The 114,842-nt window shown below is 44.0% G+C and carries 110 protein-coding genes; 41 read left to right on the forward strand and 69 right to left on the reverse strand.

Annotated elements, in window-relative coordinates; genetic code table 11:
* The first annotated feature begins 328 nt into the window (after window positions 1-328).
* The 4 genes from ACXAH2_RS13790 (at window position 329) to ACXAH2_RS13805 (ending at window position 5,799) form a co-directional block, all read left to right on the forward strand.
* Entirely contained in the window at window positions 329-2,548 is a 2,220-nt protein-coding gene (locus tag ACXAH2_RS13790; RefSeq protein WP_475079269.1) for an NADP-dependent isocitrate dehydrogenase, read from the forward strand.
* A 161-nt stretch (window positions 2,549-2,709) separates the two neighbouring features.
* Entirely contained in the window at window positions 2,710-4,083 is a 1,374-nt protein-coding gene (purB, locus tag ACXAH2_RS13795) for an adenylosuccinate lyase (protein WP_475079270.1), read from the forward strand.
* A 91-nt stretch (window positions 4,084-4,174) separates the two neighbouring features.
* Window positions 4,175-5,386, forward strand: a complete 1,212-nt coding sequence (locus ACXAH2_RS13800) for a JmjC domain-containing protein (RefSeq protein WP_475079272.1) — start codon at window positions 4,175-4,177, stop codon at window positions 5,384-5,386.
* Window positions 5,383-5,799 (forward strand): GNAT family N-acetyltransferase, encoded by a 417-nt coding sequence (locus tag ACXAH2_RS13805; RefSeq protein ID WP_475079274.1) that lies wholly within the window; start codon window positions 5,383-5,385, stop codon window positions 5,797-5,799. The genes ACXAH2_RS13800 and ACXAH2_RS13805 overlap by 4 nt, the downstream gene beginning before the upstream one ends.
* 74 nt (window positions 5,800-5,873) lie before the next feature.
* On the opposite strand, the gene ACXAH2_RS13810 is transcribed toward ACXAH2_RS13805, so the two are convergent.
* Window positions 5,874-6,494, reverse strand: coding sequence for an FKBP-type peptidyl-prolyl cis-trans isomerase (locus tag ACXAH2_RS13810; RefSeq protein ID WP_475079276.1), 621 nt, complete (start codon window positions 6,492-6,494; stop codon window positions 5,874-5,876).
* A gap of 183 nt (window positions 6,495-6,677) precedes the next feature.
* Here ACXAH2_RS13810 and ACXAH2_RS13815 point away from each other — a divergent pair, with 183 nt between their 5' ends.
* The 3 genes from ACXAH2_RS13815 to ACXAH2_RS13825 all read left to right on the forward strand — a co-directional run bounded on the left by ACXAH2_RS13815 (window position 6,678) and on the right by ACXAH2_RS13825 (window position 9,498).
* Window positions 6,678-6,818, forward strand: a complete 141-nt coding sequence (locus tag ACXAH2_RS13815) for a hypothetical protein (protein ID WP_475079278.1) — start codon at window positions 6,678-6,680, stop codon at window positions 6,816-6,818.
* Between the two features lie 133 nt (window positions 6,819-6,951).
* Window positions 6,952-7,434: a universal stress protein gene (locus tag ACXAH2_RS13820; RefSeq protein ID WP_475079279.1), complete on the forward strand. Its 483-nt coding sequence runs from the start codon at window positions 6,952-6,954 to the stop codon at window positions 7,432-7,434.
* Between the two features lie 66 nt (window positions 7,435-7,500).
* The gene (locus ACXAH2_RS13825) at window positions 7,501-9,498 is read left to right on the forward strand and encodes a DNA topoisomerase III (protein ID WP_475079281.1); all 1,998 of its coding nucleotides are present in this window, start codon (window positions 7,501-7,503) and stop codon (window positions 9,496-9,498) included.
* Here the strand turns inward: ACXAH2_RS13825 and ACXAH2_RS13830 are convergent.
* The 5 genes from ACXAH2_RS13830 to ACXAH2_RS13850 all read right to left on the reverse strand — a co-directional run bounded on the left by ACXAH2_RS13830 (window position 9,495) and on the right by ACXAH2_RS13850 (window position 15,194).
* Window positions 9,495-10,112, reverse strand: a complete 618-nt coding sequence (locus tag ACXAH2_RS13830; RefSeq protein WP_475079283.1) for a LysE family translocator — start codon at window positions 10,110-10,112, stop codon at window positions 9,495-9,497. The two genes, ACXAH2_RS13825 and ACXAH2_RS13830, sit on opposite strands and share 4 nt — an antisense overlap.
* A gap of 64 nt (window positions 10,113-10,176) precedes the next feature.
* Window positions 10,177-10,959: a hypothetical protein gene (locus tag ACXAH2_RS13835; protein ID WP_475079284.1), complete on the reverse strand. Its 783-nt coding sequence runs from the start codon at window positions 10,957-10,959 to the stop codon at window positions 10,177-10,179.
* 76 nt (window positions 10,960-11,035) lie between these two features.
* Complete coding sequence (locus ACXAH2_RS13840) at window positions 11,036-11,716, reverse strand: hypothetical protein (protein ID WP_475079286.1); 681 nt, start codon at window positions 11,714-11,716, stop codon at window positions 11,036-11,038.
* A 257-nt stretch (window positions 11,717-11,973) separates the two neighbouring features.
* Window positions 11,974-13,554, reverse strand: coding sequence for an inorganic phosphate transporter (locus ACXAH2_RS13845; protein WP_475079288.1), 1,581 nt, complete (start codon window positions 13,552-13,554; stop codon window positions 11,974-11,976).
* A gap of 257 nt (window positions 13,555-13,811) precedes the next feature.
* The gene (locus ACXAH2_RS13850; RefSeq protein WP_475079289.1) at window positions 13,812-15,194 is read right to left on the reverse strand and encodes an L-serine ammonia-lyase; all 1,383 of its coding nucleotides are present in this window, start codon (window positions 15,192-15,194) and stop codon (window positions 13,812-13,814) included.
* Between the two features lie 219 nt (window positions 15,195-15,413).
* Here ACXAH2_RS13850 and ACXAH2_RS13855 point away from each other — a divergent pair, with 219 nt between their 5' ends.
* Window positions 15,414-15,662: a helix-turn-helix transcriptional regulator gene (locus ACXAH2_RS13855; RefSeq protein ID WP_475079291.1), complete on the forward strand. Its 249-nt coding sequence runs from the start codon at window positions 15,414-15,416 to the stop codon at window positions 15,660-15,662.
* Between the two features lie 14 nt (window positions 15,663-15,676).
* Here ACXAH2_RS13855 and ACXAH2_RS13860 read toward each other — a convergent pair whose 3' ends face one another.
* Window positions 15,677-16,900, reverse strand: coding sequence for an MFS transporter (locus tag ACXAH2_RS13860; protein WP_475079292.1), 1,224 nt, complete (start codon window positions 16,898-16,900; stop codon window positions 15,677-15,679).
* A gap of 230 nt (window positions 16,901-17,130) precedes the next feature.
* Between ACXAH2_RS13860 and ACXAH2_RS13865 the strand changes: the two genes are divergently transcribed.
* Window positions 17,131-18,366 carry an MFS transporter gene (locus ACXAH2_RS13865; protein WP_475079294.1) on the forward strand — a complete coding sequence of 412 codons (1,236 nt, stop codon included), beginning with the start codon at window positions 17,131-17,133 and terminating at the stop codon, window positions 18,364-18,366.
* A 25-nt stretch (window positions 18,367-18,391) separates the two neighbouring features.
* On the opposite strand, the gene ACXAH2_RS13870 is transcribed toward ACXAH2_RS13865, so the two are convergent.
* From ACXAH2_RS13870 to folM, 4 genes are all read right to left on the reverse strand, one after another.
* Window positions 18,392-19,615, reverse strand: coding sequence for an MFS transporter (locus ACXAH2_RS13870; protein ID WP_475079296.1), 1,224 nt, complete (start codon window positions 19,613-19,615; stop codon window positions 18,392-18,394).
* Between the two features lie 92 nt (window positions 19,616-19,707).
* Window positions 19,708-19,980 (reverse strand): hypothetical protein, encoded by a 273-nt coding sequence (locus ACXAH2_RS13875; protein WP_475079298.1) that lies wholly within the window; start codon window positions 19,978-19,980, stop codon window positions 19,708-19,710.
* 113 nt (window positions 19,981-20,093) lie between these two features.
* A complete protein-coding gene (gene folE, locus ACXAH2_RS13880; RefSeq protein WP_475079300.1) occupies window positions 20,094-20,777 on the reverse strand; it encodes a GTP cyclohydrolase I FolE in 684 nt (227 codons plus the stop codon).
* A 68-nt stretch (window positions 20,778-20,845) separates the two neighbouring features.
* Window positions 20,846-21,568 carry a dihydromonapterin reductase gene (gene folM, locus ACXAH2_RS13885; RefSeq protein ID WP_475079301.1) on the reverse strand — a complete coding sequence of 241 codons (723 nt, stop codon included), beginning with the start codon at window positions 21,566-21,568 and terminating at the stop codon, window positions 20,846-20,848.
* A 385-nt stretch (window positions 21,569-21,953) separates the two neighbouring features.
* On the opposite strand from folM, the gene ACXAH2_RS13890 reads away from it, so the two are divergent.
* Window positions 21,954-22,871, forward strand: coding sequence for a dienelactone hydrolase family protein (locus ACXAH2_RS13890; protein WP_475079303.1), 918 nt, complete (start codon window positions 21,954-21,956; stop codon window positions 22,869-22,871).
* Window positions 22,872-22,921: 50 nt separating this feature from the next.
* Here ACXAH2_RS13890 and ACXAH2_RS13895 read toward each other — a convergent pair whose 3' ends face one another.
* The 9 genes from ACXAH2_RS13895 to ACXAH2_RS13935 form a co-directional block, all read right to left on the reverse strand.
* Window positions 22,922-24,022 (reverse strand): MJ1255/VC2487 family glycosyltransferase, encoded by a 1,101-nt coding sequence (locus ACXAH2_RS13895; protein WP_475079305.1) that lies wholly within the window; start codon window positions 24,020-24,022, stop codon window positions 22,922-22,924.
* Complete coding sequence (locus ACXAH2_RS13900; RefSeq protein ID WP_475079307.1) at window positions 24,019-24,534, reverse strand: phosphatase PAP2 family protein; 516 nt, start codon at window positions 24,532-24,534, stop codon at window positions 24,019-24,021. The genes ACXAH2_RS13895 and ACXAH2_RS13900 overlap by 4 nt, the downstream gene beginning before the upstream one ends.
* Window positions 24,535-24,710: 176 nt before the next feature.
* Window positions 24,711-25,277 (reverse strand): hypothetical protein, encoded by a 567-nt coding sequence (locus ACXAH2_RS13905; protein ID WP_475079309.1) that lies wholly within the window; start codon window positions 25,275-25,277, stop codon window positions 24,711-24,713.
* Window positions 25,278-25,382: 105 nt separating this feature from the next.
* Window positions 25,383-26,303 (reverse strand): phospholipase A, encoded by a 921-nt coding sequence (locus ACXAH2_RS13910; RefSeq protein ID WP_475079310.1) that lies wholly within the window; start codon window positions 26,301-26,303, stop codon window positions 25,383-25,385.
* A gap of 33 nt (window positions 26,304-26,336) precedes the next feature.
* Entirely contained in the window at window positions 26,337-26,687 is a 351-nt protein-coding gene (locus ACXAH2_RS13915; protein ID WP_475079312.1) for a 5-carboxymethyl-2-hydroxymuconate Delta-isomerase, read from the reverse strand.
* A 26-nt stretch (window positions 26,688-26,713) separates the two neighbouring features.
* On the reverse strand, window positions 26,714-27,649 hold the full coding sequence (locus ACXAH2_RS13920) for a 2-hydroxyacid dehydrogenase (RefSeq protein ID WP_475079313.1): 936 nt from the start codon (window positions 27,647-27,649) through the stop codon (window positions 26,714-26,716).
* Entirely contained in the window at window positions 27,646-28,059 is a 414-nt protein-coding gene (locus ACXAH2_RS13925; RefSeq protein ID WP_475079315.1) for a VOC family protein, read from the reverse strand. The genes ACXAH2_RS13920 and ACXAH2_RS13925 overlap by 4 nt, the downstream gene beginning before the upstream one ends.
* Window positions 28,060-28,145: 86 nt before the next feature.
* Window positions 28,146-29,699 (reverse strand): FMN-binding glutamate synthase family protein, encoded by a 1,554-nt coding sequence (locus ACXAH2_RS13930; RefSeq protein ID WP_475079316.1) that lies wholly within the window; start codon window positions 29,697-29,699, stop codon window positions 28,146-28,148.
* Between the two features lie 336 nt (window positions 29,700-30,035).
* Complete coding sequence (locus tag ACXAH2_RS13935; protein WP_475079318.1) at window positions 30,036-31,919, reverse strand: PhoX family protein; 1,884 nt, start codon at window positions 31,917-31,919, stop codon at window positions 30,036-30,038.
* 365 nt (window positions 31,920-32,284) lie between these two features.
* Here ACXAH2_RS13935 and ACXAH2_RS13940 point away from each other — a divergent pair, with 365 nt between their 5' ends.
* Window positions 32,285-33,922, forward strand: coding sequence for a methyl-accepting chemotaxis protein (locus ACXAH2_RS13940; RefSeq protein WP_475079320.1), 1,638 nt, complete (start codon window positions 32,285-32,287; stop codon window positions 33,920-33,922).
* A gap of 71 nt (window positions 33,923-33,993) precedes the next feature.
* Here ACXAH2_RS13940 and ACXAH2_RS13945 read toward each other — a convergent pair whose 3' ends face one another.
* Window positions 33,994-34,380 carry an MmcQ/YjbR family DNA-binding protein gene (locus tag ACXAH2_RS13945; RefSeq protein WP_475079322.1) on the reverse strand — a complete coding sequence of 129 codons (387 nt, stop codon included), beginning with the start codon at window positions 34,378-34,380 and terminating at the stop codon, window positions 33,994-33,996.
* Between the two features lie 106 nt (window positions 34,381-34,486).
* Between ACXAH2_RS13945 and ACXAH2_RS13950 the strand changes: the two genes are divergently transcribed.
* The gene (locus ACXAH2_RS13950) at window positions 34,487-34,903 is read left to right on the forward strand and encodes a DUF2721 domain-containing protein (protein ID WP_475079323.1); all 417 of its coding nucleotides are present in this window, start codon (window positions 34,487-34,489) and stop codon (window positions 34,901-34,903) included.
* Here the strand turns inward: ACXAH2_RS13950 and ACXAH2_RS13955 are convergent.
* A complete protein-coding gene (locus tag ACXAH2_RS13955) occupies window positions 34,898-35,812 on the reverse strand; it encodes an N-acetylmuramoyl-L-alanine amidase-like domain-containing protein (RefSeq protein WP_475079324.1) in 915 nt (304 codons plus the stop codon). The two genes, ACXAH2_RS13950 and ACXAH2_RS13955, sit on opposite strands and share 6 nt — an antisense overlap.
* Window positions 35,813-35,923: 111 nt before the next feature.
* Here ACXAH2_RS13955 and ACXAH2_RS13960 point away from each other — a divergent pair, with 111 nt between their 5' ends.
* Window positions 35,924-36,190, forward strand: coding sequence for a hypothetical protein (locus tag ACXAH2_RS13960; RefSeq protein WP_475079326.1), 267 nt, complete (start codon window positions 35,924-35,926; stop codon window positions 36,188-36,190).
* Here ACXAH2_RS13960 and ACXAH2_RS13965 read toward each other — a convergent pair.
* Window positions 36,180-36,527, reverse strand: coding sequence for a thioredoxin family protein (locus ACXAH2_RS13965; RefSeq protein WP_475079439.1), 348 nt, complete (start codon window positions 36,525-36,527; stop codon window positions 36,180-36,182). The two genes, ACXAH2_RS13960 and ACXAH2_RS13965, sit on opposite strands and share 11 nt — an antisense overlap.
* Window positions 36,528-37,099: 572 nt before the next feature.
* On the opposite strand from ACXAH2_RS13965, the gene ACXAH2_RS13970 reads away from it, so the two are divergent.
* Window positions 37,100-37,546: a helix-turn-helix domain-containing protein gene (locus tag ACXAH2_RS13970; protein ID WP_475079328.1), complete on the forward strand. Its 447-nt coding sequence runs from the start codon at window positions 37,100-37,102 to the stop codon at window positions 37,544-37,546.
* A gap of 8 nt (window positions 37,547-37,554) precedes the next feature.
* Here ACXAH2_RS13970 and ACXAH2_RS13975 read toward each other — a convergent pair whose 3' ends face one another.
* Entirely contained in the window at window positions 37,555-38,637 is a 1,083-nt protein-coding gene (locus ACXAH2_RS13975; protein ID WP_475079329.1) for an amidohydrolase family protein, read from the reverse strand.
* A gap of 440 nt (window positions 38,638-39,077) precedes the next feature.
* Entirely contained in the window at window positions 39,078-39,293 is a 216-nt protein-coding gene (locus ACXAH2_RS13980) for an agmatine deiminase family protein (RefSeq protein ID WP_475079330.1), read from the reverse strand.
* 60 nt (window positions 39,294-39,353) lie between these two features.
* Here ACXAH2_RS13980 and ACXAH2_RS13985 point away from each other — a divergent pair, with 60 nt between their 5' ends.
* The 3 genes from ACXAH2_RS13985 to ACXAH2_RS13995 all read left to right on the forward strand — a co-directional run bounded on the left by ACXAH2_RS13985 (window position 39,354) and on the right by ACXAH2_RS13995 (window position 41,840).
* Window positions 39,354-40,085 carry a glutamine amidotransferase-related protein gene (locus ACXAH2_RS13985; protein ID WP_475079332.1) on the forward strand — a complete coding sequence of 244 codons (732 nt, stop codon included), beginning with the start codon at window positions 39,354-39,356 and terminating at the stop codon, window positions 40,083-40,085.
* Between the two features lie 99 nt (window positions 40,086-40,184).
* Window positions 40,185-40,682 carry a hypothetical protein gene (locus ACXAH2_RS13990; protein ID WP_475079334.1) on the forward strand — a complete coding sequence of 166 codons (498 nt, stop codon included), beginning with the start codon at window positions 40,185-40,187 and terminating at the stop codon, window positions 40,680-40,682.
* A complete protein-coding gene (locus tag ACXAH2_RS13995; RefSeq protein ID WP_475079335.1) occupies window positions 40,683-41,840 on the forward strand; it encodes a GGDEF domain-containing protein in 1,158 nt (385 codons plus the stop codon).
* Between the two features lie 117 nt (window positions 41,841-41,957).
* Here ACXAH2_RS13995 and ACXAH2_RS14000 read toward each other — a convergent pair whose 3' ends face one another.
* The 3 genes from ACXAH2_RS14000 to ACXAH2_RS14010 form a co-directional block, all read right to left on the reverse strand.
* Window positions 41,958-42,737: an ATP-binding cassette domain-containing protein gene (locus tag ACXAH2_RS14000; RefSeq protein WP_475079337.1), complete on the reverse strand. Its 780-nt coding sequence runs from the start codon at window positions 42,735-42,737 to the stop codon at window positions 41,958-41,960.
* A gap of 1 nt (window position 42,738) precedes the next feature.
* Window positions 42,739-43,845, reverse strand: coding sequence for an ABC transporter permease (locus ACXAH2_RS14005; RefSeq protein ID WP_475079339.1), 1,107 nt, complete (start codon window positions 43,843-43,845; stop codon window positions 42,739-42,741).
* 93 nt (window positions 43,846-43,938) lie between these two features.
* Window positions 43,939-44,865 (reverse strand): sugar ABC transporter substrate-binding protein, encoded by a 927-nt coding sequence (locus tag ACXAH2_RS14010; RefSeq protein WP_475079341.1) that lies wholly within the window; start codon window positions 44,863-44,865, stop codon window positions 43,939-43,941.
* An 860-nt stretch (window positions 44,866-45,725) separates the two neighbouring features.
* On the opposite strand from ACXAH2_RS14010, the gene ACXAH2_RS14015 reads away from it, so the two are divergent.
* Entirely contained in the window at window positions 45,726-46,910 is a 1,185-nt protein-coding gene (locus ACXAH2_RS14015) for a helix-turn-helix domain-containing protein (protein ID WP_475079343.1), read from the forward strand.
* Window positions 46,911-47,036: 126 nt separating this feature from the next.
* Here ACXAH2_RS14015 and ACXAH2_RS14020 read toward each other — a convergent pair whose 3' ends face one another.
* The 3 genes from ACXAH2_RS14020 to ACXAH2_RS14030 form a co-directional block, all read right to left on the reverse strand.
* Window positions 47,037-48,008 carry a hypothetical protein gene (locus ACXAH2_RS14020; protein ID WP_475079345.1) on the reverse strand — a complete coding sequence of 324 codons (972 nt, stop codon included), beginning with the start codon at window positions 48,006-48,008 and terminating at the stop codon, window positions 47,037-47,039.
* Window positions 48,005-49,033 (reverse strand): hypothetical protein, encoded by a 1,029-nt coding sequence (locus tag ACXAH2_RS14025; RefSeq protein WP_475079347.1) that lies wholly within the window; start codon window positions 49,031-49,033, stop codon window positions 48,005-48,007. The genes ACXAH2_RS14020 and ACXAH2_RS14025 overlap by 4 nt, the downstream gene beginning before the upstream one ends.
* Before the next feature lie 99 nt (window positions 49,034-49,132).
* Window positions 49,133-49,909, reverse strand: a complete 777-nt coding sequence (locus tag ACXAH2_RS14030; RefSeq protein WP_475079348.1) for a hypothetical protein — start codon at window positions 49,907-49,909, stop codon at window positions 49,133-49,135.
* Window positions 49,910-50,198: 289 nt separating this feature from the next.
* Here ACXAH2_RS14030 and ACXAH2_RS14035 point away from each other — a divergent pair, with 289 nt between their 5' ends.
* The 10 genes from ACXAH2_RS14035 (at window position 50,199) to ACXAH2_RS14080 (ending at window position 57,807) form a co-directional block, all read left to right on the forward strand.
* On the forward strand, window positions 50,199-51,179 hold the full coding sequence (locus tag ACXAH2_RS14035) for a DUF1852 domain-containing protein (RefSeq protein WP_475079350.1): 981 nt from the start codon (window positions 50,199-50,201) through the stop codon (window positions 51,177-51,179).
* A gap of 27 nt (window positions 51,180-51,206) precedes the next feature.
* Entirely contained in the window at window positions 51,207-52,256 is a 1,050-nt protein-coding gene (locus tag ACXAH2_RS14040) for a methionine synthase (protein ID WP_475079351.1), read from the forward strand.
* A 334-nt stretch (window positions 52,257-52,590) separates the two neighbouring features.
* Complete coding sequence (gene rutA / locus ACXAH2_RS14045; protein ID WP_475079353.1) at window positions 52,591-53,673, forward strand: pyrimidine utilization protein A; 1,083 nt, start codon at window positions 52,591-52,593, stop codon at window positions 53,671-53,673.
* A 2-nt stretch (window positions 53,674-53,675) separates the two neighbouring features.
* Window positions 53,676-54,410, forward strand: a complete 735-nt coding sequence (gene rutB, locus ACXAH2_RS14050; RefSeq protein WP_475079355.1) for a pyrimidine utilization protein B — start codon at window positions 53,676-53,678, stop codon at window positions 54,408-54,410.
* A gap of 29 nt (window positions 54,411-54,439) precedes the next feature.
* Window positions 54,440-54,823 (forward strand): pyrimidine utilization protein C, encoded by a 384-nt coding sequence (gene rutC / locus ACXAH2_RS14055; protein ID WP_353669327.1) that lies wholly within the window; start codon window positions 54,440-54,442, stop codon window positions 54,821-54,823.
* 79 nt (window positions 54,824-54,902) lie between these two features.
* Window positions 54,903-55,682 carry a pyrimidine utilization protein D gene (gene rutD / locus ACXAH2_RS14060; protein WP_475079358.1) on the forward strand — a complete coding sequence of 260 codons (780 nt, stop codon included), beginning with the start codon at window positions 54,903-54,905 and terminating at the stop codon, window positions 55,680-55,682.
* Window positions 55,683-55,725: 43 nt separating this feature from the next.
* Window positions 55,726-56,244: a flavin reductase gene (locus ACXAH2_RS14065; RefSeq protein ID WP_475079360.1), complete on the forward strand. Its 519-nt coding sequence runs from the start codon at window positions 55,726-55,728 to the stop codon at window positions 56,242-56,244.
* Window positions 56,245-56,297: 53 nt separating this feature from the next.
* On the forward strand, window positions 56,298-56,495 hold the full coding sequence (locus tag ACXAH2_RS14070; RefSeq protein ID WP_475079362.1) for an FAD-dependent oxidoreductase: 198 nt from the start codon (window positions 56,298-56,300) through the stop codon (window positions 56,493-56,495).
* 206 nt (window positions 56,496-56,701) lie between these two features.
* The gene (locus ACXAH2_RS14075) at window positions 56,702-57,319 is read left to right on the forward strand and encodes a GNAT family N-acetyltransferase (RefSeq protein WP_475079364.1); all 618 of its coding nucleotides are present in this window, start codon (window positions 56,702-56,704) and stop codon (window positions 57,317-57,319) included.
* A 92-nt stretch (window positions 57,320-57,411) separates the two neighbouring features.
* Entirely contained in the window at window positions 57,412-57,807 is a 396-nt protein-coding gene (locus tag ACXAH2_RS14080) for a hypothetical protein (RefSeq protein ID WP_475079366.1), read from the forward strand.
* Between the two features lie 586 nt (window positions 57,808-58,393).
* On the opposite strand, the gene ACXAH2_RS14085 is transcribed toward ACXAH2_RS14080, so the two are convergent.
* The 5 genes from ACXAH2_RS14085 to ACXAH2_RS14105 all read right to left on the reverse strand — a co-directional run bounded on the left by ACXAH2_RS14085 (window position 58,394) and on the right by ACXAH2_RS14105 (window position 70,444).
* Window positions 58,394-58,804, reverse strand: coding sequence for a hypothetical protein (locus tag ACXAH2_RS14085; protein WP_475079368.1), 411 nt, complete (start codon window positions 58,802-58,804; stop codon window positions 58,394-58,396).
* Window positions 58,801-67,695, reverse strand: a complete 8,895-nt coding sequence (locus ACXAH2_RS14090; RefSeq protein ID WP_475079370.1) for a hemagglutinin repeat-containing protein — start codon at window positions 67,693-67,695, stop codon at window positions 58,801-58,803. Before ACXAH2_RS14090 ends, ACXAH2_RS14085 begins: the two co-directional genes overlap by 4 nt.
* 221 nt (window positions 67,696-67,916) lie before the next feature.
* The gene (locus ACXAH2_RS14095) at window positions 67,917-68,681 is read right to left on the reverse strand and encodes a cobalt-precorrin 5A hydrolase (protein ID WP_475079372.1); all 765 of its coding nucleotides are present in this window, start codon (window positions 68,679-68,681) and stop codon (window positions 67,917-67,919) included.
* On the reverse strand, window positions 68,681-69,430 hold the full coding sequence (gene cobI, locus ACXAH2_RS14100) for a precorrin-2 C(20)-methyltransferase (protein ID WP_475079373.1): 750 nt from the start codon (window positions 69,428-69,430) through the stop codon (window positions 68,681-68,683). The genes ACXAH2_RS14095 and cobI overlap by 1 nt, the downstream gene beginning before the upstream one ends.
* Window positions 69,431-69,508: 78 nt before the next feature.
* Complete coding sequence (locus tag ACXAH2_RS14105; RefSeq protein ID WP_475079375.1) at window positions 69,509-70,444, reverse strand: LysR substrate-binding domain-containing protein; 936 nt, start codon at window positions 70,442-70,444, stop codon at window positions 69,509-69,511.
* A 117-nt stretch (window positions 70,445-70,561) separates the two neighbouring features.
* Between ACXAH2_RS14105 and betC the strand changes: the two genes are divergently transcribed.
* A complete protein-coding gene (gene betC, locus ACXAH2_RS14110; RefSeq protein WP_475079376.1) occupies window positions 70,562-72,100 on the forward strand; it encodes a choline-sulfatase in 1,539 nt (512 codons plus the stop codon).
* Between the two features lie 103 nt (window positions 72,101-72,203).
* Here the strand turns inward: betC and cbiE are convergent, their stop codons facing one another.
* The 8 genes from cbiE to ACXAH2_RS14150 all read right to left on the reverse strand — a co-directional run bounded on the left by cbiE (window position 72,204) and on the right by ACXAH2_RS14150 (window position 83,903).
* The gene (gene cbiE / locus ACXAH2_RS14115) at window positions 72,204-73,466 is read right to left on the reverse strand and encodes a precorrin-6y C5,15-methyltransferase (decarboxylating) subunit CbiE (RefSeq protein ID WP_475079378.1); all 1,263 of its coding nucleotides are present in this window, start codon (window positions 73,464-73,466) and stop codon (window positions 72,204-72,206) included.
* Entirely contained in the window at window positions 73,466-74,134 is a 669-nt protein-coding gene (locus ACXAH2_RS14120; RefSeq protein ID WP_475079379.1) for a precorrin-8X methylmutase, read from the reverse strand. The genes cbiE and ACXAH2_RS14120 overlap by 1 nt, the downstream gene beginning before the upstream one ends.
* A 58-nt stretch (window positions 74,135-74,192) precedes the next feature.
* The gene (locus ACXAH2_RS14125; RefSeq protein ID WP_475079380.1) at window positions 74,193-74,957 is read right to left on the reverse strand and encodes a precorrin-6A/cobalt-precorrin-6A reductase; all 765 of its coding nucleotides are present in this window, start codon (window positions 74,955-74,957) and stop codon (window positions 74,193-74,195) included.
* Window positions 74,957-76,108, reverse strand: coding sequence for a cobalt-precorrin-5B (C(1))-methyltransferase (locus tag ACXAH2_RS14130; protein WP_475079382.1), 1,152 nt, complete (start codon window positions 76,106-76,108; stop codon window positions 74,957-74,959). The genes ACXAH2_RS14125 and ACXAH2_RS14130 overlap by 1 nt, the downstream gene beginning before the upstream one ends.
* A 1-nt stretch (window position 76,109) precedes the next feature.
* Window positions 76,110-77,459, reverse strand: a complete 1,350-nt coding sequence (locus tag ACXAH2_RS14135) for a cobyrinate a,c-diamide synthase (RefSeq protein WP_475079383.1) — start codon at window positions 77,457-77,459, stop codon at window positions 76,110-76,112.
* A complete protein-coding gene (locus tag ACXAH2_RS14140) occupies window positions 77,456-79,216 on the reverse strand; it encodes an ATP-binding protein (protein WP_475079385.1) in 1,761 nt (586 codons plus the stop codon). The genes ACXAH2_RS14135 and ACXAH2_RS14140 overlap by 4 nt, the downstream gene beginning before the upstream one ends.
* A gap of 107 nt (window positions 79,217-79,323) precedes the next feature.
* Entirely contained in the window at window positions 79,324-82,107 is a 2,784-nt protein-coding gene (locus tag ACXAH2_RS14145; protein ID WP_475079386.1) for a PAS domain-containing hybrid sensor histidine kinase/response regulator, read from the reverse strand.
* An 8-nt stretch (window positions 82,108-82,115) separates the two neighbouring features.
* Window positions 82,116-83,903, reverse strand: coding sequence for a two-component system response regulator (locus tag ACXAH2_RS14150; RefSeq protein WP_475079388.1), 1,788 nt, complete (start codon window positions 83,901-83,903; stop codon window positions 82,116-82,118).
* Between the two features lie 499 nt (window positions 83,904-84,402).
* Here ACXAH2_RS14150 and ACXAH2_RS14155 point away from each other — a divergent pair, with 499 nt between their 5' ends.
* Genes ACXAH2_RS14155 through gloA2 form a run of 3 tightly spaced genes read left to right on the forward strand, consistent with a single transcriptional unit; the run spans window position 84,403 to window position 86,693 of the window.
* Window positions 84,403-85,302 (forward strand): LysR substrate-binding domain-containing protein, encoded by a 900-nt coding sequence (locus tag ACXAH2_RS14155; RefSeq protein ID WP_475079390.1) that lies wholly within the window; start codon window positions 84,403-84,405, stop codon window positions 85,300-85,302.
* 27 nt (window positions 85,303-85,329) lie between these two features.
* Window positions 85,330-86,283: a LysR family transcriptional regulator gene (locus tag ACXAH2_RS14160; protein ID WP_475079392.1), complete on the forward strand. Its 954-nt coding sequence runs from the start codon at window positions 85,330-85,332 to the stop codon at window positions 86,281-86,283.
* 8 nt (window positions 86,284-86,291) lie between these two features.
* A complete protein-coding gene (gene gloA2, locus ACXAH2_RS14165; protein ID WP_475079394.1) occupies window positions 86,292-86,693 on the forward strand; it encodes an SMU1112c/YaeR family gloxylase I-like metalloprotein in 402 nt (133 codons plus the stop codon).
* A gap of 99 nt (window positions 86,694-86,792) precedes the next feature.
* Here gloA2 and ACXAH2_RS14170 read toward each other — a convergent pair whose 3' ends face one another.
* Window positions 86,793-87,416, reverse strand: a complete 624-nt coding sequence (locus tag ACXAH2_RS14170) for a peroxiredoxin (protein ID WP_475079396.1) — start codon at window positions 87,414-87,416, stop codon at window positions 86,793-86,795.
* 62 nt (window positions 87,417-87,478) lie between these two features.
* The gene (gene grxD, locus ACXAH2_RS14175) at window positions 87,479-87,808 is read right to left on the reverse strand and encodes a Grx4 family monothiol glutaredoxin (protein WP_353669379.1); all 330 of its coding nucleotides are present in this window, start codon (window positions 87,806-87,808) and stop codon (window positions 87,479-87,481) included.
* 297 nt (window positions 87,809-88,105) lie between these two features.
* Between grxD and argF the strand changes: the two genes are divergently transcribed.
* Entirely contained in the window at window positions 88,106-89,011 is a 906-nt protein-coding gene (gene argF, locus ACXAH2_RS14180; RefSeq protein WP_475079397.1) for an ornithine carbamoyltransferase, read from the forward strand.
* An 88-nt stretch (window positions 89,012-89,099) separates the two neighbouring features.
* Window positions 89,100-90,026: a LysR family transcriptional regulator gene (locus tag ACXAH2_RS14185; protein WP_475079399.1), complete on the forward strand. Its 927-nt coding sequence runs from the start codon at window positions 89,100-89,102 to the stop codon at window positions 90,024-90,026.
* Window positions 90,027-90,086: 60 nt separating this feature from the next.
* Here ACXAH2_RS14185 and ACXAH2_RS14190 read toward each other — a convergent pair whose 3' ends face one another.
* The 6 genes from ACXAH2_RS14190 to ACXAH2_RS14215 all read right to left on the reverse strand — a co-directional run bounded on the left by ACXAH2_RS14190 (window position 90,087) and on the right by ACXAH2_RS14215 (window position 95,451).
* Entirely contained in the window at window positions 90,087-91,604 is a 1,518-nt protein-coding gene (locus ACXAH2_RS14190; RefSeq protein ID WP_475079400.1) for an ATP-binding protein, read from the reverse strand.
* A gap of 6 nt (window positions 91,605-91,610) precedes the next feature.
* Window positions 91,611-92,330: a response regulator gene (locus tag ACXAH2_RS14195; RefSeq protein WP_475079401.1), complete on the reverse strand. Its 720-nt coding sequence runs from the start codon at window positions 92,328-92,330 to the stop codon at window positions 91,611-91,613.
* Window positions 92,331-92,391: 61 nt separating this feature from the next.
* Window positions 92,392-92,847: a DUF1499 domain-containing protein gene (locus ACXAH2_RS14200; RefSeq protein WP_475079403.1), complete on the reverse strand. Its 456-nt coding sequence runs from the start codon at window positions 92,845-92,847 to the stop codon at window positions 92,392-92,394.
* A 29-nt stretch (window positions 92,848-92,876) separates the two neighbouring features.
* Entirely contained in the window at window positions 92,877-93,776 is a 900-nt protein-coding gene (gene rluB, locus ACXAH2_RS14205; RefSeq protein ID WP_475079404.1) for a 23S rRNA pseudouridine(2605) synthase RluB, read from the reverse strand.
* Between the two features lie 112 nt (window positions 93,777-93,888).
* Window positions 93,889-94,509, reverse strand: a complete 621-nt coding sequence (locus ACXAH2_RS14210) for an L-threonylcarbamoyladenylate synthase (RefSeq protein WP_475079405.1) — start codon at window positions 94,507-94,509, stop codon at window positions 93,889-93,891.
* Window positions 94,510-94,602: 93 nt separating this feature from the next.
* Window positions 94,603-95,451 (reverse strand): PHP domain-containing protein, encoded by an 849-nt coding sequence (locus tag ACXAH2_RS14215; protein WP_475079407.1) that lies wholly within the window; start codon window positions 95,449-95,451, stop codon window positions 94,603-94,605.
* Window positions 95,452-95,516: 65 nt separating this feature from the next.
* Between ACXAH2_RS14215 and ACXAH2_RS14220 the strand changes: the two genes are divergently transcribed.
* Together ACXAH2_RS14220 and ACXAH2_RS14225 are read left to right on the forward strand one after the other, a co-directional pair.
* Window positions 95,517-96,053, forward strand: a complete 537-nt coding sequence (locus ACXAH2_RS14220; protein ID WP_475079408.1) for a septation protein A — start codon at window positions 95,517-95,519, stop codon at window positions 96,051-96,053.
* A gap of 12 nt (window positions 96,054-96,065) precedes the next feature.
* A complete protein-coding gene (locus ACXAH2_RS14225) occupies window positions 96,066-96,368 on the forward strand; it encodes a YciI family protein (RefSeq protein WP_475079410.1) in 303 nt (100 codons plus the stop codon).
* A 94-nt stretch (window positions 96,369-96,462) separates the two neighbouring features.
* Here the strand turns inward: ACXAH2_RS14225 and ACXAH2_RS14230 are convergent, their stop codons facing one another.
* Complete coding sequence (locus tag ACXAH2_RS14230; RefSeq protein ID WP_475079411.1) at window positions 96,463-96,756, reverse strand: Rdx family protein; 294 nt, start codon at window positions 96,754-96,756, stop codon at window positions 96,463-96,465.
* A gap of 85 nt (window positions 96,757-96,841) precedes the next feature.
* On the opposite strand from ACXAH2_RS14230, the gene ACXAH2_RS14235 reads away from it, so the two are divergent.
* The gene (locus ACXAH2_RS14235; RefSeq protein ID WP_475079413.1) at window positions 96,842-97,393 is read left to right on the forward strand and encodes a peptidylprolyl isomerase; all 552 of its coding nucleotides are present in this window, start codon (window positions 96,842-96,844) and stop codon (window positions 97,391-97,393) included.
* Window positions 97,383-99,389 carry a bifunctional tRNA (5-methylaminomethyl-2-thiouridine)(34)-methyltransferase MnmC2/FAD-dependent 5-carboxymethylaminomethyl-2-thiouridine(34) oxidoreductase MnmC1 gene (gene mnmC / locus ACXAH2_RS14240; RefSeq protein WP_475079414.1) on the forward strand — a complete coding sequence of 669 codons (2,007 nt, stop codon included), beginning with the start codon at window positions 97,383-97,385 and terminating at the stop codon, window positions 99,387-99,389. The genes ACXAH2_RS14235 and mnmC overlap by 11 nt, the downstream gene beginning before the upstream one ends.
* Before the next feature lie 101 nt (window positions 99,390-99,490).
* On the opposite strand, the gene ACXAH2_RS14245 is transcribed toward mnmC, so the two are convergent.
* Complete coding sequence (locus ACXAH2_RS14245; protein WP_475079416.1) at window positions 99,491-99,820, reverse strand: hypothetical protein; 330 nt, start codon at window positions 99,818-99,820, stop codon at window positions 99,491-99,493.
* A gap of 117 nt (window positions 99,821-99,937) precedes the next feature.
* Between ACXAH2_RS14245 and cysE the strand changes: the two genes are divergently transcribed.
* On the forward strand, window positions 99,938-100,753 hold the full coding sequence (gene cysE / locus ACXAH2_RS14250) for a serine O-acetyltransferase (protein ID WP_475079440.1): 816 nt from the start codon (window positions 99,938-99,940) through the stop codon (window positions 100,751-100,753).
* 53 nt (window positions 100,754-100,806) lie between these two features.
* Here the strand turns inward: cysE and ACXAH2_RS14255 are convergent, their stop codons facing one another.
* From ACXAH2_RS14255 to ccmA, 12 genes are all read right to left on the reverse strand, one after another.
* Window positions 100,807-101,043 (reverse strand): YheU family protein, encoded by a 237-nt coding sequence (locus tag ACXAH2_RS14255; RefSeq protein WP_475079417.1) that lies wholly within the window; start codon window positions 101,041-101,043, stop codon window positions 100,807-100,809.
* Complete coding sequence (ligA, locus tag ACXAH2_RS14260; protein WP_475079418.1) at window positions 101,044-103,083, reverse strand: NAD-dependent DNA ligase LigA; 2,040 nt, start codon at window positions 103,081-103,083, stop codon at window positions 101,044-101,046.
* Between the two features lie 65 nt (window positions 103,084-103,148).
* Complete coding sequence (zipA, locus tag ACXAH2_RS14265) at window positions 103,149-104,189, reverse strand: cell division protein ZipA (RefSeq protein ID WP_475079420.1); 1,041 nt, start codon at window positions 104,187-104,189, stop codon at window positions 103,149-103,151.
* A gap of 67 nt (window positions 104,190-104,256) precedes the next feature.
* A complete protein-coding gene (locus tag ACXAH2_RS14270) occupies window positions 104,257-105,429 on the reverse strand; it encodes a tetratricopeptide repeat protein (RefSeq protein ID WP_475079422.1) in 1,173 nt (390 codons plus the stop codon).
* Entirely contained in the window at window positions 105,426-105,830 is a 405-nt protein-coding gene (locus ACXAH2_RS14275) for a cytochrome c-type biogenesis protein (RefSeq protein ID WP_475079423.1), read from the reverse strand. The genes ACXAH2_RS14270 and ACXAH2_RS14275 overlap by 4 nt, the downstream gene beginning before the upstream one ends.
* Window positions 105,827-106,339, reverse strand: coding sequence for a DsbE family thiol:disulfide interchange protein (locus tag ACXAH2_RS14280; protein ID WP_475079425.1), 513 nt, complete (start codon window positions 106,337-106,339; stop codon window positions 105,827-105,829). Before ACXAH2_RS14280 ends, ACXAH2_RS14275 begins: the two co-directional genes overlap by 4 nt.
* Window positions 106,336-108,267 (reverse strand): heme lyase CcmF/NrfE family subunit, encoded by a 1,932-nt coding sequence (locus ACXAH2_RS14285; RefSeq protein WP_475079427.1) that lies wholly within the window; start codon window positions 108,265-108,267, stop codon window positions 106,336-106,338. The genes ACXAH2_RS14280 and ACXAH2_RS14285 overlap by 4 nt, the downstream gene beginning before the upstream one ends.
* Window positions 108,268-108,284: 17 nt before the next feature.
* Window positions 108,285-108,731 (reverse strand): cytochrome c maturation protein CcmE, encoded by a 447-nt coding sequence (ccmE, locus tag ACXAH2_RS14290; protein ID WP_475079428.1) that lies wholly within the window; start codon window positions 108,729-108,731, stop codon window positions 108,285-108,287.
* Entirely contained in the window at window positions 108,732-108,902 is a 171-nt protein-coding gene (gene ccmD, locus ACXAH2_RS14295; protein WP_475079429.1) for a heme exporter protein CcmD, read from the reverse strand.
* Window positions 108,892-109,638 carry a heme ABC transporter permease gene (locus ACXAH2_RS14300; RefSeq protein ID WP_475079430.1) on the reverse strand — a complete coding sequence of 249 codons (747 nt, stop codon included), beginning with the start codon at window positions 109,636-109,638 and terminating at the stop codon, window positions 108,892-108,894. The genes ccmD and ACXAH2_RS14300 overlap by 11 nt, the downstream gene beginning before the upstream one ends.
* Window positions 109,638-110,300 (reverse strand): heme exporter protein CcmB, encoded by a 663-nt coding sequence (gene ccmB / locus ACXAH2_RS14305; RefSeq protein ID WP_475079431.1) that lies wholly within the window; start codon window positions 110,298-110,300, stop codon window positions 109,638-109,640. The genes ACXAH2_RS14300 and ccmB overlap by 1 nt, the downstream gene beginning before the upstream one ends.
* Window positions 110,297-110,917, reverse strand: coding sequence for a cytochrome c biogenesis heme-transporting ATPase CcmA (ccmA, locus tag ACXAH2_RS14310; RefSeq protein WP_475079433.1), 621 nt, complete (start codon window positions 110,915-110,917; stop codon window positions 110,297-110,299). Before ccmA ends, ccmB begins: the two co-directional genes overlap by 4 nt.
* A 94-nt stretch (window positions 110,918-111,011) precedes the next feature.
* On the opposite strand from ccmA, the gene fliK reads away from it, so the two are divergent.
* Window positions 111,012-112,967: a flagellar hook-length control protein FliK gene (fliK, locus tag ACXAH2_RS14315; protein WP_475079435.1), complete on the forward strand. Its 1,956-nt coding sequence runs from the start codon at window positions 111,012-111,014 to the stop codon at window positions 112,965-112,967.
* Complete coding sequence (locus ACXAH2_RS14320; RefSeq protein ID WP_475079436.1) at window positions 112,967-113,215, forward strand: EscU/YscU/HrcU family type III secretion system export apparatus switch protein; 249 nt, start codon at window positions 112,967-112,969, stop codon at window positions 113,213-113,215. Before fliK ends, ACXAH2_RS14320 begins: the two co-directional genes overlap by 1 nt.
* Here the strand turns inward: ACXAH2_RS14320 and ACXAH2_RS14325 are convergent.
* The 3 genes from ACXAH2_RS14325 to ACXAH2_RS14335 all read right to left on the reverse strand — a co-directional run.
* Entirely contained in the window at window positions 113,206-113,610 is a 405-nt protein-coding gene (locus ACXAH2_RS14325) for a DUF2802 domain-containing protein (RefSeq protein WP_475079437.1), read from the reverse strand. The two genes, ACXAH2_RS14320 and ACXAH2_RS14325, sit on opposite strands and share 10 nt — an antisense overlap.
* A 31-nt stretch (window positions 113,611-113,641) precedes the next feature.
* The gene (locus tag ACXAH2_RS14330) at window positions 113,642-114,133 is read right to left on the reverse strand and encodes a chemotaxis protein CheW (protein WP_353669410.1); all 492 of its coding nucleotides are present in this window, start codon (window positions 114,131-114,133) and stop codon (window positions 113,642-113,644) included.
* Window positions 114,134-114,169: 36 nt separating this feature from the next.
* A partial coding sequence (locus tag ACXAH2_RS14335; RefSeq protein ID WP_475079438.1) for a chemotaxis protein CheW occupies window positions 114,170-114,842 on the reverse strand: 673 nt, incomplete at its 5' end.

A 114,842-nucleotide genomic window follows, 5' to 3' on the forward strand; every position in this document is an offset into this window, starting at 1 on the left:
GCAGAAACTAAAAGGCCTGAGTCCGATAGAGTATCGGAATCAGGCCTTGAAAGCCGCTTAGAACAGAGTCCAACTTTATGGGGTCAGTTCACATTAGACGCTCGAAATTAAACAGGAAAAGGCCGCTATGGCCTTTTTTTATGACATAAAATAAACAAGAATAAGTTGCATTAATTACGAGTATAGTTTGCAACCAATAGGACTTGAGACTTTTTTTCGTTAGTATACTTGCAAAATTTTACCCACTATCCACGGGTAGAATAGCAATGGCGGCGAAAAGTCATCTTAGATTCAATGGGCATAACGCCTGAAATGTTAGGGGAACTACATGTCAAAACAAACCATTTACTACACCTTGACCGATGAAGCACCAGCGTTGGCGACATCTTCTTTATTGCCAATCTTCAGTACTTTTGCAAAAGAGGCCGATATCGAGCTTGAGCTGACCGATATCTCCCTTGCTGGTCGTGTTATCTCAGCTTTTTCTGATGTGTTACCTGCTGACAAGCAAGCGGAAGATGGCCTTAAGTTTCTAGGGGAACTTACCCTTTCTCCAGAAGCCAACATCGTAAAATTGCCTAACATCAGTGCTTCTTTGCCTCAGCTCAATGCAGCAATCAAAGAGTTGAACGAACAAGGTTATAACCTTCCTGACTACCCAGAAAATCCAACCACAGACGCGGAAAAAGACGCGCAAGCGCGTTATGCCAAAGTACTGGGCAGTGCGGTAAACCCTGTATTACGTCAAGGTAACTCAGACCGTCGTGCCCCGGCTGCGGTAAAAAGCTTTGCTCGTAAATACCCTCACTCTATGGGTAAGTGGAAAAAAACCTCTACTTCACACGCTGACTACATGCGTGGCGGTGACTTCTTCTCTTCTGAGCAGTCTGTCACAATGGAAAAAGACCAGACCGTACGTATTGAATTTGTTGCTAAAGACGGTTCCGTTGAAGTAAAAAAATCTCTGCCTTTGATTGCTGGCGAAGTATTAGACAGCATGAACATGAGCAGCAAGAAATTACGCGCTTTCTTTGAAGACACACTACAAGATGCAAAAGACAATGACATCATGTGGTCTCTTCACGTAAAAGCCACCATGATGAAAGTGTCTCACCCAATCGTTTTCGGTCACGCGGTAACGGTTTTCTACAAAGACGTATTTGAAAAATACGGTGAGCTTTTCAAAGAAATCGGCGTGAATCCAAACAACGGCTTAGGCAGTGTTTACGATAAAATCAAAACACTTCCAGAAGCTCAGCAAGAAGAAATCAAACAAGCCATTCAAGACGTTTACAACACTCGTCCAGAATTGGCCATGGTAGATTCAGACAAAGGCATTACTAACCTACACGTACCAAGTGACGTAATCGTTGACGCCTCCATGCCGGCAATGATACGTAACTCAGGCAAAATGTGGGGCCGTGACGGTAAAGCACACGATGCCAAAGCCGTTATGCCAGAAAGTACTTACGCTCGCATTTACCAAGAAGTCATCAACTTCTGTAAAACCAATGGTGCATTCGACCCTGCTACTATGGGCACCGTACCAAACGTTGGTTTGATGGCTCAAAAAGCGGAAGAATACGGTTCTCACGACAAGACTTTCGAAATGGCTGCTGACGGCACCATGCGTATTGTGGATGAGCAAGGCAATGTGTTGATGCAACACGAAGTCGAAAAAGGCGATATCTGGCGCGCATGTCAAACCAAAGATGCACCGATTCGTGACTGGGTGAAATTGGGTGTAACGCGTGCTCGTCAATCGAACACACCAGCCGTATTTTGGTTGGAAGAAGAACGTGCTCACGATGCACAACTGCGTAAGAAAGTTGAGAAATACCTACAAGAACACGATCTTGAAGGTCTAGACATTCGCATCATGCCTTACAACGAAGCGATTCGATTCTCTATGGAACGCATCATTCGTGGCCTAGACACGATTTCCGTTTCCGGTAACGTGCTACGTGACTACCTAACTGACTTATTCCCAATCATGGAGCTAGGTACCTCTGCGAAAATGCTGTCTATCGTGCCTATGCTAAACGGCGGTGGCATGTACGAAACTGGTGCTGGCGGTTCGGCACCGAAACACGTTCAGCAACTTCTAGAAGAAAACCACCTTCGTTGGGACTCTCTAGGCGAATTCCTAGCGGTCGCCGTGTCTTTCGAAGAGCTTGGCATTAAGCAAAACAACGAGAAAGCAAAAGTTTTGGCAAGTTGCCTAGATAAAGCGACAGGCAAACTCTTGGATACCAACAAGTCACCTTCTCGTAAAACGGGCGAAATCGACAACCGTGGTAGCCACTTCTACTTAGCTATGTACTGGGCACAAGAATTGGCCGCACAATCTGACGATGCCGCTTTGGCTGCGAAATTCGCACCATTGGCGAAGCAACTCACTGACAACGAAGCGAAAATTGTGGCTGAGTTAACAGAAGTTCAAGGCAAAGCAGCGAACTTGGCGGGTTACTACCACATGAACTTGGAAGAAGTGGCTAAAATCATGCGCCCTAGCGCAACCTTCAACCAAGCCTTAGCGTCTCTATAAGCGATTTAGTAAACCACTAAATCAACTCCAAGCCCAGATAGCGAATCAAAACGTCTATCTGGGCTTTTTTATATCAAAGCCTTCTTCTTATCCCTGTATTACCCTGTCTGTTTTGCCTATAATAGCCGCTCCCTGAAAACCATGTTCGAGGCGTTATCTCAATGGAATTAACTAGCTTAAACGCGATTTCCCCTATCGACGGTCGTTACGGATCGAAAACCAACGTACTGCGTCGCTCTGTGAGCGAGTTCGGTTTACTACGTATGCGTGTCATCGTTGAAGTTCGCTGGCTACAAGCTCTTGCTAACCACCCACAAATTACTGAAGTTCCAGCCCTTAGCGAACAAGCCAATAGCTTGTTGAACCAACTGGCAGACAACTTCAGTGAAGCTGATGCTCAAGCCATCAAAGACATTGAGAAAACCACCAACCATGATGTTAAAGCGGTTGAGTATTTCATTAAGAACAAAATGGCGGATAACGCAGAACTGGCCGCTATCTCTGAGTTCGTTCACTTTGCTTGTACTTCAGAGGACATCAACAACTTATCTCACGCTCTGATGTTGCGTGAAGCACTGGCGGAAGGCATTACACCAGAGCTGAAAAAGGTCATCACGGCGATTGAAAATTTGGCCATTGAACACGCGGCACAACCTATGTTGTCTCGTACCCATGGACAAACCGCTTCCCCATCGACTGTTGGTAAAGAAATGGCCAACGTGGCAGCACGCCTACAACGCCAGCTAAAACAAATCGAACAAGTGGAATTTCTAGGCAAAATTAACGGTGCAGTCGGTAACTATAACGCTCACTTATCTGCCTACCCTGATGTCGATTGGCAAGCCCATGCCGAAGCATTTGTGACTTCGCTTGGTCTGACTTGGAATCCCTACACTACACAAATCGAACCACACGATTATATTGCAGAACTGTACGATGCCATCAGTCGTTTCAATACCATCTTGATCGACTTTGACCGGGATGTGTGGGGCTACATTTCTATGGGCTTCTTTAAGCAAAAAACCATTGCGGGTGAGATTGGTTCTTCTACCATGCCTCACAAGGTTAACCCAATCGATTTCGAAAACTCCGAAGGTAACTTGGGCATCGCCAACGCCATCATGAATCATCTAAGTGCCAAGCTGCCTATTTCTCGTTGGCAGCGCGACCTAACCGATTCCACAGTGTTGCGTAATCTTGGTGTGGGTTTAGCACACAGTTTAATCGCCTACCAAGCCACCCTAAAAGGCATCAGCAAATTGGAAATCAATGCCGTACGCTTAGAAGAAGATTTGAACGCAGCTTGGGAAGTATTGGCTGAACCCATTCAAACAGTGATGCGTCGCTATGGTATCGAGTCGCCTTATGAAAAACTCAAAGAGCTAACTCGTGGTCGTACTATTGATCAAGCAACGATTGAAGCTTTTGTCGATAACTTGGAACTACCAGAGCAAGCTAAGCAAGAGCTTAAAGCTTTAACGCCAAGCAGCTACATAGGTAATGCAGTGGCACAAGCAAACGCCATTAAAGGCTAAAACTGTAAACAATACGGATAAAAAAGAGCCGATTTATCGGCTCTTTTTTATCCACTCAACTTATTTCATTTTCTTTTTTATTGAGCACACTATGTTTGATATCCACACCCCTCTTTCCATTCTTGGCGGTATGACAGCAGACACTTTCCTAAACGAATATTGGCAGAAGAAACCTCTATTGATTCGAGCAGGATTAACGGACTTTGAAGTGCCATTGGATGCCAATGAATTGGCTGGCATAGCAATGGAAGAAGAAGTGGAATCTCGTATTGTGATAGAAAAAGGCAATACTCCTTGGCAATTGTTACAAGGGCCATTCAGTGAAGACACCTACGCGAATCTTCCCGCACAAGAATGGACGCTATTAGTACAAGCAGTGGACCATTGGATGCCGGAAGTTCAAGCCTTAAAAGAGCGTTTCCAATTCTTACCCAGCTGGCGACTAGACGATGTCATGATCAGCTATGCCACCACAGGCGGCAGCGTTGGGCCTCATTATGATCAATACGATGTGTTTCTAGTACAGGTTGCTGGCAAGCGCCGCTGGCAAGTATTAGCGCCGGAAGATTATCAAGACTCCGCCATTGCTGGAATCGATCTACATATATTGGACAATTTTAATGCTAAATCGGACATGGATTGGACTTTAGAAGAAGGCGACATTCTGTATTTACCGCCCAACTATGCCCACAATGGTCGTGCGGTAAACGACGATTGTATGACCTATTCTATTGGTTTCAGAGCACCAAGCTTACAAGCTGCCTTGACCGGTGTGCGTGACAAACTCTGTGAGCAGATCAATGAAAAACAGCGCTTTGCCGCTCCTGAAACGGAAAAAAGAGAACACAACGCCGAAATTCATGCTGACGACATTGCTTACTTGCAAAAGCAATTGAGTCAAATGCTGGAACAGCCTGACTTGTTAGCAGAGTGGCTGGGGCAAACCATGAGTGAAAGCAAATACCCTGAATACCTATCACCTCTCAATAAAGCTGAAGTGAATCATGCTTTCCAACAGGCCATTCGGGGCCATACTTTTATCCGCCCCGGGGATGCGCGTATTTGTTATTACCAGCAACACATTAACCCGGAGCAAATTACAGTATTCTGTAACGGAGAATACATTGTCGTCGAGAAAGAATTAATAAGCTTTGTGCAAGCCATTTGCGATCAAAGCGAATTTGACTTTTCTGGTTTAGACTTAAACTTACACTCCGACCTAACGCCGCTGATGCGTTTTTTCATTAGCCAGCAAGGTCTCATAGAAGTGACCGCCAATGAAACGGATGAGGACACAGAATGAATGTCTTAACGTCAGATTGGAATAGCAGTAGAGATCAGCTTAAATTCGTACGCACGCAAGTCTTTATCATAGAGCAAGGCATAGAAGCCCAAGATGAATGGGACACGGAAGATGAAAACGCGGTACACTTTTTGTCCTTTGGCACCACAGCCGTCCCCACTGGTACTTGTCGGTTAACAGAACAAGGGCAAATCGGTCGCCTGGCCGTTTTACCAGCCTATCGTCATCAAGGCTATGGTGAAAAACTCCTGCGCAAAGCCGTACAGGTGGCCAGAGAGATGGGGCACAGTGAGGTTTTCCTCAACGCCCAAGTAGACGTACAAAGCTTTTATGAAAAACAAGGTTTTCGCAGTGACGGTAAAGTCTTTCTTGAAGCCGGAAAGCTTCATGTACGAATGACGCGGGAGATTTAATGGCCAGCCATTGTTAAAATCTAGACACAAAAAAGCGAGCCTAGGCTCGCTTTTTTATTGCACTAACAGTCTTCTTAAACAATAGCGATCAATTCAACATCGAACTGAAGAACAGAATGAGGCTTAATCATAGCGCCAGCACCTTGCTCACCGTAGGCCAATTCAGCAGGAATGGTTAGACGGTATTTCGCGCCTTCTTTCATCAACTGCAGACCTTCTGTCCAACCGGCAATTACACCCGTTAGTGGGAACTCAATCGGCTCACCACGAGCAATTGAACTATCAAAAACTTGACCATCTGTTAAACGACCTTCGTAATGCACTCTTACTGTCGCGTCTGCACCCGGCATCTCACCTTTGCCTTCTTCTAGCACTTCATACTGCAAGCCAGAATCCGTCACTTGTACTCCATCTTTTGCCTTGTTTTCGGTAAGGAAAGCCTCACCAGCTTGGATGTTTTCAGCAGACGCTGCGCGACTTTTTTCTTCCATTTTTTGTTGCAGTTCAGCAAATGCCGCTTCCAACTCAGCACCAGGAACACGCATTTCAGCATTGTTCAACGCGTCTTCAATCGCAGCAAACAAATGAGTTAAAGACAACTCACCTAGATCACTACCGCGTAGCTGGTCACCAATTTGACGACCAATACCATATGCTATTTTTGCTTCATTTGAGTCGAACGACAGTTCTGACATAAATACACTCTCTATTTCAATTGCTTCAAAAATTCAGGCGCCATAATAACATAGCTAATAGATATGGGACATGTCGCAAACCAGAAAGGACACTGGTTAATTTTTATAATAGAAAAGATAGATTTTTTAAATGACATTGATTATCATTAACAAAATATTCACTCGATGCAAAAGGAAATCGTCATGAAGACAGGTGCTTTTGTTCCAGCCACCCAACCTAACAAATCAGACAAAAAAACCGCTGACTACTTGAGCATGCTCTTTATCAGCTTTGTGTTCATTGCCTCGATGAGCTGTTTTCTGTTTGCTAATCACGCCAATTAAACCTCGGCATCCAATACACGAAACGAAACTTTGCTTATCACTTCTCCATTAATTGATGCAGATCAGCACAGAAAAAGCGGACTGGACTAAGCTTAAAGCCTCTAAATAAGAAAAAGGATGTGGAGGCGCAGTTATGTTACCCAAACTCAATACCCTGCTTTATGCCTGTGATTTAGAAACTCAAACACAGTCCGCCATCGAACTGGTGTTCAGCCTAGCCCTGACGCATCAGGCTAAAATCATTTTTATGCATGTCATGGAGCCCTTGAATCCGCAAGCTGCCACCATGATACATAACTATATCAGTGATGAGGTATTGGAAAGCATGCGAAAAGAAGCGAAAGAGCAAGTCCAAGACCGTTTGGAAGATGCTCTACAAGGTTTTATTACGCAGCATCAAGATTCTGTAAAACAGCTGACGTATGCTCCTGAATCCCTCATTGTGAGTGGTTCACCCGCTGATTCCATTCAACAAATTGCCAAACAGCAACAAGCCGACCTCATCATTATGAACAGTCGAACACACAGTACCCTTGGTCAAATGCTATTAGGCTCCACCGCCAACAAGGTTATTCACTCAAGCGACATTCCTGTATTGGTTGTGCCCATCAAATAAATCAACTCTGGTGTTAATAAAAACACTTGGTTACACTTACTGTATATATAAACAGTAAGTGTGACCATGATTCTTTATATTGCCGAAAAACCCAGCTTAGCTCGCGCCATTGCAGCCGCCTTTCCTAGCCCTCAAAAAAAACAAGAAGGCTGTATCTGGTTAGCCAATGGCGATTGCATTAGCTGGTGTATCGGTCATTTGCTTGAACAAGCCGAACCTCATGTATACAACCCTGAGTTTAAATCTTGGCAATTGAATCACTTACCTATTATTCCTGTCGACTGGCAATGGCAAGAGAAAAGCAACACCAAAAAGCAGCTAAGCATTCTGAAAAAACTCATTAGACAAGCAGATCAATTGGTCCACGCGGGCGATCCAGACCGTGAAGGGCAATTATTGGTTGATGAAGTACTGCATTACTGCAAAGTGCCAGCGCACAAGCTACAAAGTACGCAACGCTTGCTGATCAGTGATCTTACGCCAAATGCGGTGAAAAAAGCACTCCAGCACCAGCGCGCCAATGGTGAGTTTTCGGCTTTGTCTCGCTCCGCATTAGCACGTGCCAGAGCCGATTGGCTATTTGGTCTTAACCTGACACGCGCTTATACCATTCGCGGTCGTCAGGCAGGTTATCAAGGGGTGTTATCCATAGGTCGAGTGCAAACACCAGTATTGGGGTTGGTTGCCAATCGTGACAAAGAAAGAGAAAACTTCATCCCCAAAGACTTTTACCAAGTATGGGCGCAACTAATTACACCAGAACAACAAGCTTTCCGTGCCAAATGGTTACCCAGTGACGCTTGTCGCCCATACATGGATGAAGAAGGCAGAGTATTAAATCGCGCCTTGGCAGAAAATGTGGCGACTCGCATTAGCAACCAACCCGCCATTGTCGATTCTGCAGATTACAAACAAAAGAAACAAGCAGCGCCATTGCCTTATAATTTATCCGCACTGCAAATTGACGCAGCAAAAATATATGGCATGTCAGCACAGCAGGTCTTAGACCTTTGTCAGACATTGTACGAAAGACATCAAATCATCACCTACCCAAGGTCTGATTGTCGATATCTGCCGAGCTCGCAGCACCAAGAAGCCAACAACATTATTCAAGCACTTTCTAGCGTCTCAGATGAATTAGCCAAAGGAGCCGCTGGTGCCAATTCAGCATTAAAAAGTAAAGCCTGGAATGATAAAAAGGTCACTGCTCACCATGCCATTATCCCAACCTCACAAGCTCACAAAGCCAGTACACTTAGTAAGGCTGAGGGACACATTTTCGGCTTGATTGCTCGTCAATATTTAATGCAGTTTTACCCTGAATACCAATACTTAGCGAGCCATATTCGTGTGCAAATTGCTGGAGGCATGTTCGAAGCCAAAGGCAGTACTCCTATTGCGGAGGGATGGCGCACGTTATTACCATGCAAAAAGAAAACAGATCAAGATGAAGAGCAAGATCAACTACCAAACTTGGCTAAGGGTGACGAACTTTGGTGCCAACAAGGCACTATTATTGATAAAGTCACCACACCGCCCGCCGCCTTTACCGACGCGACACTATTGGCTGCTATGACGGGCATCAATCGATTTGTCGCCAACAAAGACATTAAAGCCATTCTCAAAGACACGGATGGTCTCGGTACGGAAGCAACCAGAGCAGGCATTATAGAACTCTTATTCAAGCGCGGCTTTTTACAACGCCAAGGCAAGCAAATCCATGCCAGCGTGACAGGTCGAGCCTTTGCTGACGCCCTGCCTGAACAATTGATTACCCCTGACATGACGGCGAAATGGGAAGCAAAACTGAATGCCATGAGTGTAGGTGAGGCCAAATATCAGGACTTTATGACAGCGCTGACTGGCAATTTGTCTGAGCTGTTGACTCTGTCACAACAATTATCCAGCCAAGCACTGCAAAACCTACCTGCACCGAAAAAAAGCCCGTTTAAAAAACGCACTTACAAAACAAATTCAGGGAAGAGAAAAAGCGCCACAGGAGGGACAAAGGCCACATACTATAAAGGCAATAAAAACACCTCTAAAAGTCGCGCTAAGAGTTAGCTCATGGCCAACCAAACTCCTACTCCCATCATCAAACTGCCAGCAATACGATTCATGATTTGTACATTACCACTTTGCATGAGTAGGGATTTCAAGGTGCGCCCACCAGTAGCATAGATCAACAAGCAGCTAAACTCTAAGGTGAGAATAATACTGATAAGAATAACCAGTTGATGAGCTAGAGGTTGATTAGCGACTAAAAACGGCGGTAACAAGGCAACAAAAAACGCCCAGCCTTTTGGATTCGCAATGGCTGTGATATAGCCCTGAGAAATCAGCTCTTTACGCGATGCAGGGGCTCCAATATCTTCACTCTTGATCGCCATTTTGCCTTTGGATAGCCACATTTGAATGCCAATAAAGGCCAAGTAGGCACCACCAAGATATTTAAAAATGGTAAACACATCCGGGTAATTCAATAACAAGGCGGCCACACCAATTGCAGACAACACAGCAACGGTTCCCACGCCCACTAACTCACCCAGCATCATCCATAAAGCCCGTTTAACACCAACTGTCATGCCTAACGTCATGGCCAATGTCATGCACATACCTGGCGTAATAGAAACAAAGAAAAAAGTAGGAATAAAAGCCGACAAGAGAGCAAAATTCACAAAAACATCCTTTTAACAATTCATAAGGAAATATAATCGATTAGAACAAAATAAAAAGAAACCTTTAAAAGCGTTTTTTCTCCTGAAAAGTCGAACTTTCAATGAATTTATTCCATTCATCATCCAGTTCTTCTTCTTTTTCACTTTCCATACTTTTGATTAATTCTTCTTCCGCTTGCTGTAATTCAAGGTCTTGTTGAATTTCTTGTAGTAAATCCGTGTATTTTTGAATAATAGTCTGAGCTTCAATATCGTCCTGTATAGGATTTAATTGATTTATTGCTTCTTTGTAGAGGTCCATTGCACTTTCCATTTGACCACTCAAAAAAGCCCTTCTGGCTAAGTAAGCATGATAATCAGCGTTTACTTTATAATGATAGAAATCCATTAACTTACGATATCTGTGCACCACATCGGAATGGATTATTTTATCTTTTTGCGCCTGAATGAGAAAAGACTTGAAGGACTCAAACAAACGTTTAACTTCAATAATCTTCAGCTCATCGTTCATTGGTAACGCGCGACGTTTTTGCTTACTTTCTTGAAATTCCGTTAACTCTTCCGCAAGATGATTTCGACGTCGTTTTAAACTGGCGTCTGGCTGTAAAGAGATGAGTTGATCGTATATCGCCAACATTCTAGTAAATAACCAGATGCGCATGTCTTTGGATTGATATTGTGGCGGCATTTCATCAAGGTAACGACGTACTTGTCTTAACTGATTGTTTAACGACGCTACTTTGCGCAACTTCTCTAATCGCGCTTGCTCTTTTAATTGCAGCACAATAGCAAAAGTAATAAAGCCGCCAATTACTAACAACAGCACGGTAATGGTAACTGTACTCATATCAAACGTCGTTTGCTTAGTTAAATTTATATCAACCCTGACTAATTCTAGACGCAGGTTAACCAATTAAATAATTCTAATCGTTATTTTCACTCTTTTTTTTATCAAGTAACTCTTCTTCGACATCCAATATCATGTTCTGCAGTCGTGACGACTCTTTGCGTGCCAAACCAATAGCCCTGTGTCTATCCATAACAGACAGGGCCAAACGATATTTTTCCAGCGCTCGGCTACGCCTTTCATTTTCCAAATCTTGTTTGGCCTGACACACCAAAAAGTCTCGATATGCCAGTGAATGAGTGAAGCGCATCAAACCAATATGATGACGAACCATTACTCGGCCCATGCTATTCGATTCCAACAAGTTGCGTAATTCTTTCAGAATATACTGCAAGGCACCTTGCGTCTGATCAAACTCCACCTGGCTGCTTACTCTGCGTTTTTCCGAAACGTTTTTACCGGCTGCAATTTCTGAGTACAACTTGGTTAAGTTGTATTGTTGATAGGTAAATTCTGTATTTATTCCCGCCTGTTTCAACTGCTGGATTACAGACAATAAATACTCAATCAAAAACAGCTTGGTTTCTTTTAAAAAGTATCGCTCTGTTAACATGCTAAAAGCATGTAACAATTTTTCTCCGCGAGTTGATAATCGCTCCAACATGCGCTTTTTAAGTTCATTTTGCTTGTGCTTCCATTGGACAAAAAATACCACAGTACACAAGGCGATCATACTAAGAATGACGGATGCTACCAACAGACTTCTTCCCTTACCAAACACATTCCAAGAAAATTCAAAAATAAACTAAAATAAAACAATGCTTTATATACCACAGATACGGGTATTAAAACAGAAAAAGACCAGATTACTGGTCTTTACACTGCTATGTTAAAACAAACTTTTACCGCTTTCTTTTAAAACAAAATTACCAACAGCCTATAAGAATATTTCTCAACTAACCCAAATACTCCTCAAAGCCATTGATGAAAGCTCGAATAAGCTTGCTCTTATCTTCATTCAGCATTTGTGACGGAAAAACCCAATAACATGTAAAACAACAAGCCCGCTAGAATCGCTGACGCTGGTACTGTAATGACCCAGGCGGCGGCGATTTTCAACAAGGCTGAACGTTTAACAAGCTCCTTTTTCGTCGCTTTCTTCAGACCTTTACGCTCAGAAGAAGAAATTGGAGACATCGCTTTAGAAGCTTTCAGCTCTCTTAAAATCGCACGCTTTTCAGTCACATCCGCAGCATTAAAGCGTTCTACAAAAGCTTGTGTTTGTTCTGCATCATGGCCAGCGTCTTGCGAATGTTCGGTGATAGCAGAAAGTTTTTTATTATAAGACAGTTTTAAGTACTCACGCAAAAAACCCACACCGAAAATACCACCTACTGCAATATGTGTAGAACTCACAGGCAAACCAAGCTGTGAGGCAATAATGACAGTGATGGCTGCGGCCATTGCCACACAAAAGGCGCGCATTTTATCCAATTCTGTTATTTCAGAGCCAACAGTACGAATCAATTTAGGCCCAAACAATGCCAAACCAACTGCAATACCAACACCACCAATCAACATAACCCACAAAGGAATGGCCGCTTTACCAGAAACCGCTCCCGAAATAAGTGCATCGTTGATTGCCGCTAAAGGCCCAATTGCGTTTGCGACATCATTAGCGCCATGAGCAAAACTGAGCAATGCAGCGGAAACAATCAAAGGAATGGTAAATAAGCTGTTTACCGCATCCTTATTGTTTTTTAGACTTGCCGCCGCTTTATCCACCATTGGGCGAACTACGAAATAGACAGTTAGAGCAATGGCAAAGCCAATTAAACCCGCCGAAACGATATCCAGTTTCCAGATCTTTTTCAGACCTTTCAAAATCAAATAGGTCGAGAAAGCCCACACCATGATACCAACCAAAAGGGGTACCGCTTTCTTAGCCGCTTCGATCATGTCACTCTTGTAAGTCACAGTGCGCTTAATGTAGATAAGAAAAGTCGCTGCGATGACGCCCCCCAAAACAGGTGAGATCACCCAACTCGCCACGATGGCTATCATTTTGTCCCAATTGGCGATATCCCAACCACCAGCAGCAATACCAGCACCAAGTACACCACCAACAATAGAGTGCGTAGTGGAAACTGGCGCGCCTAGGTAAGTCGCCAAGTTCAACCAAATAGCACCGGCTAAGAGCGCGGCCATCATCACCCAAATGAAAGTTTCTGCATCGGCAATGGCGTTTGGATTAATAATACCTTTTTTGATAGTACCTACCACGGTACCACCGGCAATTAATGCCCCTGCTGCTTCAAATATCGCTGCAATTAAGATTGCACCTGTCATGGATAACGCCTTAGACCCTACCGCAGGACCTACATTGTTTGCCACATCATTGGCACCAATATTCACAGCCATGTAAGCACCGATCGCAGCAGCGATCGCCAGAATAGATAGATTAGAAGCTGCTACACCGTTCACAGAAGCGTAAAAACCACAACCTAGAATGAAAGCTAAAGCAACTAACACTCGAATAAAATCATTACCAACTAACGAATTGGATTCTTTCTTGGAATTGTATGTCAGATCCATAAGGCTCTACTTTGTAAAATTAATCTCTACCAAATTTTTGCTGTTATTTGGTGCTAAATCATTCAGTCACATTTCTGTAAGATTTAAAATGCGGCGCCATTCTACACTGGGACTTTTTAGATAAAAACCCTCTCCGTTAGAGAAAGTGGCGGCCAACATAATCAGCTGAAAAAAAAGCGCCCCGCAAGGCGCTTAAATTCAATACAATAGAATTTTATGACATTTTTATTACAAGCAATATTTTTGCAAAACTGTCATTAACACTCAATGACGTTGACAGCCAAACCTCCACGAGACGTTTCTTTGTATTTGTCATTCATATCACGTCCAGTATCTCTCATGGTGCGGATTACTTTATCCAAGGAGACATAATGAGAACCATCACCACGCAGTGCCATGGTGGCGGAATTGATGGCCTTCATTGACGCCATGGCATTGCGTTCAATACAAGGCACTTGAACCAACCCCCCAATCGGGTCACAAGTTAATCCCAAATTATGTTCCATTCCGATTTCCGCAGCATTTTCTATTTGTTCTGGCGTGCCACCTGTTGCTGCCGCCAATCCCGCTGCCGCCATGGCGCAAGCAGAGCCCACTTCCCCTTGGCAGCCTACTTCAGCACCTGAAATAGAGGCGTTTTCTTTGAACAACAAACCAATCGCAGCAGCAGTCAACATAAAGTCAATGACACCTTCTTCATTGGAACGTGGACAAAATTCCCAGTAGTAATGCAACACAGCAGGAATGATACCAGCAGCACCATTGGTGGGTGCTGTCACCACACGACCACCGGCTGCGTTTTCTTCATTCACAGCCAAAGCATAAAGGTTTACCCAATCCATGGCGCCAAGAGAAGGCGTAATCATGTCCATACGGGTTTTATTAAGTAAATCACGATGTAAACTGGCAGCTCGACGTTTTACCTTAAGACCTCCGGGTAAAATCCCCTCATTCTGAATACCCTGCTTAACGCATTCCTTCATCACGGACCAAATGTCTAGAATACCCTGTCGAATATCCGCCTCACTACGCCAAACTTGTTCGTTGGCCATCATGATCTCAGCAATGCTTTTGTTGTGCTTACGACACAATTCAAGCAGGGTATGAGCGTCGTGAAAGTCATAAGGTAACTCAGTTGTGTCCTCCACTAACTGCACATTACCTTGATCGTCTTCTTCAACAATAAAACCACCACCAACGGAATAATAGGTCGCCTTGTGTAAGCTTTTCTCATTTGCATCAAAGGCCTCTAATATCATGCCGTTAGCATGAAAATCCAATCGATCAACACGGTGATATATCAAATCCTCATTGACCAGCATGGTAATAGGATGCATTCCAAGCAACGCCATTTTTTGTTCGGCTTCGATTCGTTCTACTCGTTCAGTAACGCTATGTGTGTCAATACTTTCAGGGAGTTCTCCAGCCAACCCCATGAGTACAGCAACACCGGTGCCATGCCCTTTTCCTGTGGCGCCAAGAGAACCATATAAATCAATTTTTAAGCGCATCACATGTGACATAACAGCTTGTTTTTGCAGACGATATGCAAATTGATTGGCTGCCACCATAGGTCCAACGGTGTGTGAGCTAGAAGGACCTATGCCCACTTTAAAAAGGTCAAATAAACTGATTGCCATACATAAGCCTAGTAGAAAGACATCACTCAAAATTAACTTAGTGAAAATTATCACTTATGAAAGATAGTTTCCAATAGGAAACAAGAAAAGAATTCGATGAAAGGCAATAAAGTGGCGCAAACAGTCCTTTTGACATAAAAAAGCCCAGATACCAATGGCATCACTCAAGTTCTCTATTGGATAGAACATCACCTTGCGCAAACGCTAGACACCCAAAAATTGGCCAAAATGGCTTGTATGAGTCGCAGTCGTTTTTATCAGTGTTTTAAACAACAGCTTGGTTGTACACCACTTGAATATCAACACCAAAGACGTATGAGCCGGGCCTATCTGCTACTTCAACAACATCATTCTGTGACGCAAGTGAGTTATGATTTAGGCTATCAAAGTTTGAGTCAGTTCAGCCGCCGCTTCCATCAGCATTTCGGTATGCCACCGCGACAAGTGGCACAAGCCAAACTCAATTAAGACAAACACGCGGATCAAGAGTGAAATGCGGCTCCAAACTGAGTTCGGCAATAAACAAACACACTACATAAACTCACTAAGCCAACACTAAGCGCCAAGAAAGGTATGAACTGACCGAGTTGATAAAAAGACGCCATGATGACTGGCCCTAAAGCGGCTCCGAGCCCCTGCATTGAAGCATTCACACTGGCCAAGCGACTTTGTTGGTCGTCTTTCACCAACAGGGTTTGCGCTGTGATAATACCGGGAAAGAGAAAACCAAAACCAGCGCCAAATAAAGCCATGGCGACGAATACACCGAGTAACGATTGCCAGAACAAAAACACACATTGCGACAACAAACCAATCGCTACGCCAGAGAAAATCAAAGTCACCACGCCCAACCGAAAGCGTGGAACCAATATTATTTGAACAAAAATATTAAAACACGACATAACCATCATTAAAAAACCAAGTTGATGGGTCGTCTGCACCACGTCTAACTGAAACCTATCTTGAATCAAAAAGCCCATAATTTGTTGTATGCCAGTCACCGACAATAGCGCCAAAGTGGACATGCATAAAAATGGCATAACTGGTTGGGTGAGCCAGTTAATACGAGCAGGCTTTTCAAATTGACGTACATGTGTTCCATCTTTCACATACAAGGCGACCAGCAAAGATGAAGATCCAGCCAAAATAGCAATGATGTAAAAAGGCACAGTCAAACCTAGATTACTGAGTAATGATGCGAAAGCTGGTCCTAGAATCATACCTATGCCAAATGATGCACCTATCAAAGCAATAGTAGCACTACGATGTTTTATATCTGTGTGGGCAATCAAATAGGTTTGAATGGAAGGCAATATACCGGCAATTCCCAGTGAAAAAATAATACGTAAACTAAATACCATCAAATAGGTTTGCTGTGCAGAAAGATGTCCTTGCAAAGCATTTTGCAAAACAAACCCAGTAGCACTTATCGTCAAAGCGTAACTGCCCATACCAAAAATAACGGAACGGACGCGACCAATCCGGTTGATGATTCCCCCCCAAAAAAGCGCAGCCACAACAAATGTCGCCGCACCTGCGGTAATGAGTGTACTAATTCGCACATCCGACAAACCGATTTCACGGCCAATCGGCGGCAAAGAGGTGAACACAAAAGATTGCCCTATCCCAACAATGACAAGACACGTTAATAATAACCATCGGGAGATCGCTTCATATCGAGAAGAATACGCATCGGAATGTATCACAGAATGTCCTTTTCTATCATTAACTTAGATTACACAGACTTGCATCCAGGCAAGCAATGAAAATACGGCCCGATATTATTACTTAATCTGAGCAACTCGACCCCAAAATAAAACGCTACTAAACAAAATTCACAATTCTTAAACTTTTGAACCGGCAACAAGAGACACAACTTATCCATAAAGCAAGCTAAAATAGCGTCACACCAGCTAAAGCTAACAGAGATATAACGTTGAATTCTAACCTACCCGCACTCTTTCAAAATAAAAACTTTCGTCATTATTGGATAGCACAAATCGCTTCTTCCTTTGCTTTTCAAATGCTCAGTGTGGGCATTGGTTGGCAGATGTACGACCTTACGGACAGTCCTCTCGCGCTGGGCTTAGTTGGCTTATATCAATTTTTGCCACAGCTATTACTCACCCTGGTAGTCGGTCACGTGGCAGACCGCTATAACCGTCGATTAATTTGCGTATGTACTCGCTTAATCATGGCATTTACGGTTGGCGTCATGGCTTATGGCAACCTGACCAACAGTATCTCAGCCAACATGATTTACGGCTGCGCCATATTGTTAGGAACCGCCAGAGCGTTTGAACTACCAGCCAATCAAGCCATCTTACCCAACTTAGTGCCTAGCGACTTACTCTCTCGAGCGGTAAGCGCCATGGCCTCCGCTCGTGAAATTTCAGTTATTGCAGGCCCAGCCTTGGGTGGCGTGATTTATCTACTTGGCCCAACCACCTTATTCGCTACCAGCATGAGCTGTTTTTTACTCTCTTGCCTAATACTGTTGTTTTTACACTATAACTTCGTGGTAAAGCACAAAACACCAATCGATTTAGAACATTTATTTGGTGGATTACGCTTCATCAAAGGCAATAAAGTCATTTTAGGTTCCGTGTCTTTAGACATGTTTGCCGTGTTACTCGGTGGTGCAACAGCGCTGTTACCTATAGTTGCCAAAGACATTCTTCAAACCGGCCCTTGGGGACTAGGTTTATTGCGTTGTTCCCCTGCGATTGGCGCTTTACTTATGTCTATTTATTTGGCTCGCCGCCCCTTACAACACAGCGTTGGTAAAATTATGTTTGCCGCGGTCGCTGTGTTTGGTGTGGCGACGATTATGTTTGGCCTATCCAGCCATCTCTTTTTGTCTATGTTGGCATTAGTTTTGTTGGGCGCTTCCGATATGATCAGCGTGGTGATTCGTTCCACTCTAGTGCAACTGGAAACACCGGATGAAATGCGTGGTCGAGTCAGTGCCGCCAACTCCATCTTTATCGGCAGTTCAAATCAGCTAGGGGAATTCGAATCTGGTGTAACAGCCGCCTGGTTTGGAGTGGTGCCAGCCATTATTATTGGTGGCGTTGGCACCTTAGCGGTAGTCGGTATATGGATGTACTTATTCCCTGTTTTGTTACACAGAAATCGCTTAGAAAGCGATCCTGAAAACAAAACCCATTAGATTCTCAGAGTATGTTACTTGCTCTCTAGCGCGCATCTACAAAGTGCCTTAGTGCTGTCTCTGCTTTGTTAATAATGACCATGAACAATGTAAGTAACACTAAGGCATAAAAGAGTAAACTGATACTCAAAACGGTTAAACCAAACAACTCACCTAATAAGCCACTGAGAAAAGGTAAGCTCATCGCACCGCTCACTGCCGCACTCATCTGAAAACCAATGGCATGAGCGGCAAATGCTTTACCTACTCTTTGTGCGGTTTGCGAAATCATGCAAGGAAAAATAGGCGCAGCGCAGAAGCCCATTAACATGAGGCCTAAGTAACTATAATAAGCATGATATGGCAGGCTAAAACTAAAGGTACCTAACACCATACCAATCAAACACAAGGCTATTAAACGGTCTACCGCAAAACGAGCCACCAAAAAACCAAAAATGGCTCGACCAAAGGCCAACGCTCCCCAAAAAATTGCAACCCAAATGCCTGCGGTGCTGATGGCAATGCCTCGGGAATCCGTCATAACGGTAAATGCCCATTGACCTACTGCCACTTCTAGACCGGTGTAAACGAGAAAAAAGACAATTTGTAGTCGCACCAGAGGATGTCGCAATGCCTGCCACTGGCTCACGTTTGCTGGCACGGCCTGCGTTACTTCTGTCTTGATTGCATCCGGTTGCGACCCCGTTGATTGAGAGGCATTACGCCAAAGATGACGACTCAGCACAAAAATCATCGTCATAAAGAGCAAGATAGTAGCGATAAGCCCATAGGCTAAACGCCAATTTTGCGAAAAATGTACCAAAACACTGGTAACGATAATAGGGCCAGCGGTCGCGCCAATACCAAAGGCGGCATGTAACCAGTTCATATGTTGTGTGGAGAAATATTCCGCTGCGTAGGCATTTAAGCCAGCATCAATGGCACCAGAACCAAGACCAATGACGACGGCAAACAACATGAAGGTGACAAAATTAAGACTTAGACAAAAGCCGAATAAACCGATACTAACCAACAAACTGCTTAGAATAAGCAACCAACCAACCCCGAAACGGGCCAACAAGTTACCAACAGAAAAACTGGACACTAAATAGCCTACACCACCACTGGCAATAACCAGTCCCAGCCAACCAGTTGGCACATGGTAGTCTGCGCGCACAAAGGGCCAATTTATACCATGGGCCGCATCCGGTAACCCCAAACTGATAAAACCTAAATAAGCCACCAGTAAAACCATACCAGAAGTTCGCATGACCACATCCTTTTCATCAATGGCGGATGTTCAACAATACAAATATGAAAGGGAGAGTCTAGCCTATTTATAACAGATGAATATCTTTATCTTTACTTAAACCACTTACGCTTTTCTTTTTCGATGGGTCTCCACTTCCAGCTCGGCGCTTCACCTTTCACATAACAAACAATCAATAACATTGTGGTACTTATCGCTACCCAAGCAAACCATTCTAGTAAAGCTTGTTTAGGATCAATCAATACAGAGATGAAAAAAGTCACCGCAAGATAAGCAATCAACACACTCCAGCCTTGCCATGTATTGGGTTTGCCCCAACCAAAACCGTTTTCTTTTGCTGGAAACCAGTATTTTTTATCCGACATTACTTTTTCTACTCACGAATTTTAACCATTGGATAGTAACAATCTGTTTATTCTGACATAAAAAAAGAGCCTACATGAGACTCTTTTTTGAATGGTCTACAAACAGAGATCCATTATTGAGCAAGAAACTCTCCACGGGTTTTATCACTTCGCTTAAACAAACCACCCAGGGCGGTGGTTTGTGTCGATGAGCTGGAATCCATAACACCGCGCGCTTTCACACAATAATGCACCGCACTTATGCTGACAGCAACATTATCGGTTTCTAACAATGACTGTAATGTCACCAAAATCTGTTGGGTTAAGCGTTCTTGAACTTGTGGACGCTGCGCAAAAAATCGCACGATACGATTAATTTTCGACAAACCAATGATCTTATCTTTTGGCAGATAAGCGACCTTAGCCATTCCATCAATGGTGACAAAGTGATGCTCACAAGTGCTGGTGAAGCTGATGTCACTTACCTTAACCATCTCATCCACTTTCATTTTGTTATCGATGGCGGTGATCTTAGGAAACTGGGTGTAATCTAAGCCTGAAAATATCTCTTTAACGTACATTTTCGCTATGCGATGAGGCGTTTCGGCCAGACTGTCGTCAGTCAAATCCAAACCTAAGGTGCTGACCACATCTTCAAATGCTGTTTTAATACGTTGGTATTTCTCTTCCGTGGTCAGACCATTATCAATCATAGGCGTTTCTAACCCACTTTTGATCAGTGCATCACGAACTTGCTTAGCCTCCTCAGAAAGAAAGGCATGATTAACCATCGAGTTTTCCACTATGTTAGCTTTCATATCTTTGTCCTACGTTACTGTCTCCCGCCTATGACAAGGAGGCTTTGCTATAAGAAGTCCCCATTTGGTTATACCAAATGTCTGCCTCCATCCAGAGACAAGGTCCGACCTGTCAAGTAGCCGCTTTCTAATACATACTTAACAGCGAGTACGCCCTCCTGCTCTCCTGGCTCCTTTCGTAACAGTGACTTATTTAAGGCTTTCTGCCGATAGTCTTCGTCGTCACTGTGATTAAACATGAGTAATGAAGGGGCAATGGAATTCACCTTAACTTGAGGCGAATAACGTTTTGCAAAGGAGCAGGTTAAATTGGCTAACCCCGCTTTGCTAGCAGCGTACGCAATGTGCTTATCACTGCCTTTTTCTGCGACATAATCTGTCATGTGAATAATGTCAGCAATGCCATCTTCTTTAAAACCTGCACATAATAATGCTTCGAAGGCAAGATTAATACGGTATGGAGCAAATACATGCACTTGCCACATTTTTTCCATTAAAAGCGTCGTATCTGAGCAAGTGTCTTCCGCTTGCCATTCGGATGCGTTGTGTATGACACCACCTAGAGCTTGATATTCGTCTAAAATTCGATCAATAAAATCATCCACTCCCTCGGCACTTGAAAAGTCCGCTTGCATACAACGAATACCTAAGGATTCAATGTCTGCGATGTCTTCTCTCTGACGACGGTAGGTAATGATTACCTGGTAACCTTCTTGCTGTAGTGCTTTTGCACATGCCAACCCCAGGCGCTGACCCCCTCCTGTAATAATGATAGGCGATTTGCGCGTCATTAGTATTCTTTCCTTCAACCAACTTCAGTAAGAATGACAATATTTTTCACAACTAACAATAGCCTAGATGGCAAGTTCAAAGGCAATTTTTAACGAACTTGTTGATCAGCCGCTTGCGGCCGAAGCGATTGGTTAAGCCAATCAAACATCTTTTTTGTTATACGCATGTAAACCAATTTTAGATCATGTTACGTATACAAATTGTGAGTAAATTTTTGATATTTTTTGTATAAAAAATGAACTTAACAAACAAAATTCAATCTAAATTATGCGTTTTAGTCTTTAAACATGGTGTTACGAAAGCGGGTACGATGGGCTCAAGCTTTTGATGGGCATAAGTAAATTCTTATTCGTACCTTCCCTATGAAGAAAAGAAGGAATTGTGATGAATCAAACAGCAGAAATAACCGCCCCTCTGAAGACGACCGATATTCCCCAAGAAGCTTTTGACTGGTATGACGAATATGCCCACGGCGACATAGACAGACGTACATTTTTGTCGCGATTGGGTACGTTAGGAGTAACTGGCTTATCTTTATCCGTCATCGCGAAATCTCTAACCCCAAACTATGCACAAGCAGAACAAGTGTCTTTTAACGACCCAGACATTACAGCTTCTTATATCGACTTTGCAGCCCCAAATGGTCATGGCAAAGCCCGCGGCTATTTGGTCATTCCCAAAAACGTCAATGCAGAAAACCCTGCCCCTGCGGTGCTTGTCGCTCATGAAAACCGCGGTTTAAACCCTTACATTAAAGACGTCGCTAGACGTTTGGCAAAAGCTGGCTTTGTCGCGCTGGCTCCCGACGCTCTGTTTCCTCTAGGTGGTTACCCTGGCAATGATGACGAGGGACGTGCCATGCAAAGAACCCTGGACAGAGACAAAATCGAGGGAGACTTTATGGACGCCGCTCGAGTACTTAAAAACCACAAACTAACCACTGGAAAAGTCGGAATGGTAGGCTTTTGCTTTGGTGGCTACCTTACCAACACATTGGCGGCCTATATGCCGGATGTGATCAATGCAGGAGCGCCCTACTATGGAACCCCTGCAAAAGATAAAATTGATCAGATAAAAGCCCCTCTTCAAATACATTTTGCTGAAATGGACAAACGCGTAAACGATACATGGCCTGCTTATGAAGCAGCATTAAAGGCGAATAATGTGGATTACATGGCCTACACTTATGAAAAAACCAATCATGGTTTCCACAATGACTCCACTGCAAGATATGATGAAAAGAATGCAGAACTGGCCTGGCAACGTACCTTGGCCTTCTTTAATAAGAACTTAACATCCTAATCCCTTTATTCTTTTAGAGGACATTTATTAAAGGAGAGATGCGCGACTGTTTAAACAGTCGCGCGTTTCATTGCGTTTTGATTGGAGGTTTTTTGAATATTTGGGTAGTGAAAACTGAGTTGTTTAAGGCTCGGGACTTGTAACCACAAACTTTGACATAAATCCATAACACTGGAATCATCATTTTCTTGCAACCATTTCACCACAGCCTTAGCCACATTAGGATAATCTATCTGTACCACACGGCTGGTCTCCAACCATTCTTTGATACACTCGGTATTCAGGGTTTCTGTGGTCATACCTATGCCTAAATACTCTAATGCAATGGCATTGGAATGTTGTTCAATTTGACCTTGCATGGGCTTAGCCAAGATACGGCGGCCTAAGTGCAAGGCTTCAGAGTTCAACTCAAAACCGGCGTTGCAAAGTACAGATTCACATTCACTAAGGTTTTTTTGAAATTGGGTACGACTAAAAGGAAACACTTCCACATTGCCATACACACCTGGTTCTATGTCTTTGCAATGCAATCTAAATTGATAATCTGGAATGGCTTCTAACCAATCCAAAACCGCTTCACTGTTTTCAAATGGCAAATACACTAACACCTGATTGGATTGCGGTGTATTCTCCAGCTCAAGATGGTGAATAAGCGGCGGTAAAATGGCATGACCAAAATGATGCCAATGAGCTCCTAATTGTGTACCAGCGGGTGCGAAATTCGCCATGATCCATTGGGCCAGCGGATTTTTTTTGTAACGCGGAATATCATACTTAAACGCGTATTGATGACCAAACCCCAAACAAGGCACGCCTTGACGTTTAGCAGCCCAAGCAACGATAGGTTCATAATCCGTGATCACCAAATCATATCCACGCGTCTCTAACGCTTTAATGTCACGATACAAACGCAAAAAATTCGCCTGACGAAAGGTAGCATAGAGATCTAACTTACCATCCCGTGCTGCAAAACTTAATCCTTCAAAGGTTCGATATTCACCGAACAACTCCATATCAAAATAGTCATTTTTATCCCGACCAGAAAATACAAAATCCACCTCTATGCCAGCCGCTTTCATTTCCGTTGCCATGGCTCTGGCACGAGTAATATGACCATTGCCTGTGCCTTGCACACCATAAAGGATTTTCATACTAAGACTCCAATCATCAAGCCCGCGCACACACTTCCCAATAAGGCGCCTATTACCGTATCGGTTGGAAAATGCACGCCCAGAAATATTCTTGATAAACCCACATTCATAGCCCAAAAATACAACATCAAATTGAGTCCTGGAAACCACTCACTCAAACAATAGGCCATGAAAAAAGCACCAGAGGTGTGCCCAGAAGGGAAAGAGAACTGATCAGAAGGAATAATAAAACTGTTAAAATTATCCAATGCGTCAGCAGGCCTATTTCGTTTAAATCCACGTTTTAAAATCAGATACAAAACTCGCTCTAAAGCAAAACCTGCAGCGATAATAATGACCAAAGTATGGTAACCATTCAACCACAAGAACGCTGCTAACATGGCGTATAAAGGACCGTCTGCGGTAAAGGATACCGCTCTGCCCATATTGGTTAGTTTGGCTCTGTGTTTACGCGCCATACACCATGAGAAAGTTTGTACATCAAATGCATGAATATTCTGCAGTATGTTCATAAGGCCACCTCACTTTTTTCTTATCCTTCAACATAAACGAGAAAAATGTCAGTTGGGTGGCGATTTGGTGACAACTTGATGACAGGGTCATCAGCAGATAAGAATAAATAAAGGCCTGTATTTCAAAACAAAAATGCCCCGACGAACGGGGCATTTATCAATCTTTTTTGTATGATCTATTTCATATCATTCATTTGGTGGAACTTAGCAATCATAGCGTCTGGACGCACTTTCTTATTGCTGCTGTTTAAAGCATAAACAACGGTTTCACCTTGTGGGCCAGCACCGATTTCTGTGTAGCGTAATGGTACTTCACCCACGATACGAGCCGTGTTCATTTCTTCTAAAGAACCAAAAACAAAGATACGGCCTTCTACGCGCATTTCACCGTAAAAGTCTTCTGCACCAGCCAAGTCACCATCGTACATTTCGATTGAAGCAATACCAGAGGTTTTCTTTTTGTCTTCATTGGTCAAACCAAATACGATGGTTTCACCTTTAGGACCTTCACCGATTCGCACTTTTCTAAAAGACGTTTCCCCTACAGCAAGAAAATCTTCATAAACATCACGATCGTCAAAAATGTAAATACGACCTTCATGGTGTACTTCATACATATCATTGTTGTTCAAAGCGGACGCTTCTGCCATTTTCTCGTCAGAACCGGACTTCGTCATTTGACCGCCACAAGCAGTAAGAAGAGTCAATGTCATTAAGCTGGTTGCGATAGGAATAAGTTTCATTGTTGTGCTCCTAGGTTAAATTACCAACTAGCTTAAAATCAAAAAATGACATCTCCATGACAATAAGATGACGAAAAGGTGTCAATCGTCAAAAAATAAGGACAACTATAACCAATTACTCAACATAATACCGATTCCCAGCGACTGAGTTTGGTGATTGTAATCAAGCAGTGATTGGCCATAACCGTTGAAATACTGAATATAGCCGCGTGTTTTTCCCCATAAAGGGAAGTTGAAACCCACTTGAATGGCACCACGGTTGTTTGACATGTCCAAATTGTTGCGTAGCATGACGTCGATACTGTAATCGTCAATCACATGTATCAGGCTAAATTCGCCATAGCCATAGTACTTTTCAATATCAGGGTTATCGTCCATGTCGGAACTTTCTGGAAAGCGATACCAAGGCTTAACCGAAAAGGCCGTATCGTCTGTTTCAAATAAAAATTCGATATAAAAACGGTTCCAAGAGCGTGATAAATCACCAGATTGGCCATTTGATTGATGATTCAAACCATAAGATATGTAACTTGGCTTAATGCCGAATAACCCCTTTTTGGGTTTAACCACAATAAAATGATTAGTATCACGAAATGGCGCAGAAATATTGCTGTTATAAGCTTGCCAATAGGCTTGTTGAGTATAAGCAAACCATAAGCTGCTGTTACGCCCAACAAGATTATAAGCCACTGGGAATTTCACACTGAGCTGAAATTTAAATTCGACACTTTGCAAACTTTCCGAATCACTCTTATCGCCTAAAAAAGCGCGATCATTTGGGTTTGACGTGTAAGCAATAGGTAAAAAATAGTTAGGTCGATGGGGAGTGATCACGAAAGGATTATTGACGGTCGCTTGCTCTCGCATTTCCCGCTGTTGAAAGAGGCCCTTTGCTTCCTTAGCTCGCTGACTAATGGATTCTGGCACTTTGGGTTCTTCTGCCTGAAAATAAGGTTCCGAAGTCGTGGATTCCGCCGACAAGATCTGCGTCTCTTCCGCTAACAAAAGACTCGGTAAGAACAGCAAAAAACACCATAGCTTTCATTAACAACAGCCTCATTAAGACGAAAGCACCACTTTTTTCGAATACGTATCCCTATCCATATCGCACACCTCCACGGTGAAACTGACGTCTTTGAGAGCAAAGGCCATTATGGCATCCAACACCAATTGCGAAAGCTTTTGCTTTTGTTGCTGTGTACGACCAGCAAGAATGCGTAAGGTAACATGAATGAAAGCATCCTCTGTTCCCGCGGTCAAAAAGTCTTTATATGGCAAACCTCTGAGCTTAATGTCTTCCTGAGTAAACAGCTGTGAGGCCATAGTAGCATCACGCACTGCTTCCAGTATGTCCATTGGCGGTACTTCTTGCGCCAGATTTTGACTAAATTCAACAATACAATGAGGCATACTTAGTCTCCGTTTTATTAGATTTATTAGTAGCCACGATGTACATCAACCGCAGCGGGTATTATGTTGTATTCTTGATATAAGCGGATATTCTCTGCCACTACTTCACATGCACTGTCAATATGAGTAGGGGCGGAAATATGAGGTAATATCGTCACATTTTCCATACGCCAATAAGCATTTTCTGTTGGCAGTGGCTCTTGCTGAAAAACATCCAATACAGCATGACGAATATCACCTTGCCGCAATTTTTTCTGCAAGGCAATGTCATCAATAATGGCTCCACGGGCGAAGTTTATCAAGGCAGCATCAGTTGGCAAATAAGCTAACATATCCTCATTAAGTAAACCTAAGGTCATCGAAGTTAAAGGCAATAAACACACCAAAATATCGGTTTGTGACAAGAGCTGCGTTAAGCCATCCTCTCCATGAAAGCAGGTCACGTCAGCGAACTGTTTTTCACTTCGACTCCAGCCCAACACTTTAAAGCCATTGGCTTTGAGTCGTTTGGCACTTGCGGTACCCAGTTCACCTAATCCCAAGATGCCTACACGGCGATCTTTGGCTCGCACCATAGGCCTTGGTTGCCATTGAGCGTGCGTTTGCTGTTGCGCATAATGCGGCATGTCTCGATGCAAATATAAGGTCCAAGCTAATACCGCTTCAGCCATAGTTTCCGCTAAGTGAGGATCGATCAATCGAACAATTTTAAACTTGGCGTCGGGAAGCTGGTTAACCATGCCCTCAACGCCAGCCCATAAACTTTGTACCCATACCAGGTTCGGCAAACTGGCCAACGCGTTCGGATCAGGATTGGCAACAATGGCCAACTCGCACTCTTTCCGTTGCCGATCTGATAACTCAGCCAAAGGCAGGAAAACTTGATTGGGTATATGCTTAGCCAGCCGCTGCAACCATTGAGCCTCTTCTTGTGGACTCAGACTCGTTACCAGTGGAATCATTGCGCGTATACCTGTGCCATGTTTTTGAAGCCTTTCAGTTCAATGGCATTGCCACTTGGGTCTTTAAAGAAAAGTGTCCATTGCTCACCCGCTTGACCTTCAAAACGCACACTTGGAGCAAGATCAAAAGCTACTTTTTCCGCTGTTAAACGATCCGCTATCTCGCGCCATTCTTCATAGGGTAAGAGCAAACCAAAATGCGGCATAGGTACAAGATGACCCCCTACTTTACCGGTATTTGTCGTGGGGGAAGGCGTGCCAAGGTGCAATGATAATTGATGGCCATAAAAATCAAAATCAACCCAGGTGTCCGTGCTGCGACCTTCCTGACACCCTAAGACATTGACATAAAACTCGCGAGTTTCCGTCAATGAAGTCACATGATAAGCATAATGAAATAACGCGCTCACATTCGTCCCCTTAAATAAACTTGCTAGCAACATACCTCAGTGACCACAAAATGCCCAGAGAGAGCCATTATCAAGGAGATAAATGATTATTGTAGAGACGATTCTTGATCACTTGGCGAATCATGGAGACGAATGTACTCTGCTTTCACTTCAGGTAAAGGATTCACCTCTGAGAACAAGTGGGATCGACTTTGGTTTTCTATGATACGCACATGCGAGCGGTTCAATTCCCTAGGCTCTTTTACGCCACAAGAATGGGCAATTAAGTCAATCCCATGCAATAATTCTTGAGCGTAATTCGCAACGCGTTCTGACTTTTCGCTGGCAACAAGACCTTTTTGCAGTTCAGGATTATGAGTAGTAATACCGGTTGGACAAGTATTTTTATTGCACTGCAAGGCTTGTATACAGCCCAAAGAAAACAAAAAGCCACGAGCAGAAACCACAAAGTCGGCTCCTGCACTCAGCGCCCAAGCGGCTTTACCAGGCACAATTAACTTACCCGATGCAATCACCTTAATATAAGGACGCAAGCCATGTGAGGTAATGGCGTTCACGACCAAAGGCAAGCTTTCACGCAACTGCATACCAACATAGTCCATTAAGGGTTGTGGTGCAGCCCCTGTACCACCGTCAGCACTGTCTATCGTGATGAAATCTGGACAATAATCCATGTCTTTTTGATGAATCAACTGACACATTTGATCGAAGAAGTGAACGTCTCCAACCACCATTTTAAAACCCACTGGTTTACCCGTCAGCTGACGTACATGGCGCACCATGCTAAGCAAGTCGTCGATCGATCTGATGTCAGTATGACCATTTGGACTGATCGAGTCTTGCCCTACAGGTATGCCTCGCGTGTGAGCAATTTCTTCGGTCACTTTTGCGCCTGGTAGCATACCACCTTTACCAGGCTTAGCCCCTTGACTCATTTTGATCTCAAACATACGCACAGTGTCATGTTCGGCGATGGCTTTTAATTTGTCGTCGCTCAAATGTCCATGAGCATCTCGAACACCATATTTCGCTGTACCAATTTGAAATACCAAATCACAACCACCTTCTAGGTGGTAGGGAGACAAACCTCCTTCCCCTGTGTTCATCCAGATCCCCGCTTTGCGAGCACCACGCGATAAAGCTTGAACAGCAGGCTTAGACAAAGCGCCAAAACTCATACCGGAAATATTCACAACTGAACGAGTGCGATAAGGTTGTTTTGCTGTACGCTCACCAATGCAAATTTCTTTGGGCTGAACAGCCTCTTCTTCCAAGGTCGGAAAAGCACAATTGAGAAAATAAATATCGCCCGAGGTGTCAAGGGAACGAGTGGAACCAAATGCAATAGTCGCATCCACTTTTTTGGCAGCGCGATAAGCCCAAGAGCGTTCCGCTCGATCAAAGGGGCGCTCCTCTCTGTCCATAGCGAAAAAATACTGACGAAAAAACTCGCCTAGATGCTCAAACAGATAACGAAACCGTCCCACAATGGGATAATTACGACGAATGGTATGAGTAGTTTGATGAGTATCTACCCAATACATCACCACTAACGCCACCACCAACGCAAAACACAAACCAACGAAAATCAACGCCGCCCAATGAATACTGACGGTCGCTACTGACCATAGAAATTCCATAACTTGCCCTACATCTACCAAAACTGACTCAGATCTCCCAAAATCTATGATAAATCATAATTTCACCGATAGGGCAATTTGAATCATGAACAAATGCAGCAATAAGTCATTGATAGCGACGAAACGACCAAAATAGTCGTCACCTTGGTATAAACTTCAATAGATCAAGTGGCTAAGGCTTCCATCCCTTTTACAAAGACATTAATTTTCTCTGCAATTGCCACAATTACCTCAAAATAAGATAAATACTTTTGATTAAAAAAACGCCTTGTGCGAAAAATAAAAAAGCCAGCATACTCTCATATGCTGGCTTGTTTTCATTTCTCGTTACTATGCTTAAACGATAGCACGACCATCTTCACGAGTGATGGCAATCACGCTGGACAACGGTGTACCACCTGTCGGCCAAGTACCACCTGGGTGCTGAATGCTGACAAACATTGTCGAGTAGTCAGAACTCCACGCCGCACCAGTGACTTCACACTTGGTTGGACCGACCATGAAACGTTTGATTTCGCCCGTTTCCGTATCGCCCACCAACATCTGGTTGTTACCTTGACCAGCAAAGTCCCCTTCGTTCGAGTAGTTACCATCGGTTTGAATCCACAACAAACCGTTACGGTCAAACTTCAAGCCATCTGGAGAGTTAAACATGTTGTCTTTGTTAACGTTCGCAGAACCCGCATAAGCATCATCAAAGACCGCTGGGTTACCCGCCATCACAAACAAATCCCACTTGAAATCTTTTGCGGTATGATCTTCGTTCATCGGTTCCCAACGTACGATCTGACCGAATTTGTTCTTCACTCGTGGGTTCGGACCTTCTGCTGGCGTCTCATCACCACCTGCATTTGGTTTCACGCCACGGTTTTTGTTGTTGGTTAGACAGCAGTAAGCTTCTACTTTGTTTGGATTGGCAGCGACCCACTCAGGACGGTCCATGGTAGTTGCACCAACTTTAGATGCCGCTTGACGCGTGTGAATTGCAATTTCCGCTTCCGTCATACCAGTGGTTTCTGGCGTAAGTGCCAACCACTCACCACGATTATTGTCATGGAATTTAGCAACGTACAAAGTACCTTCTGCAAGTAAGTCTGAGTTGTCAGCACCTACTTGGTATTTGCCTTTAGAAACAAAACGGTAAAGGAATTCGCCACGCTCGTCATCGCCTAGGTAAACAACAACATGACCATTTGCAGCAATGGCTACTTCAGCATTTTCGTGTTTGAAACGACCTAGTGCTGTGCGTTTTTTAGGACGAGAATTTGGATTCATTGGATCAATTTCAACCACATAACCAAAACGATTCGGCTCATTTGGCTCTTTTACAAGATCGAAACGATCGTCTGCCATTTCCCACTTGTAGCGACCTTCAGAAGTGCTCACACCGTAACGCTTAAGCTCATCAGGAAGTTGGTAGCTGTCATCAGAGGCAGAGAAGTAGCTGTTGAAGTTCTCTTCACATGTCAAATAAGTGCCCCAAGGTGTTTGACCTTGACCACAGTTATTCCAAGTACCTTTCGCTAGCACACCACGAGGATCGGCCGAGGTTTTCAATAAATCGTGACCACGAGCTGGACCAGTGATTTCCATTTCAGTATCCGCAGTGATGCGACGGTTGAACTTAGAGTCTTTGATGATGCTCCACTTACCATCGTACTGTGCAACCTCCATGATTGAGACACCGTGTGCCGCTTTGTTCTTACGCACATCGTCTGCGGTCATTGTTTTGCCATCTTCACGATTCGCATTCAGGGTTTTTGGATTGACGTATTCATTGTTAACCGCTAATACGAAAACACCATTATGATTAAAGAAGGCAAGGCCATCATTGTTGTCACCAAAAGCCATTTCTTGAGAAGCACCCGTTCCCCCAGTCGTTGTATCCAATGGCACACCTTTTGACCACAATGGATCTCCCCAAGAAGCAAGCACTTGCCAAGTGTAACCTTTTGGCAAAGTAATAGTGTCTGCTGTAGTCGCTTTAACCATATCAAAAGCCAAACGAGAAGGTTGATGATGAGCAGCCATAGCTTGCGCAGCACCAAAAGTCGATCCCATCACCAATGCACTGGCACCGACGGCGGCACCACCACTTAGAAAGCCACGACGCGATACCATTTTGTTTGCGACTTCTTCAAAATCCACCACTTCCGGTGCTGGACGCACTAATTCATCTAACTCATCAAAACTCAGTTCTTGCTTTTGATTAATGGTCATAATACTTGCCCTATTACTTGTTACTGGTCATTGGATATTGATCATGCAAGTCGCACTTCTTTCTGCGCAACACGATCTAATATATTGAGGTACAAAGAAAAAATGATTCCCCACACTTTCTCTCAACCCCACTCCTGCTTCAAATGAGGTTGTCAAATACTCTAGAGATATAAAGTTACACATACATGACAATTAAATGGCATTATTAAAGTTGTTATGTAAAAAGGATAAAAATTGTAAACAAACAGCTCTTTTCTTAAACATTAACCACATAATAGGGATAGTGAAGGCGCAAATAAGTCCATATTTTTCTGCTCAAAAAACTTATTCGCACCTTCTATATATAAAACGATAAGGAAGTAACTATGTTAAATCTCTTAAGAAAAATTCCAATAAAGCATAGGCTAATTGGCCTGGTAACGTTGTTTTCTATTGGCCTAGTACTTGTCATGTTGCTTGCTTTAAGTGAATACAAGTCCTCCTTACTTAATCAAAAATACGCGCAAACTAAACATGTAGTTGAAACGGCTACAGGCGTACTGACCCATTTCTATTCACTTGAACAAAATGGCGAATTATCCAAAAGCCAAGCTCAAAAATATGCCATGGAAACCATCAAGGGCATTCGCTATGCAGGCTCAGAGTATTTTTGGCTCAATGACTACAATGCCGTTGTAGTCATGCATTCTGTCAAACCCGAGCTGGATGGCAAAGATCTCGCCAATCTGGAAGATCCTAACGGTAAGAAATTGTTTTCAGAATTTGTCAAAGTAGTAAAAGCACAAGACGCGGGTTTTGTCGATTACTTGTGGCCTAAGCCCGGCAATGACCTGCCCGTTGCAAAAATTTCCTATGTTAAAGGGTTTGAACCTTGGGGCTGGATTTTAGGCTCTGGTATCTACCTAGACGATGTGGATAGTCAATTTCAAGCTGGAATGATTAAACTGGGTACCATCAGTTGTGTTGTCATTCTGCTGGCTCTACTCTTATCTGTGTTAATTCTTCGCTCTATATTACTGCCAATTCGTCAAGTTCAAACGGCTTTAGAAAACATTTCACACGGTTCAGGGGATTTAACCGCCCGCTTACCCGTTTCCGGTAATGACCAGCTAACGACAATTGCCACTTCATATAACACCTTTGTAGAACGACTGACGGACACATTGAACAAAGCTGTTAGCTTGAATAAACAAGTCGAAACCAAGAGCAAAGAACTTAAGGAAGTCGCCTTTAAAACCAAAGCCATTACGCAAGAACGCGAAGGTATGTTTCATCAAATGACGGATGCCATTCGTGAAGTAGATGGCTTTAAAAACGAGGTCATTAGCAACACGCAAAGCACCTTAGAATCAGCACAAGGTACCGTTGAGAAAACCCGTACTGGACAATCTTCGATTCGACAAACAGTACAATCTCTGGACAAGCTCTCCAATGAATTGGAAGCTGGTTTAAATACCGTGGTACAACTGGCAGAACAATCTCAAACCATTGGTAAAGTATTAGATGTAATAAGCGAAATAGCGGAGCAAACCAACCTACTTGCACTGAACGCGGCGATTGAGGCGGCCCGGGCTGGTGAACAGGGCCGCGGCTTTGCCGTCGTTGCCGATGAAGTTCGTGGTTTGGCCAGTCGCACTCAAGCGTCAACAGACGAAATACAAGCCATGATCAGCAAACTTCAAGAAGGTGCCAAACAAGCAGAGCTACGTATTACGGAGAGCCATCAGCAATCGCAGAAAACCAATGAAGAAATCAATCTCACGGCAAAATATCTGGAAGAAATTGCTAGCTCAGCAGAAGGAATCAATCATGCTAGCCACGCGGTTATTAACAGCGTAACGTCACAAAGTGATTTGGTAAAAACATTGAGCGATTTAAACGAGAAAGTGGCAGAACTTTCCGCACAAGCAAGTTTACAAGTTCAACAGAACAATGAAACTAGTGAAATCTTGGCGCAAACCTCAGAAGAAACACATCGCGTGATGTCGACCTTTAAACTCTAATAAGCGATGTTTCCGTCAATACACAAGATATAAACTCCTGGCCAATAGCATTCTCTATTGGCCGCTTTTTCTCATAGGCCATGATAAATCACAGTTGCGCCATGGCGTACTTCCAAGCCCTGACGCTGCACTTTGGTCATTCCTTTTACGACTAACGCATAGGAGTGATCGACCATTCGCTGGATTTCGCCCTCTGGCAAACTGCCTTCCAAGAAGATGGAATTCCAATGTCTTTTATTCATATGGTAAGCAGGAATAACTTCCTCAAACACATCTCGCAATTCTATCGCATGATCGGGACGACACTTCACATTCATCAAGGCTTTACCTTGATGACGCGATAATAAAGCAAACATTTTATTCTGCACTTTGAAGACAGCCGTTTTGTCATCAAAAGGATAATCTTCTTGCGCTTCAGGTTTGGCTAACAAGTAGGCTTTTAAAGCTGATAACTCCATCCTTTTCTCCTCAATTTATAAGCGGCTAATGGGTCACCCATTTATTCGAAAAACTGCTAAACTAGTTTCCTTCATCCTCATCCAACACTTGTCTCCAAGGGCTATCATGATCATCACCTTAACCACACCCGCCATGCTATTTCCAGCGGTATCACTCTTATTATTGGCTTATACCAATCGTTTTGTTACCTTGGCGTCCATCATACGTACTTTTGATCCAAAACAAGAAGATGAAAATAGTACAGAGCAAATTGCCAATTTACGCAAACGCATTTATCTGATTCGACGTATGCAAGAAGCGGGTGTCATTAGCTTTTTCTTATGTGTGATGTCCATGCTGGCGATTTATGGGGAATACCAACAGATCGGCAGTTATATCTTTGCTGCTAGTCTGGTCTGTCTAATGTATTCCCTCTATCTATCGGTTCGTGAAATCACCATATCCTGCGATGCTTTAGATCTACATTTAAAGCATTTCAATACCAACTTTAAACATAAAAGGTCCAGCAAAAAATCATCATAAAAGTATCTTCTGAACATTGAAGCCCTTTAGAGAAGATGCTTTCGTATACTGGGAAAAATAGTCTAAAAAGTCTTCATCCATCACACGTTGATGAGTCACACTGGCATGACGTATAAACAAACGACCGTCTTGGCGATATAAAAAGCCTTGATGTGATACGTTCATATTGGTCCCAATGATGTCTTTTAATTGCCAGTTGGGTCTTACCATACTGAGGACACTGGGTGTAGGAATTCTGTCTAATAACGCTTGATTTAATTGGCCAGTATCTTCCTTATAAAGCGCAACGAGTGGCACATAAGGCAATGCGACTTGTTGCGCAGGAATACTTTTCGTTAACTCGCGAAGCACGTGTTGTACCTCGTCGCAATTGTCCTCACAAGTTAATGGCCCTTGTTTTAAGTGCTCAAACCAAGCGGCTTTATCTATACTGGCATTAGCATATCCTAATGCTTGTTGCGCAATTTCAGCACTCACATCTTGTAATCTCGCTTGATTGTTAGGCAGCCAATCCAAACTAGGGAAATGATTACGCGAAACAAAACTGACTTTGCCATCTTGATAGCGAATAGTTTTAAGAGCCGGGGCAAACTCCGCCCTAGAGGAGGCAAACAGTCCTGCTAATACAGTTTCTACATAGGTGGTACAATCAAATACATCAAACCGTATTAATGGATCCGTGTCGAAACGCCCCAATTGGCCTTCTCCTGAGCCACCAGCAAGATAAGGCAACCCCATTAAACTGCCACTTAATAATTCAAAGCGCTGCTGTAATGGGGCTTTTGAAGTTTGTTCTATTAGTTGATAAAAATCAGCTTGCTGCTGATTTTCAGGCAATTGACCTAAAGCCAAAGGCACTTGACTCATCATCGAGATAAAACAGACCATCTGAAAAAAAATTTTGTTCATAAAGCCTCGTGATATTTGCTTTGCAATTAAAAACAAAAGTGTACAAAAGCCATGTCAAAAAATCTCTTAGTTGTTGCTAAAATAAGCAAATAAATGTGTGAGGTACAAAAAATGAAAATTCAGCATCCCCCTTTTTTGTATGGTCAACAAGGACTGCAACAGACACAAAGAAATCTAGATCAGATCTCAAAAGAAGTTGCACAAATGTCTACTCAGACTTTGGATCGAGTGCAACCTAAAGAGTTAGATGGACAAAATGGCTCTCTTGCCGAAAGCCTTTCGGAAGCAAAACAGGCCAAGCTTAACACTCAATCAAATGCTCAAGTGTTGGATGACGCCAACCAAAACCTTGGTCGCCTTATCGATATCAGCGTGTAGTGAAATGTTTGCCAAGTAGAGAATCCAGTTCATTGAGTTCATTTTGTTCGGTTACTCTTACCCATCTATTTACTTCATGGCCATCGTTCAAAAGGATGAAGGTAGGCCATAAAGTGACCTTAAATTGGCGTCCAAGCTTTTTACCTTTACCGTCATACAGCTTAATATGTGGCAAATTAGGATATGCTGACAATAAGCTTTCAATAACAATACTAGCCGCCTGACAATGCCCGCACCAAGGCGCACCAAACTCAAGCAAAACCAAACCTGATTGCGCTTTCACTTCTTCAAGGCTAGGTGCTAATTCAGAATACTCTTGATTAAATCCCAACTGCATTGCCCGCAAAATAAGTACCTCGTATTTATTTATTACATTGAATTTTCTGTTATGCCAGATGCTGATAAAAAAGGAAACGCCATCACAGCCGCTTCCTTCTGTTTGATGCTTTAATCGTTAGTGGACTTGTTCTCACCTTCCTTCAATATGGCGTTCAACTCAGACAAAAGAAAATGACTATTCGTTTTATGATTTTCAATATTATCTAAAAAAATATCTTGAATCTTAGGTGACCAAAAGCAATTGATAGAAAATGTGATAATCTTTCTAAAACAATGAGTTAGCAGATTTTTTTGAGAAAAACGGTTACATGAAATGAGCGAGAAACATGCATCTAGTAAGAACAATACAGCAGCATCTTGATCTAATTCACGCCAATCATGCTTAATGTTCCAGAAATCTGTTTCCATAAGCTATTCCCTGCTATACGAATTGAAAACATTGATAGTGCAATACTCTTATTTGTCATACAGACAAAACCAAATACAAATATTGCCCTTAAGGCAACCAGTGTCGGGTAAATTGCCTCACAGGTTTTGTCGTTTCCGTCAGTCCAAAAGGATAATCTCGTCATGAAGATTGGACAGGTTATCAAAGTCTTACGCTTACAACGTAAAATGACTCAGGAACAAATTGCACTGGAAGCAGATATGGCCACCAGCAATGTGTCGCGCATTGAAAAAGGTTTGCGCCAACCATCACAAAAAGTTCTTTGCAAACTGGCAAAAGCACTCAATACGAAACCCTCTGTTATTTATGCGGCTTGCGAACAAGCTCATGGTGATATCGTAAACTTCCTACTCAATGCACAAAACAACGCACAAAACAACGCACAAAACACTCCAACCGAAAAAAACTCTTTGCCCAAACCTAATGAAAAAAAGTGTGGCGATATTATTATCAGTAAAGACGCCCAGGTCATTTTAAAACTCTACAGTGAACTCACACCTAATAATAAATCACTCTTATTGGAACAATTAAAAACCATTCATGAATGGCAAGACAAGTCAGTTTCATGATTCATAAGCTACTGACGGCATACTAAAGGGGCGACATACTGCAAATTCAGCAGATCAAAATAATTTTGCCCCAACGCAATGTTACGAAATGCCTCATCGCTTAAATATTGGTGAATACGCCCCGTTACCTCTAATTCTTGTTGGTAAATTTCGAAGCGGTTATTACGAAATGCAACAAAATCTGACCCAGGTAAAATACGATCAGAAAAACGATTTAAAAAGGCCACATACTGCGCCCTATTGCCTTTTTTACTAAAGTAATGATCTTCCAGAACTCGCCATGAAATATCCAGGTACAGATTTGGGAAGGTACTCAACAGACTCGATAAAATGTCTATATGCTGCTCAGCTGACACATTAAGTTGCTCATAGGAAATTCCCATGTGCGCCCAGATAATTTTATTATCAGGATACAAGGTTAATGCCTGTTCCATCAAAGGTAGGTAAAGGGTTGGATTTGATTGAGTTCCCAAATCCGCATGTATGGTAATAGGCATATCGCGCTGCGCCAATTCCACCATAAAATCCGCCCACAAATTGATATTTTCTGGTGTAGCGGCAAGATGGTGATTATTGAACTGCGCCTGTTTCACTAAATTCACTTCCCCCATCCAACGAAATAATCCAGGATATTCCCTGTCATAGAGACGCATAATGTCTAGGGTTGATTCAGGATTAGAAAGATCAGTAAAGGTCATGGAAAGCGTGAGATGCAAATCACTAGGTGTGTGTTCTATGAGATTAGCCGCATTCACCATATCATTTCTTGTGGTTGGTAAAACAGGTGTTCCGGGGCATTTTAGGTAGTCCTGACAAGTCGATAAGGCTGGTAACATCTGCCCTATGCCATATATATTCGCAAAACGCACACTGGTTTTACGCAGATAATCGTTCACTTGCTGGAATGGAATAGCACGCCCATCAAAAGGGCGATAATGCAAATGCGTGTCCACTACAGCCGTATAAGCTTCTGTTTCCCTGTTATAACAAGCGGCTCCCGTCTTAAAGGAATCTAACGACCTGAACTCAGCACCACTGTTATCGGCCATCAGTAGTAACAGCAAAGGCAAAAAACATGTCATTCGCTTCATGGTTAATCGCTTCCAATATAAAGATTTTCACCCTAGTCTACACAGTTTGCCGGATAACTTATCTCATTCTGTCAAAAACGGTTCTTGGTCATCATGCTGTGGGGTGTTTATAAGAGTGTTGCTCTGGTATTCCATTCAGCCGGCGCTGCTATGGGTCTAATGACAAGGCATTAACCTGATTTCCATTATGCCATTGTACGACTTGGTAGTGAGGTTGACGATAATTTAGATCAAACAGGAAGAAACGCATACCCCGGCGTTTAACTCTGACGACTACCCAGAAGTGAAAAACGACATTGATTAGTCTCTTTAGGAAGAAAAAACTGAGCAAAAATAACGATAGGTTATTAATAACAAGCTCTCAAATACTAAAGCCGTGCGACTGCATTTCTCACATGACTTTTTTTGTTTAAAATTGGAATCAAGTTACGAAAATTGTATTAACGAGGAATTTTTTGACTGATATAGTGTAGGTTACCGTCCCCTAATAAAATATCGCGAGCAGAAATGCCAATTAATTTATCGTCTGGAAATGTTTGAGCAAAAACCTGTGCTGCTACTTTGGAGAGATTGGGTGTCACCCCCGAGATTAATGCGTTAGCCAGTTTGATGATTTTGATTGTTAGCATGGCCGTTATTGCTGCTATCTTTATCATGCCTCACCAAAGTCGTTTACACCCACCATCTTAATATATGTTTTGAGGATGTTATAAAACATGAAAATTGGCATTTTAGCCGCTGGCAATACACCAGAAAGTTTACAAGATCGTTATCCTGCTTATGCGCAGATGTTTGCCGACCAAATTGGTCATATCGACCCTGAACTTGAATTTGAGATTTTTGATGTTCGTTTGAATGAGTTTCCAGCCAATAGCCAAGTTTGTGATGCTTGGCTGGTTACCGGTTCAAAATCTGATGCTTATGCTGATGAAGAGTGGATTCTCAATTTGTGTGATTTTATCCGCGACATCGACCAACAAGGTCAGGCGTTGGTCGGCATTTGTTTCGGTCATCAAGTGATTGCGCGCGCACTGGGTGGAAAGGTTGAGAAATATTCTGCTGGATGGGGTGTTGGGATACACCATTATCAGCTTTCAGAGCAGATTAGTCTTCCTCAATTTACGAAAACGCAAGAGATTGCGATTTGTGCCTTTCATCAAGATCAGGTAGTAGAAAAACCCCACAAAATGCAAACCTTTCTCAGTTCAGAGTTTTGTCAGCATGCTGGTCTGATTTTTCAGGACCAAATACTGACCTTCCAAGCACACCCTGAATTTTCCAAAGCATACGAAACCGAACTGGTGAAACTCTATGATGGGGTTACTCTTTCACCCGAAGTCGTCTCGAAAGCTCATCAGAGCATTGCAAGGAACACCCTACACAGCGAGCATCTAATGGCATGGATTACCGATTTTTTAAAGGCCAGAAAATCAAGCCGTAAAGAGTGAAAAACTCGTTTTTTGCTTATAAATGCGGTTTTTCAACATACTCAGGTTCATTATTGAATGAATCTGAGATAGGATAGTTTTTTATGAATAGAATGTGTCATGATGAAAACCGTATTTTATTTCCTACTCTGCATTTTCAGCGGTAGTGTATTCAGTACATCACTTTCTCTTTATCAACAAACATTACCTTTGCCCGATTCGCCTCAGGACTATGTAATAGACATTCAAGACAAGCGTTATCAATATGAAGACCTATTGAAGTTTCCCCTGTATCATGCCGAATTATCCACCATCTGGGGTGCCTCTGGAGATTTTATCGGACCGAAATTACAAGACCTTTTAGAGGATGCAGGTATTGCTGATTTTGAACAAATCTATCTAGAAGCGACAGACGATTATGCGGTCATTATGCATCGTCATGCTCCCGATCAGAATCATGCCATTTTGGCACTCGCGTTAAACGGTAAACCTTTAAGAATTAATGATAAAGGCCCATTTTGGTTGATATGGCCAAACCGAGAAGAAACCCTCAAGTTAAGCGCAAATGAAGGCGATCTTTGGGTCTGGAGCCTGACCCGAATTATACAGGTTAAATAAGTGATTTCGTTCAAGCCACAACCAATCAAACTCATTATCATTCCCTTTATATCCATTGCCTTGGTAATGTTGACGGTTTTTCTGTGGCGTTTTCAGCAGGACATTAAAGACATTCACCGACACATTGGTATCACGCCACATGAAATCCGCTATCAATTACAGCAGTGCAATTTGCAAGTCGCCCTCATTGAACAAGAAATCACGCTGACTCAGCAATACGATATAAAAAATTCGAAGTCAGCATTAATCAATCGTATCGAACAACTAAAATATCGTTTAGATAATATTCGAGAGGTTTGGAACACGCTGCAATCTGATCTGGATAAAACCTCATTACAAGAAGAACTCAATCGCTTTGAAGACAAAATTCATCAGCTCAAAGAAAAAATACAGACGACGAATTTGCATGATAAAGATCAGCTAAATCAATTAAATACTTTGATTATACAAGTCAAGATCAACAGTGCTGCCATGTACAGTCATGGTAGTGATTATATTCGCCTACATACTGACCGCTATGTTAATAAGCTGTCTCGGATTAACCAAGCAATCAATACACTCATTGTCATTTTTATCTTGCTATTAGCTGTCTTGTCTTATGCACTAACTCTCATTTTTAAACAAAAAACAAACCTTAATAAACTGTCGATTGAAGACCCGTTAACGGGTTTGTTTAATCGACGACAGTTTAATGATCATATGGAGTTAGCGGTTAATAATTACCATGCCCAACAGACTAACTTTGCTCTTATGGTATTCGATATTGATTACTTTAAACTGTTTAACGACCAGCTTGGCCACATTGCAGGAGACAAAGCGTTACAAGCCATTGCACAACATCTTACGGCGCTAAAAAAGCGCTTCCCTGAAGTGGAATTTTATCGAGTCGGTGGTGAGGAGTTTGCCTGTCTTTGTTATTTCCAAAATTGCCAATACGCTAAAGACTTCGCCGAAACCATTAGAGCATCCATTGAAGGCTTAAAAATTGCCCATTCGGCCAGTAAAGTATCTTCTTATATCACTGTTTCAATTGGTATTGCTTCCGCAGTGATGCAAGAAGAATTGACCCCTGACAGTCTTTATTCCGCAGCCGATCAAGCACTTTATCAAGCCAAAGATGATGGCCGCAACACCAGTCATTTTTATCAATCAAACTGAATCTCTTAGCGCGCCTATTGTTAGTAGCATAAAAAATAGTGGCATAAAAAAAGGGAGCCATGCTCCCTTTGGGTCTATCATCAGTCAACACCTAATATAAGAGGACTATTCCTAACCCTAAATGGTTCCGTCTAGAGAACCTTCCAGTTGCGCTAATTCCTGACCACCTGCCATCAAATCCTGCAACTCTTCCGAAGTGATTTCACCTCTTGCAGCCGTACCTAAAGTTTTACCTCGATTCAAGACGGTAAAACGATCGCCTACTGCCAATGCGTGTCGCACGTTATGACTAATAAACACCACACCTACGCCCTGCTTACGTACCTTGTCTATGGTTGCTAATACGTTAGAGGTTTGACGTACCCCTAATGCCGAAGTCGGTTCGTCTAGAATCAATACCTTAGCACCGAAATACACAGCACGGGCGATAGCAACTGTTTGGCGTTCACCACCAGATAAGGTGCCCACTGCCTGATCAGCACTGCGCAAGTTAATGCCCATCTTTTTCATTTCCTTCATGGTGATTTCATCAGCCAACTCAGTATCGTAGCGTTTCCACAAGAACTGACCTTTGGTTGGCTCACGCCCCATAAAGAAATTACGCGCTACCGACATAAGCGGAATCATCGCCAAATCTTGGTATACACAAGCAATACCCGCACCCATCGCATCTCGTGGGCTACCAAATTCTACAGGCTTACCTCCCATGAAGATTTGCCCTTGGCTTGGACGATACACACCTGACATGGTTTTAATAAAGGTCGATTTACCTGCACCGTTATCGCCTAGTAAACAATGACATTCACCAGGTCGTACATCAAAACTGACACCGTTTAACGCAATAACATTACCAAAATGCTTTTCAATGTTATCCATATGAAGAATTGATTCAGACATATTAGCGCTCCCCTGTCACACGTTTACGAATAGCGTTATTGAAAATAACCGCCAACAACAACATTGATCCTAGGAACACTTGGAACCAATCTTGGTCGATATTGGTGTAGGTCAAGCCAATAACCACCATACCGAAGATGATTGAGCCAAAGAAGGCACCAATTGCCGAACCATAACCACCAGTAAGCAAACAGCCACCAATTACCGCCGCGATGATGGCTTCAAACTCCTTCATAAAACCACGTCGCGCATCGGTACTACCTGCGTCCAACACTTGTGTAATAGCCAATAATGCGGCACAAGACGCCGTTAGCATAAACAAAGCAATTTTTACTTTGCGAACGGGTACACCAGAATTTGACGCGGCATTTTTATCCCCACCGGCCGCGAAGATCCAGTTACCTGCTGGCGTTTTCAGCAATACGTAAGTTGCCACACCCGCCAACACCAAGAACCAAATGATCTCTACTGGTACACCTGGGACTTTTGGTAAACCGCTGCGGAAAGTATCAATCCATCCCATAGAAGCCGCCCATTGGAAGAAACCTTGGAAGGCATCACCACTGAAGAAAGGCACTAATGGATCACCTGCTACCGCATCACGTACACCGCGAAGTTGAGTAGAGCCGCCGGTCGCCGCTTTTAAGCCAACAAGAGACAAGCCGCGTAAAATAAATAGAAATGCCAGTGTCACGATAAAAGATGGCAAGCCAGTTCTTAGAACGATTTGTCCATTTACCGCGCCAACACCAGCGCAGAAAACCAAGGTAATTGGAATCGCTAAGATCAAAGGAAGATCAAAGTTAACCACACAGAAACCAAATACCAATCCGGCAAATGCCACCATAGAGCCGATAGAAAGGTCAAACTCACCACCTATCATCAATAATGCTGCAGCAATTGCCAAAATACCCAATTGTGCTGCTGGCGATAGAATGTTCATGATCCCAGATAAGGTGAACATAGAGCCATCAGCGGTAAACATAAAAAAGATTGCAACAAGTAAGGCTCCCGCCACGGCGCCAAGCTCTGGTCGTTTCATTAGACGAGCTACGCGGCTTTCTTCCTTTAATCGTTCATCAACTGTCGAGTCATTCTCTAGTGACATAAATCCTCCGGAACGCATTCAGTAAAACTGAAACGGAATACATTAGGGTGTGAAATAGGAAGGCCATAAGGCCTTCCTGATTTTATAGAAGTATTAGCGAATACCTTTCGCTGATAAGTCGATTACTTGCGCTGCTTTTTCTGCCGTAATCAGGTTTGGACCAGAAGGTACGTTACCACCTGGAATCAAGCCATAAGCAGCGTTAAGCGCTAAGAAGTTAACAGACATGTAGCCTTGCAAGAATTGTTGCTGGTCGATAGCAAACGCTGCATCACCGTTAACAATGGCTTTCAAGAAATCCGCAGAAAGGTCGAATGTCGCGACTTTCACATCACCAGATAGGCCAAGAGATTTCACCGCGGCAACCGTTGGCTCACCAGCAGTAGAAGCGCCCAATGCCATGATAGTGTCTATGTCTGGGTTAGAATCCAATGCCGCACGAACTTTAGATTCAATTTCTGCAGGATCATTGGTTGTAGGTAGGATAGAAACGTTACCGCCAAAGCCTTCTGTGAAGCCAGCACAACGCTGGTCTAGGGATACGTTACCCACTTCTTGGTTAACACAAAGACCTTTTTTGCCGCCCATTGCTTTAAGCTTTTCGCCCGCTGCTTTACCCGCGTCGTATTCTTCTTGGCCTACGTGCAATAACGCACCAAGCGATTTAGACACGTCTGAACCTGCGTTGATGGAAATAACAGGGATACCTGCATTCACCGCACGACGGATAGAAGGTCCCAATGCATCTGCATCAGGAATAGATACCACCAAACCGTCTGGTTCTTGGTTCACTGCTGCATCAATTAACTGCGCCATAGCGACCATATCAAATGTCTCAGGGGCACGGTAACTAACGTCTGCACCAGTGTGCTCAGCGGCCAATTCCACACCATTTTTCACCACAGACCAGAACGGGTCGTTCGCTTGTCCGTGTGAAACCACGATGATGTTGGCTGATAAAGCGATACTGGAACATAACCCAGCTGAAGTAGCCAATAGACCTTTTATTATTTTTTTCATTCTCTAGCTCCTCTTAGGATAGTAGATGGACGGCAAATAGAATTCGCCGCTAACCTTGGTAGTCACACCAAAAGTTAATACCTAGTTTAGCCAACTAAGAAAAAAATGCCATAGCAAATAGAACAAAAGTTGCAAAAAAATTATAAAATAGAATAATTGGTTCAAAATGAACTTTTATATTTCATTTTTGACCTGCGACATCTACAACAAGATTTCATCTAAGTCATTTCACATCCATCAAGCTGACACAAATGGTCACCATGTCTTGTTAGCATATCGGCACAATAATGAGCGACAAAACATTGTTACGACTCTGTTATTTTTTTATTCTCAAACAAGGTTGTCTCGATAGATAGCACAAACATGGAAGCTATTGTCTCTCAAAACGACTTTATCGTTTCAATGGCACGAAATGGACTCGACGCAACTCTTGCAATCACGCAAACAAATCCTGGCTACACCATCGGTCCCGAGATGAAGATACTCCCATTCGTAAGCAATATAGGGGGTTAACGATATGTCAAAGGCATCCGCTTGTTGTAGGCCATTGTCTCCGCATTATGAAACCACCTAACAACCTACCTAGTTCTGCTCCGATGTTTTGAAGACTGGCTTGCGCTAAAGAAGCCCCCACCCCTAACTAAACCGCTATGCCATTCATTCTGTGCTTAAACATGTTTCTGTTCCTATAGTATCATTGCCCCCAAGTAGATGAGTAAACCAGCACACCAAGATCGTCTCATCTTGAGAGGTGCAGCGAATCCCCAAATTTTTTAGTATATTCAGTGTCTAAGCCGACATGGAAAGACAGACACATTGAGCTAATAGGCGACAATTTCGCCATCAGGATGCTACGGAATATGAACACAGTGAGTACGATTGAAGCCATTTTTGCTGCCGCGATATTAGGACAATGCTCATTAACCATCAGCCTCTTCGTGGTTAAAAAAGATCCTCTGCACATTTATACACCGCTAATCGTGTTCTTTTCAGCGATTTGTATTAATAGTCTTGGGACCACCTTAGATATCTTTTCGTTTGATTCAACCACCGTTATGGTGAAGTACGTTAGTTCTATTTTTGCTCATATATGTCTGCTTTTACTTTTTCCATTCCTTTGGTTTTATGTACGTAACATCACCAGCCCCACCCTTATCGAGTGGCGCAAACAAGACTTGTACCATTTGACGCCCTTTTTCATTGGCTTAGGGGTTGCGGCTTTTCTCCTGTCTCTTCCCGTCAACATGCTCGCCATGTTGTTTGAAGAAGGTACTGAGGTCATCATCACGCGATTATTAATCGTCTCGGCTTGGTCCCTATACTTATTAATGGTGTTATGGGCCATGCAATGTGTGTGTTACCTGATAGTGATTGTTCGCCATCTAATTCGCCATAAACAACAGCTCAAGCATTATTACTCCAGTACGGAAGACAGAGAACTAATGTGGATTTATTTGGTCAGTCTGCTCATGATCTGCACCCTATGCGTGGCATGGCTAGGCATGTTTACCAACTATATTGATGAGGTTGTTTATCTAGTCGATCTCTTAAACCTATGCCTTGTTTTTACTATGTCTCATTGGAGTTTACGACAAGGCAGCTTTATGCAAGAAACGGACTTTGTCCAGCTTGACTTAACTGAAGATGCAACAAAAACGCGCATTAAAAACCCAGCAAAATATGAAAAATCTGCTCTCACCGATGCTCATATTGATCGCATCGAACAAAATATTCATAACGTTATGCAAGAGCAGAAATTGTATTTGAATCCTAATCTTTCGTTAGCCGATCTTTCCAAAGCAGTAGCAGAACCTGCCAATTACGTTTCTCAAACCTTAAATGGCCGCCTTGGCGATACCTTTTTCGACTTTATCAATGCATTACGCATTAAAGAGGCTCTGAAACTGATCGGTCAAAAAGAGAAAACCGTATTAGACATTGCTTATGAAGTTGGGTTTAACTCACGATCCTCTTTTTACAAGGCCTTTAAAAGAGAAACAGGGTTAACCCCAACGGCCTATAAACAGACTACTCAGCCTTCTTAAGAATTTTAGAAAAGAAGGTAAGTTAAAAAACTATGGCATACAAGTGTATATCGTCATCACATGTTTGATCGTAATAATGCCTATGCGGAACACAAACCGCCTCACACATTTGGTATGAGGCTTTTTCTATCCAACGGTTTGTGACTCTGATGTGACAGTCATGTGATTAACCGAAGAAGGCGTCAATAACACCATGACCATCACCACAATGAAAAAGACAAGGCTGGAAATTTGCAGCAATAAGTACATGGACAAATACCAAAAATCAACGCCTAACACCCACTTACAAAGCATAATAATGCTAATGGAAATCAGCCAAAACAGCGCTCCCCTTTTCACCCATAATTGGGCAGATGACAGCAAATTCGCGTAGCGACGAGGTGCGAATCTCAGCATTGACAATAACAGCACAATAAAAAGTGAACAAGTTAAATACTGAATGCCTTGTACCGAATGCGCTTTCGTTAAAATGGTCGTCATACCAACAAGAAAATACATCAGAGTCACCAAGACAAATAGGCACAAAGTACTCATCACCGCTTTATTCAGATACCAATAAGCCGTCATTTGATGCGGATGTTCTACGTCATTATTGATTGATAACAAAGGATGCTCAGGCTGTTTATCTTTAAGTGTTGGTCTAGTCTTCCAGATGTACAAATTCAACAAGATACACACTACTAGACTAATCAAACTGATGGGATAAGTTTGATTTTTTTGCGTCAGCCCTTGTAACAACTCAACACCAACATAACTTATTTGAGAAAATGCGACTAAATTTAATGCAGTGACAGGTAAGGCGAGCCAAACGCCGAACATTCGTTTGACTAATAAAAAAGTCAATAAGGCCAAACCAAAGAAGGAGTTATATTCATTTGGTAAAACGTGAGCCACTGAGAAAAGCGTCTCAGTCCAAGCAGATTGCACGACATCATGCTCGCCGCTACCGATTAAGACAGTCGATAGCCAAAAGTTGTGAATATAAAATGTAACCAGTAAAAAGAGTCCAAGAAAATAACGATCGCGGTCAAAAGAATGGCTTGATGTTGAAGTAAACTGATCGCGATAGAAGACGTCTTTTAAGAGAACAAAGATCATAATGTCACTTCCTTTTGCGAGGACACTGTCTGCTTAGCTTGACCCGGCTTACATAACAATGCCAATTGAACAAGACAATACAATAAGAACATTAGCTTCCATAAAGGCGTTTTAATTTGATCCGTTCTGACAGTGCCTAATGATCCTGAAAAATAATAGTAAACCAAATCATCCATTAAAAAGATGAGCCAGAACACCACGATAAACGCCAGCAAACTTGACACCACAAACGGCCAGCGCCAGCCAATGTTGAGAATGCGCTTCACCAGCAGTATGAGAGCGTATATCCCCAAACCAACCAAGGCCAGCATAACCATAATGTACCACCCCCTAGCTTGGTAATAGTCATCACCACCTAGAAGATGTAATAACCCAAATAGCAATATTGGCACCGCTGAAGCAATCAAACCAAAGATCATCATTTTCCACATAAACTTAATCGCTGACAGCTGATGTTTTTCGGCGCGTCTTGGATTAAGCCTTAATAACGGATGATCCGGTTGCATTTTAGCTAGGCCTTCTCTTCTTAAAAAGAACAGATTCACAATCAACCAAGCTAAAATAAAAACACCCGTCAACAGGATAACAGCTTCGATAGTCAGTCCAAACTGACGTCCGATAACGTCGGCAGGTGAATAGCCCCATTGGTCCATTTGTGCTAATAAAATAGCTCGATAAATCACCATGCCAATAAAATTCATCAACCCCAAACTAATGGCTTTAATGCGCGACTGGGGAAACATGCGAAAACCAAGAAACAAAGTGGCAATCGACAAAATAAAATCAAATTGGAAGCCGACATAAAACATCAAAAGAGGTAATTGTCCCCAAAAAGGCGCGTTTTCAGTAAGAAAAAAAACTGGCATAGAATGAAAAGGATTAAAATTGCTTATGGTTATCAAAAAAAATTGCCCCCACAGCAACAAAATCAACGCCATAAAATAACGATCTCTGTCCAGCGGTTTCTTAAGGCTATTTTGTTTGAGGTACTGGTCTTGCCAGAATAAATCCAAAAAAAGGGTCATAATGATTCCTTGTTATCAGGCGCAAACCTCTGAACTAGTATGGTAAAGGTAGGCTAACCCGTTGACTGATTGCTCTCCTAACCAAAAGATAATGAAGGCTTAAATAGCCAATATCACACTGATGCCCATTTCTTTTGAATGATTGTTGGGTTCAATCATAGGGGTTCCATCCAAATCATAATCTATGGTGGAATCATCAATATTCCAATATTTGTAGAAGGCCTCTACTTTAATCACCAGGTCCCGTTCAACTTGCTTAGAAACGCCTAACTTTAGACGATTGCCATAGCCATTGTATTGCGAGAATGACAGATCTTGGTGGCCACTCAATCTGCCTGTATGGCTGGTATTTTTACCAAGAATTAAATAATCAAATTCGACACTGCCATACAGCCCCCAATCAGAAAAAAATTGCTTGTGTTCAAAATCAATCCCGATGGGTACGTAATAGTAAACTTGCTCACGTTCATAACCATGATGATCCGTACTGGACACTCTACCACTGGAATCGTCATTCAAATATCGATAACCCAAACCAATGTATGACATCACTTGCCACGCCGAATCAAGTCCCCATGGGCTGCCCGATAAACCACGCACTTCAAACAACTCATCAGGAATACCCTGGATTGTGCCAGAACCTTCATAGTCCATTTTACCGCTCGAAGTGGTCACCTCTAACGCTTTCACATTATGAGCTTGCTGGAAAATAAAACGTCCGTTAAAACCCAATAATGATCCCTTTTCTTGCATGACCGATGGCTCGGTATAAACAATGTTAGATGCCTGCAACCCTAGTTCTATTTGAGCCTTAGCGAATGTCATTGTGCTCATTCCGAACAAACATACAATCGACAACATACGAAATTGCATCATGACAAACTTTCTTCCTTATTCGATACCTTGATGTCCATGATAACGGAATTCTTATGAAAACCCGTCTCCCACATTAAAATTAGAAAAATTCACCTTAAAGTGAAAAAATACAATTTTATTCATAATTAAATTTAATCAACAATCGTATCAGCTCTTAGCGATACAACAAATACTTCTTTTTCTAACAACGAAAGCAAACAATGAAATGAAGTAAAGCGACGGTGAAAGCCCTAATCCATTAAGAGCATTATGACATTCATACACTCAAAGAATAGGATGACAGATCACCATGCACACAAAATTTAATTTCAGCATTAACACACTACGCTTTGATGAAGACTATCAGCCATCAACCAACACCCGTATCACAACGAACTTTGCCAACCTTGCGAGAGGGCGACACCGTCAGAGTAATTTACGTAATGTCTTAAAGATGATTAACAATCGATTTAATGCATTAGCGCATTGGGATAACTCTAACAGCGATCGTTATCAGATCGAATTGAATATCGTCTCCGTCAACATTGAGGTAGAAGCTAACCAACAAAGCTTCCCAAGCATCGAAATCTTGCAAACATGGATTCTCGACAGGGACACCCAACAACGTATTCCAGGTGTAGTGGGCAATAACTTTTCTTCTTATGTAAGAGATTATGATTTCAGCGTTTTATTACCGAACCATAATAAAAATAAAGAATCATTCAGTGTTCCAGAAGATTTTGGCGAACTGCATGGCAAGCTCTTCCAGCATTTTATTCGCTCCCCAAGTTACCAGCAGGCATTCAACAAACCGCCCATTATTTGTTTAAGCGTTTCGGACAACAAAACTTACCTGAGAACAGAAAACGAGCACCCGGTTTTAGGTTTTGAATATCTACCCAATGACTCGTCACTAACGGAGAAGTACTTTCACAAAATGGGCTTGAAGGTTCGCTACTTTATGCCGCCAAACAGCGTTGCCCCTTTGGCTTTTTATTACGTTGGTGACTTGCTGAATGATTACACCAATCTAGAACTGATCAGCACCATTAGCACCATGGAAAGCTTCCAGAAAATCTATCGACCCGAAATTTACAACGCCAACACCCTGGCCGGTGCTCATTACCAGCCAAATTTGCAAAACCCTGATCATTCTCTCACACACATTGTGTATGACAGAAAAGAACGCAGCCATCTTGCCGTGGAGCAAGGCAAGTTTGCAGAAGAAAACTTCATTAAACCTTATCAAGCGATATTGCAGCAGTGGTCAGCGAGTTATGCCGTTTCATAAGGTCAATCAATAAGAGAAGAGAATGTTATGAAAACACTATTACCTACCTCAAGCGCAGGCAGTTTGCCAAAACCCGCTTGGCTAGCACAACCAGAAGTACTTTGGTCACCCTGGAAATTACAGGGTGAGGAACTGCACTCAGGCCAGCAAGACGCACTCCGAATTGCCCTACAAGAACAAGAATACGCTGGTATCGACATCGTCAGTGATGGCGAGCAAACTCGTCAACATTTTGTCACCACCTTTATTGAACATCTTAACGGAGTGGATTTTGAAACACGCAAAACCGTTCGAATTCGCAATCGTTATGATGCCAGTGTCCCCACTGTGGTGGGACCGGTGTCACGCCAAAAACCCGTGTTTGTTGAGGATGCCAAATTTTTACGTCAACAGACAAAAAAGCCTATTAAATGGGCTCTTCCCGGCCCTATGACCATGATTGATACACTCTACGATGACCACTATAAAAGTCGTGAGAAGTTGGCTTGGGAATTCGCTAAAATTCTCAACCAAGAAGCCAAAGAATTAGCCGCCGCAGGTGTGGATATCATCCAATTTGATGAGCCTGCCTTTAATGTTTTTTTTTATGAGGTGAATGATTGGGGCATTGCTTGTTTAGAAAAAGCATGTGAAGGACTAACTTGCGAAACCGCAGTGCATATTTGCTACGGTTATGGCATCAAGGCCAATACTGACTGGAAAAAAACACTGGGCTCTGAATGGCGTCAGTACGAAGCCGTGTTTCCCAAACTGCAACAATCCACCATAGATATTATTTCACTGGAATGTCATAACTCACATGTACCAATCGAATTATTGGAATTGATTCGCGGCAAAAAAGTCATGGTCGGCGCCATTGATGTGGCCACTAATAAAATAGAAACGCCTGAAGAAGTCGCAAATACCCTGCGTAAAGCACTCAAGTATGTCGATGTTGATAAACTCTACCCTTGCACCAACTGTGGCATGGCACCTTTGTCACGCGAAGTGGCTAATGGCAAACTAAAAGCACTCAGTGACGGCGCGGCTATTGTTCGACAAGAAATGGCCTTGCAAAACCATTCCTCAGCCTCATGACTTAGCTTCCCTAGACAAGCTAGCGCTATTAACTAGGCTTAGCTTGTCTTTAGCAAGGGTTTGCGACAAATCCATCTTAATCATCGCCCTCCGTCTTTTTTCGCTACACAGTAACTGCACAAATAATGAGCAGAAAGTTTTTTTTCGATCCAATATCGACCACATGGTCAGCATTTAATCTTAAATTAAATCATAACCATTTGTAATTTATAAGAAAATTTTATTGGCACATTTAATGCTTTTAATATTGAGTAAATGGTCAGGAATGAATTCATTCTACCAAATCGCTGTTTTTTTTAATGATGAATAACTAGAGAAGACAAGAGAGGCAATTATGGACGTAGGCGTATTTATCCCCATTGGCAATAATGGTTGGCTGATTTCAAAAACCTCACCTCAGTACAAACCGAGTTTTGATCTCAATAAAGAAATTGTTATGAAGGCAGAAGAATATGGAATGGATTTCGCGCTTTCCATGATCAAGCTGCGTGGCTTCGGTGGTGAAACTGAGTTTTGGGACTATAATCTGGAATCTTTCACCCTAATGGCGGGCTTAGCCGCCGTTACCAGTAAAATCCAACTCTACGCGACAGCAGCAACGCTGGTGCTACCACCCGCTATTATGGCGCGTATGGCAACCACCATTGATTCCATCTCTAACGGACGCTTTGGCGTTAACCTAGTGACCGGTTGGCAGCGTCCAGAATATTCTCAAATGGGCATGTGGCCAGGCGATGAGTACTTCTCCAGTCGCTACAATTATCTTGAAGAATACATCAAAGTCGTCAAAGAATTATGGACAACAGGTAAGAGCGACTTCAAAGGTGAATTCTTTCAAATGGACGATTGCCGCATGCTGCCAAAACCGTCTCGTGACATTCCGATTATTTGTGCTGGACAAAGTGCATCTGGCATGGAATTCACCGCCAATCATGCCAACTACAATTTCTGTTTTGGTAAAGGCGTCAATACCCCTACTGCTTTTGCACCCACCGCAGCAAGATTACAAGAAGCCGCCGCCAAAGCAGAACGTGAAGTTGATTCAGCAGTGCTCATGATGGTCATTGCCGATGAAACGGATGAAAAGGCCATGGCGAAATGGGAGCTTTATAAAGAAGGTCAAGATTTTGATGCCACGGATTGGATGACGGAACAAGGTGCGGCGGATAAGAAATCGGGTAAGGATACCAATGTACGAGACATGACCAACCCAACGTCGGTGGTGAATTTTAATATGGGTACACTGGTCGGCTCTTATGAAAAAGTGGCCGCTATGCTGGATGAAATCGCGACCGTACCGGGTTGCGGTGGCGTGTTGTTAACCTTCGATGACTTTATCCAAGGCATGGACGATTATGGCAAAAAAATCCAACCGCTGATGAAATCCCGTCAGCACATTCAGGCAGCGGCGGTTTAAACATGAGCATTGAAGAACTCAAAGTATCAGGCTATTACGATGGCACCCAGACTAACGAAATCGTATTGCCAGCCAAACCTGAGCCATTAGCCATTAACCTAACAGAAACTGCCATTATCGTGGTCGATATGCAAAACGCATACGCCACTAAAAATGGTTACTTGGATCGTGCTGGGTTTGATATTTCAAGCACTGGACCTGTCATTCAGCAAACCGCCAAAGTATTGGAGGTAGCACGTAACGCAGGCATGCCCGTGGTCTACTTTCAAAATGGTTGGGATCCAGAATACACGGAAGCAGGCGGCCCTGGCTCACCTAACTGGTACAAATCCAACGCCTTAAAAACCATGCGCAAGCAACCAGAACTCATGGGGACCTTGTTAGCAAAAGGCACCTGGGATTATGAACTGGTTGAGGAACTGGCACCGCAACCGGGTGACATTGTCATTCCAAAAACGCGCTACAGTGGATTTTACAACACCAACTTGGACAGCATGCTGCGCAGTCGTGGAATCAAAACCCTCGTCTTTACCGGCATCGCCACCAACGTGTGTGTGGAATCGACCTTGCGAGACGGCTTTTTCTTGGAATATTTTGGCGTCGTCTTGGCCGACGCTACTCACCAAGCGGGTTCAGACGCCATTCAACAAGCCTCTTTGTACAACATAGAGACGTTTTTTGGCTGGGTTTCTGATGTAGAAACCTTTTGTGACCAAGTCACAAAGCAAACGGCATAACCAAACCATTATTAATCGAGGAAACATGTATGAGTAAAAAATCCATCATTCCAGCAGGCACAGGTAAACCACTTGCTCCATTCGTTCCTGGGTCAATGGCAGACAATGTGCTGTATGTGTCTGGAACCTTACCCTTTGATAAAGACAACAATGTGGTTCACGTTGGCGATGCGGCAGCGCAGACCCGTCACGTTCTTGAAATCATCAAGGGCGTGGTAGAAGAAGCCGGCGGCACCATGGACGACGTTACCTTTAATACTGTGTTAATCACCGACTGGGATAACTACGCGGCCGTAAATGAAGTCTATGCCGAATACTTCCCGGGAGAGAAACCCGCCCGTTACTGCATCAAATGTGGCTTAGTGAAACCGGATGCCTTGGTCGAAATTGCCAGCTTTGCACACATTGGCTAATCAAAAGCGGCTCGCAGCAGCCTAGCAAAACCGTCTAGGCTGCTGGTTTTTCTATTGATTCTGGTGATGAGGATCCAGTATGTATTATGAACTCCATGGGTTAGAACAAGCGGATGCACCCACCTTGGTGTTTAGCTCAGGTTTAGGCGGTTCTGCAAACTTCTGGCAAAGCCAGTTACCTGTATTAACAGAAAGTTTTCGTGTACTCATTTACGATCAAGCTGGAACAGGACGCAGCCCTGCCAAACTCGCGCCTGATTACAGTATCAAGAATATGGCGGACGAATTGCTGACCCTGCTGGCCGAGTTAGACATACAAAAATGTCATCTCATTGGTCACGCTCTTGGTGGTTTGGTGGCCTTACAAATTGCCGATCAAGCCCCTGAAAAACTGCAAAGTATGGTGCTTATTAATGCATGGAGCAGCCCGAACCCACACACCTTACGTTGTTTCAATATTCGCAAAGCCATCTTAGCCAATTGCGCGCAAGACATTTACTTACAAATGCAAGCTTTGCTCTTGTATCCACCAGATTGGATTGCCAGCAATATTGAAACATTGGAGGCGGAAGAAGCGCATTTACAGGCACATTTCCCAGACCAAGACAATTTACTCGCCCGCATTCGCGCCTTGAGTGAATTTAATATCGAAAGTCGCTTAGCAAGTATCACAACCAAAGCATTCATCGTTGCCAATAAAGACGATTTACTAGTGCCTTGGCAGCGCTCACAAGTGCTTTTCGATGCCCTACCCAATGCTCAGTTGAACATGATGGACTATGGTGGTCATGCCAGCACAATTACGGCGAAAGACCATTTTAATACCTTACTTATCGACTTTTTAGACACAACAAAATAGCGATGCTGAGTCAAAAAACGCACACATTACGAGAGAATAGGCTATGAGTGAAATGCAAATCGAAACCAAATTGGGAATTTCAGCACAAGCCTTTAAAGAAGGCATGGCAAACTTGGCTGGCGCGGTCAATATTGTCACCACAGTGGATCAAGGAGAAAAAATCGGTTTCACTGCAACCGCTGTGTGCAGTGTCAGTGACAGTCCTGCCACCTTATTGGTGTGCTTAAATCGCAATGCGTCTGTCTACGAACGCTTTAAAAACGCGTCAACACTGGCCATCAATACCTTAGCAAAAGGACAAGACGACTTATCTAATGTATTTGGTGGCAAAGCCCCTATGACGGAACGTTTTAGCAATGGCGAATGGCAAAGCTTGCAAACCGGCTCACCGATATTAGCGAATGCCGCAGTGAGTTTCGATTGTCAGATTATCCATCGTCAAAGCGTGGCCACTCACGATGTTTTCTTTTGCGAAGTATTAGCCATAAAACAGACTGATAACGCCGGCGCCCTGCTTTATTTTCAACGTGGATATCATCACTTAAACGCCAATGCCGTTTAAAGCCATCGGTTATTTCCAATCAAACCCTGAGTTTTCCTTCACTAGGCACCGATATGGAAACGGATATCGGTATTTTAGGTGAAGGATACGCAGGGCTTTTTGCGTTACTTCACCTTACTCAACAAGGCTATCCTATCACCTTAGTGAAAGCGCACCTTATTGGTTCTAGCGCTTCTGGGGGTCATGTCGGTCAAATTTGCCAAGGCCAAAATAACCAAATATCAAATCATCTCATAAAACCAGCGCTTTAAAGAAAGACTCACTTGCCACCTATTTAATGAAGCGGCATACAAACCTTACTGGACAAACGCCTATCACGGACCGGATTAGGTGACTCTTGATGATTCGATAGGCCTAACAAAGATCAAAACAACAATTTTATAGGGGGAAGCGTAGTGATTCGACGAAAAACACCTTATCCTACTGATATCTGAGTTTGAATAAACCGAATAAAACCATGCCTCTTACACCTCTATCACAAAACCCCATCCGTCTTAAAACCATCACAGGGCCAGATTTATTGCCTTACATTGAAGACATTGCCAGACTAAGAATTCAGGTATTCCGCGCGTTTCCATATTTATATGAAGGTTCTCTGGAATACGAGCAAAATTATTTACAGCGCTACCTTGATGCAACTCATGCAGCGGCCATACTGGCACTGGATGGTGAAAAGGTAGTAGGCGCTTCTACGTGTCTCCCTATGCATCAAGAAGAGGAAGCATTCCAACGGCCTTTTATCGAATCCGGTTACCCAATCGAGCACCTCTTTTATTTTGCTGAATCAGTATTGGACGTTCGATTTCGTGGACAAGGCATAGGGCAAGCCTTCTTTACCGAAAGAGAGCGTTTTATGCACAAGGTAGGACGCTTTCAATGGGCGACGTTTTGTGCCGTGGATCGCGGAATCAACCATCCTCTACAGCCCCAAAACTACCGACCATTAGATACCTTATGGCAAAAAAATGGCTTCGTTAAAACCCCCCTAACCACACAATATGCTTGGCAAGACATAGGAGAATCCCACGAAACCATCAAACCCATGACCTTCTGGCTGAAAGAATACCCAAAATGAAAAAAGAAATTATGGTAAGTGGCTTGCTAAATTATTAGATTGCTCAATCAATAGATTAGGTCTTTAAAGAAGTTAAAGGGTTTTCTAAATTATTGAAAATATTAAGAAATTACGGTGGGTGTCTTATTTGTCTTTACTCGATTGCCTATCAAAATGGTCGTAACATTTCCTTCAGCAATACTAACCGAGCGGAATACTTAGAAATCAAAAATACCATTTCTTATGACCCTGAAGACTCTAGTGATCAATTCAATGCCAGCAGTACCAGTATATCCAATAATAGTTGGCAAAATGGTATCTCTGTGTCATCAAGTGACTTTGAAGGTTTAAATATCAACGACTTACTACGACCTCGTAAGTCAGACGGTAGCTTGCCGGATGTGGACTTTTTCAAGTTAAAAAGTGGCAGTGACTTAATTGATGCTGGGACGAATGTGGGTGAAAGCTACAATGGCTCTGCACCAGACATAGGTGCATTTGAATATTAAGTCTCCCCATTAAAATGATGTAATAACGACACTAAGCCAGTCAGCTCACCCTGACTGGCTTTTCTACATTTAAGAACAAAAGGAATTTCAGAAAAATGACGGGGCACACTAAGAACTCAACGTCATCATACAAAACACGGTTACATTCTCCTTTCTTCAATGGAAAATCCAGCCACGGTGACAATGACAAGGCCGATGGTGGCCTTGGTGGTTTGGGCTATTTCAAGAGAAACAGAAAAGCTCAATCGTTGGATTGAGCCTTAGATGAAATTGAAGAATTTCTAACTTATTGAAAACATTAAGAACTTAAGGTGGGTGTCTTATTAAATTTGCATTGTCGACTTATTCGCATGTTCCTTAGGGTGGGTGTCTTGTTAAATTTTTACATTAGCGAATGAAGTCCGGAGCACGCCATAGAGAACATAACAAATTATGTTCGCTAAAAAGCGATCCGAACTTTATCGCACCATTGACACCGTCTGACTTATGGGTGACCCCAATTATTTTCTACTTTTCCAACGTGAAATATACTGGATAAAATTAAAGTATATTTTTAGCCAGTCAACTAAGTTATGCCTGTCCTGTATTATTGTTGCCATTTGCAAAAAAATTCTCGAGATATAGGTCCCATAAATTTCTTAGCATATTCTCCACTAGGCGTTTGGGATATATCTTCTAGGAAACATGATTTAAAAGAACTTGCTAAAACGGACTGCTTTTCCTCCATTAACAAGACCTCCTCAATAAATAAAAATAACTGTTTCAAATTTGTGTCATCTATTGTTTCTTGCCAATCTGGTTCAACTCGCTTTAGTTGCTTACCCTTGAACCGATCTTGATCAATAAAATAATGTGCAAACTCATTACACACGCCACAAAATGTAAAACTACCATCATCTTCAATATTGTAATTATCTGCTGACTCCCAACGAGAAGAAAATGCAGGAATCAAACTATAAAAATAATTTTTTAGGTCTTCAGGCGTTGTAATCTTCACTGGTTAAGTTCACCTTTAATAGCATTTCTCATATCTTTTAGCATTTCACCAGCAGCATGCCGATCTGAAGCTGATGCATTAGGATTATTCTTCAACCACTTTTCAAGGCGGATAATAACTTGTGGACCTTTATTATTCAAATGATCAGATCCATTCAATAGTTCACCGTTACGATATTCCCATCTTGCAGCATCTGCTGTACTCCCAGTACCTTCATAAGTAGAATGAAGGTCGCCTTTATATACATCATCAACAATGTTACTAAGTTTGTGATCATCTACTTGTGGACGCTTAAAACTCCCCTCATAATCCCCCGCTTCTTGATAACCATAATAATTACGACTATCTATAGTTCGATCAGATACACTATCAGGACTATAATCATCTTTATAAACTGTAGGGTTACCACCACTATATTGATAGCTATCAGCACTACCTACATCTGTCTCACCCCCATGACTCGATGCTTTTTTAATACCAAATAAACCAGCACCAATACCAAGCACTTCTAAAGCAAACTCCGCTCCTTGCTGTAACGAAGTAGAATGCCCAGACTCAGACCCAGCTCTACCCTCTGCTTCCATATACCATTGGTGGGTATCAATATCAACATCCTGTACGCCAGCAGCTGCGGCAGACGCGACGTTTTTTTGCAGGTCGTTAAGTGTTTCGCCTATCGCTTCACTCATCAAGGCGTCTTTGCCGACATCAATGACTGTTTTTATAACACCACCAGTCAATACACTCATTGCAAGCATAGCGGCATTAGCTTCTTCTGCTGGCAATGTAACAACAAAGTCGCGAACCTCATCCACACCTAGCAGAATTTGTTCTGCAGGATTGCTATGAAGACCTGATGTAATTACATAGCTACCTTCACTATTTATATTAGAGGAATTAGTTAATGGATCTGTTTTAATTTCTGGTGAATCTAACCCCTTCCCATCAAAAATAGCTTTTTCATTATTCAAAATATTACCAGCGGCTTGGTAAAGATTTGGATTCGTCATGATTGATTTGGCAATTTTTGGATCCACCCCTGCATCAATCAGCGCATCCAATGCCGCTTCTTCTCTTCCTTGTAATTGTTCAGCTACCTGAGGATCATTAATGTCATATAGGAATTTTGTGACACCCGTCATTCCAAGAGCATTGGCCCCATCTCCGGCTAACTCATTAGTCTTTTCAACATCATTGGCAATGTCCTCCCAACCTTTAATTGACAACATGCGGTTGTCCACTGTGAGGTTGGCGTCTAAGCCGCCACGTTCAAGGTCTTTGGTGATTTCTTGGCTGTTGGTAATGTCTCGGTTAAGGTCTGCGAATTGCGCTTGATCGTCTATATTGCTACCGCCAACGGTGACATTACCAAGACCTATGGTGGCTTTGGTGGTTTGCTGTTTGTCATGCCCATTAAAACTGGCGCTGTAGATAGACTGGCTTGGATCCATCGGGTCTTTAGTATCTGGATCGGTATTGTCAGGTGTCTCTCCCGTTGCTAAACCACTTACTGAGTAACCAAGGCCAATGTTTTGGTTGGTATCGGTATCCTTGATATCAGTAACGCGTAAGGTGTCGGTGGTGAGGGTCAGTTGGCCATTGTCTTCGCCTTGTGCATTGGTCGATGCCAATAGCGCGCCCGTTAAGCTGGTGTCCTTGGCGGTGATCTTGACTTGACCACCCGTGATGCCACTTTGTTGTGCCACCCAAGCTTTTTCTGAGTTGCCTTTGCTGGCGTTAACACCCCCTCCCGTGACGCCGGAACCCGCTGGCGATTTAGAGGGGTCGTCATTGTTACCTTCCCAACCTTCGTCACTGCCACCAAGGGAAGCGCTTACGCTAAATCCAGCACTGGTGCTGCTACCACTTGAGGTATTTTGAAGGCTTTCAACTGTCAGGCTGCCCGTTGTGATATTAACGTCATCGGCACTGACATTGCCGCCCTTAATGGTCAGGTCATCGCTGTTGCTAACAAGACTGCCCGCTCCGATTTGGCTATTAACGTAATCGGTCGCTTGATAATCGCTGCGGCTTTGGCTGGCATTGATGCTGCCACTGTAAGAGGTGGTGGTCGGCTGTATGCTGACGCTAATGCCACCGCCTTCACTGTGGCTTTCGGTATTTTCGGTATAGGTGTTTTTACCTGCGCTGATGTTGATATTGCTGGCATCAAGAGCAAGCTGCCCTGCGGTGTTGATGTTTGAGCCTTCAATATTGAGATTATTGTCACTGGTTAGGCGGGTATTGCCACCCACTTGTAGGTTGGACCCCTTCCATTGAGTTTGACTGGTGGTGGTTGAGGTGGTGTCGGTTTGCGTGGTCACGCCCGCTGTGGCGTAAAAACCCGTTCCGGCACTGGTGGAGGCCGCTGCTGCTGCCGCCGCACCAGAGGCATAAACGGCCGTGGTGGCGCTGGCCACGTTGGCAGTCGCCACAGCGAGGTTGGCTTTGTAAAAATCTAAGTCACTTTTCGGCAGCTTGCCTTCGTCCACTTTTTGCTTGGCCTCTTCGTAGGCCGCTTTGGCGTCTTTGACGGCATCTTTGGCTTGATCCAAGGCCCGCACGGCAAGGTAGGTATCCGCATAGGCATTTTTCACACCCACTGTTAAGGTCTTGGTTTTGGTGATGCTGTCATTGGTGGTGTCATAGGAGTCTTCGCGACCACCAATGAGTACATTCTCGCCTTCAATGCTCGCGTCATTTTGCACCGACACATCACTGGCGATGATGGCCACATTTTTGTCAGCCTTGATATTCAAGTTACCCGCTTGCAAGTTCGACCCAGCCCAAGTATTCGCCGTGGTGGTGGTACGCTCAGTACGGTCTGTTTCCGTGACACTTGCTAGGGTCAGCTCCCCTTTTTCAGAAGAGAAGCTGGCGCCCTCCCCTGAAACAGTCTGGTCAGTGTGTGAGGTGCTGGTCACGGTGCGTTCTTGCGCCGCGTCGATGGTGACATTTTGTGCCGTGAGGTTGGCGGTATCGCTCACCGCCACTTGCGCGCCAATGAGGGTCAGGTCTTGTTGTGCAGTGAGGTCAAGGTCGGCTGCCGCTAGGGTGGTGGTTTGTTGGGTCAGTGTATCGGTACGGGTGGCATCCGACTCACCCACCTTGATTTCCCCATGGATCAAACCGGATGTCGCTGCGGCGGCCACCGCGGCCACCCCTTTGACAAGGTCTTTAAACACGCCACGGAAGCTGGAGGAAGATTCACTCCATTCGCTGCTTTCTAATGCCTGAGTAGTAACAGTGACGTTGCCCGCCAATTCGCCTTTGTTGTTGACGTATTGGCCGCTGGCGTTTTGCGTCACCGCTTCGGCGCCGATGGATAAGGTGTCATTAGCCGCCAAGGTCGCGCCTTCTAGGGTGATGTTGCTGCCGCTGTCTAGGCTGATGTTGCCACCGCCAATAAGGTCACTGGTGACGGCGGTTTGTTTGATGAAGCCTTGGTCTTTGGCTTTGACCTTAAAGGTACCTTTTTTCTGTTTCTGGTAGCGTTGAGAGCTTTGGTCCACGGCGCTGAGCAGTTGGATGTCACCCGCCGCTTGCACGCTGATGTCGCCATCCGCAGACGCTTTGCTGCCTGCCAAGAGAATATCAACACCCGATGCAATAGTAAGGTCGCCGCCGGAACTCAGATTGGTGCCTTGATTGGTCAGGCTTTCCGAGGAGGTGGTTGTGGTGGAGCGTTTGGAACCGAACATACCCGACTTTTTCTTTTTCACCTGCTGATAAGACGAATTGTGCGCGGTTTCTGTGGTCAAGACCACATCGCCCCCCGCCGCTAAGGTCAGGTCTTCGCCACTGCTTAAAGTGGAGCCTTTGGAAAAGATGTCGTTCTGGCTCACCAGAGTCAAGGCACCGCCGGCGCTTAAGTCGGTGCCTGTTATGCTTTCGTTATGGCTGCGTTTTTCGGTGGAGTTGCCGCCACCGCCCACAAAGCTATAGGCGTCCTTGGTGTCTTTGACGGCCAAAAGGTCTATGTTGTTGGCGGCTAGGGTCAGGTCTTCCTGCGCTGCCAGCTGAGCGCCTTCACTGGTAAAGCGATTGCCCGCGCTGAGTTGAATATTGCTACCTGCTAAGCTGTTCACCTGATGGGTGACGGAAGAAGCGTTTCTTCTATAACCGCTGGATGATGTGGTATTTTTTACGCTACTCAGGGTTATATCGTTTCCTGCACTGAGACTGAGCTGATTTGCAGCTTTGATACTAGAAGCTTCGCTAGTAAGGTTATTGCCCGCACTGAGTTGAATAGTGCTACCTGCTAAACTGTTCACCTGATGGGTGACGGAAGAAGCGTTTCTTCCGCGACCACTTGATACAGCTGTATTTTTAACACTACTCAGGGTTATATCGTTTGCTGCACTGATACTAAGCTGATTTAACGCTCTGATTGAAGAGGCTTGGCTAATAAAATTATTGCCTGCTTGAGCTAAGATTTCCTCATCAGCACTCATCTCACTGCCAGTGAGGCTAATGTCATTGCCCGCCACTAAGTTGATAGTCCCGCCTTGTAATGATGCAGTGTCTCCCACCAAGGTTTGCGTGTTGGAAAAGATCCCAGACTGGGTGCTAATGGTTTGATTTTGGGTTTCACTGGTGATATTGCCACCGGCCACCAGACTGAGCGTACCATCGGCCGTCATACTGCCTGAATTATTAATGTCATTGGTGGCATTTAAATTGGTGTTGTTTCCAGCACTCAGGCTTCCGCTGTTAGTGAGGTTATCACCGCTCAAAGAAAGATCGGCTGTTGCAACAATAGCACCGGAATTGACCAGATCACCGTCCACTTGGATATCAATGCTGTTGGCGGCGATCAGAGCACCGTCTGGCCGCAACACCAGATCGTCGGTATTGGGCAAGTACACTTTTGGCACCAAAGCTTGCTGAGGGCCGGAATCGGTTTGCACTGTTTCAGTCACCATCCATACGATGGGCTGTTTCAACTGGGCCACTTGCTCATCACTGAGTTCCACCCCTACGGTTAATTGCAGCGCTTCATATTCGTCTAAAGCGTTGTCCATCAAGGTCGCGTAGGCGGATTCGATGTCCACCTGATCGGGCAAGGTTTGGAAGCCGGTATAGGATAAAATTTGCTCACGCACCAAGTTTTGTTCTAATAAGCCGTCGCCGAGACGCGATGCGGTTTTGCCCGTTCGACCTTGTTCATCGCCAAGCATTTTATTGAGCATGTAATCAGAGGAAATGAAGGTTTTATAATTAGTGAACAGGGGGTTACTTTGGATTAGGTAGCCAGAATCTGGATTGTCGGAAGCAGAATAAAGGGCACTCTGTACAAAAGAGCCCACATTAAGGTCATTAAAAATGGCATCACGGCGGGAATTAATTACTGACGTATTTGGATCAGTCACGGTCGAGTCTAGATCACCATTCATGGAAGTCGATGAGACCGAATCTGCAGAACCTATGTTAGAGACACTCTTGGCTTGGCCAGTAATATTGCCTCCAGCGGTAAAAGTTGCTGATGCTAAAACTACCTGTCCGGTTTTAATATCAGAATTAGCCCTATCAAAAGAATTCACATAACCTTTAACAAAATCAGCATTTTGATCATAGTCATAGTAATAAATTATTTCATCTATATCTTTATACTTATAATAATTAATAAGGTTAACAGTTAATTCGTTTATATTATCCGCCACATAACTAATATTATTTAGATAACCTAAATTATGTTCCAAATTTCCATTTGATATTATATTTGAATAGTAATTATCAACATTACTTTTTATATCAATATCTTCCCCAGAAATAATATAAGATTGACTACTGTCCTTTAATATATATTCATATATGAGAGTATTAACGATTTCAATGTTAACAATATTAATATCATTAACTTCAACACCTGAATAATCCTCTTCATATATTTCTACCTTACTATCATTTACTGATCTCACTTCAAAAAAATCTTTTTTATTAAGCAAATTTTCAGCCAAAATAGTTAAATCACCTGACGTTTCTATTCTTGCCGAGCTATTGGTTAAGGTATTTGCTGTTTCTAAATAGCCACTGCCTAAGCTGTATAGCACGGCACCTGATTCATTATTGATATTGCCAGTGGAGTACAGATCCAGATGTTCATTGGCAACGATTGCCCCACTGCTGCCTGTGTTTAACAGACTGTTGGTATTCAAATACACCTGATTGGCACCAATGGATCCATGGTTGATCAGGCTGCCTAAGGTTAAATCCAAGTTGCCATTAAGTGCCGTAATGTAGCCGCTACTTTGGTTGGTCAGGCTGCCTGAGCGAGGATTCTCAACAATATCCTCTCCCTCTGTACTTTGAGTGGCTTGCGTGGTTTGTATATTGTTTTGTGCTTCGATCTTGGCATTGTCATTGGTTAAGGCACCTTGCCAGTCCATAGTGATGCTGTCGTTAGCGCGAATCAAAGCTTCTGAGGTATTGTCTATGTTGCGGGCGGACAAACGCAGGTTTTGTGCGGATTCAATCTGACTGGCGGTATTGATCAGATCCGTCTCCGCCTCAATGGTCAACAAACCATTGGCACGAATGCTGGCACCGTTAGTGTTGCTCACCTCTCCCTGAGTGGCGGTTAAGGTCGCATCGCCTGTGGCACTGATCTGGCTGTCGCTGGTGTCATTGTGAATGGCCGTGGCCGTCAATGTCACCTTCTTGCCGGTCAAGGTTCCCTTATTGGTTAACGGCCCTGTGACAGTAATGGTATCGTCGTCTTCTTGTTTGCCAATCGCAATGCTGAGGGTGCCATTTTGCGCCAACAGGGTACTACTGACGTCATTTTCGAAGGCTTGACTCAACAGAGTAAGATCATTGACCGCTTCTATATGGCTGTCAGTATTGGTTAGCTTTCCGGTTACCCTTATGTCCCCCTCCGTATCGGCATGAATAATGGCACCATCTTTATTATCCATGTTGCCTTGTACGTTTAGAGTAGCCGAATCGGTGGAGTAAATTTGGCCGTTGGTCGTGCGATTGCGCAGCTCGGTGGCATTAATCGTGATGCCTTTTCCCGCCAAAAGACCTTGGTTGTCTACCTGCCCTGTCGTTATCGTCAAGGCGTTGTTTTGAACTAAAAACTGCCCTGTGTTGGTCAAGTTTTGGCTGTTGATGGTTGCGGCTGTTTTGCTCTCAATGACGCTGTTGGTGTTGATAAGATTGCCTTCCGCATCCAAGGTCAAATCCGCATTGGCATGCACCAAGGCGCCGTCTTCATTAGTGATATTGCCGTCAATATCAAGAACCATAGCATCCATTGAATAGATTTTTCCGTTAGCCGTGCTGTTGATCAGTTCAGTGGCGTTAATGGTGATGCCTTTGCCGGCGATGGTACCTTGGTTGTCCACCTGCCCTGTCGTTAGGGTTAACGCATCGTTTTGTGACTGTATTTTACCTGTGTTACTCAAACTACTCGCGGTTATGTCTAGCGTTGCTAAGGACTCAATGGCCCCGGTGAGGTTGTCTAATTGTCCTTGCGCTGTGATGGTGAGCGCCTTGTCCGACGCAATGGACGCCTGATCATCATTGCGTAGATCCCCCGTGGTGGTCAGCGTCAACTGCTCCGCGGCAAAGATCTGGCTGTTTTCCCCTGTGTTGTTGAGCGTGTCTGTGGTGACGGTGAGGGTGTAACCAGCAATAGTACCTTGGTTGGTCAGGCTGTCTGTGATGAGTGTCACCTCGCCATTTTGACTGAGCAGTTTGGCGTCTTCTTGATTCTTTAAGGTTTGCGCTTCTAACCGAATGGATTCAGTGGCTTGAATGGCGGCGTCTGCGCCACTAGAAACAAGGTCTTTTGTGGTCTTGATGTTAATGCGATTGGCCAGTACTTCACCGCTGTTTTCTAACGCATTGGCTTGAATTTGCATCTCGTCGGCGCTTAAGGGGGCACGGTGGACAATATTGCCTTGGGTGTCCAAAGTCATGTCTTCAACGGCTTTGACTTCGCCGCTGAGGTTGACTCCTAAACCCCGCTCGGTGCCGATCAAATGAATGCGATTGGCGTACATGCCGCCAATGGCCGCCACGTCCAAGGCGAATGTTTCCCGCTCATCATTGGAGCGCGCCGTCACCGACTTGTCTTGGTAGTTAATGCGATTGTCACCGGTGATAATAGTGGCTTGATCGGCCCAGAGTTTGGCGTTGAGCCGAACACTGCGCGCCAAAATGTCCAATTCACGGGTTTGTGTGTCGTTTAAACCGTCACCAGTAATAGCGATGTCACCCTGGGACACATCAAAGCCAGACAAGCCGCCCGCGCCATCGAACAAGGCTTGGCCTGTGGTCAAGGTGGCGCGGGTGGTGTTGATGAAACCACAACCATTACAAGTGATGCCATTTTGGTTGGCAATGATCATCTCTGCGGATTGCCCCGCGATTTCCATATAGCCATTTAACGCACTGCGGCTGTTGCCCGTGACTTCGTTCAAAATGATGCTGGCGCTCTTGCCCCCCAAGCGGGCGTTGCCATCAATGTAACCCGCCAGCTCAGTGTTGGTAATGTCTGTGGCGTTATTGAAAATCAGACCTTTCTTCTCCACATTAAGCTGATCGTATTCATTGCGCGACACGCCTTTCGCAGAAGGGGCATTAATATTGACAATCGGGATGCCACTGGCCGAAGTATCAAACGCAGGCGCATGAGCACTGTTTATCGCCGCCGTCGCCCCCTGAGCCAACAACACCCCCGGCGCGAACAAATAGGCCGACAACATAATCTGCGCTATGTATTTTTGATGGCGACGACAAGGGGCCAAAAGAGAAATGGGGGATGAGGAATGCGCCGGTTTGATTGGCTTTACGGGAAAGGCGAAAGTCGAATTCGTCGGCTTTCTATGCCATAGGGCAACAGCAGAAAAATAAGATTGGATGGATCGCAATAAGGTCAACATTCGACTCTTCCCTAAGTTTTCGTTTACTTCCATTAACTGAGGCCAACTTTGAACCTTAGATAACGACTCTAAAAACGTTGAATGGATTTTTTATGCTGCAAAAGAACGAAAATCCACTTTTGCACTTAAAAACCCATTACTATAACTTACGAAAGTTTACATAAAAGCAATAGAGAGAACAATTCTTATTATCAAAATAAAAAACAACAAATAAAATTCTTTTATTGTTTTGCATCTCTAAACCCACGTGCCAGTGCGCAAGTGGCTTTGGTGTTTTTTCGTTTGTTTACTACAAGCTCAGGGGAAGAGTCGGAGAGATTTTGAGCGGCAAGAAGAGCGGCGGATTCGGCCACGCCAAATACGCCGACAGTATTGAAAACGTATTCCGAGCGGGTGCTGAGCAAGGGTTCCATAGCCATTAGTACATCCGCAGAATAGGTGTGGAAAGGCCATTGGTATTTTTGTGCCAAGGCGATCAATTGGGTTTCATCGGCTTTGATGTCGATACTGTTTAAGGAAGCAATATCGTTGGGCGTCAGTCCTTTTTGTTGCAAGGTTTCCAGCATGATGTCTTCTAAATAAGACAAAGGACAATTCCGCTCGCAACCCATACCCAGAGTATAAATTGGATTAAGGTAGTCTTTGGCGGTGGTCATAACGAGTTGCGCTTGGATTTTTTGCGCGATTTGCGCAGCCCATTCGTTCGCGCCACCTTCGTGCCCCGACAACAAAGGGATCACAAATTGTCCTAGTTCATCCATTACCAATATCGGTGGGTCTTGGTATTTATCTTGTAGAACTGGCGCTAAAGTTCGCATCACAATGCCAGTAGCACAGATAAAAAGCATGGGTTCCTGTGCCATGAAAGCCGCTTGCACTTGCTCTGCAAAGGGCTTGGGCTTGTAGTCTAATTGCCCTTCTGGATAATACTGCAAAATCCGCTCAGCCAATGCTTTTCCAGCCGATGTCAATGCAATGATGCGCATCAGCGAGTACCTCGCTCCGTTTTGGTAACGACAAATAGGGAGAAATACGGACCGGCTTTGTCTTCTAACTGACTCACGTCTTCAATAATTCTCTCGTTATCACGACCTATGTATTCCAGATATTTCGCCTGATGTAATCGCTGAGTTTTGCGCAATGCAGTAAGGATTTTTGGTCGCGCACGACCCGCTTTCATAATGACAACCGTATCGTGCTCCGCCAAAGCGGTATCAATCTGCTTAGCAGTGTGACGACCACTGACCACGGCAAAAGATTCTTTTAATACGGTTAATGGATGACGAAGCGCAGAAGCTGCCGCATTAATGGAGGACACCCCTGGCACCACCTGACATTCAAATAAACCAGTAATACGCTCTAAAAGATAAGAAAACGAGCCAAAGAATAATGGATCACCTTCGCATAAAAACACCACATCCAGCCCTATTTCTAAGGCTTGGGTGATGCGCTTAGCGCCATCGTCATAAGCTTGATTGGCCAATTCTCTGTCGGTCGACATGGGCATCTTAATGGCAATTTCCTGTTGAGGATGCGACACCGCAGAAAAGGCCTCTCGGGCAATACTTTTGGCCTGTGAACCTCCTTCCTCATTGGCCAGAAAACTCACCACCTGCGCACTTTGAATCAGGCGTAATGCCTTCAAGGTTATTAGTTCTGGGTCTCCTGGACCCACCCCCACCCCGATAAAACGGCCTTTGTTTTTTGGCATTGAGGCGTGATTGGTGGTGCTCATTAACTCTTTCCTATCTGTAACAGTCTCACTTAAATTCATTGCTCAATAACATTTCAAGCCATGCAGATAAAAGTCAACTTATGGTGTAGTAGGACTGCTGTCGTTGGTTGACACAATCCAATGCAGAAAGGCGATGGCAGGATCTGACAAAGCTTGCTGATTTGATGTGACCATATAATACCCGCGTTCAGAAGCCACGGCAAAGTCCTCCAACGCCACCAAGATGCCACTTTTTATTAAATCGTCCAGCAGTGGCGACCACCCCAAGCCAACCCCTTGTCCAGAAATGACCGCCTGCACCAACAGAGTATAATTATCAAACTCCATGACGGGTTCTGGTGGTGCAATGCTAGAGTGATTCAATCGGAATACCTCAGCCCAATCCATCCATTGCTTTCCGGCTTCTAAGTTGAGTTTTAATAAAGGTAAGGAGGACAAAGCCTGCATAGAATCAACGGGGGCGTCAGCGAGTAATTTCGAACTGCACACTGGATAAACATGTTCGGTTAAGAGCCTTTCGCTACGGTAACCTTGATAATGACCATCGCCAAATAAAATCGCAATATCCGCTTGGGTAGAAGCCAAATCCACTTCCGATTGTGACGCTTGAATACGAATATCAATATTAGGGTATTGTTTGCGGAATTCAGGCAACCTTGGCATCAGCCTAAAAGCGGCAAAGGCGAAATCCGTTGCGACATTTATGCGCGGATGTCGATTTTTTTGCTTCACTTTTTGCAGTGCATAACGCAACTCTTTGAGATGCTTTTGCGTCGTTTTTAGCAAACTGTGACCTTCTTCCGTGAGCATCACACCGCGATAAATGCGCGCAAATAATTTCACTCCTAATGCCGTTTCTATACCGCGAATTTGCTGACTTACCGCAGGTTGCGTCATATTTAATTCTTTGGCTGCGGCGGTAAAGCTTAGTAAACGGGCAGCGGCTTCAAAAACAACAAGGGATTGCAAAGGCGGTAAATCATCACATTCTAACATAAGCAATACTAATCCCATCCATAACTTTATCCCCAGTTTACAGCCTTATTAGAGAGGTGTAATCCTATAAATATGCAAGAACACCTAAATTCACATTAAAAATACTTATTCTATTTTGTAGAGGAATTGCTCTATATGTCACAACAAAGTAAAGCATCATCGTCACCCAATATTCTTTTTATCATGGCAGACCAAATGGCGGCTTCTGCTTTAGCCGCGTACGGTCATAAGGTGACGAAAACGCCTAATCTAGACAAATTAGCCAAACAGGGAGTCGTGTTTGACTCTGCTTACTGCAACAGTCCATTATGTGCACCTTCTCGCTATGTACTGATGACAGGCCAGCTGCCGAGCAAAATTGGCGCCTTTGACAACGCTGCGGATTTTCCTGCAGACATTCCAACCTTCGCTCACTATTTACGTGCACAAAACTACAAAACCGCTCTGTCTGGAAAAATGCATTTTTGTGGGCCAGACCAACTTCATGGGTTTGAAGATCGTCTAACAACAGATATTTACCCAGCCGATTATGGCTGGTTCCCCAATTGGGATGACCCTGATACTCGCCCTACTTGGTACCACAATATGTCGTCTGTTACCCAAGCTGGGCCGTGTGTTCGCAGTAATCAACTCGACTTTGATGATGAGGTGGTATTCCATGCACAACGCTATTTATATGACTATGTTCGACGTGAGCAGGATCGACCTTTTTGTCTAACGGTTTCCATGACTCACCCTCATGACCCTTATGCCATCCCGCAAGAATATTGGGATAGATATCGAGACGAAGACATCGATCTACCGAAAGTAACCATACCTAAAGAAGAGCAAGACCCTCACTCAGCAAGGCTACAAGAGGTATACGCTTATTACGATCAAGAACTAAGTGAACAGCAGATTCGTAATGCTCGTCGAGCATATTATGGTGCCATCAGCTATGTAGACGATAAAATTGGCTTATTGCTCAAGGCGTTAGAAGAGACTGGTTTGGATAAGAATACCATTATCGTGTTTTCTGGTGATCACGGTGACATGCTAGGTGAACGTAATCTCTGGTACAAGATGTCCTTCTTCGAAGGCTCTACTCGAGTGCCTATGATAGTTCACGCACCCGATCTTTATCAGCCAAAGCGTGTTAAAGAATCGGTTTCCACCATGGACTTGCTGCCGACTTTCTTAGACATGGTCAATATCGATCACAACACAAATTTTGCAATGCCGATTCAAGGCAGAAGTTTGCTGCCCCATCTGACAGGTCAGAATGACGGCCATGACGAAGTGATTGGCGAATATTTTGGCGAAGGTACCTTGGCTCCTTTATTTATGATTCGTCGCCAGCAATACAAATACGTTTGCTGCTCTATCGACCCTGAACAATTATTTGACTTAGAAAAAGACCCATTAGAACTCAACAACTTAGCTGAAAAAGCAGAATATCAAGAGGTATTGATGGACTTCCGCAAGGAAGCGGCTAATCGTTGGGATTCAGATGCACTCAGCCAACAAGTATTAATCAGCCAACGCCGCAGACGCCTGATAGTAAAAGCATTAAACAAAGGCAAGAAAGTCGCTTGGGATCATCAACCCATATTCGATAGCAGTGAAATGTATATGAGAAATCATATTGATTTGGACGACCTAGAAAGTCGCTCTCGCTTCCCTAAAGTGAATTAGGGCAAACGTCATTACTGATGAAAGCAAACGTAAAATCACCCTAAGATAGAGTTCAATCTGGATACGAAAAACAGCACTAAAGGTTGTGAAAGACAGCATTGAATTATGAAGGTTTCACAAACTGCCATAAAGTGACTGGCAAATTAGGACGATAGAGAGTTTGCCCCGCCAAAGACTGCGCTTTAGACACAGCCATTTCTATGCTGGTTTGATGCGCGTCTTGGGCCTGCTCTCTTTGTTTTGCGAAGGCGCTGACTTGCCATTTGGTGTCTTCCGTCACCGCACTCACCACCAGCACACCGCCCGCTGGCAATAATGACCAAGCTTGATTCAAGAGTGCGTCCAATTCCCCATCACTGCCGCCAATAAACACCTTATTAGGCGTGGGTAACTTGGACAAAATCTCAGGCGCTCGTCCATTCACGAGATGCAGGTTTTGCATGACACCAAACTTTTGCTGATTGGCTTGCAAGCAAGCCCAACGCTCATGGTGATGTTCCACCGCATAAATATCAGCATCAGGATGCCAATAGGCCAACTCGACACTGACCCCACCGCAACCTGCACCAATGTCCCACACCACGTCTTTCGCCGCCAGCTGCATGTAAGACAAAATCATCAGACGCACTTCTCGCTTGGTGATCATGCCTTTGCCTTCTTCTTTGTCGGTCACGAACAAAGCATCGGCAATGCCAACCGAAGCAGGATAAAGGCTAGTTTGAGCAGAGGTTTCCAACACCACCACATTCAGCGGATCAAAATTTTGCTGAGATTGACTGAGTTCCTCCACAGCAAAAGAGGTGATTTTTTCGTGCGGGTAACCTAAGGCTTCACAGACGGTGATTCTGCTTTTGTCCAAGCCTGTCAGTACGCATTCTTGTGCAATGGCGGCTGGATGGCTCTGTCCATCAGTCAACAAAATCAGGATTTTATTAGCCTGCAAATGACGGCGTAATGATGGCAAAGGTCGACCATGCACACTCACCACCTGCGCCTGTTGCAGTGATACTCCCAAACGATGACACGCCACCTGCACACTGGACACATTGGGATAAAAAATCACCTTATGGGCACCAAAGTGTTTCACCAGCCAAGTGCCAATGCCATAAAACAAGGGATCACCGGATGCCAACACAATGACAGTATTGGTGCCTTGCGATTGCCATTGATCAAACTCAGCAGACAACTGCGACAGCTTTGGCAAGACTTTCCTTTGCCCTGACGTCACATATTCCGCGACGGTTTCTTGTTGCCTTGGAGATCCCAGTATCACATCTTGCTCGCCCAAGGAGTCAAAAACAGACTGCGCTTTAGCATCTAAATTCGCCTGTTCATTAACGCCTAAGCCTATTACATGAATTTGCATCAGTAATACTCACCTATATTACAACGCAATAAGGCATTACAACTGGCCGAGGTCACCGCACTGCCCCCCATGCGACCCAATAAAGTAATGCATTCAATGCCCAAATCTTGATGCGCTTGCCACAAAGCCTCTTTGGATTCTGCCGCGCCCACAAATCCCACTGGCATGCCAATGATTAAAGCGGGTTTTGGGGCACCTTGTGCAATCATCTCTAAGAGTCGAAATAATGCGGTGGGCGCATTACCAATCAAGACCACACTACCAGCAAGATGACCTTGCCAAAGAGACAAAGCCGCCATAGAACGTGTCTCACCTTTTTGCTTGGCCAATCCAGCCGTTTTTGGGTGATTTAAGAAACATAAGGGTTCCTGTTCAATCATGCGTTTGGTCACCCCTTGCTTAACCATTTCTACATCACAAAGAATGCTGGCATTTTTCGCTAAAGCCTCCCGCCCGGCTTGCGTGGCGTGTTTACTAAAACGCACCTGCTCAGCCACTTCAGGAAAGCCCAAACTGTGCACAATACGCATCACCACCTGTTGTTGATCCTGATCCCAAGCTGACAAGTCTGTTAGGGCGCGAATCTGACGAAAGCTGTCTTGTTCGATCGCTTTGGGATCGGGTTGGTAGTGAAAATTGTAATCCGAAGAAGGTGGTGTTTTTTGCATACTATAAGGGTCTTTATTCCAATATCTTGTTATGACGAATGGCAAAACCAACACGCCATCAATTTGCCCAAGCTTGTTGGCAAGCCTGTAAACAGGCTGCTAGGTCATCAAATTCTCTATCTGCTGACAGTAACTCCGGACGCGCCTGCACATACACAGGCAAATTCAGATTACGCGCGGCAACAAGCTTAGCATAGGTTGCTTTACCACCGCTGTTTTTGCTGACGATCACATCAATCTTATGCTCTGTTAATAACGCCAGCTCGTCTTCATAAGCAAAAGGGCCAATGGCTTTTAACCACACTACTTTGTCCGGTAAGGGAAACTTGGCAGGCACAGCGGTACGCCAAACAATATTGTCCATTTGAGATTGATTTGCTAGGGTCTGCAGCCATTCTTGTGTCATTTGCCCAGCACTTAACAATGGACGCTGGTAGTTGCTTAATACGGACAACAAATCTTCTTCATTTTGATAGAAATGCCAATCATCCCCCGTTTCCTGTTGCCATGCGAGGCGATGAAAACGCCAACAGGGTATGCCAACTTGCTGCGCCGCCAAAACAGCCTTGCTACTCATGGTTTGCGCGTAAGGGTGAGTCACATCGACAATGGCATCTATGGTTTGGTCTCGCTCTGCTTGGCTTTGTAAGTAGTTTACTAGACCGCCAAACTGGCTGAAGCCACCCACTAAAAGCTCACAATCCACTTGAGGAATACGCACCAATCCCGCCAAACTGTAAATCACCTGAATACCGGATTGGTGTAAAGCATCGGCCAAGCGTCGCGCATCGGCGGTGCCGCCTAATAACAAGATACGCTTCATTAAGGCTTATCCTTAGCATCGGCCTTAACATCGTCCTTAGCATCGTTCTTGGCAAAGCCCACAAACTGGCCTTTTCGATCAATGGCCCACACTTCCAATGCAATGTGCTGGGGAATATAACGACGAGCAAAGCTCACCGCTTGAGCACACACTGCATCGGCTAAAGGGAGCTTCTCTTGCTGGGCAAAACTCAAGGCTTCGACACTGGTGTTGGCCTCTCGCATGCGTTCTTGCAAGTCTTCGCTTGCCCCTAAAGTGGCCGCCAACGCCGCCAACGTGGGTAGATCAATACTGGACGCTCGACTGTTGAGATCCATATGCTGTTGCGCCAGTTTACTGATTTTGCCAAAACCGCCACATAAACTTAGCTTAGTCAATTGTGGCTGTTGTGGGCTTTCCACCTTACGAAGGTGTTTTAGCACGGCGCCAACAAAATCCCCCATCTCCAACAAAGCCATGTCGTCTAAGCCATAATGCTGTTTTATGGCGGTTTCACTGGCATTACCTGTGGTGGCGGCCAGATGGGTCAAGCCATTGGCGCGCGCCACATCGATGCCCTGATGAATAGATGCGATATAGGCCGCACAGGAAAAAGGTCGCACTATGCCAGTGGTGCCTAAAATGGACAATCCACCCTGAATGCCCAAACGCGGATTCATGGTTTTCAAGGCAATGGAGGCTCCGTTTTCAATGCCGACGGCTACCTTAAAGCCACCTTGATAATGATAAGTCTCAGCAAAGCCCAATAAATGCTCTGTCATCATTTGACGTGGCACGGGGTTAATCGCTGGCTCCCCAACCGCCAAGACCAATCCGGTTCGTGTCACTGTGCCGACACCCTCTGCCGCGTAAAAATGCACGCCAGGCTCCGCGCACAAAGTCAGCTCCACAAAAATTCTGGCTCCGTGGGTCACATCAGGGTCATCCCCTGCGTCTTTGATGGTGCTGGTGCGAACGCCATTGGCCATGGCCTGATAAGATTCAATCACCAATTCAACCGATTTACCTTTGGGTAGCAGGATACTGACCGTTTCATCTTGGCGCTGAGCAAATACGTATTGCGCCGCCGCCACGCAACAAGCGGTGGCACAACTGCCCGTTGTCAGGCCAGTGCGCAGTGGTGCTTTCTCTTCACCGCTTTCAGGCCACACTTTAGCCAGCCTCGTCCATGCTTGCCGAAGTGCCAAGGAAAACGTGCGCGATGGCTTCTGGATTGGATGGAAAGAACAAATGCAAATAGCTCGCCGTGAGTCCGCGCGTTTGGTAAATCGCCTCACCAGGGGCTGGGTGTCGTTGACGACGGCCGTGAGCCACAGGCGTTGGTGTATTGGCGCTACGAGATCTGTGGTGCGCATGGGCTCGCACCTCCCCTTGTGGCAACACAGCGGTTTGCATGCCTTGGCAACCTCGCTTGCCGCGCATGGCACCTTGGCCGCTTAAAATCCCCAACATGGGGTAAGTGTTCTCTTCTAAATCCGTCAGACTTTCCAAGCTATACAGCATACCGCCACATTCCGCTAAGATGCCTTTGCCCGATTGGAAAAAGGCTTGAATCGCCGCCAGCATACTTTGATTCTCTGCTAACGCTTGCGCATGAAGTTCTGGGTATCCGCCCGGTAACCAAAGAGCATCGGCAGCGGGTAAATCTTGATCATGCAGAGGCGAAAAGAACACATAATTAGCGCCTAATGAGGTTAGCGTCACCAAGTTGGCAGCGTAAATAAAGCTGAAGGCTTCGTCTTTCGCAATGGCAATGGTTTTGCCTTGTAAAGATTGCGTTAGTGAATGGGTCGAAAGTCTTTTTTCACTGGGCGAAAATGCCACGGCTTTGGGTAAAGACAGCAAGGCATTATCTTCTGAAGACTCAAGCCATGTCACGGCAGCGTTAAATTTTTCTTCCAGCTCATGTGAGACTTCATGGGCCTGTACCAAGCCCAAATGACGCTCAGGCAAGGTCACTTCTTCATCGCGTTTTAAACTGGCCAATAAGGCTAGATCACTGGGTAAGGCATCACGAATCAGTTGCGCGTGGCGTTCACTACCACAACGGTTGGCAATCAAACCGGCGACCGTTACATCTTGACGAAAATGTGCCAAGCCAGTTGCCAATGCGGCTGCGGTTTGCGCCATGCCTTTTACGTCCATGACGATGACCATAGGCAAGCCAAAGCGGGCGGCCAAATCCGCACTCGAAGGCTCGCCATCAAACATGCCCATCGCACCTTCCACTAAAATCAAATCCGCTTCTAAAGCCGCTTGATACAGTTTGTCTTGGCAATAGTCTTCCCCCGCCATCCAAATATCCAGCTGCTCGACAGGTTGCAGTGAGGCTTGCGCCAAGATTTGCGGATCCAAATAATCTGGCCCCGTTTTGAACACACGAACACGCTTACCTTGCTGAGTAAAATAACGCGCTAAGGCTGCGGTAATGGTGGTTTTGCCTTGATTTGACGCCGGTGCCGTCAAAAATAAAGCGGGGCAATGGGCCACAGGAGTTGTCATAGTTCGGTCTCAAACAAGGAATCTAAAGAAACATAATCGGCATTCAAGGCTTGGGCAATGTCGCCACCTCGGCCGCGTTTAATCGCAGAGGCTTCGATATCAATCAGGGCTAACGCTCCGGGTAAAACGACATCAGCTACGTCCGCTTGAGTGCGTCCATCGGTTAATAAATAGGTCTGGCTGTAAAGCTCAGGCTCTCTTCTATATTGTTGTTGTAAATAACTCTGCGCTTGCAGTAATGCATCTCGAAATGGCGTACCGCCACCAGCGGGCACCTCATCTAACCATTTAGCAATGTCTTTTGGTGCGCGGCCTCTGGCCATTAGTTCACTGACATCGTCTTGCCCAAAACCCAAAACGGTCAAATGTTCACGGGCCAAATAGGCTTGTTGCGCTATGTCCAAAATCACCGCTTTGGCCTTAGCTAAGGTATTCTCATGCAAGGTTGACGCTGAAGTATCCAATAGCACCAAATGCAGTACTGTTTGTCCGGTCTTCGCCGCTTTGAAACTCAAATTTTCAGGCGGCCACTGTTGAGGCTGACGAGATACACTGCGAAACCAATCCACACTTTGCGAGGTTTGCTGCGCATCATGACGATAACCGCCACGATGCGACCCTTTAGACTTTCCCGGCGTTACCTCGCGCAGGCTATGGCGACTAGGATTCGTGACCTGCTTTGAGGCGGACACAGGCACTCGAATGGCCTGATCCGCCGCCAGACTTTGTGGTGGCATACTGCCCCATTCTCCTTGGGATTGTTCTTGATTGTCATCTTGTTCAGGCGCTTTATTTTGCTGAGATGACGATTGGCCTTGGGAAGAATCAGACTGCGGTGGTTTACTGGCTTCAGGACGTCGTGAAGGTGGTGTCGGCGCACTGACATCCTGACGACGATGGGCCAAGACTAATTCGGCTACCGCTTGTACATCTTCTAAGGTGACACTTTGTCGATTGCGCCAAGCCGCATGAGTCATGGCGGCTCGCACCCAAACAATGTCACCACGAACCCCATCAATATTGGCTTGCTGACAAAGTTCAGCGATATTAAAGCGCATCTCATCAGCACAACGTACTTGCTGTAATTGTTCTCGCGCTTGCAAAATACTCTGTTTTAGATTGCGTTGTTTGTACTTAAAGGCCTCGCAAAACGCGCTCGGGTCTTGGTCAAACTCATCACGCAAACGCACAATTTGCACACGCTCTTCAATGCTGTATTGGTTGCTAAGATTGACCATAAAACCAAATCTGTCTTTTAGCTGCGGGCGCAATTCCCCTTCGTCAGGGTTCATGGTGCCAACCAACAGAAATTTGGCTTCATGCTGATGACTCAAACCGTCACGCTCTACTCGATTGACACCACTGGCCGATACATCCAGTAATTGATCCACCAAATGATCCGCCAGCAGATTCACTTCATCCACATACAAGACGCCACCATGAGCTTGGCTTAACAAGCCTGGCTGAAACGCCACTTGTTTGTCTTGTAATACTTGCTCCAAGTTCAAGGCGCCTAATAATCTGTCTTCGCTCGCCCCCAAAGGTAAGGTGGCAAAAGGCACATCACCCTCATCAATAATGGCTGGCATAACGCCTGCTAAACCACGTGCCAAGGTTGATTTGGCCGACCCCCTTGGACCACTGATTAACACACCACCGATCAAGGGATTTACTGCATTGAGAAGCAAGGCTAGTTTCAATTTTTCTTGCCCTGCTATGGCAGTAAAAGGAAAATCAAAAGAAAGGTTCGATGTCATGAATTTATCCGTGTTTGCGGGGATTAAGATAGCATTGCCTGACCTTATCCGCAGGAGCCAACGCTGTCAAACGCAAAGCATTCAGTCAGGGTTGAATTTAACACATTTTATGACTCAGCATCCTGTCGAAATTGCGCCACTAAGGTTTCCACCAAGCCAAAGTCAAAAGCTTCAATCGCCTTTAACAAAGCCGCTTTATGGCCATCAGTTAACTTGTCTTCCAGATATACGAACTCTTGTTCGATGGCCGCCACATCGCCATTTTGAGCCGCATTCAGTAAAGCTTGCCAATCCTCGTCCGTCATCTCTTTTGAATCAAGGTGTTGTTCGGCTTTTTGCAGCTCGATATGTTGAATTTGCCCTGCCTCAACCGACTCCTTCATGCCAACTGCTAATGTACCTAAATTGACACCAGCAGCATGGCGATCTTCCGTTAAACTAACAAACTTCACATCCAAATGGTTATTGATGGCGCGATAAATATCTTCCATTTGATAAGGCTTAGGGATCACTTGCCAAAATCCTTGTTCCATCAAGGCTCGCTGTTCATGTTCCAAAGTGGATGCAGTGACCGCCAGCACAGGGATATCTGCCTGTGGATTTATCCCTTGAATCGACTTCAACAGTTCTAAGCCTGTTTTGTTCGGCATACGAATGTCTGTCATTACCAGATCAGGCATATCTTGTTGAAACGCTTGCCATGCTTGCTCGCCATCTTGAGCTTCTATCACCTGACAACCCACCTTTTCCAACAGTGACACCAGAATGTCTCTTGACCATTCGTCGTCCTCTGCCACCAAAACTTTGATTGGCGTTTTGAGGCGCATATTTACAAAAAGCTCGCCGTCGTCTGTGCCATTAGTTGTAACATCAGATATTGGATTAAAAGGCAGATCCACTAAAATATGCGTTCCTTTACCAAACACACTCTCTACTTTAAGTTGCCCCTGCATCAAGTTAACCAAGGTCGAAGCCAACGCCAAACCTAAACCTGTACCACCAGATTGTTCTCCCGCTTGACCTTGTACAAAAGGCGTAAACAAATTTTCCATGAGTTCTTGTTCAATGCCCGGCCCCGTATCATCCACTCGCACATGAATGCGATCATGCAAGATATCCACACTCAGTTTAACTAAGCCTTGCTGAGTGAATTTGATCGCATTACCCACCAAGTTAGTTAGCACCTGATGGAACTTTATAATATCCATCCAGACAATTTGTCTTTCGCTAAAATCACACACGACCTCAAACTGCAAACCTTTGGCTTCTGCTTGCCCTTGCAGTAATTTGCCAATTTGTTGGACCTCCTTACACAGATCCATTTTCTGCTCTTGTAGCACCAAACGCCCTGACTCAATGCGTGCTATGTCCAAAACATCATTGATCAAGCTGAGTAGGCGCTCACCTGCACTGGCGATGGCCAAAAAGCGATTTTGAGCCACTCCCGTTAGATTACTCTCTTCACGAATCAGTTGGGCATAACCAATGATGGCATTTAATGGTGTACGGATTTCATGGCTAATGTTCGCCAAAAATTGACTTTTTGCACGGTTCGCTTGTTCGGCAGAATCTTTGGCCTGTTTTAGTTGTTGTGATACTTGTTTCTGTTCAGATATATCCGTCATGATATTTCCGACTGAGATAGATTTACCTTCCTCGTCTTTGATTAAGAAATACATCTCATAGGTAGGAAAAATCTCACCGTCCAATCGTTTTGCACGCAACTCTCCTTGCCACATGCCATGCTCCTTCATATAAGGGGCCACGATTTTTTCCAGATATTCATGAAGAGACTGTGGATAAAAATCTGAATAATGATATTGCGCTAATGCCTTATCACTAACCTCCTCACCAACACCTAATAAAGAACGAATGGACTTATTAAAGTAACTCACCTGCCCCGCCAAACTTCCCATGGCAAAACCTTGTGCTGAGTTATCTGCAAAACTTTTAAATAACTTGAGCTGGTTAATTAAATCATGACGCTCTGTAATATCATGGGCAATACTTAATGTGCCACGAAAGTTAATTGAGGCTTCAATGACCGGCACTCGGTGAATTTCAAACAACCTATCTTCTTGTAAGGCCTCGGAATACCCCCAAGATTGATCCTGTATAATTTGCCCAGTTGTTAGGGCGGATTGATCCCGTTGATGGTAAATTTCCCCAATACCATCAAGGTTTAACTCTCTATCGGTTTTCCCCTGAACCGCTTCTGCTGGCTTGCGATGGAAATCAAAAAAAGCCTGATTACAATTCAAATAGCGACCCGATTCGTCCTTATACCAGACGACATCAGGCAGATTGTTCAGTAAGGTTGATAAGGTCAGTTCGCGCTGTTGTGCTTTTTCTCGCGCTGCGATTAACTCATTTTCGGTATCAACCCAATAGCCAATGTCTTCTATGGTGCCTGCAATACTTTTTATCCCCTGACGTGCATCACGACGAGAAACACGGCCACGAATCTCAAGCCAGTAACGTTGCTGAATTGGGTTATGCAGTTGCAACCTAAGGGTAAACACCTTGTGATCATCTGAGCCATTTTCCAGCATATGCTTTTGCCAATCTTTAAACGCCTGCTGGTCATCCTCCAACAATAAAGCTAACCATTGTGATATTTGCTTTGGTGTTTGATTTTCTGCAAAGCCCAATTGCAAGAAGAACTCGGAAGACATATATAAACGATTGGTCGCCGGAAACCATTCCCATACACCGCCTTTGGTGGCTAAAACGGCTCGATAATAACGGCGCTGAAGATGTCTGAAACGCCATAATGCAATGAGTTGAAAAATGACCAAGCACAGCAAGGTTGTGACAAAGACCGCTACCAGCAGATAAAACAGCTCTGCAAATCCCATTAACTCTTGCTCCTTAGTAAAGACTTGATTCATTCAATCCATCACAATTTTTCGGGCTTATGGAAATGGTAGCCTTGCCCCCATTCCACACCCAGAGATTTCAGTAAATCGACAATGGTTTGATTTTCTACAAATTCTGCAACGACAGGCTTTTTCAGCATTTTGGCGAGTTTGACAATGGAATCGACCATACCAAAATGAATTTCATTTTGATGCATGTCTTTAATAAACATGCCGTCTATCTTAATCAAATCAAACGGCAAATCCATCAAGTAAGCGAACGAAGAAAAACCTGTCCCAAAGTCATCAAGTGCGATGGTACAACCTTGTTCATGCAATAAGGACATAAAGTTTCGAGTATCATTAAAGTTATTCAGAGCTTCCGTTTCAGTGATCTCAAAACAAAACTTTCGTCCATCCAGCTGATATTTTTCTAGCTGTTCAACAATGAAACCAGAAAAGTTCGCCTGACGAACCGACAAAGCAGAAATATTAATAGCGACTTGCTCTATGTCTTCCCATAACTGGGTTCGATGCGACAATTCTCGCATCGTATGCTGAATCACCCAGCGATCTATTTTCGATATGATGCCAAAGCGCTCTGCCGCACGAATGAAATCATTAGGGTAAATTAAACCGCCATTTACCTCATCTTTGAGACGCACTAAAATCTCGATTTTCTTCTTCGACCTGCTTTGGGTTAATGAACATACTTGTTGGAAATGCACTTCAAATAAGTCTTTCTCCAAGCCATCAATAATGCGCAATCCCCAATTCAAATTGCCTCTATATTCTTTAAATTCCATGTCATCGGCATCTTTTACTACCCGAGTTTTAACCCCTGATTTCTTACCGGCATAACAAACTTCATCCGCCAGCATGACCAACTGTTCAAAAGAAGAAATTTGCTGGGTGATGGGCAAGGCAACTTGCGTGACACTGATACGAAACTGTCGCTCGTCCCAAGCAAACGTAAAAGCTTCTAACGCCTGATGAAACAGACGGAAAAATGACGCAACAGCTTCCGCGCCACCGTTATCCAATACCACGACAAACTTATCCCCACTCATACGTGCACAAAAATCTCGCTTAGGATCAATTTGCTCAGCCAGCAGTTCAGCCAGTTGATGCAGCAGTTCATCACCAGCGATACAACCACAGGAGTCGTTAATTAATCTAAATTCGTTAATGTCCATTAAGGCAAAGTAAGATAATTGCGTATTAGCTGGCTGAGTCGGTAAATCGGAAATCAGGTGAGTGACGTGTTCATCGAGTGCATCACGGTTATATAACTGGGTAACAAAGTCATGTTGCGCCAGATATTTGAGCCTATCTTGCATATAACGTCGTTCATTGATTTCTTTACGCAAATTTCGATTCAGTAAATTTAAATCCGCCGTACGTTCATGAACTTTGTCTTCCAAGGTGATGGTCAATTCTCTTAGCTCTTGCAGTAGGCGATATTTCTCAAGCTGATGTTGTACTCGTACACGCACTTCGTCGACTCGAAATGGCTTACTGATAAAATCATTACCGCCCACCTCAAAACCAAGTGATATTTCGTCTGCCAAAGCCGTCACAAAAATAATAGGTAACTCTTTATACTGTTCTAATGAACGAATTCGACGGCAAGTTTCGAAGCCATCTATGCCCTTCATCATTACATCCAACAAAACCAAACAAGGTTGCGTTCTATTAAGTAATTCAATTGCACGTTCACCTGAGGTAGCCACGGACACCTGACAATCTAATGATGCTATTACGTCCTTCAAAATACGTAAGTTTTCCGGCACATCATCAACTATTAAAACCGTTGGTAGAGAATCCATTAAAGACGCCACCTTGCAAACTAATCAATTAAAATAAAAATCAATCTCTTTGGGATAAACCGCCACTAACCAAGGCACCAAAGGGCTAAGGTTAAGGAAACGAGGAACAAACTTACTGGCTAGCACAACGGCAACAGCGTTGCTCTGTTCCCCTACTCTGTAGACCCCTTTACGCCTTATTGCTCAACAATCAAATCGTACAATTTTTCAACACTTTCACAATACTACTCCGCCTTAAGAATGAATTTCTATAAAAGTTACCAATCGAAACAAGAAACTAAAAAGTACGCCGCTGACCACCTCCAACAATATCCAATGGCATTATTTTATTCGGTCATTTTTGCCGAAAGCTCCACATCAAGAATCATTTCGGTTTATGATTAGAGACAATGAGACAAAAGGAAGTGCATTTCCCTCTGCTTAGATGGCAAACAGCATGTTTGTTTGCAGCTTTCCTGAAACAGTTTATTCGCACTCATAACAAGGTAATGCATCGCGCATGAGAATCACACTTAGACAACTACAGATATTCGAAGCCGTTGTGCACACAGGTTCTGTGACCGCTGCCGCAGAGTTAGTTGCCATTAGTCAACCCGCAGCCAGTCAAGCCTTACGTGAACTGGAAGCCCTTCTTGGACGCCCCTTGTTTCGTCGTCATGGCAAACGCTTACAAATTACACCACAAGCCAGACACCTGCTGCCGCAAGCCCGCTCAGTACTCAGTCAAATAGAACAGATTGAAAGCATGGGCAACGACGATGAGTTAAGTGGTTCTTTACACCTAGCTGCCAGCGTCAGCGTGGGGAACTACTTACTACCCAAGCAAATGTCGACCTTTAAACAGCAGCATCCTAATATTCGTTTTAATCTTGATATTGGTAATACACAAAGTGTCATTCAGCAGCTTCTGACAGGGAAAGCAGAAGTCGGTTTTATCGAAGGCTATTGTCAACACGCTGAATTGATGACACAAGTTTGGCTACAAGATGAATTGGTTGTATTCGGTTCTACTAAAGAAGATCGTCCCGAGGTTCTTTCCTGGGAGGATTTAAAACAAGCCAATTGGGTAATGCGTGAATCTGGTTCGGGCACGCGCAATATTCTAGAACAAGCCACGGGAGCAGAAATACCGCAACTCAATGTGGTACTGTCTTTAGCCCATATGGAAGCGGTTAAGCAAGCAGTCATTCATAAAATGGGCTTAGGTTGTTTATCGCGCATGGCCATTTCTCAAGAATTAAATGCTGACTTAATTCGTCTTTATAAAACACCATTAAAGCTTAATCGTAATTTATTGATCGTGACGCCTCGCAATACCGCACTGACGAAAAATGCCCAACGTTTTATTGACCTATGTAAAACCATTCCGGCACTAAGTAATGTCATGTCTGACGAATAAAATAACGGATTAACATCATACAATTATATGAATATTAATAAGATCGACCTAAACCTACTCATTTATTTAGACGTGCTGTTACGTGAATGCAATGTCACACGCTCTGCAAACAAGCTTAATATTACCCAACCGGCAATGAGTAACGGTCTAAAGCGTTTACGAGACTTATTGAATGATCCTCTACTGGTACGCACCAGTGAAGGCATGAAACCCACGGAAAAAGCCTTACGCTTGCAACCCATCGTGCGTAAAGTGTTACTCGATCTTGAAGAAGCCTTACAACCTGAAGCCGACTTTAACGAAAGCACCAGTACTCGAGTGTTTCGTATTATGGCCAGTGATTATGCCGCATCCACTGTCATTCCTCGCTTACTCAATCGTCTGCGTGAATACGCTCCTGGCATCACCTTAGACATCATGACACCCAGTGACGTGACTTTTCATGATGTAGAGGCGGGAAAGATCGACATGGCCATCAATCGTTTTGAAGAATTACCACAATCCTTTCATCAAAAAAGTGTTTGGTTAGATACTTTTGTGTGCATGATGAGCGCCGACAACCCAATCAAAGACAATTTTAATTTGGAGGCCTACTTGCGAGCCCAGCATATTTGGGTCAGTAAAACTGGCTTCGGCATTGGTGTCGGCATGGATCCCACTGATGTACAAAAATTGGGATGGGTGGACGAAGCCCTACAAGCCATTGATAAAAAACGCAGCATTCGTGTATTTACCCGCAGCTATCACACTGCCATGCACCTGGCTCTGGAACAAGATTTGATCGCTACCTTACCGAAGAAAGTGGCTATGGTGAATAAAAAAAATCCAGATTTAGTGATTCTCGACCCCCCCTTTGAGATACCCAAAATCGAGCTGCAAATGATTTGGAGTCCATTACTTCATCATGATGCCAGCCATATCTGGTTTCGACGTCAAGTCATTGACGTTGCCAACGAATTAAAAGCACAATCTAGCCACTAGGGAGTCCTATGCTTGCGGTTTCCCATCTCCATCATGTCGCTATAATCTGCTCCGACTATGAAGTTTCAAAACACTTTTATCATCAGATTCTGGGCTTTAAAATCCTCTGTGAAACCTACCGAGCAGAGCGACAATCCTACAAGTTGGATCTGGCCGTCAACCATCATACACAACTAGAAGTGTTTTCTTTTCCTAATCCACCACCACGACCATCGCGTCCTGAAGCTCAAGGCTTACGTCACTTGGCATTTGCCGTTGCTGATCTTGATGACAGCGTGCGTTATTTGAACGAACAAGGCATAGTCACAGAAGCTATTCGTGTGGATGAGATAACCGGAAAACGTTTCACTTTTTTTGCCGATCCTGACGATTTACCACTTGAGTTATACGAAGAAGTACACCGTCAATAAAACACCATAAACCTGACTTTATTCAAGCCATAAAAAAACGCACACTCTTTCGAATGTGCGTTTTATTTCCTTCATTTGCTGTCAATTACAGCAAAGGAATTATAGCGATGTAGCGCTCTCAGCAAGGTAAGAAGCAACGCCTTCTGGAGACGTTTCCATACCCTTATCACCCTTGTTCCAACCCGCTGGGCAAACTTGGCCGTTTTCTTCGAAGAATTGTAGGGCATCAACGATACGTACTAATTCATCCATGTTACGACCGATCGGCTCATCGTTTACCACTTGTGAACGTACGATACCTTTTTGGTCAATCACGAAAGACGCTCGCATTGCTACGCCAGCTGGGTAGTAAGAATCACCCCCTTCTGATTCAATGCCGTAAGCTTTAGCAATTTCGTGATCCATGTCCGCAGCCAGTGTGTATTCAACTGCACCGATACCACCTTGATCTACAGGTGTATTACGCCAAGCATTGTGAGTGAAATGAGAGTCAATAGACACACCAATTACCTCAACCCCCATTTCGCGGAATTTTTCCATGCGGTGAGACATAGCGATGATTTCAGACGGACATACGAAAGTGAAGTCCAATGGATAAAAGAATACGATCGCATATTTACCTTTGATGGTTTCTGCTAAGTTGAAAGAATCAACAATTTGACCGTCAGCCAATACCGCTGGAACTGTAAAATCTGGTGCTTTTTTTCCGACTAAAATAGACATACAAGTGTCTCCTTTGATTTCCTTAGTTTAAAACCTGTTGTGCAGTAGAAAAATACTCAGACTTATTCTTCTGAACTGCCCGCCGCTTCTTTGATGAGTTCTTGCAATTCACCATTACTGGCCATTTCGACAATAATGTCACAGCCTCCCACCAACTCACCTTTTACCCACAACTGTGGGAAGGTTGGCCAGTTAGCGTACTTTGGTAATTCTGCGCGAATGTCAGGGTTATCCAAAATATTCACGAAAGCAAAACGTTCGCCACAAGACATTAAGGCTTGTACTGCTTGAGCAGAAAAACCACATTGTGGCGCACGAGGATTGCCCTTCATGTACAACAAAATATCGTTATTAGTAATCTGCTCTTTAATTGTTTCGATAGTATTACTCACGCTAAAAACCTCGCTATTGGTTATAGGAAGGTACGGGGAAGTCCACTGACTTCAGTCTGTAGACCCTACCTTCCTTATACTCACCGCCCCCCAAATAAACATGTTACACAAAAGCCTTTGGGTGTCAGTGCCGATTGTTCTGTAAAGTTGCACCAGTTTATGGGGTCTCTTAGGTCATTTACAACCCCACAACCTGCTTTCATTTGTACATTATCCCATTAAAGCCCCTTTACTCACATAGTCGAGTGTATTAAATTGCTCGATTCCCTTTTCAAAAGACAATTAAGGAGTCATCTCGTGTCGCCAAGACATTTTCTTACTCTGAAGGACTTATCTTCTGACGAGTTAAAAAAACTACTGCTTCGAGCTTCTGAGCTTAAGAAAATTTATCGAGAAGGCACTCAATTTCAACCCTTAAAAAATCGAGTATTGGCGATGATCTTTGAAAAATCGTCAACACGAACTCGTGTTTCATTTGAAGCCGGTATGGCACAGTTTGGCGGTCACGCATTGTTTTTATCTCCAAGAGACACCCAACTTGGTCGTGGTGAGCCCGTCGAGGACAGTGCGCGCGTTATCTCTAGCATGGTCGATGCGGTCATGATTCGTACTTTCGATCATAAGACAGTAGAAACCTTTGCAAAATATTCCTCTGTACCTGTGATCAATGCTTTAACAGACGATTACCATCCATGCCAATTGCTAGCAGACATGCAAACTTACCAAGAACACCGTGGTTCTATCGAAGGTAAAAAAGTGGTTTGGGTCGGTGATGGCAATAACATGTGTCATTCTTACATTAATGCTGCCGCCATGTTGGACTTTACTCTGGCAATCGCCTGTCCAAAAGGCTACGAACCAGACGCAAAATTGCTGGCGGAACATCAAGACAGGGTCACAGTCACTCACAATGCTCATGAGGCAGCCACCGATGCGGATTTGATTGTTACCGATGTCTTCGCCTCTATGGGTCAAGAAGAGGAACAAGAGCAACGCTTAAAAGACTTTGACGGTTTCCAAGTTAATGAAGCTCTGATGGCAAAAGCACATTCAGATGCTTTATTCATGCACTGCTTACCAGCGCACCGTGGCGAAGAAGTGAGCGCGGGGGTGTTGGATCACCCTGACTCAGTGGTGTGGGACGAAGCTGAGAACCGCCTACACGCACAAAAAGCGTTACTTGAATTTTTGCTTTGTCGCTAAGACAATAGACCAGCTCGTTTGAACTCTAGTTGAAACGAGCTTTTTTCTATCTAGAGCATTGAATAAAACTCATCTATAGTGAATTACCATGAGCATCATTGAAGTTCGACACTTAAAAACTCTTACCGCATTAAGAGAGACGGGAAGCCTAGTTGAAGCCGCTGAGCGCGTGCATTTGACTCAATCTGCATTGTCACACCAACTGAAAGATCTAGAAGAAAAATTAGGTTGCCCGCTCTTTATTCGAAAAACCAAACCAGTACGATTTACCAGTGCCGGACTCAGACTTTTACAACTGGCCGACGATGTATTAGTGTCATTTCGCTCTGCACAACGAGATATTCAACGTTTTGCGGAAGGCGAAAGTGGTCGCTTGCACATAGCGATTGAGTGTCACAGTTGCTATGAGTGGCTGATGCCGACCATAGATCATTTTCGAGAGCATTGGCCCGATGTAGAACTGGATTTATCAACCGCATTTGGCTTTATGCCATTACCAGCATTGGCCCGTGGCGATTTGGATTTGGTGGTTACCTCAGACCCACAAGACATTCCCAACATTGAATACATTCCACTGTTTCAATACGAATCTCAAGTGGCACTTTCACGTCATCACCCACTGGCGAAAAAAGACTTTTTGGTTGCTGAGGATTTTGCTAATGAAACCTTGATCAGTTATCCAGTTGAAGTAGAGCGCCTGGATATTTTCAAACACTTCCTCAACCCAGCAGGCATTGCGCCTGCTAAGATTCGTCACAGTGAATTAACCTTAATGATGATGCAATTAGTGGCCAGCGGTCGCGGCGTGTGTTGCTTACCAAATTGGGCCCTTACAGAATATACTAATCGCCAATATGTGATTACTAAATCACTTGGTGAAGAAGGCATTTGGTGCAAATTGTATCTGGCCATTCGTCGCGACCAAAGAGAAAACGCTTATATGGAAGATCTGATAAATACGGCGTCTAAAACCTGCTTTAAAAACCTCAAAGGCATTTTAGCGCCAGAGCTTTAAGGTCTATCGAAGATATAAAGAAATACTCTCATCACAAGCAAACGGGTCAGCATCAAACCACTATGACAAAGTGGTTTGATGCTGACTGCGCGACCAGATTAAACTGAACTTAGCGCCACCAGTTTCACTGGCATCAATTAACACGGCTCCACCATGCCAAAAGGCGATACGCTGCACAATGGCTAAACCCAAACCATACCCACCCGATGCACGGGTACGACTATTATCCAAACGCTGGAAAGGAATAAACACCTTATCCCTGTCTTCAAACGCGATCCCAGGGCCATCGTCTTCAATATCTACCTGCCAACGCTCCGCGTCTTGTGTAAAAGTAATGGTGATTTTCTTCGCAGCGTATTTGGCCGCATTCAAAATCAAGTTTTGCAAGGCTCGATTAAGGTGATGTTCATCCGCAACCACCAAGTCTTCTTCATCCATGCGCACTTCCACTTTTAAATGTTTAAGCAAAGGGTTGTTGTGCTGTAAAATTCCTTCGATTAATTCAGACAGCTCAATTTCGCTAAAATTCAGTGCCAACGAACCGTCTTCCAGCTTGCCATAAGTCAAGACCTCGTCGACTAAGGTATTGAGTTCCTCTACGTCTCCTTCCAATGCCTCGACCGTTGATGCTACCTCTTCATCCACTTCGTCTTTCATCACTTCCAGACCAAAACGTAAGCGCGCAATCGGAGTCCGCAGCTCATGGGAAATGGCATTGATCATTTCACGCTGAACTTTCAACAATCGCTGAATATGGGACGACATAGAGTCAAAAGAATAGGCCAGCTCTTTTAGGGTACCGCTACTGTCGGGAATCCCTTTAGGCAAGCCACTACGGCCACGGGCAATTTGACGTGTAATACTTTCAAATGCTTTACGTTTAAAATCTAAACTTAGTAATTCTCGCCAAATCAATAGCAGCATAATGGTAATGCCAATACCAGATACCATGACAACAATCAGTGTGAACGACAAATAATCGCCTTTTTCCACTGTCAGATAAACCGCTTTTTCACTGTTTTCGGCTTGCCAGATATAACCATATTCACTGTAAGTTCCATTAATCTTAGCAACGCCAGTTAATCCCAATTCCAGCTTGTTGTCTTCCACGGGAATCACAGCAGTGCAAGACATGGCCGTCAATAAACGTTTTTTATCATCTGTCGTTAAAAAATCAGCATTAATCAGCTTTTTCAGTAACAATCCAAGAGTAAAAAAGCCTTTGTCGCTGTCGGCTCGGCCAATCAACAACGGCTCTTCAGCATTGCCTAATGATAACTGGTAGCTTCCATCGGGAAATTTGAACCAGCTTTTGTTGGCGAGTAACTGGGTAATGTGATCAACATCGTAATTTTTGGTGGGTTTTACTGTCCAGTTAAAACGCGACCTCTTTAACTCAGTATCAATACCAGACAGTAATAATGCAGCACTTAATTCAGCATCCACACACAACAGCTGCTCTGCACGTGAAGAGCCAAAGCGGATTTGCGTGAATTCCATTACGGCATAGGAAGCCGCCACTATAATGACACCGCCAATAATAAGATGTCGATACAGTCGCCACATTTCTTCACGCATTAGCGATTAAACTTCTTTTACGAATAAATAACCTTTACTGCGGATGGTTTTTATTCGACGAGGATGAATGGGGTCGTCGCCAATTTTAGAACGAATTCGAGAAATACGCACATCCACTGAACGATCTTGACCATCGTATTCGATGCCACGTAATTCACCAAAAATTTCTTCCCGGCTCAAAATACGTCCAGCATTGCTGGCCAATAACCACAATAAATCAAATTCGGCACTGGTTAACTCAACTTCTTCGCTATTTAACCAAGCTTCACGGCGTGAGTTATCAATTTTAAGTGGGCCAAAAAGCAAATTTTGTTCTTCTTTGGCCACATCGCTGGTCAGGTCAACATCTTGCGTACTTCGACGTAGTAAAGATTGCACTCGAGCCAATAAAACGCGGGGCTTGGCAGGCTTGGATACATAATCGTCTGCACCAATTTCAAGTCCAAGAATTTGATCCACATCGTCACTGCGAGCCGTCAACATTAAGATCGGGCCTTTGTAATCATTGCGAACACTACGACAAACAGTAAACCCATCCGCTCCGGGCAGCATCAGATCTAAAATCACCAGAGAAGGCTGCTCGTTAACAATTCGGCCGATGGCTTTTCGACCATCTGGCTCAATGCTTACTGTAAAACCATTTTTTTGTAAATATTCTTGAGTGAGCGAGGCCAAGCGCTCATCATCCTCAACAATTAGAATTGTTTGGTCGTCATTCACACTCATGGGCAGTCCTCGTCCAATTTCTGCTTATGTTTTAATTAGTTAGAAAGTTCTTAACCTAGCTTCAATCTACTAGAAGATTTTTAATTTGTCTAACTCTGTCACGATTAATTGCAAAATCAGAATATCCCAGACGTGACGACGAGCGAATATGGACCACACTGTCACTTTCTGGAAAGTAAAACTCTACATCATCAATATAGCCAACAATGTCACTTTTTACTTCAAAGTGAACATAACCAAAGGTGTTTTTAACCATTTTGGCTCCCTGCTCCAACATCAAGGCTTCCAGACGCAACTGCATGTCTTTACGGGAACCCGAATACATTAATGGTTCAACATAATGCTCCTGATCAGCAGCAGGGTCAGCTTGAGTAGAAACACAGTTTGGCGATTCTGGACAGACTTTTAACTGGCCATTTGTGACGCCTAATCCCTCAGGCATTTGACTGTTCAATTTAACATAGCCAAAGAAGCCTGAGAGCAGTACAACAATCAAAACAAGTATCCAGCGAACCATGCTTTAACTCTCTCCCAATTTTTTCATACTTATCGAAACGATCTTTTTCCGGGTTTTTTAGGCTTAAATTCCTGTTTATCATTGGATTGCCAGTCAAAACCTTTGTTACTTCGACGGGCACCGCCGGCCGTTGCTTTGTTCTTGTTACGCTTAATGTCCAACTTTTGTTGCTGCGTTTTTGGTTTTACGCTTGCAACTTGCAAATCCACCATATCACACAAGGCATTAACTTCCTGCTCTTCCATTTCCACCCAACGACCCACTTTGGCTTTAGAGGGTAAGAAAACTGGACCAAAGCGAACTCGCTTCAAACGATTCACTTTCAGTCCTTGGGACTCCCAAAGACGACGTACTTCACGGTTACGACCTTCCATCAAACAGACGTAAAACCAACGATTAATACCTTCACCACCACCGTCAACAATGTCAGTGAATTTAGCTGGACCATCTTCTAATTGAATGCCTTTCTTCAAGTTTTCCAGATGCTCATCTGTCACCTCTCCCATCACACGCACTAGGTACTCACGGTCAATTTCCGTTGACGGATGCATCAAACGATTGGCCAATTCGCCGTCGGTCGTGAACAGCAACAAACCAGAAGTATTAATATCCAGACGCCCCACCGCAATCCAACGCTCACCACGCAGTTTGGGCAGTTTTTCAAAAACCGTGGTACGACCCTCAGGGTCTTTGCGGGTACAAACCTCACCTTCAGGCTTGTTATAAATAATCACTCGACGATTCTCACCCGCTTCCGTGATGGTGATAGGATAACCATCTAGGGTAATATTGTCAGAAACGCTGACACGGTCTCCCAAGGTCGCTACTTCGCCGTTTACCATAACACGACCTTCGCGAATGCGATTTTCCATTTCACGACGAGAACCTTGCCCTGCTCGTGCCAATACTTTCTGTAACTTTTCGTCCATTCGGAACCTCTTTTGGGGATGCTTCTCAGCAACCCAGATTGATAATACGCTTACTAATTGTCGGTAATTATAAGACAGACAATCCAGCGCTAAAAGCTGTTAATACAACAATTTACATGAAGGGTGAGGTATCACCAGCCCCTTCACGAACCACTTCTACTTGATCGGCATCCATCACCACCACTGTGGTCGGTTGCAAACCACAAAACCCTCCGTCTATCACTAAATCTAGAGCATGTTCCAAAGTATCGCGAATATCATATGGGTCTGTCATCGGATCCGACTCCCCAGGCAAGATCAAAGAGACACTCATAATCGGCTCCCCTAGCTCTTCTAACAAAGCCGATACAATTCGACTACTCGGCACTCGAATACCAATGGTTTTACGTTTTGGGTGTAATAAGCGACGTGGTACTTCTGAGGTTGCCTGAAAAATAAAGGTATAAGGGCCTGGGGTATTTTTTTTTAACAAGCGATATAAACCATTATCAAAACGCGCATAAGTTGATATTTCTGATAAATCTCGACACACCAAGGTAAAATTATGCTTATCGTCCAAACGACGTATGGCTCGAATGCGATCCAACGCGGCTTTGTCACCAAGATGACAACCCAGCGAGTAGCCACAATCCGTAGGATAAGCAACCACGCCCCCCTGTCGAATTACCTCAGCGGCCTGTTTTATCAAACGCACTTGAGGGTTTTCAGGGTGAACTTGAAAGAACTGACTCATATTGCCTTCCCACTTATGTTTAAGACTGGCATTGCAGACAAATCCACTTTGATCAACGACGCACTCCCACTTATTACAAAAAAACTTAAGACTTCACCAATCCTGCCATACTAAATTCACCTCACTGGTGTGAATTTGTGTGTATTTACCCACCTGCATCCAAGGCCCAAACGGACCATGATAATCACTGCCAGCGGAAGCTTTTAAAGAAAATTGATTGGACAACTTTTCTAACAATCGAACATGATCCGGCTTTTCATTACCCGATACTACTTCGATACCCGTTCCACCCCAACGTGCAAAATCTTCCAATAAACGACGCAATTTAGTTACCGTTAAAGGATAACGTTTCGGATGCGCCAAAATCAGTTCCATCCCTTGACCAGAAAGTTGATTTAACACCTCTTCCAACTCTGGCCAAACATCTCGCAACTTGCCCAACCGCTTATTGCCTAAATATCGATCAAAGGCTTTATTGGCGTCTTTAACTAAGCCTTTTTCCACCAACAATCGAGCAAAATGAGGGCGACCCAACTGACTTTCTCCCGCTAAGGCTAAAGCTTCCTCATACAAATCCGGCAAACCTTGTTTGACTAGCAAATCGGCAATGCGCCTAGCTCGCTCAAGACGAATTTTCTGATTTTGTGTCACGACAGATTGAAGGGCTTGATTCTCTTCATCAAAATTCAATGCCACCATGTGCAAAGGGATGCCATGCCATTGGGTCGATAACTCCACCCCATTAATAAAACTCAACCCCTGTTCTTTGGCTCGTTGTCTGGCTTCTTCTAAACCCGCCACACTGTCATGATCAGTTAAAGCAAATAAGCTGACTTGTTGCTCAACAGCTAAATCGACCAGTTCAGAGGGAGTCAGTTTGCCATCGGAACGAATGGAATGGGTATGTAAATCAACTTTTCGGTAACTCGCAGCATCGGACATAGACAGACTGTTTTTTCAAAGAAATGACGGTTATTATAAGTCAGCATACATAAATTGGTTTTTATATGAAATTACTATTCGACTTTCTACCTATCGTTATCTTCTTTGTTGTTTATAAAATGACAAATAATCTTATCACCGCCACAGCTGTGTTGATCCCAGCCACTTTATTGCAAGTCGGCTATACTTGGCTGAAACACAAAACCGTGGAAAAGATGCATCTGGTCTCATTAGCCCTTGTCGTTCTGCTTGGAGGTGCAACCGTGATGATGGGAGACGGAGACTTCATTAAATGGAAACCCACCATAGTCAATGGTTTGTTCGCGATTGTGTTTTTTGCCAGTCAATTTATAGGCAATAAAAACATACTGCAACGTATGATGGGCGACAAATTGGAACTTCCCTTCAAAGTGTGGCGCAACCTTAATATGGCATGGGTTGGCTTTTTTATCGTATCGGGTTTAACCAACCTTTATGTGGCCTTTACTTTTAGTGAAGACATTTGGGTTGATTTCAAACTCTTTGGCTTACTTGGCATGACCTTAGTATTCATTATTCTGCAAGGCATTTACCTGTCTTCTCACTTACAAAACAAAGAATAATTAAGGAACAAGATGTTGTATTCCATTGTTGGCCAAGATGTACCTAACAGTCTAAGCGCACGTCAATCGGTTCGCCCTGCTCACCTTGAACGCCTTGAAGCATTGCAAAAACAAGGTCGTTTAGTCTTAGCTGGCCCCAATCCAGCCATTGAATCAGACAACCCAGGCGATGCGGGCTTTAGCGGAAGCATCATAGTCGCTGAGTTTGCCAGTCTAGCTGAAGCAAAAGCTTGGGCTGAAGCGGATCCTTATGTGGCCACTGGCGTGTATCAAGCGGTAGAGGTAAAACCTTTTAAGCAGGTATTTCCAAACTAGCTACGCGCGCATCATATTTAACACAAAAAAGTTTAACACAAAAAAAGCGAAGCATTATCTCTTCGCTTTTTTTGTATGTGGATGCCACGATGATTTACAGAGCAGTGTTGTCTTTCACATCAGAATGGCCGAGATCACGTTCTGGATCGATCACATCTCGTAGACGCTGTTTCAGTACTTTTGCCTCAGGAAAGCCTTCTTCGGCTTTACGACACCATATTTCTTTACCATTGACCCGCACCTTAAAAATTCCACCTTGGCTCGGCAATAAGGTCACGCTTTTGATATCATCATCGAAGGTTGTCAGCAGCTCTTGCGCTAACCAAGCAGCGCGCAACATCCAACGACATAAAGTACAATATTCTATTTCAACGGCAGCCGTTCGCATTTGCTTTCTCCAACAGATAAATAAGTGCGGTTTTAGCTTATCCACGCCTCAGTGTAATGCAAGGCAAACTAAGAGGAATTTATTGATGCGTCACCTCATCTTAACGACTTTCATCCTACTGGCTTTGAGTATTCAAGCACAGGCAACTCAAGTAGACATTGTAACGTCACAGGGCACTATTCGAGTAGACTTAAATGACCAAGCCGCACCAAAAACCGTGGCGAACTTCCTGCGTTATGTGGATGAAGGTTTTTACGACAACACCATATTTCACCGTATAATTCGCGGTTTTATGATTCAAGGTGGCGGTTTCACCAAAGACATGGGACGTAAATCCACACGCAAGGCCGTTGCCTATGAGGGAGATAACGGACTTGCTAATAATCGTGGCACATTAGCCATGGCAAGAACGCAGGATCCTAACAGCGCTACATCACAATTCTTCATTAACCAAGTGGACAATAGCTTCCTCAATCATGGTGTTCGTGGCGGTCCAGGTTATACCGTATTTGGCAGTGTCTTAGCAGGCATGGACATTGTCGATGAGATCGCTGCAAGCGATACTCGCACACTTGGCCCTTTCCAAAATGTTCCTCGCACCGCCATTATGATTGAGACCATCAAACGTGTTGAATAGTTATCGCCTTGATTCTCCGAAACTGGATTGGAGCGCAGACGGCGCGCCCATATCCAGTGAATTCGATGATGTTTACTTTGATAAAGAATCGGGCTTAGAAGAAACCCGCTATGTTTTTTTACAACACAATCGCTTAGCAGAGCGTTGGTCAAGCATGACTCAAAGCCATTTTGTCATTGCCGAAACGGGCTTTGGCACTGGACTCAATTTTCTTTGCGCTTGGCAATGCTTTATGGAGTCTGCTCCGAAGGATGCTCAACTGCATTTTATTTCCGTAGAAAAGTTCCCCATGAGCAGAGCCGCACTAGGCTCGGCTCTCAAAATGTGGCCATCTTTAACAGGGTTTAGCGATGAGCTATTAGCCGTTTATCCCGAGCTTTGTCACGGCTTACATCGCATGTCGTTAGCCAATGGGCGCATCCAACTGAGCCTTTGGTTTGGTGAAGCAGAACAGGGCTTTGCCAGTCTGGATGCCGATGTCGACGCTTGGTTTCTGGATGGTTTTGCCCCCAGCAAAAACCCTGAAATGTGGAGTGATAAACTGTTTCACCACATTCATCGGCTCAGCCATCAAGGCACTACTTTCGCCACCTTCACAGCCGCAGGCATTGTACGCCGCGGTCTGCAACAAGTTGGCTTCGAGGTCCGCAAAGTAAAAGGTTTTGGTCACAAGCGAGAAATGGCGATTGGCCAGCTTGAGCAAGCGAACAAAACTTTGCCAGAACGCATGTCACAAGGGCAAGCATGGTTTAATGTGCGGCAAGACACGCCAGCGCCTATTGGTCGAGTATTAGTAGTCGGTTCCGGCCTATCTGGAGCCCATACCGCCTTTGCTTTAGCGCAACAAGGCGTCGAAGTGACAGTTTGGGAACAAGAAGATAGGATAGCAAATCATGCATCCGGTAACCCTCAAGGCATGCTTTATCCTAAACTGGCGGCACAAGACACGCCTCTCAATCGTTTTTATTTGAGCGGTTTTTTACAGGCAGCCGCCTTGTACCAAACACTCGATCCAAATGGCACATTTTGGCGTCAAACAGGTTTATTACAGATTCCTAAAAACGACAAGGAAGCTCTGCGTTTTGAGAAACTTTTAGCTGCTAAACTGTATCCAGAATCCGTGTTATCTGGCTCTGATCAAAATAGTTCCAGTCTTCATTTGCCTTTATCTGGTTGGGTTGCGCCGCGAATCTTGTGTGAACATTTATTAGATCATGACAAGATTCAAGTTCAACTAAACAGTAAGTTTGAGTCGATCAGTAAAATACCAGAAGAAGAAAAACAGGCTCAAGACGAAGTTTGGCGAGTCTGCAACGGGAGGGAAACTAAGACTTTTTCCCATGTCGTCATTTGCACCGCAAACCATACTAAGCAGTTAAAGGATCTACCGAAGAATCCAACTTATGCCATTCGTGGCCAAGTCGCCAATATGCCTCTTGAAGCGGCTGAGCAAGCCTGTATCAAGGCCACAAGCAGTACGCAGGCTTTAGACTTTAAAAAGGTTTTGTGTGAATTTGGTTATGTATCGCCCGCCTTAAAAGGCTCGCTGCATTTTGGCTCTACTTATGACCTTAATGACATGGACACTAGTGTTCGCTTAGAAGGCCATGCACGTAATACAAAGATCTTGGAAAACTTGTTAGAGTTACCGGAGAACACCTTTAATGCCGCTAACTGCCAAGGGCGAACGGCTTTTCGTTGTGCCGTGCCAGATTACACGCCGATTGTTGGCCCCATTCAATCTGACATCCAGTATCGTCAAACTTTTGAGACCCTCAGTAAAAATGCCAAATGGCAAAGCGATACAATTGCCGAACCTGCCAGTCAACTGTTTTTGAATATTGGTCACGGTTCTCGCGGTTTAGTATCAACCCCATTGAGTGGACAATACATCGCCAGCTTAATCCTGTCGACGCCCTCACCACTTGAGCAAAACATCAGCCGCATCTTGCACCCAAGCCGTTTTCTCATTCGCGACTTGAAACGCGGACAATAGTTTTTCGGCAAAAGGTTCCTAATATAAAGCCCCATATATAATGGTCAATGAATGACCTAATGGGGCTTTTTCATCATAACGAAAACACGCGCCAGTTAGGCTTAAGATTCAAACAACTCGCAGGCACTTGGAATCAAGTCGGCAAAACATTTCGCCGTCTGCGGTCTTATAACCACTTGATTTAAGTTGGGTAACAGAGTTTGTAAGGTCTTGCTGAGTTGTTGCAAACTTGGATTCATTGGTTCATATGGGTATTCGTGATCTTGTAGACTCAGTTTGTGTAACTCATCCAACTCATCTTGCAAAATGGATTTCATGGCAAAAAAACGGTCTTTTTGGTCGATATCATTGGTTTCCCAATACGCATCCGAAAAGCACACATTAAGCTCATAAAAAAGATGCAAAGCATCAGCAACATTTTTCTTAGACATAGTTTCTCCATCTTTCTTGGACAATCTAGGACTTGCCCCTTGTAAACTTTCACCCTAACCTTATAACTACATTCTAAACTTGAATCAATATAGGTGAATACCCCCTTGAGCACATCAATGAGTTATGCCGTGACATCTGACAATTTATGGCGTTCTTTGCAAAGCGAAGCGGAGAAACTCGCCCAAGACGAGCCAATTCTTGCTAGCTATTTTAACACTACCATATTACGTCACGACTCATTGTGTTCCGCGTTAAGCTTCTTGCTCGCCAGTAAGTTAGACAGTATGTCTATTCCTGCTATGGTGCTTCGTGAAGTATTCGAAGAAGCCATGGCAGACATTCACTCTGGCATTGTCCGCTGCATCGAACAAGATATTTTGGCCATTAACGAACGAGATGCAGCATGCAATGGTTTCACCACACCCTTGTTATTTTTCAAAGGATTCCACGCGTTACAGACTTATCGTGTGGCCAACTGGTTATGGAAAAATAATAGAAGAAGCTTGGCCTTATATCTACAAGGGCAAATGTCGATGGCTTTCAGTGTCGACATCCACCCTGCAGCGACCATAGGCTGCGGTGTCATGCTAGACCACGCAACTGGGTTAGTGGTCGGTGAAACTTGCGTCATCGAAGATAATGTCTCCATACTGCAATCCGTTACCTTAGGTGGTACTGGCAAAGAACACGGCAATCGTCATCCTAAGATACGTTCCGGTGTTCTAATCGGTGCAGGTGCTAAGATACTTGGCAATATTGAAGTGGGTGAAGGGGCGAAAGTCGGTGCTGGTAGTGTGGTACTCGAACCGGTTGAACATCATACCACTGTGGCTGGCGTGCCTGCCAAGGTCGTAGGACGTAACACGGAAGAAGAGCCTGCTTTGGTGATGGATCACAACATCAACCATTGTCTGAAAGATTGCTCCGAATAGCCTAAGCCTTAAATCACTTCTACAGTGAATCACCGCCCAAAGAAATTACGATCTCAACTGAGATCGTAATTTTCTATTGCGCCTTTGGGCACCATTTTAATGGTTTCACTTTCCGTATCAAACAACAAAACCGCACTGCCTGAAGACAATGCCTGTAAGGCTTGCTGACGCTTTTGTTGCGAAGACAAATCGTAATTCCCATAGTCTGTGCCATCACGGGAGACAATATCGTCGAGAATATTATCCAAGGTTTCAGGTGCTAAGGAGTCGTAAGGAATCAAGGTATCCATTTAGCTGGCTCCATATTCATCAAACAAGGCAATTACCCCAGCCTCATCAATGACTGGCACATTGAGCGATTGGGCTTTGGTTAATTTGGAACCAGCCTTTTCACCAGCCACCAAACAATCCGTCTTCGCCGATACCGAACCGCTGACTTTGGCCCCCAAACTTTGCAGTTTATCTTTCACCTGATCTCGGCTAAATTGACTCAAAGTACCAGTTACAACGTAAGTTTTTCCATTTAATGGCAATGAATCGGCGTCTACTGTCGCCTGCGTTTGCCACACCACTCCCGCCCCTAATAATCCTACTATGGTGTCACGGTTAGCCGCTTGTTCAAAGAAGATGTGTACATGTTGTGCGACAATCGGACCCACATCTTCCACTTCCACTAAGGCTTCTTGATCAGCCGCCATTAGGCTATCTAAGTCTTTAAAATAGCGGGTTAAAGCGCGCGCTGTTGCTTCTCCCACCTCTCGAATGCCTAACGCGTAGAGGAAACGATTAAATTGGGTTTGCTTGGCCGTTTCAATGGAGGCTAATAAATTATCTACCGACTTCTGCCCCATTCGTTCCATCACCAACAATTCATCGCGTTTTTCCGACAAGCGGAAAATGTCCACCGGGGTTTTGACGAAAGACAGATCCACCAGCTGTTCGATCAACTTATCGCCTAAGCCATCTATGTCCATGGCTTTACGAGACACAAAGTGCTTTAAGGATTCTTTTAACTGAGCACCACACACCAAACCACCCGTACAACGGACAACGGCTTCTCCTTCGACTTGTTCAACATCCGAGCCACACACTGGACAAGCTGCTGGAAATTCCACAGGCGTGGCATTTTCTGGACGCTTTTCTTTGATCACTTGCACCACTTGAGGAATCACATCGCCCGCGCGGCGAATCACCACAATGTCTTTTACTTGCACGCCCAAACGCGCAATTTCGTCTTTGTTGTGCAAGGTGGCATTGGAAACGGTAACGCCTCCCACAAACACAGGCTCAAGTCTTGCCACAGGCGTAATCGCGCCAGTTCGTCCCACTTGAAAATCAATATCCAAAACTTGCGTCATTTCTTCTTGTGCAGGAAACTTTCGAGCAATCGCCCAACGGGGCGCACGCGCAATGAAGCCCAATTGATTTTGCAAAGCAATATTGTCGACCTTGTAAACAATGCCATCAATGTCGTAAGACAAACCTTCACGTTTATCGTTGAGCATTTCATAATAGTCAATGCAGCCCTCTGCACCTTCTACCTTTTGCATCAGGTCATTAGTACGAAAGCCCCACTCACTAAGCTGTAACAAGCCTTCATAATGGCTCGATGGTTGTTGCCAACCTTCCACATAACCAATCGAATAAGCACACATGACCAGTGGACGCGCCGCGGTGATTTTCGGATCTAATTGACGCAAACTACCAGCAGCCGCATTACGTGGATTAACGAAGGTTTTCTCACCTTGCTCTGCTGCTTGTTGATTCAGTTTTTCAAAACCCTTTTTTGGCATGTAGATTTCACCACGCACCTCTAATACATCCGGAGGTGAGGCTGTGCGTAACGTCATTGGTACAGTGTGAATAGTTTTGATGTTGGAAGTAATGTCTTCACCAGATAAACCGTCACCACGGGTCACTCCGCGCACTAGACTGCCTTTTTCGTAACGCAAACTAATGGCGAGACCATCCAACTTGGGTTCACAACAATAGGTAATGGTATCTGCTTTGCCCAACAATTTTTTAATACGTTGGTCAAAGTCCTTTAGCGATTCGTCATCAAAGGCATTATCAAGTGACAGCATGGGGACAGTGTGTGTGACATTGGCAAAACCATTGTCCGGTTTCTCCCCAACACGCTGGGTCGGAGAGCCAGCTTCAATCCATTCAGGATGGGCCATCTCAATGGCTTGCAAAGCTCGATAGTCCCTATCGTAAACCGCATCCGGTACCACAGGATCATCTTTGACATGGTAGGCATAGCTGTAGTCGTTAAGTTTTTCAATTAACGACAGCATGTGTTCGCGGCTGAAATTGCTCTCTTGACTCATAGATTCTCTTTCCACTTCTTCTAAAACAATCAAGGCCCCGCAGGGCCTTGTCGTCTTACTCAATCTTACTGCTTATTGCGCATCAGTCGGCGACGCTCAAAATCACGAATACGCTGACGACAATGGGCAATCGTTTGATCACTCATTGGCGATCGTCGCTCATCCCTTAACTCACCACCTAGGTTTCGCACCAAGGTTTGTGCTGTTTCTAGCATGAAATCAAAGGCTTTCATACTGTTTTTCGGCCCAGGCAAGCCCATAAAAAAACTCACTCCAGGACAGTCACTTTCACCCATGGTATCTAAATCAAAGGTTCCAGGTTCGATGGCATTGGCCATGCTGAACTGCACACGCCCACGATCAAAACCGTCTTCGTGACGATGAAAGATATCCATTTCGCCATAGCGCATACCGCAATTCAAAATCAACTGAAGTAGTTCCATTCCAGCAAAACTTTGTCCTTCCGGTGCAAAAATATTAATCACTATGACTTCTTCAATCTCCGCCATGTTGGCGTCGTCATCAACTTCATCCTCTTCTACCATATCGTCTAAGCTGCCTTGAGGTGTCACTTGATCAATGTCTACCTCAGAATAACTGCGCTCGTAATCTTCATTATGGAAGTGCGTGGTTGGTTGATCGTCTACCACGCTGTCGGGGAAACCAAGATCTAATTCATCTTGTTCATAAAAACCATCATCAGAGTAATTTTGTTCGGAAATTGCCGAGTCACCAAAATCACGTTCTGGTACCAAAGAAGCTAACTCATCCAAATGCAACTCTTCTGTTCTTTGTAACTCAGGACCGGAATCCACTTTATGTGGAACATCGGTTAACGGCGCTTTTGACGTTTTACGAGCGGCTTCAAAGGCACTGCTAATTGGATCATTATCAACAGCAGGTTCATGCTTATCTTGCAAGTCGCCTTCATCAAACTCAATTGATGACCTATGACGCAACACGATTTCTTCAGATGAACGCTTTCCCGTGTTTCCTGTTGAGTTGGCCAGTTGACCTTTTTTATAACGACGAAAACCATCGATCAAAATGACAACAATGATGACCACACCAATTAAGATCAGCCACTCACGCAAGCTAAATTCCATCACAAAGTCCGAAATAGTATTAAATAAAAGTTGCCTATATTATCAGGCGAAGCGCGCCAGGATTCAATTACAAGGCCAGCTTGATTAGGTAAATCTCTTTACGATTTGTAAAGACGCCTGATTTTGTGCCGATAATTTGACCTTTGGTCAAATCTGCATCCTGCAAATTGGCTAATTTTACGACCAGATTAACTTGTTGAACCTCTGATAAATTGGCTGTTGGCATGACAGCATCAAGGTTGGTCAACAAAATAGGGCCTGCTAGATCCTTTGGTGAGACTCTTTGTATTGCCACTGGCATCACTTGCCCAGCCTGTTGAGCATACACTAAAAGTACTTGGTTTGGCTGCCACTGAATGTCTTTGGGATCCCACTCAAGTTGCACTGCAATCTGATCCGTAATGATGGGAGGAAGACTTTGATAATCAATCTTGCCTAAGTTTCTGGCTTTATTGATGGCCGTCAGCAAAGCCAAACGTTCTGCCGAATTAGCGTTATAACGAATGGCTTCTTGCCAAGCCAATACGGCTGCCAAATAGTTACCGCGATCAAACTCTACAACGCCTTTTAATCCTAATGCGTTAGCTTGGTGTGGATCCAGCAATAAAATTTGTGCGATAAGGCTCTCTAATTCCTCCGAACTCTGATTATTGTTGGCATAAAATATGGCTTGTGCGTATTCCACTAAGAGATTTAATTTATCAGCACTGTTTTCTGGCAATTTATCTAATGCTTGCTGGAAAGCGGTTAACGCTTCCTGATACTGACCTTTTTGTACCAAGTCTACCGCTTCGAAATACCAATCTTCCGCGCGATTATAACGACGACTTCGATACTGCAAAAAAGTCGTTATTTTTTCGGCTGTTAATTCTTGTGCTTGCATGGCCTGCTGAAAACGCCAATCTCTAGAGAATCCTAGATGTTGATAAATAAGCAAACTGCCCAACACGCTAAGAATAAAAAAACCACCAATCAACCAAAAAGTCAGCCCATTGGCCTCTTTCCACTTGGTATCAGTTAACGCGCTTTGTTGTTTTTCAACTTGCAAATCATTTAACAACTGTTTGGACTCGGCTGCTGTCAAACGATCATCAGCCAAATCGACAGTGATTTCATTTTGACACGCTTGGTAGAAGTCATCTTGCCAGTTTCTATTAATGGAATGAACAAAACAGAGGGCGTAAAAGAGGTAAGCGAAACTCAGCAACAAGACTAACACCAAGAACAAATTCAATATCATACATTTGCCCTCTTACGGCGTGATCGCCAAATAACACCAATAAACACCAGTAAGCCCAACGCCAGTAATACAAATGGCCCATACCAAAGAAGCATAGTCGATCCAGTGTTTTGCGGTCGATATAAAACAAATTGACCGTATCGTGCCACCATATAATCGATAATTTCTTGATCAGTCTTACCCGCTTCTATCATGCTATGTATCTGATTTCTAAGATCAATAGCAATCTCAGCATTCGAATCCGCTAAATTTTGGTTTAAGCATTTAGGACAACGCAGCTCTTCTACCAAACTTTGGTATCGCACTTGATTTAGTGTCGAACTAAACGACAATAAATCGTCCGCCTGTAAGGTTCCCGTTAATGAATACAGACTTATGATCAAGAAAAGCAAACGTTTCATTGTAAATACCTCTGAACCTCTTGCCAGCTTTGTTCATTGAGCACACCTTGTAGGCGAAAAGTAATCCGACCTTGTCGATTCACCACAAAGGTCTCTGGTGCACCAGTCACTCCCATGTCTAAACCAAATTGACCCAACTCGTCTTGTAACACTAACTGATAAGGATTGCCCTTCTCCGCCAACCAAAGTTTGGCTGCAGATGCTTGGTCTTTATAATCAATACCAATGATCATCACCCCTCGTTGGGCTAATTCCACCAAAAATGGGTGCTCAACATGACATGCCGGGCACCAAGTACCCCAAAAATTAATAAGATAGGGCTGTTTTGGCATTTGAGCAGAAGTGACTAAGTCATTTCCCTCCAAGGTCACTAATGTAAAGTCCGGTACCGATTGACCAATCAAAGCCGAAGGCATGTATTGCGGGTCTTTACCTAACTGAAAAAACAGCACTAAAGCCAATACTAAAAAAATAAAAAATGGTAGTAATCTAAGGCTCCATTTCATCATGATGTGCCTCGCTTTCGGTAACGTTTATCTATTGCCGCCAGCACGCCACCAAGCATCATCAATACACCACCCAACCAAATCCAGCGTACAAACGACTTTATGTGTATTCTCACCCCCCAGGCATCATCTGGTAATTGCTCCCCGAGTGAAATATACAGATCACGAGTAAAACCTACACCGAGCGCGGCTTCCGTCATCACCTGTTGACGTGTCATAAAGAAACGCTTTTCTGGGTACAAGTCCGCCACCAATCGATCATGTTTATAGACTGCAAAATGTGCCTTATCGGATACAAAGTTAGGCCCTTTTATGATCTGCATTTTTTCGAACACAAAACGATAGCCCCCTAACTCAGTATCTTCTCCCGGTGCCATTTTGACCATTGCCTGATGACTATTTACTGTCACCAGAATAATACCAATCAAACAAATCGCCATTCCAAAATGTGCCAACAACATGCCATAGTAACCCGTAGATAAGCGGCGCCATCGAGAAAGATTCCAGCCTATTAATTGCTTACTTAGCCATTCGTAAGAGGTCAATGCAATCACCCAAAAAGCCACACTGAGGCTCCCCCAAGCCCAAGCATTAAAAGCTTGCCAATAGACAATCAATGAAGCACCTACTATGGCAATAGAACTCGAAATACTCATTGGTTTGAGGAACAAACTCAATTTAGTGCGATGCCACCGTGACAAGGGGCCAAGGGACATGAATACCATTAACAGCAAAGCAATAGGGCTAAATACCGCATTAAAATAAGGCGCACCAACGGAAATACGTCCTAACCCCAATACATCAAAAATCAAAGGGTAAAGTGTGCCGAGTAAGACCGTAAAAGTAAGCACGGTTAGGAAAATATTATTGAGCAATAACCAAGCTTCACGGCCACTAAAACCAAAACTCACACTGGATTTAACTTGATTGGCTCGCAGAGCATATAAAAGCAAGCTGCCGCCTACCAAAAGAATCAACAGGGCAAGAATAAAAACGCCGCGCGTTGGGTCAGCAGCAAAAGCATGAACTGAAGTCAACACACCAGAACGAACTAGGAAAGTCCCTAATAAAGACAAACTGAAAGTAAAAATTGCCAGCAGTACTGTCCAGCTTTTAAACACACCACGCTTTTCCGTGACCGCTAAAGAGTGCAAAAGTGCAGTACCCGCTAACCAAGGCATAAAAGAAGCATTCTCGACTGGATCCCAAAACCACCAACCTCCCCAGCCTAATTCATAATAAGCCCACCAACTGCCCAGAGTAATACCCAAGGTCAATGAAGCCCAAGCAAAGGCCGTCCAAGGCCTAGCCCATCGCGCCCAAGCGGCATTGAGATTTCCCGTCAATAAAGCCACCACAGCAAAAGCAAAGGCTACGGCAAATCCCACATAACCCATATACAAAATCGGTGGATGAAGAATCAAACCAATATCCTGCAATAGAGGATTTAAGTCTCCTCCGTCCCTCGGCACATCAGGTAGCACACGGATAAAAGGTGAAGAAGTAAACAACAAAAAGGCTAAAAAACCACTGGCCACCCAACCTAATACTGACAGAACCAAGAGTCCGATTTCACTCGGTAAGGATTGAATGCGAAGCGCTACCGCAGAGCACCAAGCGGCCAAAATCAATACCCAAAGCAATAAAGAGCCTTCATGACCGCCCCACACTGCACTGATCTTATAGCGCATTGGTAATTGGCTATTGGAGTTTTGCGCAACATACAAAACCGAAAAGTCGTCACTTGCAAAAGCCCAACAAAGGGCCAAAAACGACAATAAAACTAATACAGACATGACTAAGGTCAGAGGTCGAGCCGTGGCTAACAAGACAAAATTGTTACGAAAATAGCCAACCATAGGAAGACAGGCCAACGCCAATGCAAAAAACAAGGCCAGTATTAAAGAGAAATGTCCAATTTCAACCAACATAAAAAGAGAAAGCCCAACTAATTTGTGTATTGTGACGACGGTTGACCTTGCTGTAACGCATCAGTCACTTCCGGAGGCATGTATTTTTCATCATGCTTGGCAAGCACTTCCGTCGCATGAAATATGCCATCTGCTCTAAGCTGACCTTGAGCGACTATGCCTTGGCCTTCACGAAATAAGTCAGGCAAAATGCCCACATATTCAATACGCACATTATGTTGGAAGTCAGTTACCATAAAGGCCACCGCTAAACTGTCTGGATCTCTCTCCACACTGCCTGCAACCACCATACCACCGGCACGAATATTGGTCTCATAGGGGGCTTCTTGTTGAGCAATTTGTGTCGGCGAATAAAACAAGTTGATGTTTTGCTGTAAAGCGAATAATACCAAGCCTAACGCGCAAGCCAACAAGCTAACGCTAAGTAAAATCCATAACAGTCGTTTTTGTCGAACAGGGTGCATTTACTCTTCCTTTTGATAACGCCTCTTCAGCGCAATCCTTGCGTTCCGGCGCTGACCTAAACTCGCCAAGATAAAAATCAACAAACTACCACAACCTATGGCGTAAGCCGACCAAACATACAGTCCATGTTTACCCATTGCTAAAAAATCACTTAAGGTGTCAAATGCCATCCTTTAATACCTCTGTTTTCAGCCATTCTGATCTGGCTTCTGTCTGCATGATTTGTGTTTCTATTCGCCACAACACTAAGGCTGCCGTTAATAAATAGAAAGCAACAACGGACAGTAATAAGGGTAGCCACATTTCCACTGGCATGCTGGGTTTCTCAGTCAATTTGAAACTCGCACCTTGGTGCAAGGTGTTCCACCACACAACTGAGTATTTGATGATGGGCAAATTTAATAATCCCAGCAAGCCAATCACGGCAGCGGTTTTATCGGCTATGCTTCTATCCTCAAGCGCATTTTGTATGGCCATTATTCCGAAATACAAAAACAACAGTATCAATACCGAAGTCAGTCGAGCATCCCACACCCACCAAGTTCCCCAAGTTGGCTTACCCCAAATAGCGCCACTAGCGAGAGCCACAAATGCCATTAATGCCCCCAGCGGCGCAATCGCTCTCATGAATAAAGGGGCCATCTTGATTTTCCAGACGAGAAATATCAAACCAGCAAGCCCTAAGGCTAGATAGCAAGACTGTGCCAATATGGCAGCTGGAACATGCAAATAGATAATACGAAAACTGTTACCTTGTTGGTAATCTTCTGGCGCAAATACCAATCCCCAAACCAAGGCCGTGATTAGCAACACACTGGCAATAATAAACAAAGGCGTTGGCCAGCGTTTGAAGCTTTGATAAAACCATTTTGGTGAACCAAATTTATGTAACCAGGACCAGTTCATTAGCTCACACTCGCTTTGATGCAAATGGCAGTCATCCAAGGAGACAAAACCAAACTGAATAATAGTATGGCCGCTAAAATGGCCAGTGAGCCTTCATAAGGCAACCCTGAATACGCTAATTTCATCACAGAAGTTGCAAAAATAATAACCGGCACATATAAAGGCAAAACAATCAATAACATTAATACCGCTCCTTGTCGCAAGGACACAGTTACTGCAGCACCAATCCCTCCCAATAAAAACAAACTTGGCACAGCAAGCAACAAACTCAGTAATAAAGGCCAAAAGCTATTTGCAGGCAAAAACAGCATCTGACTTAATAATGGCAACATAATAATCAATGCGAATAAAACCATTACAGAATGCAGTATCACTTTCAGCAAAGCTAAAATTGGCAAAGACAAACCACTGACGACCCACTGTTCTAACGACCCATCATGATAATCTTCCTTAAACAATGCTTCTACGGACAAAAGACAAGCTAAGGCCGTCGCACACCAAATAATGCCTCCAGCGGCTTTACTAAGAAACACCTGAGAAGAATCGATGCCAAGTGGAAATAATACAATCACCAATAGAAAAAATAGCAAGCTGTTAATCACATTCTGTTTGCGCCGCCACAATACAAAAAGTTCAGCTTGTACAAAAGACAAATAGGTCATGACAAAAGTTCAATAGTTTTAGCTGACACAGACGATAACTCTTGATGGGAAGTCAAGACAATCAGCCCCCCTGAATGGATATGATCTTGAAATTTGTCCTCCAGTAAAGCCACGCCATCTTTATCCAAACTCGCAAAAGGTTCATCCAATAACCAAATGGCTTTTTCAGATAACCATAAACGCGCCAAGGCCACTCGTTTTCTTTGGCCTTCAGATAAGTATTTAACCAAACTATGCTGATAAGGACATAACTTAAGATGCATCAAGGTTGCTTTTATCTTTTCATTGCTGGCTTGTGGACAATAACAGGTCACATTTTCAAGCACACTAAGATGACTTTTAATGCCGTATCTGTGCCCCAAATAAAGACTGTTCTTAGTGAGTAAATCACGATCATCTTGATCATCTTGATGAGAACACTCAACAATCACTCGCCCCTCAAGAGGCATGAGAATACCTGAAATTACCTTTAATAATGAGGTTTTGCCAGCACCATTTTCCCCAAGAATACGGTACAAATGTCCCGATGTGAGAGAATAGTTTAATTGCTGACACAAAATATGTTCGGCACGTTCTATGCAAATGTCAGATAATGTTAATGATAGATTGGTTTGCAAAAGGTTTATCCATTTTTGCCGATAAAGAAAAAGGCGTAAACTCATCTCATTATATGAGAATCTTTCTAAAATAACGATGCAAAAGGTAGGCGAAATGATCTCTGACATTAAATCAATGATTAGCGGCCAATCTTCTTCAACGGACAGCTCATCCGCTCGCCTAAATACCGTTGGCACCCTAGCTAAACTCAGCAACGAAATGAAGCTGATTGAAAACCTTTCACTCATTAAATTTCTAGGCAGTGAAACTACCTTATTTCAAGGAAAGCCTATACAGCTACTTCACGCTTCTAGTCAGCATCAGCCTTTTACGTTAATTAACTCAGGTCCAGCCATTGATATCAGTGACTTAAACAACGTCAAAATGAGTCGAAATGGCAATCATCAAGCCAGTTTAGAATTACCTGCCAACAGCAACACGCAACTTAGTAGTCAGACTACCCCTACTCAAGCGCGCGTTGGTAACCTAAACATTGCTTCACAGGTCATTCAATTGACAGTAGTTTCAAGCTTACCAAGTCCTTTATCGGCTAATGCTTCCAGTGCACAAGGATCTGAAGCCCAAGCCAGCACCCAACGAAGCAATCAAGCAATTGCAGCGCAAATACCCTCCCCCACTGGACAAGCCAATTCGAGTCAAGCAAATCAAGGAGATATGCCACCAGTAAAAACTAGACAACAAAATCAAGGCAATCTCTCTAAACCGACCAACAATACCACAAACAATAGTCAGTCTGCCGTAACAACGCAGAATGCGTCATCAATCTCTTCAAACAATGGCACTACAAACAATGCAAGTACAAACAATAGCACCACAAATACACATCCTAATGGCTCGCAAGGCCAACCTGAGCTGACGTATGCAGCTCTCAATAAACGCCCGTTGAGTAATCTTAGTCTTACCAATAGTAATAACACGCCAGTTGCAAATAATCAGACAATCAACAATCAAGCTTCTGCTTCTACAAATAGCTCACAAAAACGCCCTAATGTTGCAAACAGTATTCAAACACAAACTGCCACTACCAAGCCTGTAGTTCCTTCCTCTCAAACACAAAGTGCAAATGTGCCATCTCAATCAAATAACCAACATATTCTGCAAGTGACAGATGGTCATTCTGAGTTTCACCTCATCAGTCAACAAGCGCTTAAAAAAGGTGACACACTTAGAGTATTTATCGATACTAATAATCAACTACAAAGTCTGCCAGCAAAACAGACAAATGAATCTATGCCATTACAGACTCAGGCCTTAAGACAAAGCCTACCAAAACAACTAGCAGCATCTGAAATGACTAGTTTAATCAATCAATTACAAAGCATTTCTCAAGCAGAAGGGGCTGATTTACCAGCAAGAACACAACAGGCACTGCAACAACTTTTGCAACACTTACCCAACCTATCTCAGGTCACTGGTTCACCCGAAGCGATGAAACAAGCCATTCAGACCAGCGGCACTTTTGCTGAATCCTTGCTGGTTAATGATCAAAAAAATCAGATTCCAGCGGATTTCAAATTGAACTTAGAACGCCTTAAAGACAGTCAAGAGGCCATGCTTGTTACACGTAACACAAGCACAATCCCCACAGAGCAAATTGCCAATGCGATTGAGCGTATTACGACTAATCAGCTACGCCATCTTAGCGAACCAGGTCAATTAAACAGCCAAATGTACCCTTTGCACATTGAAGTACCGATTAAAGATCAGCAACAACAGCACAGGTTAGTCCATATTGAAATAGATCAAGATAACAACCAAACACAGCATGAAAAGCACGAACGTCGTTGGTTGGTGAAATTACAATTTGATTTCGAAGAAACCGGTCGCTTTGACGCCAGAACCAGTATTCAAGGCAATAAAGTTGGTATCTTGTTCGCTGCCGAAAGTCTCGATACAGTACAAAAATTACAACACAACATGCCAATTTTAAAAGACAAACTCAATCAAAAAGACATTGAAATAGAACGACTTGATGCCTTTCAAGCAAAATTAGTTCAGACAGAAAAAAATAAAACCAATCAGCAATCATTGATCGACGTGAGAACCTAATGAAAAAAGCAGTGGCACTCAAATACGATTATCAAAACGCTCCTGTTGTGGCGGCTAAAGGAAGCGGATTGTTAGCAGAAAAAATCATGCAGGTAGCAGAAGAGAACGATGTCATGCTCCACCAGAGCCCAGAGCTGGTTGAGGTACTCAGCACCCTGGAGTTAGGTGAGGAGATACCCGAATCTTTATATCTTGCAGTGGCAGAAATTATCGCTTTCGCACACCAAATTAAGGATCATCAATGGTAGTCTGAATCTCGGCGAGACTCTTTTTTAAGCAAGCTAATTAATTCCGCCTCAGCGCGAATCAAACCACACTTAGAGACTAAATCATCTATGGTGGCGCCCATCTCCAATAACTCCATGGCACGATTATAAGAAACACTGCCTTCTTTAGACAAAATTTCAGATTGCTTCTCTACTGCCAAATTTAATTTCTTCTCAATAGCTACCAAGCGACGTCCCATTCCGATAGAACCTGAAGCCAATACCTGTACTTGCTTTTTATGGCTAATGTCCGCTTCCAATTGCTGTGACTTAAGCTGCTTGATTCGTTTTGATAGACGGAAAGCCCACGTCACCACAACCAGCAGTAATACAAACTGCAGCACTAAAAGAAGGTTAAATAACCATTGAGATTCCATTAAATACAACTACCTTAATTTACACCCTAATTTATATTGAAGCGACTTCAGACCACTCATCTTCAGACAACAACTTATCGAGGTCAACCAATATCAATAGAGTATCGTTTTTATGACACACGCCCTGAATAAATTTCGATGACTCATCGTTACCCACACTCGGCGATATTTCAATTTCTGATTGGCGTAAATACACCACTTCAGAAACCGCATCCACCAAAATACCAATCACATGGCCTTCCACTTCTAGGATCATAATACGCGTAGCGTCTGTAATTTCACCCGAGGGTAAACCAAAACGCTGGCAGGTATCGATAACAGTGACCACTGTACCACGCAAATGAATGATACCCAGCACAAAAGCTGGCGCACCTGGTACTGGTGCAATTTCTGAGTAACGAAGTACTTCTTTCACCTGCATGACGTTAACACCATAAATTTCATTTTCTAGGCGAAAAGTCACCCATTGCAACATTGGGTCTTCCGATTGATTAGCGCCTTTTAACGCAATATTCGTAGACATAACACATCTCCCAAGATCACACTGTGATCACTAGCCCTATTGTGAAGGACCCTTAAAGCCATTTTTAGGGTCGTCTAATAATTCTATAAAACCTTGTACATCCAGTATGGCACACATATGATCAATTACCGTACCTGCCAACCAGGGGCGTTTACTTCTGTCTTTTCGCCATTTTACTTGAGCTGGCTCCAAAGTAATGGCCTCAGCCACTTTTTCACATGCCACCCCCCAGTTTGAGCGATCTAATTGAATAACAAATTGAAAATGCTCTTTGAGCTCGCCTTCATAATGATTTGGCATTACCCAGCGAGCAGTATCCACCGTTCTTAGATTGAAATCTCCTACATTAGCAACACCGATAAACCAATCAGGTTGACCAAAAATAGAAGTGATTTTTTCTTCACCACTTTGAAAAATACCGCCCAATTCCACTAAAGGAACCGCCATTTTCAAACCGCCAACGTAAAACAATAAACATTCAAAACGACCTTTGGCCCAAGGCAAAGGCTCGGTTTTCCCAACACGAGGCGAAAGCGTCACCACTTCAGCAGAAGCTGGTTGTTCTTGCTGCAGCGCCACTGATGTCTCACTAGGTTCAGGGGTAGCCATTAATCCTTTTGGCTCTGGCTCTGGCTCTGGCTCTGGCTCTGGCTCTGGCTCTGGCTCTGGCTCTGGCTCTGGCTCTGGCTCTGGCTCTGGCTCTGGCTCT

The organism is Marinomonas sp. ABL3_031 (genome assembly GCF_056161265.1).

Coding starts and splice junctions, on each gene's coding strand:
- ACXAH2_RS13790 (WP_475079269.1), top strand. CDS start 329: ATGTCAAAACAAACCATTTACTACACCTTGACCGATGAAGCACCAGCG.
- purB (WP_475079270.1), top strand. CDS start 2,710: ATGGAATTAACTAGCTTAAACGCGATTTCCCCTATCGACGGTCGTTAC.
- ACXAH2_RS13800 (WP_475079272.1), top strand. CDS start 4,175: ATGTTTGATATCCACACCCCTCTTTCCATTCTTGGCGGTATGACAGCA.
- ACXAH2_RS13805 (WP_475079274.1), top strand. CDS start 5,383: ATGAATGTCTTAACGTCAGATTGGAATAGCAGTAGAGATCAGCTTAAA.
- ACXAH2_RS13810 (WP_475079276.1), bottom strand. CDS start 6,494: ATGTCAGAACTGTCGTTCGACTCAAATGAAGCAAAAATAGCATATGGT.
- ACXAH2_RS13815 (WP_475079278.1), top strand. CDS start 6,678: ATGAAGACAGGTGCTTTTGTTCCAGCCACCCAACCTAACAAATCAGAC.
- ACXAH2_RS13820 (WP_475079279.1), top strand. CDS start 6,952: ATGTTACCCAAACTCAATACCCTGCTTTATGCCTGTGATTTAGAAACT.
- ACXAH2_RS13825 (WP_475079281.1), top strand. CDS start 7,501: ATGATTCTTTATATTGCCGAAAAACCCAGCTTAGCTCGCGCCATTGCA.
- ACXAH2_RS13835 (WP_475079284.1), bottom strand. CDS start 10,959: ATGAGTACAGTTACCATTACCGTGCTGTTGTTAGTAATTGGCGGCTTT.
- ACXAH2_RS13845 (WP_475079288.1), bottom strand. CDS start 13,554: ATGGATCTGACATACAATTCCAAGAAAGAATCCAATTCGTTAGTTGGT.
- ACXAH2_RS13850 (WP_475079289.1), bottom strand. CDS start 15,194: ATGGCAATCAGTTTATTTGACCTTTTTAAAGTGGGCATAGGTCCTTCT.
- ACXAH2_RS13870 (WP_475079296.1), bottom strand. CDS start 19,615: ATGCGAACTTCTGGTATGGTTTTACTGGTGGCTTATTTAGGTTTTATC.
- ACXAH2_RS13875 (WP_475079298.1), bottom strand. CDS start 19,980: ATGTCGGATAAAAAATACTGGTTTCCAGCAAAAGAAAACGGTTTTGGT.
- folE (WP_475079300.1), bottom strand. CDS start 20,777: ATGAAAGCTAACATAGTGGAAAACTCGATGGTTAATCATGCCTTTCTT.
- folM (WP_475079301.1), bottom strand. CDS start 21,568: ATGACGCGCAAATCGCCTATCATTATTACAGGAGGGGGTCAGCGCCTG.
- ACXAH2_RS13890 (WP_475079303.1), top strand. CDS start 21,954: ATGAATCAAACAGCAGAAATAACCGCCCCTCTGAAGACGACCGATATT.
- ACXAH2_RS13895 (WP_475079305.1), bottom strand. CDS start 24,022: ATGAAAATCCTTTATGGTGTGCAAGGCACAGGCAATGGTCATATTACT.
- ACXAH2_RS13900 (WP_475079307.1), bottom strand. CDS start 24,534: ATGAACATACTGCAGAATATTCATGCATTTGATGTACAAACTTTCTCA.
- ACXAH2_RS13905 (WP_475079309.1), bottom strand. CDS start 25,277: ATGAAACTTATTCCTATCGCAACCAGCTTAATGACATTGACTCTTCTT.
- ACXAH2_RS13915 (WP_475079312.1), bottom strand. CDS start 26,687: ATGCCTCATTGTATTGTTGAATTTAGTCAAAATCTGGCGCAAGAAGTA.
- ACXAH2_RS13920 (WP_475079313.1), bottom strand. CDS start 27,649: ATGATTCCACTGGTAACGAGTCTGAGTCCACAAGAAGAGGCTCAATGG.
- ACXAH2_RS13930 (WP_475079316.1), bottom strand. CDS start 29,699: ATGGAATTTCTATGGTCAGTAGCGACCGTCAGTATTCATTGGGCGGCG.
- ACXAH2_RS13935 (WP_475079318.1), bottom strand. CDS start 31,919: ATGACCATTAATCAAAAGCAAGAACTGAGTTTTGATGAGTTAGATGAA.
- ACXAH2_RS13940 (WP_475079320.1), top strand. CDS start 32,285: ATGTTAAATCTCTTAAGAAAAATTCCAATAAAGCATAGGCTAATTGGC.
- ACXAH2_RS13945 (WP_475079322.1), bottom strand. CDS start 34,380: ATGGAGTTATCAGCTTTAAAAGCCTACTTGTTAGCCAAACCTGAAGCG.
- ACXAH2_RS13950 (WP_475079323.1), top strand. CDS start 34,487: ATGATCATCACCTTAACCACACCCGCCATGCTATTTCCAGCGGTATCA.
- ACXAH2_RS13955 (WP_475079324.1), bottom strand. CDS start 35,812: ATGAACAAAATTTTTTTTCAGATGGTCTGTTTTATCTCGATGATGAGT.
- ACXAH2_RS13960 (WP_475079326.1), top strand. CDS start 35,924: ATGAAAATTCAGCATCCCCCTTTTTTGTATGGTCAACAAGGACTGCAA.
- ACXAH2_RS13965 (WP_475079439.1), bottom strand. CDS start 36,527: ATGCAGTTGGGATTTAATCAAGAGTATTCTGAATTAGCACCTAGCCTT.
- ACXAH2_RS13970 (WP_475079328.1), top strand. CDS start 37,100: ATGAAGATTGGACAGGTTATCAAAGTCTTACGCTTACAACGTAAAATG.
- ACXAH2_RS13975 (WP_475079329.1), bottom strand. CDS start 38,637: ATGAAGCGAATGACATGTTTTTTGCCTTTGCTGTTACTACTGATGGCC.
- ACXAH2_RS13980 (WP_475079330.1), bottom strand. CDS start 39,293: ATGATAAAGATAGCAGCAATAACGGCCATGCTAACAATCAAAATCATC.
- ACXAH2_RS13985 (WP_475079332.1), top strand. CDS start 39,354: ATGAAAATTGGCATTTTAGCCGCTGGCAATACACCAGAAAGTTTACAA.
- ACXAH2_RS13990 (WP_475079334.1), top strand. CDS start 40,185: ATGATGAAAACCGTATTTTATTTCCTACTCTGCATTTTCAGCGGTAGT.
- ACXAH2_RS14000 (WP_475079337.1), bottom strand. CDS start 42,737: ATGTCTGAATCAATTCTTCATATGGATAACATTGAAAAGCATTTTGGT.
- ACXAH2_RS14005 (WP_475079339.1), bottom strand. CDS start 43,845: ATGTCACTAGAGAATGACTCGACAGTTGATGAACGATTAAAGGAAGAA.
- ACXAH2_RS14010 (WP_475079341.1), bottom strand. CDS start 44,865: ATGAAAAAAATAATAAAAGGTCTATTGGCTACTTCAGCTGGGTTATGT.
- ACXAH2_RS14015 (WP_475079343.1), top strand. CDS start 45,726: ATGAACACAGTGAGTACGATTGAAGCCATTTTTGCTGCCGCGATATTA.
- ACXAH2_RS14020 (WP_475079345.1), bottom strand. CDS start 48,008: ATGATCTTTGTTCTCTTAAAAGACGTCTTCTATCGCGATCAGTTTACT.
- ACXAH2_RS14025 (WP_475079347.1), bottom strand. CDS start 49,033: ATGACCCTTTTTTTGGATTTATTCTGGCAAGACCAGTACCTCAAACAA.
- ACXAH2_RS14030 (WP_475079348.1), bottom strand. CDS start 49,909: ATGATGCAATTTCGTATGTTGTCGATTGTATGTTTGTTCGGAATGAGC.
- ACXAH2_RS14035 (WP_475079350.1), top strand. CDS start 50,199: ATGCACACAAAATTTAATTTCAGCATTAACACACTACGCTTTGATGAA.
- ACXAH2_RS14040 (WP_475079351.1), top strand. CDS start 51,207: ATGAAAACACTATTACCTACCTCAAGCGCAGGCAGTTTGCCAAAACCC.
- rutA (WP_475079353.1), top strand. CDS start 52,591: ATGGACGTAGGCGTATTTATCCCCATTGGCAATAATGGTTGGCTGATT.
- rutB (WP_475079355.1), top strand. CDS start 53,676: ATGAGCATTGAAGAACTCAAAGTATCAGGCTATTACGATGGCACCCAG.
- rutC (WP_353669327.1), top strand. CDS start 54,440: ATGAGTAAAAAATCCATCATTCCAGCAGGCACAGGTAAACCACTTGCT.
- rutD (WP_475079358.1), top strand. CDS start 54,903: ATGTATTATGAACTCCATGGGTTAGAACAAGCGGATGCACCCACCTTG.
- ACXAH2_RS14065 (WP_475079360.1), top strand. CDS start 55,726: ATGAGTGAAATGCAAATCGAAACCAAATTGGGAATTTCAGCACAAGCC.
- ACXAH2_RS14070 (WP_475079362.1), top strand. CDS start 56,298: ATGGAAACGGATATCGGTATTTTAGGTGAAGGATACGCAGGGCTTTTT.
- ACXAH2_RS14075 (WP_475079364.1), top strand. CDS start 56,702: ATGCCTCTTACACCTCTATCACAAAACCCCATCCGTCTTAAAACCATC.
- ACXAH2_RS14090 (WP_475079370.1), bottom strand. CDS start 67,695: ATGTTGACCTTATTGCGATCCATCCAATCTTATTTTTCTGCTGTTGCC.
- ACXAH2_RS14095 (WP_475079372.1), bottom strand. CDS start 68,681: ATGCGCATCATTGCATTGACATCGGCTGGAAAAGCATTGGCTGAGCGG.
- cobI (WP_475079373.1), bottom strand. CDS start 69,430: ATGAGCACCACCAATCACGCCTCAATGCCAAAAAACAAAGGCCGTTTT.
- ACXAH2_RS14105 (WP_475079375.1), bottom strand. CDS start 70,444: ATGGGATTAGTATTGCTTATGTTAGAATGTGATGATTTACCGCCTTTG.
- betC (WP_475079376.1), top strand. CDS start 70,562: ATGTCACAACAAAGTAAAGCATCATCGTCACCCAATATTCTTTTTATC.
- cbiE (WP_475079378.1), bottom strand. CDS start 73,466: ATGCAAATTCATGTAATAGGCTTAGGCGTTAATGAACAGGCGAATTTA.
- ACXAH2_RS14120 (WP_475079379.1), bottom strand. CDS start 74,134: ATGCAAAAAACACCACCTTCTTCGGATTACAATTTTCACTACCAACCC.
- ACXAH2_RS14125 (WP_475079380.1), bottom strand. CDS start 74,957: ATGAAGCGTATCTTGTTATTAGGCGGCACCGCCGATGCGCGACGCTTG.
- ACXAH2_RS14135 (WP_475079383.1), bottom strand. CDS start 77,459: ATGACAACTCCTGTGGCCCATTGCCCCGCTTTATTTTTGACGGCACCG.
- ACXAH2_RS14140 (WP_475079385.1), bottom strand. CDS start 79,216: ATGACATCGAACCTTTCTTTTGATTTTCCTTTTACTGCCATAGCAGGG.
- ACXAH2_RS14145 (WP_475079386.1), bottom strand. CDS start 82,107: ATGAATCAAGTCTTTACTAAGGAGCAAGAGTTAATGGGATTTGCAGAG.
- ACXAH2_RS14150 (WP_475079388.1), bottom strand. CDS start 83,903: ATGGATTCTCTACCAACGGTTTTAATAGTTGATGATGTGCCGGAAAAC.
- ACXAH2_RS14155 (WP_475079390.1), top strand. CDS start 84,403: ATGAGAATCACACTTAGACAACTACAGATATTCGAAGCCGTTGTGCAC.
- ACXAH2_RS14160 (WP_475079392.1), top strand. CDS start 85,330: ATGAATATTAATAAGATCGACCTAAACCTACTCATTTATTTAGACGTG.
- gloA2 (WP_475079394.1), top strand. CDS start 86,292: ATGCTTGCGGTTTCCCATCTCCATCATGTCGCTATAATCTGCTCCGAC.
- ACXAH2_RS14170 (WP_475079396.1), bottom strand. CDS start 87,416: ATGTCTATTTTAGTCGGAAAAAAAGCACCAGATTTTACAGTTCCAGCG.
- ACXAH2_RS14185 (WP_475079399.1), top strand. CDS start 89,100: ATGAGCATCATTGAAGTTCGACACTTAAAAACTCTTACCGCATTAAGA.
- ACXAH2_RS14190 (WP_475079400.1), bottom strand. CDS start 91,604: ATGCGTGAAGAAATGTGGCGACTGTATCGACATCTTATTATTGGCGGT.
- ACXAH2_RS14195 (WP_475079401.1), bottom strand. CDS start 92,330: ATGAGTGTGAATGACGACCAAACAATTCTAATTGTTGAGGATGATGAG.
- ACXAH2_RS14200 (WP_475079403.1), bottom strand. CDS start 92,847: ATGGTTCGCTGGATACTTGTTTTGATTGTTGTACTGCTCTCAGGCTTC.
- rluB (WP_475079404.1), bottom strand. CDS start 93,776: ATGGACGAAAAGTTACAGAAAGTATTGGCACGAGCAGGGCAAGGTTCT.
- ACXAH2_RS14210 (WP_475079405.1), bottom strand. CDS start 94,509: ATGAGTCAGTTCTTTCAAGTTCACCCTGAAAACCCTCAAGTGCGTTTG.
- ACXAH2_RS14215 (WP_475079407.1), bottom strand. CDS start 95,451: ATGTCCGATGCTGCGAGTTACCGAAAAGTTGATTTACATACCCATTCC.
- ACXAH2_RS14220 (WP_475079408.1), top strand. CDS start 95,517: ATGAAATTACTATTCGACTTTCTACCTATCGTTATCTTCTTTGTTGTT.
- ACXAH2_RS14225 (WP_475079410.1), top strand. CDS start 96,066: ATGTTGTATTCCATTGTTGGCCAAGATGTACCTAACAGTCTAAGCGCA.
- ACXAH2_RS14230 (WP_475079411.1), bottom strand. CDS start 96,756: ATGCGAACGGCTGCCGTTGAAATAGAATATTGTACTTTATGTCGTTGG.
- ACXAH2_RS14235 (WP_475079413.1), top strand. CDS start 96,842: ATGCGTCACCTCATCTTAACGACTTTCATCCTACTGGCTTTGAGTATT.
- ACXAH2_RS14245 (WP_475079416.1), bottom strand. CDS start 99,820: ATGTCTAAGAAAAATGTTGCTGATGCTTTGCATCTTTTTTATGAGCTT.
- cysE (WP_475079440.1), top strand. CDS start 99,938: ATGAGTTATGCCGTGACATCTGACAATTTATGGCGTTCTTTGCAAAGC.
- ACXAH2_RS14255 (WP_475079417.1), bottom strand. CDS start 101,043: ATGGATACCTTGATTCCTTACGACTCCTTAGCACCTGAAACCTTGGAT.
- ligA (WP_475079418.1), bottom strand. CDS start 103,083: ATGAGTCAAGAGAGCAATTTCAGCCGCGAACACATGCTGTCGTTAATT.
- zipA (WP_475079420.1), bottom strand. CDS start 104,189: ATGGAATTTAGCTTGCGTGAGTGGCTGATCTTAATTGGTGTGGTCATC.
- ACXAH2_RS14270 (WP_475079422.1), bottom strand. CDS start 105,429: ATGATATTGAATTTGTTCTTGGTGTTAGTCTTGTTGCTGAGTTTCGCT.
- ACXAH2_RS14275 (WP_475079423.1), bottom strand. CDS start 105,830: ATGAAACGTTTGCTTTTCTTGATCATAAGTCTGTATTCATTAACGGGA.
- ACXAH2_RS14280 (WP_475079425.1), bottom strand. CDS start 106,339: ATGATGAAATGGAGCCTTAGATTACTACCATTTTTTATTTTTTTAGTA.
- ACXAH2_RS14285 (WP_475079427.1), bottom strand. CDS start 108,267: ATGTTGGTTGAAATTGGACATTTCTCTTTAATACTGGCCTTGTTTTTT.
- ccmE (WP_475079428.1), bottom strand. CDS start 108,731: ATGCACCCTGTTCGACAAAAACGACTGTTATGGATTTTACTTAGCGTT.
- ccmD (WP_475079429.1), bottom strand. CDS start 108,902: ATGGCATTTGACACCTTAAGTGATTTTTTAGCAATGGGTAAACATGGA.
- ACXAH2_RS14300 (WP_475079430.1), bottom strand. CDS start 109,638: ATGAACTGGTCCTGGTTACATAAATTTGGTTCACCAAAATGGTTTTAT.
- ccmB (WP_475079431.1), bottom strand. CDS start 110,300: ATGACCTATTTGTCTTTTGTACAAGCTGAACTTTTTGTATTGTGGCGG.
- fliK (WP_475079435.1), top strand. CDS start 111,012: ATGATCTCTGACATTAAATCAATGATTAGCGGCCAATCTTCTTCAACG.
- ACXAH2_RS14320 (WP_475079436.1), top strand. CDS start 112,967: ATGAAAAAAGCAGTGGCACTCAAATACGATTATCAAAACGCTCCTGTT.
- ACXAH2_RS14325 (WP_475079437.1), bottom strand. CDS start 113,610: ATGGAATCTCAATGGTTATTTAACCTTCTTTTAGTGCTGCAGTTTGTA.
- ACXAH2_RS14330 (WP_353669410.1), bottom strand. CDS start 114,133: ATGTCTACGAATATTGCGTTAAAAGGCGCTAATCAATCGGAAGACCCA.